The 115,343-nt window shown below is 45.5% G+C and carries 107 protein-coding genes, 1 tRNA gene and 2 pseudogenes (1 of these 110 cut by a window edge); 14 read left to right on the plus strand and 96 right to left on the minus strand.

What is annotated here, in order from left to right; translation table 11 throughout:
• Positions 1-421: 421 nt before the first annotated feature.
• From eno to rpoN, 8 genes are all read right to left on the minus strand, one after another.
• The gene (gene eno / locus ACK1LH_RS18720) at positions 422-1,714 is read right to left on the minus strand and encodes a phosphopyruvate hydratase (protein ID WP_029284581.1); all 1,293 of its coding nucleotides are present in this window, start codon (positions 1,712-1,714) and stop codon (positions 422-424) included.
• 25 nt (positions 1,715-1,739) lie between these two features.
• Positions 1,740-3,275, minus strand: coding sequence for a 2,3-bisphosphoglycerate-independent phosphoglycerate mutase (gene gpmI, locus ACK1LH_RS18725; protein WP_029284583.1), 1,536 nt, complete (start codon positions 3,273-3,275; stop codon positions 1,740-1,742).
• Positions 3,268-4,029, minus strand: a complete 762-nt coding sequence (gene tpiA, locus ACK1LH_RS18730) for a triose-phosphate isomerase (protein ID WP_029284585.1) — start codon at positions 4,027-4,029, stop codon at positions 3,268-3,270. Before tpiA ends, gpmI begins: the two co-directional genes overlap by 8 nt.
• A gap of 28 nt (positions 4,030-4,057) precedes the next feature.
• Positions 4,058-5,242 carry a phosphoglycerate kinase gene (locus tag ACK1LH_RS18735; protein ID WP_411333893.1) on the minus strand — a complete coding sequence of 395 codons (1,185 nt, stop codon included), beginning with the start codon at positions 5,240-5,242 and terminating at the stop codon, positions 4,058-4,060.
• A gap of 124 nt (positions 5,243-5,366) precedes the next feature.
• Positions 5,367-6,374 (minus strand): type I glyceraldehyde-3-phosphate dehydrogenase, encoded by a 1,008-nt coding sequence (gene gap, locus ACK1LH_RS18740; RefSeq protein ID WP_029284588.1) that lies wholly within the window; start codon positions 6,372-6,374, stop codon positions 5,367-5,369.
• A gap of 53 nt (positions 6,375-6,427) precedes the next feature.
• Positions 6,428-7,456 (minus strand): sugar-binding transcriptional regulator, encoded by a 1,029-nt coding sequence (locus tag ACK1LH_RS18745; protein ID WP_029284589.1) that lies wholly within the window; start codon positions 7,454-7,456, stop codon positions 6,428-6,430.
• A gap of 198 nt (positions 7,457-7,654) precedes the next feature.
• Positions 7,655-7,912, minus strand: coding sequence for a glutaredoxin family protein (locus ACK1LH_RS18750; RefSeq protein WP_411333894.1), 258 nt, complete (start codon positions 7,910-7,912; stop codon positions 7,655-7,657).
• 11 nt (positions 7,913-7,923) lie between these two features.
• The gene (gene rpoN / locus ACK1LH_RS18755; RefSeq protein ID WP_411333895.1) at positions 7,924-9,240 is read right to left on the minus strand and encodes an RNA polymerase factor sigma-54; all 1,317 of its coding nucleotides are present in this window, start codon (positions 9,238-9,240) and stop codon (positions 7,924-7,926) included.
• A gap of 78 nt (positions 9,241-9,318) precedes the next feature.
• Here rpoN and yvfG point away from each other — a divergent pair, with 78 nt between their 5' ends.
• Entirely contained in the window at positions 9,319-9,537 is a 219-nt protein-coding gene (yvfG, locus tag ACK1LH_RS18760; protein ID WP_369734422.1) for a protein YvfG, read from the plus strand.
• 169 nt (positions 9,538-9,706) lie between these two features.
• On the opposite strand, the gene ACK1LH_RS18765 is transcribed toward yvfG, so the two are convergent.
• The 3 genes and pseudogenes from ACK1LH_RS18765 to ACK1LH_RS18775 all read right to left on the minus strand — a co-directional run bounded on the left by ACK1LH_RS18765 (position 9,707) and on the right by ACK1LH_RS18775 (position 11,008).
• Positions 9,707-10,144 (minus strand): peptidoglycan-binding protein, encoded by a 438-nt coding sequence (locus ACK1LH_RS18765; RefSeq protein WP_328286784.1) that lies wholly within the window; start codon positions 10,142-10,144, stop codon positions 9,707-9,709.
• A 69-nt stretch (positions 10,145-10,213) separates the two neighbouring features.
• Positions 10,214-10,732, minus strand: a pseudogene (locus tag ACK1LH_RS18770) (N-acetylmuramoyl-L-alanine amidase family protein); the annotation flags it as partial.
• 200 nt (positions 10,733-10,932) lie between these two features.
• Positions 10,933-11,008: transfer RNA gene (locus ACK1LH_RS18775), tRNA-Arg, on the minus strand.
• A 213-nt stretch (positions 11,009-11,221) separates the two neighbouring features.
• Here ACK1LH_RS18775 and ACK1LH_RS18780 point away from each other — a divergent pair.
• Both ACK1LH_RS18780 and clpP read left to right on the plus strand, forming a co-directional pair.
• A complete protein-coding gene (locus tag ACK1LH_RS18780) occupies positions 11,222-12,241 on the plus strand; it encodes an STAS domain-containing protein (RefSeq protein WP_411333896.1) in 1,020 nt (339 codons plus the stop codon).
• A 188-nt stretch (positions 12,242-12,429) separates the two neighbouring features.
• On the plus strand, positions 12,430-13,029 hold the full coding sequence (gene clpP / locus ACK1LH_RS18785; RefSeq protein ID WP_029284600.1) for an ATP-dependent Clp endopeptidase proteolytic subunit ClpP: 600 nt from the start codon (positions 12,430-12,432) through the stop codon (positions 13,027-13,029).
• A 404-nt stretch (positions 13,030-13,433) separates the two neighbouring features.
• On the opposite strand, the gene ACK1LH_RS18790 is transcribed toward clpP, so the two are convergent.
• The 20 genes from ACK1LH_RS18790 to hprK form a co-directional block, all read right to left on the minus strand.
• Complete coding sequence (locus tag ACK1LH_RS18790) at positions 13,434-13,691, minus strand: HPr family phosphocarrier protein (RefSeq protein WP_029284602.1); 258 nt, start codon at positions 13,689-13,691, stop codon at positions 13,434-13,436.
• 24 nt (positions 13,692-13,715) lie between these two features.
• Positions 13,716-14,666, minus strand: a complete 951-nt coding sequence (gene whiA, locus ACK1LH_RS18795) for a DNA-binding protein WhiA (protein ID WP_411333898.1) — start codon at positions 14,664-14,666, stop codon at positions 13,716-13,718.
• A gap of 106 nt (positions 14,667-14,772) precedes the next feature.
• Positions 14,773-15,732, minus strand: coding sequence for a gluconeogenesis factor YvcK family protein (locus ACK1LH_RS18800; RefSeq protein ID WP_411333899.1), 960 nt, complete (start codon positions 15,730-15,732; stop codon positions 14,773-14,775).
• The gene (gene rapZ, locus ACK1LH_RS18805; protein WP_029284608.1) at positions 15,732-16,619 is read right to left on the minus strand and encodes an RNase adapter RapZ; all 888 of its coding nucleotides are present in this window, start codon (positions 16,617-16,619) and stop codon (positions 15,732-15,734) included. Before rapZ ends, ACK1LH_RS18800 begins: the two co-directional genes overlap by 1 nt.
• Positions 16,620-16,674: 55 nt before the next feature.
• On the minus strand, positions 16,675-17,133 hold the full coding sequence (locus ACK1LH_RS18810; protein ID WP_029284610.1) for an 8-oxo-dGTP diphosphatase: 459 nt from the start codon (positions 17,131-17,133) through the stop codon (positions 16,675-16,677).
• 347 nt (positions 17,134-17,480) lie between these two features.
• Complete coding sequence (gene trxB, locus ACK1LH_RS18815) at positions 17,481-18,431, minus strand: thioredoxin-disulfide reductase (RefSeq protein WP_282033813.1); 951 nt, start codon at positions 18,429-18,431, stop codon at positions 17,481-17,483.
• Between the two features lie 101 nt (positions 18,432-18,532).
• Positions 18,533-20,002: a tetratricopeptide repeat protein gene (locus tag ACK1LH_RS18820; protein WP_282033812.1), complete on the minus strand. Its 1,470-nt coding sequence runs from the start codon at positions 20,000-20,002 to the stop codon at positions 18,533-18,535.
• Between the two features lie 226 nt (positions 20,003-20,228).
• Positions 20,229-20,858 (minus strand): bifunctional phosphoribosyl-AMP cyclohydrolase/phosphoribosyl-ATP diphosphatase HisIE, encoded by a 630-nt coding sequence (hisIE, locus tag ACK1LH_RS18825; RefSeq protein WP_029284616.1) that lies wholly within the window; start codon positions 20,856-20,858, stop codon positions 20,229-20,231.
• Positions 20,855-21,613 carry an imidazole glycerol phosphate synthase subunit HisF gene (hisF, locus tag ACK1LH_RS18830; protein ID WP_029284618.1) on the minus strand — a complete coding sequence of 253 codons (759 nt, stop codon included), beginning with the start codon at positions 21,611-21,613 and terminating at the stop codon, positions 20,855-20,857. Before hisF ends, hisIE begins: the two co-directional genes overlap by 4 nt.
• Positions 21,610-22,347 carry a 1-(5-phosphoribosyl)-5-[(5-phosphoribosylamino)methylideneamino]imidazole-4-carboxamide isomerase gene (gene hisA / locus ACK1LH_RS18835; RefSeq protein ID WP_029284620.1) on the minus strand — a complete coding sequence of 246 codons (738 nt, stop codon included), beginning with the start codon at positions 22,345-22,347 and terminating at the stop codon, positions 21,610-21,612. The genes hisF and hisA overlap by 4 nt, the downstream gene beginning before the upstream one ends.
• Positions 22,344-22,979: an imidazole glycerol phosphate synthase subunit HisH gene (hisH, locus tag ACK1LH_RS18840; protein ID WP_411333900.1), complete on the minus strand. Its 636-nt coding sequence runs from the start codon at positions 22,977-22,979 to the stop codon at positions 22,344-22,346. Before hisH ends, hisA begins: the two co-directional genes overlap by 4 nt.
• Positions 22,980-23,567 (minus strand): imidazoleglycerol-phosphate dehydratase HisB, encoded by a 588-nt coding sequence (gene hisB / locus ACK1LH_RS18845; RefSeq protein WP_411333901.1) that lies wholly within the window; start codon positions 23,565-23,567, stop codon positions 22,980-22,982.
• Positions 23,568-23,579: 12 nt separating this feature from the next.
• Entirely contained in the window at positions 23,580-24,848 is a 1,269-nt protein-coding gene (gene hisD, locus ACK1LH_RS18850; RefSeq protein WP_411333902.1) for a histidinol dehydrogenase, read from the minus strand.
• The gene (gene hisG, locus ACK1LH_RS18855; RefSeq protein WP_411333903.1) at positions 24,845-25,486 is read right to left on the minus strand and encodes an ATP phosphoribosyltransferase; all 642 of its coding nucleotides are present in this window, start codon (positions 25,484-25,486) and stop codon (positions 24,845-24,847) included. The genes hisD and hisG overlap by 4 nt, the downstream gene beginning before the upstream one ends.
• Complete coding sequence (locus tag ACK1LH_RS18860) at positions 25,479-26,654, minus strand: ATP phosphoribosyltransferase regulatory subunit (RefSeq protein WP_411333905.1); 1,176 nt, start codon at positions 26,652-26,654, stop codon at positions 25,479-25,481. The genes hisG and ACK1LH_RS18860 overlap by 8 nt, the downstream gene beginning before the upstream one ends.
• A gap of 523 nt (positions 26,655-27,177) precedes the next feature.
• Positions 27,178-27,708: an acyltransferase gene (locus ACK1LH_RS18865; protein WP_029284635.1), complete on the minus strand. Its 531-nt coding sequence runs from the start codon at positions 27,706-27,708 to the stop codon at positions 27,178-27,180.
• A 3-nt stretch (positions 27,709-27,711) separates the two neighbouring features.
• Complete coding sequence (gene ppaX / locus ACK1LH_RS18870) at positions 27,712-28,353, minus strand: pyrophosphatase PpaX (protein WP_029284637.1); 642 nt, start codon at positions 28,351-28,353, stop codon at positions 27,712-27,714.
• Positions 28,343-29,293, minus strand: a complete 951-nt coding sequence (locus tag ACK1LH_RS18875) for a nucleoside recognition domain-containing protein (protein ID WP_411333908.1) — start codon at positions 29,291-29,293, stop codon at positions 28,343-28,345. Before ACK1LH_RS18875 ends, ppaX begins: the two co-directional genes overlap by 11 nt.
• 4 nt (positions 29,294-29,297) lie before the next feature.
• On the minus strand, positions 29,298-30,116 hold the full coding sequence (lgt, locus tag ACK1LH_RS18880) for a prolipoprotein diacylglyceryl transferase (RefSeq protein ID WP_411333910.1): 819 nt from the start codon (positions 30,114-30,116) through the stop codon (positions 29,298-29,300).
• A gap of 22 nt (positions 30,117-30,138) precedes the next feature.
• Positions 30,139-31,074 (minus strand): HPr(Ser) kinase/phosphatase, encoded by a 936-nt coding sequence (gene hprK / locus ACK1LH_RS18885; protein WP_029284643.1) that lies wholly within the window; start codon positions 31,072-31,074, stop codon positions 30,139-30,141.
• 283 nt (positions 31,075-31,357) lie between these two features.
• Between hprK and ACK1LH_RS18890 the strand changes: the two genes are divergently transcribed.
• A complete protein-coding gene (locus ACK1LH_RS18890; protein WP_411333912.1) occupies positions 31,358-32,053 on the plus strand; it encodes an N-acetylmuramoyl-L-alanine amidase in 696 nt (231 codons plus the stop codon).
• Positions 32,054-32,086: 33 nt separating this feature from the next.
• On the opposite strand, the gene ACK1LH_RS18895 is transcribed toward ACK1LH_RS18890, so the two are convergent.
• Positions 32,087-32,992: a metallophosphoesterase gene (locus ACK1LH_RS18895; RefSeq protein WP_029566940.1), complete on the minus strand. Its 906-nt coding sequence runs from the start codon at positions 32,990-32,992 to the stop codon at positions 32,087-32,089.
• Between the two features lie 113 nt (positions 32,993-33,105).
• Between ACK1LH_RS18895 and mscL the strand changes: the two genes are divergently transcribed.
• The gene (mscL, locus tag ACK1LH_RS18900; RefSeq protein WP_029284649.1) at positions 33,106-33,489 is read left to right on the plus strand and encodes a large conductance mechanosensitive channel protein MscL; all 384 of its coding nucleotides are present in this window, start codon (positions 33,106-33,108) and stop codon (positions 33,487-33,489) included.
• A 26-nt stretch (positions 33,490-33,515) separates the two neighbouring features.
• Here mscL and ACK1LH_RS18905 read toward each other — a convergent pair whose 3' ends face one another.
• The 10 genes from ACK1LH_RS18905 to ACK1LH_RS18950 all read right to left on the minus strand — a co-directional run bounded on the left by ACK1LH_RS18905 (position 33,516) and on the right by ACK1LH_RS18950 (position 45,721).
• Complete coding sequence (locus ACK1LH_RS18905) at positions 33,516-33,884, minus strand: phage holin family protein (RefSeq protein WP_029284651.1); 369 nt, start codon at positions 33,882-33,884, stop codon at positions 33,516-33,518.
• A gap of 2 nt (positions 33,885-33,886) precedes the next feature.
• On the minus strand, positions 33,887-34,087 hold the full coding sequence (locus tag ACK1LH_RS18910) for a PspC domain-containing protein (protein WP_029566941.1): 201 nt from the start codon (positions 34,085-34,087) through the stop codon (positions 33,887-33,889).
• Positions 34,088-34,093: 6 nt separating this feature from the next.
• Positions 34,094-35,212 (minus strand): DUF4097 family beta strand repeat-containing protein, encoded by a 1,119-nt coding sequence (locus tag ACK1LH_RS18915; protein ID WP_029566942.1) that lies wholly within the window; start codon positions 35,210-35,212, stop codon positions 34,094-34,096.
• Between the two features lie 51 nt (positions 35,213-35,263).
• Entirely contained in the window at positions 35,264-35,584 is a 321-nt protein-coding gene (locus ACK1LH_RS18920) for a DUF4870 domain-containing protein (protein WP_029566943.1), read from the minus strand.
• A gap of 654 nt (positions 35,585-36,238) precedes the next feature.
• Entirely contained in the window at positions 36,239-39,115 is a 2,877-nt protein-coding gene (gene uvrA / locus ACK1LH_RS18925; protein WP_029284659.1) for an excinuclease ABC subunit UvrA, read from the minus strand.
• 6 nt (positions 39,116-39,121) lie between these two features.
• A complete protein-coding gene (uvrB, locus tag ACK1LH_RS18930) occupies positions 39,122-41,104 on the minus strand; it encodes an excinuclease ABC subunit UvrB (protein WP_029566944.1) in 1,983 nt (660 codons plus the stop codon).
• Positions 41,105-41,529: 425 nt separating this feature from the next.
• The gene (locus ACK1LH_RS18935) at positions 41,530-41,769 is read right to left on the minus strand and encodes a DUF2198 family protein (RefSeq protein WP_029284663.1); all 240 of its coding nucleotides are present in this window, start codon (positions 41,767-41,769) and stop codon (positions 41,530-41,532) included.
• 15 nt (positions 41,770-41,784) lie between these two features.
• A complete protein-coding gene (locus ACK1LH_RS18940; protein WP_411333915.1) occupies positions 41,785-43,374 on the minus strand; it encodes a peptide chain release factor 3 in 1,590 nt (529 codons plus the stop codon).
• 251 nt (positions 43,375-43,625) lie between these two features.
• A complete protein-coding gene (locus ACK1LH_RS18945; protein WP_411333917.1) occupies positions 43,626-45,026 on the minus strand; it encodes a sensor histidine kinase in 1,401 nt (466 codons plus the stop codon).
• On the minus strand, positions 45,023-45,721 hold the full coding sequence (locus ACK1LH_RS18950; protein ID WP_411333919.1) for a winged helix-turn-helix domain-containing protein: 699 nt from the start codon (positions 45,719-45,721) through the stop codon (positions 45,023-45,025). The genes ACK1LH_RS18945 and ACK1LH_RS18950 overlap by 4 nt, the downstream gene beginning before the upstream one ends.
• Positions 45,722-45,911: 190 nt before the next feature.
• Here ACK1LH_RS18950 and ACK1LH_RS18955 point away from each other — a divergent pair, with 190 nt between their 5' ends.
• The 4 genes from ACK1LH_RS18955 (at position 45,912) to cyoE (ending at position 50,491) form a co-directional block, all read left to right on the plus strand.
• Positions 45,912-47,375: an ABC transporter permease gene (locus tag ACK1LH_RS18955; protein WP_411333921.1), complete on the plus strand. Its 1,464-nt coding sequence runs from the start codon at positions 45,912-45,914 to the stop codon at positions 47,373-47,375.
• A gap of 12 nt (positions 47,376-47,387) precedes the next feature.
• Entirely contained in the window at positions 47,388-48,083 is a 696-nt protein-coding gene (locus ACK1LH_RS18960) for an ABC transporter ATP-binding protein (RefSeq protein WP_411333923.1), read from the plus strand.
• 144 nt (positions 48,084-48,227) lie between these two features.
• Positions 48,228-49,205, plus strand: coding sequence for a zinc-binding dehydrogenase (locus ACK1LH_RS18965; RefSeq protein ID WP_203289029.1), 978 nt, complete (start codon positions 48,228-48,230; stop codon positions 49,203-49,205).
• Between the two features lie 371 nt (positions 49,206-49,576).
• On the plus strand, positions 49,577-50,491 hold the full coding sequence (gene cyoE, locus ACK1LH_RS18970; protein WP_411333925.1) for a heme o synthase: 915 nt from the start codon (positions 49,577-49,579) through the stop codon (positions 50,489-50,491).
• Between the two features lie 30 nt (positions 50,492-50,521).
• Here the strand turns inward: cyoE and ACK1LH_RS18975 are convergent, their stop codons facing one another.
• From ACK1LH_RS18975 to flaG, 20 genes are all read right to left on the minus strand, one after another.
• Positions 50,522-50,842 (minus strand): ribonuclease E inhibitor RraB, encoded by a 321-nt coding sequence (locus ACK1LH_RS18975; RefSeq protein WP_203289031.1) that lies wholly within the window; start codon positions 50,840-50,842, stop codon positions 50,522-50,524.
• 340 nt (positions 50,843-51,182) lie between these two features.
• Positions 51,183-51,911, minus strand: a complete 729-nt coding sequence (locus ACK1LH_RS18980) for a MerR family transcriptional regulator (RefSeq protein ID WP_411333928.1) — start codon at positions 51,909-51,911, stop codon at positions 51,183-51,185.
• 100 nt (positions 51,912-52,011) lie between these two features.
• A complete protein-coding gene (locus ACK1LH_RS18985) occupies positions 52,012-53,190 on the minus strand; it encodes a cell division protein (RefSeq protein WP_411333930.1) in 1,179 nt (392 codons plus the stop codon).
• A gap of 88 nt (positions 53,191-53,278) precedes the next feature.
• Positions 53,279-53,653, minus strand: coding sequence for a swarming motility protein SwrAA (locus ACK1LH_RS18990; RefSeq protein ID WP_051827317.1), 375 nt, complete (start codon positions 53,651-53,653; stop codon positions 53,279-53,281).
• Between the two features lie 355 nt (positions 53,654-54,008).
• On the minus strand, positions 54,009-55,478 hold the full coding sequence (locus ACK1LH_RS18995) for a S41 family peptidase (protein WP_411333932.1): 1,470 nt from the start codon (positions 55,476-55,478) through the stop codon (positions 54,009-54,011).
• A gap of 154 nt (positions 55,479-55,632) precedes the next feature.
• On the minus strand, positions 55,633-56,985 hold the full coding sequence (locus tag ACK1LH_RS19000) for a murein hydrolase activator EnvC family protein (RefSeq protein ID WP_411333934.1): 1,353 nt from the start codon (positions 56,983-56,985) through the stop codon (positions 55,633-55,635).
• 90 nt (positions 56,986-57,075) lie between these two features.
• Positions 57,076-57,966, minus strand: a complete 891-nt coding sequence (ftsX, locus tag ACK1LH_RS19005) for a permease-like cell division protein FtsX (protein ID WP_029566958.1) — start codon at positions 57,964-57,966, stop codon at positions 57,076-57,078.
• Complete coding sequence (ftsE, locus tag ACK1LH_RS19010) at positions 57,959-58,645, minus strand: cell division ATP-binding protein FtsE (protein WP_029284696.1); 687 nt, start codon at positions 58,643-58,645, stop codon at positions 57,959-57,961. Before ftsE ends, ftsX begins: the two co-directional genes overlap by 8 nt.
• Positions 58,646-59,054: 409 nt before the next feature.
• Positions 59,055-59,384 carry a cytochrome c551 gene (gene cccB / locus ACK1LH_RS19015; protein WP_411333936.1) on the minus strand — a complete coding sequence of 110 codons (330 nt, stop codon included), beginning with the start codon at positions 59,382-59,384 and terminating at the stop codon, positions 59,055-59,057.
• Positions 59,385-59,437: 53 nt separating this feature from the next.
• Positions 59,438-60,304: a YitT family protein gene (locus tag ACK1LH_RS19020; protein WP_320154734.1), complete on the minus strand. Its 867-nt coding sequence runs from the start codon at positions 60,302-60,304 to the stop codon at positions 59,438-59,440.
• A 190-nt stretch (positions 60,305-60,494) separates the two neighbouring features.
• Positions 60,495-61,115, minus strand: a complete 621-nt coding sequence (locus tag ACK1LH_RS19025) for a DedA family protein (RefSeq protein WP_411333937.1) — start codon at positions 61,113-61,115, stop codon at positions 60,495-60,497.
• A 470-nt stretch (positions 61,116-61,585) separates the two neighbouring features.
• Positions 61,586-62,687, minus strand: a protein-coding gene (prfB, locus tag ACK1LH_RS19030) for a peptide chain release factor 2 (protein ID WP_139015506.1) whose coding sequence is annotated in 2 segments (ribosomal slippage) — positions 61,586-62,614 and positions 62,616-62,687 — 1,101 coding nt in all. Because the reading frame shifts where the segments join, the coding sequence is not laid out codon by codon here.
• Positions 62,688-62,742: 55 nt separating this feature from the next.
• Positions 62,743-65,259 carry a preprotein translocase subunit SecA gene (secA, locus tag ACK1LH_RS19035; RefSeq protein ID WP_411333938.1) on the minus strand — a complete coding sequence of 839 codons (2,517 nt, stop codon included), beginning with the start codon at positions 65,257-65,259 and terminating at the stop codon, positions 62,743-62,745.
• 261 nt (positions 65,260-65,520) lie between these two features.
• Positions 65,521-65,823, minus strand: coding sequence for a DUF4282 domain-containing protein (locus ACK1LH_RS19040; RefSeq protein ID WP_411333939.1), 303 nt, complete (start codon positions 65,821-65,823; stop codon positions 65,521-65,523).
• 127 nt (positions 65,824-65,950) lie between these two features.
• A complete protein-coding gene (hpf, locus tag ACK1LH_RS19045; protein WP_029284709.1) occupies positions 65,951-66,523 on the minus strand; it encodes a ribosome hibernation-promoting factor, HPF/YfiA family in 573 nt (190 codons plus the stop codon).
• Positions 66,524-67,237: 714 nt separating this feature from the next.
• Positions 67,238-67,627 carry a hypothetical protein gene (locus ACK1LH_RS19050; RefSeq protein WP_411333940.1) on the minus strand — a complete coding sequence of 130 codons (390 nt, stop codon included), beginning with the start codon at positions 67,625-67,627 and terminating at the stop codon, positions 67,238-67,240.
• Complete coding sequence (locus tag ACK1LH_RS19055) at positions 67,611-67,961, minus strand: flagellar protein FliT (protein WP_029566966.1); 351 nt, start codon at positions 67,959-67,961, stop codon at positions 67,611-67,613. The genes ACK1LH_RS19050 and ACK1LH_RS19055 overlap by 17 nt, the downstream gene beginning before the upstream one ends.
• Positions 67,961-68,362 (minus strand): flagellar export chaperone FliS, encoded by a 402-nt coding sequence (gene fliS, locus ACK1LH_RS19060; RefSeq protein ID WP_411333941.1) that lies wholly within the window; start codon positions 68,360-68,362, stop codon positions 67,961-67,963. The genes ACK1LH_RS19055 and fliS overlap by 1 nt, the downstream gene beginning before the upstream one ends.
• A 16-nt stretch (positions 68,363-68,378) precedes the next feature.
• Positions 68,379-70,157: a flagellar hook-associated protein 2 gene (locus ACK1LH_RS19065; RefSeq protein WP_411333942.1), complete on the minus strand. Its 1,779-nt coding sequence runs from the start codon at positions 70,155-70,157 to the stop codon at positions 68,379-68,381.
• Between the two features lie 14 nt (positions 70,158-70,171).
• Positions 70,172-70,534 (minus strand): flagellar protein FlaG, encoded by a 363-nt coding sequence (flaG, locus tag ACK1LH_RS19070; RefSeq protein ID WP_411335126.1) that lies wholly within the window; start codon positions 70,532-70,534, stop codon positions 70,172-70,174.
• Positions 70,535-70,727: 193 nt separating this feature from the next.
• Between flaG and ACK1LH_RS19075 the strand changes: the two genes are divergently transcribed.
• Positions 70,728-71,624: an endonuclease gene (locus ACK1LH_RS19075; protein WP_411333943.1), complete on the plus strand. Its 897-nt coding sequence runs from the start codon at positions 70,728-70,730 to the stop codon at positions 71,622-71,624.
• A gap of 23 nt (positions 71,625-71,647) precedes the next feature.
• On the opposite strand, the pseudogene ACK1LH_RS19080 reads toward ACK1LH_RS19075, so the two are convergent.
• The 14 genes and pseudogenes from ACK1LH_RS19080 to ACK1LH_RS19145 form a co-directional block, all read right to left on the minus strand.
• Positions 71,648-71,764: pseudogene (locus tag ACK1LH_RS19080) on the minus strand (flagellin); the annotation flags it as partial.
• A 342-nt stretch (positions 71,765-72,106) separates the two neighbouring features.
• Entirely contained in the window at positions 72,107-73,234 is a 1,128-nt protein-coding gene (locus ACK1LH_RS19085) for a flagellin (RefSeq protein WP_411333945.1), read from the minus strand.
• Between the two features lie 178 nt (positions 73,235-73,412).
• On the minus strand, positions 73,413-73,631 hold the full coding sequence (csrA, locus tag ACK1LH_RS19090; protein WP_411333946.1) for a carbon storage regulator CsrA: 219 nt from the start codon (positions 73,629-73,631) through the stop codon (positions 73,413-73,415).
• Positions 73,631-74,059: a flagellar assembly protein FliW gene (gene fliW, locus ACK1LH_RS19095; RefSeq protein ID WP_411333947.1), complete on the minus strand. Its 429-nt coding sequence runs from the start codon at positions 74,057-74,059 to the stop codon at positions 73,631-73,633. The genes csrA and fliW overlap by 1 nt, the downstream gene beginning before the upstream one ends.
• A gap of 18 nt (positions 74,060-74,077) precedes the next feature.
• A complete protein-coding gene (locus ACK1LH_RS19100; RefSeq protein ID WP_411333948.1) occupies positions 74,078-74,632 on the minus strand; it encodes a DUF6470 family protein in 555 nt (184 codons plus the stop codon).
• 42 nt (positions 74,633-74,674) lie between these two features.
• A complete protein-coding gene (gene flgL / locus ACK1LH_RS19105; protein WP_411333949.1) occupies positions 74,675-75,556 on the minus strand; it encodes a flagellar hook-associated protein FlgL in 882 nt (293 codons plus the stop codon).
• Between the two features lie 10 nt (positions 75,557-75,566).
• On the minus strand, positions 75,567-77,087 hold the full coding sequence (gene flgK, locus ACK1LH_RS19110; protein ID WP_411333950.1) for a flagellar hook-associated protein FlgK: 1,521 nt from the start codon (positions 77,085-77,087) through the stop codon (positions 75,567-75,569).
• 18 nt (positions 77,088-77,105) lie between these two features.
• The gene (locus tag ACK1LH_RS19115) at positions 77,106-77,588 is read right to left on the minus strand and encodes a flagellar protein FlgN (RefSeq protein WP_411333951.1); all 483 of its coding nucleotides are present in this window, start codon (positions 77,586-77,588) and stop codon (positions 77,106-77,108) included.
• 17 nt (positions 77,589-77,605) lie between these two features.
• Positions 77,606-77,863: a flagellar biosynthesis anti-sigma factor FlgM gene (gene flgM / locus ACK1LH_RS19120; RefSeq protein ID WP_411333952.1), complete on the minus strand. Its 258-nt coding sequence runs from the start codon at positions 77,861-77,863 to the stop codon at positions 77,606-77,608.
• 65 nt (positions 77,864-77,928) lie between these two features.
• Positions 77,929-78,345, minus strand: a complete 417-nt coding sequence (locus ACK1LH_RS19125) for a TIGR03826 family flagellar region protein (RefSeq protein ID WP_411335127.1) — start codon at positions 78,343-78,345, stop codon at positions 77,929-77,931.
• A 56-nt stretch (positions 78,346-78,401) separates the two neighbouring features.
• Complete coding sequence (locus ACK1LH_RS19130) at positions 78,402-79,091, minus strand: ComF family protein (RefSeq protein WP_411333954.1); 690 nt, start codon at positions 79,089-79,091, stop codon at positions 78,402-78,404.
• Positions 79,088-79,363: a late competence development ComFB family protein gene (locus ACK1LH_RS19135; RefSeq protein ID WP_029284747.1), complete on the minus strand. Its 276-nt coding sequence runs from the start codon at positions 79,361-79,363 to the stop codon at positions 79,088-79,090. Before ACK1LH_RS19135 ends, ACK1LH_RS19130 begins: the two co-directional genes overlap by 4 nt.
• Positions 79,364-79,443: 80 nt before the next feature.
• Entirely contained in the window at positions 79,444-80,556 is a 1,113-nt protein-coding gene (locus ACK1LH_RS19140; RefSeq protein WP_411333955.1) for a DEAD/DEAH box helicase, read from the minus strand.
• A gap of 338 nt (positions 80,557-80,894) precedes the next feature.
• Positions 80,895-81,080 (minus strand): hypothetical protein, encoded by a 186-nt coding sequence (locus ACK1LH_RS19145; protein WP_411333956.1) that lies wholly within the window; start codon positions 81,078-81,080, stop codon positions 80,895-80,897.
• Between the two features lie 90 nt (positions 81,081-81,170).
• Here ACK1LH_RS19145 and ACK1LH_RS19150 point away from each other — a divergent pair, with 90 nt between their 5' ends.
• Positions 81,171-81,416, plus strand: a complete 246-nt coding sequence (locus ACK1LH_RS19150; RefSeq protein WP_411333957.1) for a hypothetical protein — start codon at positions 81,171-81,173, stop codon at positions 81,414-81,416.
• A 22-nt stretch (positions 81,417-81,438) separates the two neighbouring features.
• Here ACK1LH_RS19150 and ACK1LH_RS19155 read toward each other — a convergent pair whose 3' ends face one another.
• The 3 genes from ACK1LH_RS19155 to ACK1LH_RS19165 form a co-directional block, all read right to left on the minus strand.
• Positions 81,439-82,281, minus strand: a complete 843-nt coding sequence (locus ACK1LH_RS19155; RefSeq protein WP_411333958.1) for a DegV family protein — start codon at positions 82,279-82,281, stop codon at positions 81,439-81,441.
• 183 nt (positions 82,282-82,464) lie between these two features.
• On the minus strand, positions 82,465-83,148 hold the full coding sequence (locus ACK1LH_RS19160) for a response regulator (protein WP_029284755.1): 684 nt from the start codon (positions 83,146-83,148) through the stop codon (positions 82,465-82,467).
• Between the two features lie 72 nt (positions 83,149-83,220).
• A complete protein-coding gene (locus ACK1LH_RS19165) occupies positions 83,221-84,378 on the minus strand; it encodes a sensor histidine kinase (protein ID WP_029284757.1) in 1,158 nt (385 codons plus the stop codon).
• Between the two features lie 276 nt (positions 84,379-84,654).
• On the opposite strand from ACK1LH_RS19165, the gene ACK1LH_RS19170 reads away from it, so the two are divergent.
• Positions 84,655-85,290: a YigZ family protein gene (locus ACK1LH_RS19170; RefSeq protein ID WP_203289059.1), complete on the plus strand. Its 636-nt coding sequence runs from the start codon at positions 84,655-84,657 to the stop codon at positions 85,288-85,290.
• A 19-nt stretch (positions 85,291-85,309) separates the two neighbouring features.
• The gene (locus ACK1LH_RS19175; protein WP_411333959.1) at positions 85,310-86,314 is read left to right on the plus strand and encodes an LCP family protein; all 1,005 of its coding nucleotides are present in this window, start codon (positions 85,310-85,312) and stop codon (positions 86,312-86,314) included.
• A gap of 74 nt (positions 86,315-86,388) precedes the next feature.
• Here ACK1LH_RS19175 and ACK1LH_RS19180 read toward each other — a convergent pair whose 3' ends face one another.
• Positions 86,389-87,462 (minus strand): glycosyltransferase family 4 protein, encoded by a 1,074-nt coding sequence (locus ACK1LH_RS19180; RefSeq protein ID WP_203289061.1) that lies wholly within the window; start codon positions 87,460-87,462, stop codon positions 86,389-86,391.
• A gap of 131 nt (positions 87,463-87,593) precedes the next feature.
• Positions 87,594-88,709 (minus strand): glycosyltransferase family 4 protein, encoded by a 1,116-nt coding sequence (locus ACK1LH_RS19185; protein ID WP_411333960.1) that lies wholly within the window; start codon positions 88,707-88,709, stop codon positions 87,594-87,596.
• A 99-nt stretch (positions 88,710-88,808) separates the two neighbouring features.
• Between ACK1LH_RS19185 and ACK1LH_RS19190 the strand changes: the two genes are divergently transcribed.
• Positions 88,809-90,002, plus strand: coding sequence for a glycosyltransferase family 4 protein (locus ACK1LH_RS19190; protein WP_411333961.1), 1,194 nt, complete (start codon positions 88,809-88,811; stop codon positions 90,000-90,002).
• A 179-nt stretch (positions 90,003-90,181) separates the two neighbouring features.
• On the opposite strand, the gene wecB is transcribed toward ACK1LH_RS19190, so the two are convergent.
• The 15 genes from wecB to ACK1LH_RS19265 all read right to left on the minus strand — a co-directional run.
• Positions 90,182-91,327 (minus strand): non-hydrolyzing UDP-N-acetylglucosamine 2-epimerase, encoded by a 1,146-nt coding sequence (gene wecB / locus ACK1LH_RS19195; protein ID WP_369735694.1) that lies wholly within the window; start codon positions 91,325-91,327, stop codon positions 90,182-90,184.
• A gap of 136 nt (positions 91,328-91,463) precedes the next feature.
• Entirely contained in the window at positions 91,464-92,678 is a 1,215-nt protein-coding gene (locus tag ACK1LH_RS19200) for a glycosyltransferase (protein ID WP_411333962.1), read from the minus strand.
• Positions 92,678-93,409 carry an ABC transporter ATP-binding protein gene (locus ACK1LH_RS19205; protein WP_203289066.1) on the minus strand — a complete coding sequence of 244 codons (732 nt, stop codon included), beginning with the start codon at positions 93,407-93,409 and terminating at the stop codon, positions 92,678-92,680. Before ACK1LH_RS19205 ends, ACK1LH_RS19200 begins: the two co-directional genes overlap by 1 nt.
• Positions 93,410-94,189 (minus strand): ABC transporter permease, encoded by a 780-nt coding sequence (locus ACK1LH_RS19210; protein WP_282033758.1) that lies wholly within the window; start codon positions 94,187-94,189, stop codon positions 93,410-93,412.
• Positions 94,190-94,887: 698 nt separating this feature from the next.
• On the minus strand, positions 94,888-96,147 hold the full coding sequence (locus ACK1LH_RS19215) for a nucleotide sugar dehydrogenase (RefSeq protein ID WP_282033757.1): 1,260 nt from the start codon (positions 96,145-96,147) through the stop codon (positions 94,888-94,890).
• A gap of 78 nt (positions 96,148-96,225) precedes the next feature.
• On the minus strand, positions 96,226-97,866 hold the full coding sequence (locus ACK1LH_RS19220; protein ID WP_411333963.1) for a glycosyltransferase family 4 protein: 1,641 nt from the start codon (positions 97,864-97,866) through the stop codon (positions 96,226-96,228).
• Positions 97,867-97,906: 40 nt separating this feature from the next.
• The gene (locus ACK1LH_RS19225) at positions 97,907-100,597 is read right to left on the minus strand and encodes a glycosyltransferase (protein WP_411333964.1); all 2,691 of its coding nucleotides are present in this window, start codon (positions 100,595-100,597) and stop codon (positions 97,907-97,909) included.
• The gene (locus tag ACK1LH_RS19230; protein WP_411333965.1) at positions 100,597-101,595 is read right to left on the minus strand and encodes a methyltransferase domain-containing protein; all 999 of its coding nucleotides are present in this window, start codon (positions 101,593-101,595) and stop codon (positions 100,597-100,599) included. Before ACK1LH_RS19230 ends, ACK1LH_RS19225 begins: the two co-directional genes overlap by 1 nt.
• Positions 101,596-101,772: 177 nt before the next feature.
• Positions 101,773-103,521, minus strand: a complete 1,749-nt coding sequence (locus ACK1LH_RS19235) for an N-acetylmuramoyl-L-alanine amidase (protein ID WP_411333966.1) — start codon at positions 103,519-103,521, stop codon at positions 101,773-101,775.
• Positions 103,522-103,651: 130 nt separating this feature from the next.
• Positions 103,652-104,959 carry a UDP-glucose dehydrogenase family protein gene (locus tag ACK1LH_RS19240; protein WP_411333967.1) on the minus strand — a complete coding sequence of 436 codons (1,308 nt, stop codon included), beginning with the start codon at positions 104,957-104,959 and terminating at the stop codon, positions 103,652-103,654.
• Between the two features lie 15 nt (positions 104,960-104,974).
• Positions 104,975-105,850 carry a UTP--glucose-1-phosphate uridylyltransferase GalU gene (gene galU / locus ACK1LH_RS19245; RefSeq protein ID WP_203289074.1) on the minus strand — a complete coding sequence of 292 codons (876 nt, stop codon included), beginning with the start codon at positions 105,848-105,850 and terminating at the stop codon, positions 104,975-104,977.
• A gap of 605 nt (positions 105,851-106,455) precedes the next feature.
• Positions 106,456-108,690, minus strand: coding sequence for a SpoIID/LytB domain-containing protein (locus ACK1LH_RS19250; protein WP_411333968.1), 2,235 nt, complete (start codon positions 108,688-108,690; stop codon positions 106,456-106,458).
• Positions 108,691-108,738: 48 nt separating this feature from the next.
• The gene (locus tag ACK1LH_RS19255) at positions 108,739-109,500 is read right to left on the minus strand and encodes a hypothetical protein (protein ID WP_411333969.1); all 762 of its coding nucleotides are present in this window, start codon (positions 109,498-109,500) and stop codon (positions 108,739-108,741) included.
• Positions 109,501-109,561: 61 nt separating this feature from the next.
• On the minus strand, positions 109,562-111,670 hold the full coding sequence (locus ACK1LH_RS19260; RefSeq protein WP_411333971.1) for a cell wall-binding repeat-containing protein: 2,109 nt from the start codon (positions 111,668-111,670) through the stop codon (positions 109,562-109,564).
• 190 nt (positions 111,671-111,860) lie between these two features.
• Positions 111,861-115,343, minus strand: partial view of a cell wall-binding repeat-containing protein gene (locus ACK1LH_RS19265; RefSeq protein ID WP_411333972.1) — the 3' portion only. 1,152 nt of this gene lie beyond the right edge of the window; the window shows 3,483 of its 4,635 coding nt (coding positions 1,153-4,635); its start codon lies beyond the right edge, outside the window; the stop codon is at positions 111,861-111,863.

Raw genomic sequence — 115,343 nt, forward strand, 5'->3', positions numbered from 1 at the left:
GCTAACTCTGGGTTAGAACACTTTCAGACCCGTGCTCTACTCACTTTGTGCTGCTAACTCTGGCTTAGAACACTTTCGGGACCGGGCTCTACTCACTTTGTGCTGCTAACTCTGGCTTAGAACACTTTCGGGACCGGGCTCTACTCACTTTGTGATGCTAACTCTGGGTTAGAACACTTTCAGACCCGTGCTCTACTCACTTTATGCTGCTAACTCTGACTTGGCGCACTTTCTGGACGGAGCTTCCCCAAGTTCCTGCTGCTATCCCCGTCTTAACTCAATTCAAAAGCCACAGCAGCACCAACTTGTAATCTCAGCTCACACGATCTTCACTCTAAAAACTTATCCACCAACAATGAATTACAAAAAAAACCGCCCCAAGACAAAAGTCTCCAGGGCGGTTTTCAACTTATAGCTAACCTTATTTTTTAAGGTTGTAGAATGTGTGGATGCCATCGTATTTAGCTGTGTCGCCAAGCTGGTCTTCGATGCGAAGAAGCTGGTTGTATTTCGCAACACGGTCAGTACGTGAAGGGGCACCTGTTTTGATTTGGCCAGCGTTTGTTGCTACAGCGATGTCAGCGATTGTGCTGTCTTCTGTTTCACCAGAGCGGTGAGAGATAACTGCTGTGTAGCCAGCGCGTTTAGCCATTTCGATTGCGTCGAATGTTTCTGTAAGGGTACCGATTTGGTTAACTTTGATAAGGATTGAGTTGCTGATTCCTTTTTCGATTCCTTCAGAAAGTTTTTTCGTGTTTGTTACGAACAGGTCGTCACCAACTAGCTGAACTTTTTCGCCAAGGCGCTCAGTCAGAAGTTTGTGGCCTTCCCAGTCGTTTTCATCTAAACCGTCTTCGATTGAGATGATTGGGTATTTAGAAACTAGGTCTTCGTAGAAGTCTACCATTTCAGCAGATGTTTTTACGACGCCTTCACCTGTAAGGTGGTATTTGCCGTCTTCTTTGTTGAAGATCTCAGAAGCTGCAACGTCCATTGCAAGCATAACTTGCTCGCCAGGTTTGTAGCCTGCTTTTTCGATTGCTTCGATGATTGTTTGAAGAGCTTCTTCGTTTGATCCAAGGTTTGGAGCGAAGCCGCCTTCGTCACCTACAGCTGTGTTAAGGCCTTTGCCTTGAAGAACTGATTTCAGGCTGTGGAAGATTTCAGCGCCCATGCGAAGAGCTTCGTGGAAATCTTCAGCGCCAACAGGCATTACCATGAATTCCTGAATGTCAACGTTGTTGTCAGCATGCTCGCCGCCGTTGATGATGTTCATCATTGGTACTGGCAATGTTTTAGCGTTGAATCCGCCAAGGTACTGGTAAAGTGGAAGTCCAAGGAATTCAGCTGCTGCACGAGCTGCTGCCATAGATACGCCAAGGATTGCGTTCGCACCTAATTTACCTTTGTTTTCCATGCCGTCAAGCTCGATTAGAAGGTGGTCGATTGCAACTTGCTCAGTTACGTCGAAACCTAGTAGTTCTGGAGCGATTACTTCGTTTACGTTTTTAACTGCGTTAAGAACGCCTTTTCCAAGGTAGCGTGATTTGTCGCCGTCACGAAGTTCTACTGCTTCGTATTCACCTGTAGATGCGCCTGATGGAACCAATGCGCGTCCCATTGCACCTGTTTCTGTGTGTACTTCTACTTCTACTGTCGGGTTACCGCGTGAGTCTAATACTTCGCGTGCAAATACATCAACAATGTATGGCATATTAAATTTCTCTCCTTTTAAATGGTTATTTTTTGATTAACGTTTTGCCTGTCATTTCTTTCGGAAGGTCTACTCCAAGCAGGTCGAGCACGGTTGGCGCCAAATCGCCTAGAATGCCGTCTTCTCTCAGGCCTGAAACTTCCTTGGTGATAATTACAGGAACCGGGTTTGTCGTGTGTGCAGTCATTGGTTTTCCTTCAAGTGTAAGCACTTCGTCAGAGTTCCCGTGATCTGCTGTAATAATGGCTGTTCCGCCTTTTGCAATGATTGCATCGACAACCTTGCCGAGGCATTCATCAACCGTTTCAATGGCTTTTACTGTTGGCTCAAGCATGCCTGAGTGTCCAACCATATCAGGGTTTGCAAAGTTCAAGATGATTGCATCATGCTTGTCTGCTTCGATTTCGCCAAGCAACGCGTCCGTTACTTCGTAGGCGCTCATCTCAGGTTTCAAGTCATAGGTTGCAACCTTCGGTGAATCAATAAGAATGCGTGTTTCACCCGGGAATTCCGCTTCACGTCCGCCGCTCATGAAGAACGTTACGTGAGGGTATTTTTCCGTTTCGGCAATCCGAAGCTGGGTTAACCCGTTTTGTGAGAGAACTTCACCAAGTGTGTTGTCAAGGTTTGTCGCTTTAAAAGCAACATAGCCGTCAACTGTTTCACTGAAGTGAGTCAGGCAGACAAAATGAAGGTTTTTCGGATGCTTTGGTCCACGGTCAAATGAACGGAAATCTTCGTTTGTGAACGTATTTGAAATTTGAATCGCGCGGTCCGGGCGGAAATTATAGAAAATGACCGCATCGTTGTCGCTGATTGTTGCTACTGGTGAGCCATCTTCTTTTGTAATCACAGAAGGAAGAACGAACTCATCATGAATACCATTTTTATATGAATCCTCAACTAAGTCAAGAGGATCTGTGTAGGTTGGGCCTTCGCCGTAGACCATGGCTTTGTAAGCTTTTTCCACACGGTCCCATCTCTTGTCGCGGTCCATGGAATAGTAGCGTCCTGAAAGGGTTGCGATTGCACCCACGCCATATTCTTCAATCTTCTCATTCAGCTCTTTAATGTAGCCTTCAGCTGTTTGAGGACCAACGTCACGGCCGTCAAGGAAACCATGGATATACACGTTTTTCACGCCTTCTTCTTTGGCTAGTCTCAGCAGCGCATAAAGATGATCAATATGGCTGTGAACGCCGCCGTCTGATAAAAGACCGAAAACGTGAAGGTTTGTTCCGTTTTCTTTCACATGGTTCATGGCAGAAAGGAAGGTTTCGTTTTTCTCAAACTGGCCTTCGCGAATAGCCACGTTTACACGTGTTAAGCTCTGATACACAACGCGGCCGGCACCGATGTTCAAGTGACCTACCTCTGAATTGCCCATTTGGCCTTCAGGAAGTCCGACTGCTTCGCCGCTTGCTGTCAGCGTTGCATGAGGGTACTGATCCCAGTAACGGTCAAAGTTTGGCTTTTTCGCGTGTGCAACCGCATTACCCTTTTCCTCATTGCGCAGGGCAAAACCGTCAAGGATAATGAGGGCGACCGGTTTTTTACTCATGCTTTCCTGCCTCCAGAAGCTGAAGGAAAGATTGTGCCTCAAGGCTCGCTCCACCGACTAATGCTCCGTCGATATCTGATTCAGCCATGTATTCTTTGATGTTGCCCGGCTTTACGCTGCCGCCGTATTGAATGCGGATTGCTTCTGCCGCTTCGCTTCCGAATTTGTCAGCGAGTACTGAGCGGATGTGAGAGCATACGTCATTTGCATCTTTAGCAGATGAAGATTTGCCTGTTCCGATTGCCCAGATTGGCTCATAAGCGATGACAACTTGTTTTAATTGCTCGTCAGTTAGTCCTGCAAGAGCTTTTGTTACTTGATCAGCAACAAGGTCGTTTGTTTTTCCAGCTTCACGCTCTTCAAGCGTTTCGCCGCAGCAGACAATCGGAGTCAGACCGTGCTTGAAAGCAGCGGCCGTTTTCTTGTTGACAGATTCGTCCGTCTCAGCAAACATTTCGCGTCGCTCAGAGTGGCCGAGGATGACGTAGGATACGCCAAGATCTTTAAGAGCTTCAGGGCTTGTTTCGCCTGTGAATGCTCCGCTTTCCTCAAAATGCATGTTTTGAGCACCGATTTTTACATCTGTGCCTTTTACTGCTTCTACAAGGCGGTCTAAGAAAAGAGCAGGAGCACATACAACTGCATCCACTTTCTCAGCAGAAGGCACAAGACCTTTTACCTCTTCAATGAAAGCTGCTGCTTCGCCCATGACTTTGTTCATTTTCCAGTTGCCTGCGATAATTGGCTTTCTCATTGTGTACACCATCCTAACTTAACAAGAATTATTTATCGTTTAGCGCGACGACTCCAGGAAGTTCTTTGCCTTCCATGAATTCAAGTGAAGCTCCGCCGCCTGTTGAGATGTGATCCATTTTGTCAGCTAAGTTGAACTTTGCTGCTGCCGCTGCAGAATCTCCGCCTCCGATGACTGAGTATGTATTCTCAGCTTCTGACAGCGCTACTGCCACCGCTTTTGTACCTTCAGCAAATGCATCAAGTTCAAATACGCCAAGAGGACCGTTCCAGATAACAAGCTTAGAGTTTTTAATGACATCAGCGTAGATTTCGCGTGATTTTGGTCCGGCATCAAGGCCTTCCCAGTCGCTTGGAATGCTGTCGATTGGAACGATTTTGATGTTTGCATCGTTAGAGAAATCATCTGCAACCACAACATCAACCGGCATGTAGAAGTTTACGCCGTTCTTTTTCGCTTTTTCCATGAACGTTTTAGCAAGGTCAATCTTGTCTTCTTCAAGAAGAGATTTTCCTACTTCATGTCCAAGTGCTTTGATGAACGTGTAAGCAAGTCCGCCGCCAATGATCAGGTTGTCTACTTTATCTAAAAGGTGGTCAATGACACCAATTTTATCTTTTACTTTTGCTCCGCCAATGATAGCTGTGAACGGGCGCTCAGGGTTGGAAAGTGCTTTTCCAAGTACTTCGAGTTCTTTTTCCATAAGGAATCCTGCAACTGCCGGAATGTGCTCAGCGATGCCTGCAGTAGATGCATGTGCACGGTGTGCTGCTCCGAATGCGTCATTTACATAAACATCGGCAAGCTCTGCAAATGCTTTTGCAAGCTCAGGGTCGTTTTTCTCTTCGCCAGCGTAGAAACGGACGTTTTCAAGAAGAAGCACGTCGCCTTCCTGCATGTCTGAGATTTTCGCTTTTACAGCGTCGCCGTAAGCTTCGTCAGCTTTTGCAACATTTTTACCAAGCAATTCTTGAAGACGCTCTGCAACTGCATTTAAACGAAGCTCCTCAACAACCTGGCCTTTTGGACGGCCCAGATGGCTTGCTAAAAGAACTTTTGCACCTTGCTCTGTTAAGTGCTGAATGGTTGGTAAAGCTGCGTTAATGCGTGTGTCATCTGTTACTTTGCCGTCTTTCATCGGCACGTTGAAGTCTACACGGCAGAAAACCACTTTGCCATTTACATCGATGTCTCTTACTGACTTTTTGTTCATCTTCAGGAATTCCTCCTTTTATTGGAAATACAAAACAAAAGGGAGGGGGCTGTATTCCCCTTCCCCTTTGCACTCATTATATCGTTAGTTTTAGGTTAAAACCAAACTTCGTGCGACTTAAGAATTAAAGTCCTTTAGAAGCGATGTAGTCTACAAGGTCAACTACGCGGTTAGAGTAGCCTGACTCGTTGTCATACCAAGAGATAACTTTAACCATGCTGTCTTCCATAACCATTGTAGAAAGAGCATCGATTGTTGAAGAAGCAGGGTCACCATTGTAGTCGCCTGATACAAGAGGCTCTTCGCTGTAGTTAAGGATTCCTTTAAGGTCGCCTTCTGCAGCTTCTTTGAATGCAGCATTTACTTCTTCAGCTGTTACGTTTGTGTTAAGTTCAGCAACAAGGTCAACTAGAGAAACGTTTGGAGTTGGAACACGCATAGCTCCGCCGTTCAATTTGCCTTTTAGCTCAGGCAATACTAGAGATACTGCTTTAGCTGCACCAGTTGAAGTTGGGATGATGTTTTCAGCTGCAGCACGCGCACGACGGTAGTCTTTGTGCGGAAGATCAAGAATTTGCTGATCGTTTGTGTATGAGTGAACAGTTGTCATCATACCGCGCTTGATGCCGAATTTGTCGTTAAGAACTTTAGCGAATGGCGCTAGGCAGTTCGTAGTACAAGATGCATTTGAGATAACATCGTGGCTTGCAGCGTCATATTTGTCATGGTTAACACCCATAACAATTGTGATGTCTTCATCTGTTGCAGGAGCAGAGATGATTACTTTTTTAGCGCCAGCTTCCAAGTGCTTAGCAGCGTCTGCACGCTTAGTGAAGAAACCAGTTGATTCAACAACAACTTCTACTCCGCGCTCGCCCCAAGAAAGTTTAGCAGGGTCGCGCTCTGCTGATACTTGGATTGTTTTGCCGTCAACAACAAGGTTGTTTCCGTCTACTTTCACGTCAGCATCTAGTCTGCCATGAATTGAGTCATATTTTAAAAGGTGAGCAAGCATGTTAGCGTCTGTAAGGTCGTTAACTGCTACAACGTCCACGTTAGGATTTTTAAGTGCTGCACGGAATACGTTACGTCCGATACGTCCAAAACCGTTAATACCAATTTTTACTGCCATGTTGAAATTTCCTCCTTTAAATAAGTGAGAGATTTTTTTGTGTAACTATATAATTAGGGATGAATATCCCTTATTAACTCTTTTGCGGCACCTTCATCCGTAATCAGGATGGAACCCTGTGCCTGCTTCAGATAAGCCTGGATGGCTCCGGCTTTTGAAGCGCCGCCCGCTACTGCGATGACGTTTTGAATCTTCTCGAGGTCACTCAGCTGCATGCCGACAGTCTGCACTTTGTGGACAACTTCCCCCTCCTGGTTGAAGTAGTATCCAAATGCTTCTGCGACCGCTTCGCCCTGCTCAATCTTTATGTAATCTTCAGGCAGTGTTTTCCGGCGTTCCGCCATTGTCTTAGCGTCTCCTATTCCATGAACGACCATACTTGAAGATTTAATGAGAGCAAGCAGTTCTTTGATGGAAGGCTCTTCTGTAATCGAAAGATATGCTTCCTTGCTGAGCTGGTCCGGAACGTGGAGCAGACGGTAGTTGCCCATTGCCCGTTCGGCCATTTTTGCACAGATTGTGTTTGCCTGGTTCTCTACATTCTCACCAAGGCCTCCCCGCGCCGGCACATATAGCTGCTCGCGGTTTTTGCTGTCAGGCGTCATCATTTCTGCAACGGCTGCAATCGTGGTTCCTCCAGTGACAGCGACGATATTTTTCCCGGTCAAACGTTCCTTTATACATGAGACGCAAGCTCTTCCCATTTCTTTTTTCACCCATGAGAATTGATCGCTGTCTCCAGAGACGACAATAACCTTTTTCAGGTTTAAACGTTCCTTTAATGTATTTTCCAAAAACGTTAAACCTAAAACATCTTTCATCGCTTCTTCCAAAACGGTAAGCAGGTGCGATCCTTCTTTTGTCAGCGTCATTCCGGCCGGGAAAATCTCAATCAGGTTCTGATCTTTCAGAAACTGAACTTCTCCCCTGAGAATCCTCTCGCTTATGCCGAGGCTCGATGAAAGGCTTCTTCTGCCGATCGGCTGCATCAGTCTTATGTACTGAAGGATCTGATATCGTTTTTGCATAACGAGAAGCAGATCAGGCAATAATTTTTTTTGGACTTCAATCAGTGATCTCATCGTATAAATTCCTTTCAAATAAGAAATGTGCCTTGATGCACGAATCTGCGCATCTAATTCCGGCTGACCTTTTTAACGAAATTTCTTATTTACTAAGAATCGCGGGACTTCATTTGTCCCTATATGACGTATTGTGTCCCACTGTCCGCAAAAAAAATCATCCCTGCTTCAATTCATATTCTAGCAGGGTGAATTCGCTTATTCAACTATTGTTTCTTGCTTTTTTTCAAGTAACCGCTTTCTTATCAATTCTTTTCTGATACGGCCGTATCCGATGATTTTTCCGTCTAATTCTGCCACCGGTATCATCAGCTGATACTTTTCGAGCAGACCATCGTCTGAGTGAATATCGATGACCTGTATGTCCAGGTCTAAATCCGTTTTCAGTCCGTTTAAATCCTCGATGGCCTCCTCACAAAGAGGGCAGCCTTCTCTTGAGTACACGTTTAAAATCATTCCAACACATCCTAATATCGTTTTCTTGCAGATGAAGATACAATGCCAAGCTGATCTCTGTACTTGGCTACAGTCCGTCTTGAAACTTCGATTCCGTGTTCTTGTGAGAGGGTGTCTGCAATTCGCTGGTCAGATAGCGGAGACAGTTTATTTTCGCTCTCGATCATCTTTTGGATGAGTGATTTTACAGCCGATGACGTAATGTCCTGAGAAGTCTGCTCAAGGCCATTTGAGAAGAAAAACTTCAGTTCATACAGACCATGCGGTGTCTGTACATATTTCTCCCTGACCGTACGGCTTACCGTGGACTCATGCACGTCAATCACATCAGCTACGGCTTTTAGTGTCAGCGGTTTCAAAAAGTGCCCGCCTTTTTCAAAAAAGTCCGTCTGTCTTCTTAGAATTTCATGCATCACTTTCAGCATCGTCGTTTTCCGCTGATTCAGTGTTTTCATCAGCCATTTGCACTGGTTGAGTTTAGACGAAAGATACTGCTTCACATCCGCATCATCAGTGGCTGAAAAGGCAGCTTCATACGAAGAATTCACCCCGATTTTAGGTGAACTCTCTTCATTATACATCACTTGCCACTCACCGCCGATTTTCTTTACGATCAGCTCCGGCACAATGTAGCTGTCATGGGCATGATGAAAAGCAAGACCTGGACGGGGATGCAGCTTTTGGATAAAGTCCTGCACACTTTGTATCTCTTTCAGTTCCAGTTTCGTTTTTTTCGCAAGCTCTTTCCATGACTTTTCTGCAAAAAGATAAAAATAATCGCGGATAATCAGTTCTGCTGTCTGATTGCGGTCAGGCAGCCGCAGCAGCTGAAGGTAGATGCACTCCTGCAGATTCCTGGCTCCCACACCTGCAGGATCAAGCTTTTGAAGATTTTCAAGCTGAATCTGCAGTTCATCTTCGCTGATGCTGAATCTTTCTGCCAGCACCTGCAGATCTTCTTCTATATACCCGTTTGGATCCAGGGCATGAATCAGAATGTGCAGCGCCTTTTTCTCCTGTGGCTGCATCTTCATGCCAAGCAGCTGAGATTCCAGATGCTGCTGCAGAGTCGCCGTCCTGCTCGCTGCATTTTCTAGCAAGTCTCCTTTTTTTGAGGCATTTGCCGTTTTGAGGGCTGAGGTATGATACAATACGCCTGAATCAGGCTTGTCTTTCACATCAATGAGGGGATTTTCAAGGGTAAGGTCCTCTATGTAGGACGCGAGTTCCATAGAAGAGTACTGAAGGAGAGTAATCGCTTGCTTTAGTTCCTGTGTCATATTCAGTTTTAAGGACTGCTCTTGAAATAAACCTGCTTTCATATCCATAGATCGTTCCCCCTGCTGTTCATTTTACACGAAAACGGTCCATCATTGAATGGAAGAAACTTCAAAGGAGAGATCAATTTGAGCGAATTATTTTCAGTTCCCTATTTCGTACAGAATTTCAAAGAACATCTCAGACACAATGAGAATCAGATTCCTGAGCTTGATGCAATGAATCGCTATTACCGGTCGGTTGTTTCAACACTTGTACAAGATCAGCTGACGAAAAATTCGGTTGTGCTGAAACGGATTCAAAACCTTGATGAAGCATATAACAAGGTAAAAGCCACCTTGAAATAATTACCTGTTCACAAAACAGGGATGATGATTTATCATTGGTTATGTTGAGTCGCCAAGCGCGGCAACATACACTTTTTGTCCAGTGCGGCTTACTGGACTGCTTACATATTATTCACATTCCATAAAAACATGCCCCGCCGAAAAACTCGGCGGGGCTTTTTTTGTTTTTTCAGCGGAACAGCCTTGCCCATGTTACAGGACCGACGATCCCGTCAACCTTAATTCCTTCTCTTCTCTGAAAATTCCTTACTGCCTGGGCTGTGACAGGGCCATAGATCGAATCGGCAGGAACACCCAGTTTCTTTTGAATTTCCCCAATATTTGAGCCTCTCATGTACGGAGACTTCAGTCTGTAAAGAGTTCCCGGGAACGGTTTCGGACGCCTCGGTTTCGCTCTGTTCAGCCTTCCAAACGTTTCCGGACCGACTATCCCGTCAACCCTTATGCGCTGCTCCTGCTGAAATTGCCTTACCGCCGCCTCCGTTTCAGCTCCAAACGTTCCGTCTGCCCCGAACCTCGGAAGCGGATATCCAAGGGAAATCAGTTTTCTCTGCAAAAACGTGACATCTGCTCCAGAATCCCCTCTTCTTAATATCGTCGTGTCCACTTCACTGCCCGTCTCGCGCTCGGGCGGCTGGACTCTGATTGGCGGAGACGTGCTGCTGTCCCACGCATTATAATAGGCACGGACGTCCCTTAAAAACTGCGCGAACGTTACTCCGTTCGGTACAAGCCAGCTTTCAGGATCCGTGCGCCTGCGCGGATCAAGAGTACTGTGTGCGATAATTTTAGTCGAAGGATCGAGATTAAATCTGCGGCAAAGGTACGCATGGTACCAGACATACCTGTCGTATGCCTCTCGGAAAACCCCCGTGCGGCAGAGCTCTACTCCAATTGCCGCATCATTTGCATCAGCCCCGAACAGACGGTTGTCCTCAGGATTTGTATACAAATTATGATAGGCTTTTTCATTCAGGGGAATAATCTCGAGAATTTTCCCGTCATCTATAAATGTGTGGGCCGACGCACTCGGCTGTGAATTATTAAAATAGGCAAAATGATCATCTGCATCTGCAGAATTATTGGCGGTCTCGTGTGCAACAATAAAGAGCGGCCCGGACAGACCTGTTCCCGGTCTCGAGTTTCCAATTCGTATATAGCGCTGCTCAATCTGATATTTATCAGAAACACTCACTTTTATCACTCCTTTATATAGTAGATGATAGAGTGAGAGCTTTGGGAAAGGCTGTTAACCTGAGGCATGCGCCTGTTTTGGGGAAAAATCTAGTTTGTGACCGCGAGGCAGACAAGTTTGTGCTAGTTTTGAATGTCCGGTGTTAAAATTCCAATAAAAAAAGAGCTGCTCCCATAAGGAACAGCTCTCCTGCAATTTGACGCGCTCGAGAGGATTCGAACCTCCGACAGACGTGGTACCGGAAACCACCGCTCTATCCAACTGAGCTACGAGCGCACGTATTAGCCAGTAGCGCTATTATACGACAAAACCGCTGCCTGTTTCAAGCGTTATTTTTCTTCGTATCACGAAAGCCGCCTATTTCATGTACTCTCAAAATATACAGTGTGCATCTTCTGTTGTATGATTAGAAAAACAGGCTTCATCACAGCGGTATAAAGGGTAAAGGGCTTATAGACAGAAGCAGCTGAATAAAGGAGATTAAACACTATGACTGACCGCTATTCAATAAATGTTAACGGTTCCTCTTTCGATTGGGATTTAAAGCAGGCAGCCTATCACTTCGAAGGAGATGAAGTCGTTTTATTCTGGATCAACACGGCCTTCAAAACATTCCTTGATTCAATTGAAGAGATCTCTGGAGAAAATGCCGCAAGACTGGTTCTTGAAACAGCCGGCTATCGCACAGGTGAAATTGTCAGCGACTTTTACAAGCGTTCAATCGGAAAAACAGAGGATATTTTGAAGAGCCTGCCGAATACATATGTTACAGCCGGTTGGGGCAGGACCACGATTGATGTCCTGTCTTATGACGAATGCAGAGCTGTAGTCAGAATTGAAAACGGCTGGGAGTATAAGGTGAACAAAGCTCAGGGCAAAACGGTGGAAGGCTCGTTTCTGGCCGGTCACTGGGCCGGTGTATTAAGCGGCCTGTTTGGGAAAACGGTCTGGTACAGAGTGCTGAAAAGCCAGACAAGCGGAGATCCGTATTCAGAATTTGAATTTTCACCTTCCGGAATCACTCCGCAGCGGAATATCCGCTCCCTGATTCAGGAGCAGGAAAGGGCTGACGTGCTTGCGCTGGAACAAAGTGTTGCTAAGCGGACCGCCGATCTTGTTGATCTTGTGAAAGAGATTTCTTCACCAATTATCCCGGTTCTGGACAACATCATCGTCCTTGCGATGATTGGAAGATACGACGAAGCGAGGGCTGAGGAACTTTTAACAAAAACTCTCTCAAACCTGCCAGAGTATAAAGCGACGTTTCTCATTCTGGATCTGACTGCTATCTCTCAAGTGGACGAGTTTACAATTGACTTGCTTCAAAAGCTTGTTCAGGCTTCCGCGCTTCTTGGAACATCGTGCATTTTAGTTGGCATTTCTCCTGAGCTAAGCATGAAAATTGTCAGCTCACGGTATCAGATGCAGAACATTCCCTGCCTCTCTACGCTGAAACACGGCATTCACTACGCCCTGGCGCAGGAAGGACTGCATATTTCAAGAAAATAGTACCCTCTTCTTCTCAATCGTTTGAAAAAAAGAAAAATTGGGTAACATGGTTACAGTCACTAGCTCTGACATATACATAAGAGGGGCCTTAAACATGCTCAGGCGGCAGCGTTTCGTTTGACCTTTATTGACCTTAGTTGTATGATGAGAGTACATAAATTTACCTTTACTTTAAAGGAGGAAATACGATGAATTTAATTCCTACAGTTATTGAACAGACAAACCGCGGTGAACGTGCATATGACATTTACTCACGTCTTCTAAAAGACCGCATCATCATGCTTGGAAGCGGAATTGATGATAACGTTGCAAACTCAATCGTTTCTCAGCTTTTATTCTTAGAAGCAGAAGATCCAGAGAAAGACATTTCTATCTACATCAACAGCCCTGGCGGATCCATCACTGCCGGTATGGCCATTTACGATACAATGCAGTTCATCAAGCCGCAAGTATCAACAATCTGCATCGGTATGGCAGCTTCTATGGGAGCATTCCTTCTTGCAGCAGGTGCCAAAGGCAAGCGTTATGCCCTTCCAAACTCTGAAGTCATGATCCATCAGCCACTTGGAGGAGCGCAAGGCCAGGCTACGGAAATTGAGATCGCTGCAAAACGCATCCTTTTCCTTCGCGACAAGCTTAATCAGATCCTTGCAGACCGCACTGGCCAGCCGATTGAAGTCATCGCGCGCGACACAGACCGCGACAACTTCATGACAGCAGAGCGTGCCCTTGAGTACGGCTTGATTGACAAAGTCATGGACCGCAATACATTAGCAGACAAAAAATAAGAAGTGCAAAAAGAACGGCATCCTGCCGTTCTTTTTTTATTTAGATTTTACATATGAACGCTAAATACCTCTTTTTCTAGTAAGATCTTGGGCATTTGGCAGTTGATTTACTGTCTGGATCTGTTCAGCAGCTAAATCAGGCACCTGCGCAGTCCGGATTAACAGAGATCAGTGCGTTACATCCAACAATCAGTGCAATACTTCCAACTTCGAGTATTTTACAACCAACTTAGATTGCGTATCTACCAACTTTCCCTGATTTACGACCAACTCTCCATACGAACGCAAACTACCTCTTTTTCTAGCAAGATCTTGGGCATTTAGCAGTTGATTTGCTCCACTGGACCAGGCCAGGCACCTGCAGCTAAACTTGCACCATAAAAAAAACGGCCCAAAGGCCGTTTTTATGCTTCCTGCTTTACGTATTCTGTTAAAACTTCGAGTGCTTCGTTTTCGTCGTGGCCTTCTGCAATCAGTGTTACGGTCGATCCTGAGCTGATGGCAAGGCTCATGAGCCCCATGATGCTTTTGGCGTTAACCTTTTTCCCATCCTTCTCAAGGAAGATATCTGATGCGTACCTGTTGGCCTCTTGTACAAATAATGCTGCGGGACGTGCTTGTAAGCCTGTTTTCAAACGAACTTCGACCTGTTTTTGAGCCATGTAAATCCCCTCTGCTTTCCCCTTTTATTTGATTGTTACCGGCTGGCCGTTTCTAAGCTGTTCTGCAATTTCGTCCAATTTTCTCAGGCGGTGGTTTATGCCTGATTTGCTGATTTTGCCGCTCGAAACCATTTCCCCGAGCTCTTTCAGCGTGACATCCTGATACTCTACCCGCAGCCTTGCAATTTCGCTTAATTTATCAGGCAGAGCTTCAAGACCCATTTTTTCATCAATGAATTTAATATTTTCAACCTGGCGGATTGCAGCGCCAATTGTTTTATTTAAGTTAGCGGTTTCACAATTGACGAGCCTGTTTACGGAGTTTCTCATATCCCTCACAATGCGTACATCCTCAAAACGCAGCAGCGCCTGATGGCCTCCAATGATACTCAAAAACTCGGAGATTTTTTCCGCTTCCTTTAGATAGGTGATATACCCCTTTTTCCGCTCAAGTGTTTTGCTGTTCAGGTTAAAAACATTCATCAGCTCGCACAGTGCATCATTATGCTCTTTGTACAGAGAGAAAATTTCCAGATGATACGAGGATGTCTCAGGATTATTCACTGAACCTCCAGCAAGGAACGCCCCTCTGATATACGATCTTCTGCAGCACTTCTTTTTAACGAGATCTTCTGAAATACTTCTAATAAAGGTGAAATTCTCCCCAAGGATGCTTAAATCCTCCAAAATTTCACGGGCTTTTTCTATCAGCCGAACGATATAGACATTATTCTTTTTCAAACGCATTTTTTTCCGGACAAGCAGTTCAACAGAAACGTCATACTGCTTTTTTAAGAGAGTATAAATTCTTCTGGCTATTGCTGCATTTTCAGTCTGAATATCTAGAATCAATTTTCGATTCGAAAAAGAAAGAGAGCCATTCATCCGGATGAGTGCAGACAGTTCTGCTTTTAAACAACATGGTTTAAGTTCTATGTTAGTCAGTTCTTTTTTTGTTTCAGAAGCAAAAGACATCGTTCTGCACCCTCCAATCAGTATGAATGCATTCGTTTGCACTCTTTATTTTTTTGCCGTTTTCCGCGGATTAGCAAGAAAGGCTCCGCGGAAAGCCTGGGTCTTATCAAGTAATCATCTCATACAGGAGCTTTGCTACCTTTACGGTGTCATGCCGGATGACGTTATTTTCATAGGAGACAATCTTATCGTGGACAATTTCAAGTCCCAGTTCACGGAGTGCCTCTATATCATAGTTTACCGGTTTTGCCAGTTCTTCTGCATATAATGCTTTCATCATATCAGGAATCACTTCATCATTCACTAAAATTGTATCGATGAATGGGCATTTCATGTGATCGTTCAGTGCTTTTACATGATCGGATGCTGTGTAATCAAGGGTTTCACCGGCCTGTGTCATCACATTGCAGATATACACTTTTTTGGCTTTAGCCTTGCATACCTCATCACCGATTTTTGGCACGAGCAGATTCGGCAGAATGCTTGTATATAGACTTCCCGGTCCTATGAGAATGAGGTCTGCCTTCCGGATGACGTCAATTGCTTCGTCGAGGGGCTCAATCGTTTCGGGTGAAAGAAAGACCCGTTTGATTTTTTTCCCCGAGTAAGGAATTTTTGATTCTCCGGAGACGATGGTGCCATCTTCCATCTCTGCATGGAGTACAACGCTCTTGTTCGCAGCCGGAAGGACTTTTCCCCGGACATTCAGCACCTTGCTCATCTCGGTGACCGCGTGGAAGAAATCTCCCGTGATGTTCGTCATGGCGGCAAGAATCAGGTTCCCAAGAGAGTGCCCTGTCAGGCTGTTGCCTTTATTGAAGCGGTGCTGAAACAAATTTTCAACAAGGGGTTCCACATCTGAGAGCGCAGCTAACACATTGCGTATGTCACCTGGCGGCGGAATACTTAGTTCATCGCGGAGCCGGCCAGAGCTTCCGCCGTCATCTGCTACAGTCACAATCGCTGTAATATCCACAGGGTATACCTTTAAGCCCCGCAGAAGGACAGATAAACCGGTTCCTCCGCCGATGATGACTACATTTGGCCGTTTAGAAGGAGCTGTCATTAATGACGGCTTCTGCGCTCAATATCACGGTGTGATACGTGCGTCTGGTAATCGTTTTTGTAATGCTTCGCAATGTGTTCCGCCAATGTGACCGAACGGTGCTGTCCGCCTGTGCACCCGATCGCAATTACAAGCTGGCTCTTGCCTTCCCGCTTGTAGTAAGGCAGCATGAACGTCAGCAGATCAAGCACTTTTTCAAGGAACTTCTGCGTTTCCGTCCACTTAAGAACATAAGAGGACACTTCCTCTTCAAGTCCTGTTTTTGGCCTCATATGGTCGATATAGTGGGGATTTGGCAGGAATCTGACATCAAAAACCAGATCCGCATCAATCGGCACTCCGTATTTAAAACCAAATGAAAGCACATTGACCGAGAAGGTATGCTCGGCATCTTCCGCAAACTGCTTCAGAATTTTTTCTCTGAGTTCGCGCGGCTTCAGTTGTGATGTATCAAAAATAAGCTGTGCACGGCCTTTCAGTTCCTCAAGCAGCTCCCGCTCATTTTTGATGCCTTCAAGCGGCAGACCTGTCGTTGCAAGCGGATGGGATCTCCGTGTCTCCTTGTAGCGTGTCACAAGAGTTGCATCCTTTGCATCGAGGAACAGGATCTGCGGGCTGATCCACGTTGTCTCAGCTATATCATCAAGCGCCTGAAACAGGCTTTCAAAAAACTCTCTTCCCCTGAGGTCCATTACAAGGGCAACTTTGTTCATCTTTGATCCCGATTCTTTCATCAGTTCAAGGAATTTAGGCAGCAGCGTCGGCGGAAGGTTATCCACGCAGAAATAGCCAAGATCTTCAAAGCTCTGAATCGCTACTGTTTTTCCAGCTCCGGACATGCCTGTAATAATGACCATTTTAATGTCCTGAACACTGCCTGTACTCATTTTGATTGCCTCCTCTCACATTCTCGGTTAAGTATATCTTGTATGTCTAAGCAGACTACTGCGGATCCAGGCGGTAGGCAAGCAGCTCAAAATCAGGAGTATATGTGAATGTGCCGTAGATTAAGCCCGCCCCCTTCATCATGAATTCAAGAATATGATGATCTCCTGGAGCCATCGGAAGCTCTGCGACTTCTTCAAGTGAATGCCACTTCAGCTTTCCTTCTTCGGACTGGTCCACATTTTCGCCTGTAAATTCAGTAGCGAAAAACGTGAACATCATCCATTCGGAAACAATTTCATTTCCTTCTTTAATAATAAAGGTAAAAATGCCTTTGATTTTTGGGTTTTTTAAATATATGCCTGTTTCTTCGCGATATTCCCGTATGACAGTGTCTTTAATTGATTCACCCTGCTCCATTTTTCCGCCGGGTGCCACCCACCATCCTCTTCTCGGTTTTTGCAGGAGAAGAATTTTATCGTCCTGTACTAATACGCAATTCGTCACTCTTTGCAAAACTCTTCACCTCTGGATTTAATCGGCAGGCCGTCATTGTTTTTCTCACCTTTTATTATACTATTTTGCGCACAGCCCCACAATGAACGGGGGCTCCAGGCACCATTTTATTTTCTTGTTTTCTGCTGGAAATAGCACTTATGTATATATACGGCTTGTACGAAGGAATGTTTCAGTTTTTTGGACAAAAAAAAGGAGTACGGGAAAGGGCGCCCGTACTCAAAAAATATTTATAAAAGGGGGTCAATTACTATTTATATAGTACCCCATAATTATTTCAGTGGTGTTACAGGAGAGTTAAAACAGAGTTACGTTTTCATGAACTTGTTTAAAGCTTTAACGTTTTATTAGTTTGCCGCTTTAATTTTTTCCATCAGTTCTTCTACGTAATGCTGTGCACTCTGGGCTGCAATAGATCCATCGCCTGTTGCTGTAACAATTTGACGAAGGGATTTTTCACGGATATCGCCTGCTGCAAAAATACCCGGCACCTTTGTTTCCATGCGGTCGTTTGTTTCAATATAGCCCTCTTCGTTTGTAATGCCGATCGCCTGGAATGGTTTAGAAAGCGGCAGCATGCCGATGTAGATGAACACGCCGTCTGTTTTCATTTCTGTTTCTTCACCGGTTTCCGTATTAACAAGGGTGGCACTTCCTACCTTGCCGTCTTTTTCATTGATTTCTTTCACCGTATGATTCCAGATGAAATCAACCTTTTCGTTATCAAACGCGCGCTGCTGCAGAATCTTCTGCGCTCGGAGCTCATCACGTCTGTGAACGATTGTTACTTTAGTTGCGAAGCGTGTTAAGTACACTCCTTCCTCAACCGCAGAGTCACCTCCGCCGATCACGATCAGCTCTTTGTTTTTAAAGAATGCGCCGTCGCATACCGCACAGTAGGAAACGCCGCGTCCGCCAAGCTCTTTTTCGCCCGGAACGCCGATTTTCTTGTATTCGGCACCTGTTGAAATAATGACTGCACGCGTTTTGTACTGCTTGCTTCCGGCAACAACGGTTTTGTATTCTTCGCCGTCGATAATTTCTTTAATGTCTCCGTAAGCATATTCAGCACCGAACTTCTTCGCATGATCAAACATCTTTGTTGAAAGGTCCGGTCCGAGAATATGGTCAAAACCCGGATAGTTTTCCACATCTTCCGTATTGGCCATCTGGCCGCCCGGCACGCCGCGCTCAATCATCAATGTTGAAAGATTTGCCCTTGACGTATATACAGCTGCTGTCATTCCGGCAGGTCCTGCACCGGCAATAATGACATCATAGATTTTTTCTTCAGACATCGTTCAATCACTCCTTGGATTCGCACAAATCATTCGTATACGGGACGCTTCTCCCATACTCCTATCCTATAAAAGATAAGGATTTCATGCCATTTATTTGCTCACGACCAGAGGTTCCGGATGTAAGCTGAATATTTGGACAAGGTTTTGCCGGATATGGAGTATTGCTTAGCCGTTTCCGTCTGTGTCACTTTATAGCCGTTTTCCTTTTTCCATACATACTCAAGTGCTCCTGCCCATGCAAGATGGTTGCTTAAAGGCAGCTCTTCTCGTTTTGCTTTCAGAGCCGTCTTAAAGAAAAACAAGTAAAGTCCTTCATTCAGACCCTTGTTGTTTTTGAAGAGAACCTGTGCTGCCTGGTAGGTGAATCTGGATTTCTCAGACACGGTTTTTTTGATCTCCCCATTAACATGCGCAATTGCAAGATCCATAAACTCTCTTTCGAATGCAGACTGGGGAATTTTTGATGTTTTAAAAACCTGAATTTGATCTGGCTGATTCGTTTCAGCTGCTAAAAAGATGGCCAGCAGACGCTCTTCAATCGGCATGGTCATCGGCCGCTCCACTGACACTGTATCTTTAGCCCACGGCTCTGATCCCTCTTTTTCAGGATTCATCTCAAGAACGCGGTCAAAGCAGCTTCTGGCAAACTGTTCTTTTCCGGTAAAATAAGCGGAATAAGAAAGCCAGTAGTAAAACGTTTCATCACCGTCAAATCCTTGTCTGTAAATCGCCTTCAGCCATTTGTAAGCAAGCTCATACTGTCCGACAAGAGCAAATGTCGCACCAAGCTTATATCTGTGTTCAAACAGAATCGGGTGAATTCTCCCCATGCGCTGCGCGAGCTCCTCCACTTTGTCATCCTGGCGCTCATAATAATAAAACACCATTAAGTTGCACAATGCATGGAGGTTGCCGGGATTTTTGTCCAGCACCATATCAAGGTGCTCTTTCGCCCGCTCGACATCTCCCATGTAAAAATAAGCCAGGGATAAATTGTTGTAAGCCGACCAGAACTCAGGAAAGTCTGCCGTAATTTCCTTCAGCAGGGCAATCGCTTCTTCAAGCTTCCCGTTCTCAAGAAGAGATTTTGCTGCATCCTGCTTCACGATCAATTCGTCAGAATCAGAAAACAGATCCTCCTCATCCGCGCTTTCAATTGTCAAAAGCTCAAGAAGATCCTCCGTTTCTTCGATAAACTCACCGTTCGGCTCCTTTGTCTGGTACTCTGTCGCACATTTATAGGCTTCATGAAAAAGACCCAGATGCGCGTAATTATTGGCCATAAAATAGTGGCACTCTGATAACTCGCTATCAAGGTTTTTTAGAATATATGTTAAAAGCTCGTTTGATTGCTGATATTTTCCAAGTTCGGTATAAATGGCTGCAAGCTGGCTGAGCATCACGATATGATCCGGCTCAAGCTTTATGGCACGCTCAATCCACTTGCCCGCTCTTAATAGGTCTCGCTCCCGATAGGCTTTCATGCCCTTACGGTAAAAGTACTGTCCGTCTTGGAAGAAAGGGACAATCTGCGCTTTCTGTTCACTGTTGGTTGATTGTTTACCCACTGAAATCCTCCATTTCTTTACTTCTGCCGTAGGTTAGTATACCACACTGGGGAAGTACAACATAGCAGGTGGCAAAAATTAAAAGCTCTTGTCCTATCATGGTCAAAATAACACCGGGGCAAACAAATTACAGGCAGAACTGTATGGTTCGCCTGTACCTTTTTTCCGCCGGATTGCAGGGAACTTAACCACTCACACAACAAAAAAAGCCCCAAAATATAGGGCTTTACTTTGATGCATGACGCTCTTTCAATACACTCAGAACTTCATCGAGAGGCAGCTTCTGTTCTCTGAGGAGCACCATGAGATGAAACAGCAGATCGGCTGCTTCCCATTTCAGTTCCTCCGCGTCGCGGTTTTTGGCAGCAATAATGACCTCAGATGCTTCCTCGCCGACTTTTTTAAGGATCTTATCTACTCCCTCTGTGAAAAGGTAGGTTGTATAAGAGCCTTCAGGCATTTCAGCTTCGCGCTCTGCAATCAGCTTCTCTAAAGTGCTCAGGATGTTGAAGCGGTCAGGAACAGATTCCTGCGCCTTGCCGAACAGCGTTTCAGAAAAGCAGGAATAGGCGCCGGTATGACAGGCAGGACCTGCAGGCTTCACTAATACAAGAAGGGCATCCTGATCACAGTCATACTTCAGCCCCTCAACCTCCTGGGTGTTTCCTGAAGTTGCCCCTTTGTTCCAGAGCTCCTGTCTTGAACGGCTGTAAAACCACGTTTGCTTCGTATCGATTGTTTTTTGAAGGGATTCCTTGTTCATATAAGCAAGCGTAAGAACTTCTTTGCTTGCTGCATCCTGTACGATGGCAGGGACTAAGCCATTTTGATCGAATTTTACGGATTCCAGGTTCATCTGACTAACACTCCCTGCGTTTTTAAGTAGTCTTTTACTTCTTTTACGGACGTTTCTTTATAGTGAAAAATAGAAGCTGCAAGTGCGGCATCTGCTTTTCCCTCTTTAAATGCATCAGCAAAGTGTGCCGCATTGCCCGCACCTCCGGACGCAATCACGGGAACTGTTACAGCTTCGCTTACGATCCGGTTCAGCTTGAGATCAAACCCGCTCTTTTCTCCGTCGCTGTTCATGCTCGTAAGCAGGATTTCACCGGCTCCGCGCTTCACTGCTTCTCTTGCCCATTCGGTTACTTCCCAGGCTGTTTTCTCTCTTCCGCCATGTGTGTACACCAAATAAGTACCTGATTCCGCATCAAACCTTGCATCAATTGCAACGACGATGCACTGGGAGCCAAAAAAGCTGGCGCCTTCTGTAATCAGCTCCGGACGCAGAACCGCCGAAGTATTGACAGACACCTTATCGGCCCCTGCACGAAGGATTCGCTTCATATCCTCAAGGGAGTTGATGCCACCTCCAACCGTAAAGGGAATCGCAAGCTGCGCGGCTACGCTCTCCACGACGTCGGTCATCGTTTTTCTTCCTTCATGGGATGCAGAAATATCGAGGAACACTAGCTCATCTGCTCCCTCTTTGTCGTAGAACTTCGCCAGTTCAACAGGATCTCCAGCATCACGGAGCCCCAAAAATTGAATGCCCTTCACGACCCTGCCGTCTTTGACATCAAGGCACGGAATAATGCGTTTTGTGATCATGCCCGCTCCACCTCTTCCAGCGCTTCCGCCAGGTCAAACTGATTTGTATAGAGCGCTTTTCCGACGATTGCTCCTTTAACGCCATTTGCCGCGAAAGCTGCTAAAATAACAAGGTCATTCAGCGAACTGACTCCTCCGGATGCGATCACTTCTTTGCCTGTCGCTTTTGCCATTTCACACACAGCATCCACATTCGGTCCGGAAAGCATGCCGTCTGTTGCAATATCTGTGAAAATAAACGTTTCTGCACCGGCTGCAGCAAGTTCCACTCCAAGCTCAGTCGCTTTAACGGTCGAGGTTTCCACCCATCCTTCCGTTGAAACAAAACCGTCTTTCGCATCAATGCCGATGGCGATTTTCTCTCCGTACTTGGAGAGCATTTTTTTCACAAATTCAGGATTTGAGATAGCGGAACTGCCCAGAATGACGCGGGAGACACCATTTGAAAGGTAATAGTCCACATCTTCTTCAGAGCGGATGCCACCGCCTATCTGCACCTTCACATCAAGCTTTCGTGCAACTTCAATCACATGATTGTCATTCACGCGCCTGCCTGCTTTTGCACCGTCAAGGTCCACCATGTGAATCCACTCGGCTCCTTTTTCAGCAAATACTTTCGCCATTTCAAAAGGAGAATCGCCGTACACCGTTTCTTTTGCGTAATCTCCCTGTATGAGACGGACACATTTGCCGCCCCTCATATCAATGGCGGGATAGATGATAAATTCACTCATGGTTTCACCTTCTCTTCCACAATAGTAACAAAGTTTCTCAGAATGCCGATTCCTGTATGACTGCTCTTTTCAGGGTGGAACTGTGTTCCGAAGACATTTCCTTCTCCTACAACTGCCGGTACTTCCACACCGTAATCTGCGGCTGCGATCACTGTGGCATCAGCTTCTGCTTTTACGTAGTAGGAGTGGACAAAATAGGAATACCCTTCCTTAATCCCGTCCAGCAGGTCACTCTCTCTGTTCAGACGAAGCCTGTTCCAGCCCATGTGAGGAACCTTGAGCTGTTCTCTTTTCATGACACCTACCGGAAAATGAACGACGGTCCCCTTCAAAAGGGAAAGTCCCCCTGTGAGGCCGTTTTCCTCGCTTGAATCAAACAGCAGCTGCATGCCAAGGCAAATGCCGAGCAGCGGTTTCTCTGCACGTGCAGCCTTTTGTATGTATGCTGCCAAACCTGTTTCGTTTAAAATGGCCATTGCGTCTTTGAATGACCCCACTCCCGGAAGAATAAGTCCGGACGCCCGGTCAAGCTCTTCAGGGCTGTCAGAAATGAAATAGGAAACATTCAGGCGTTCAAGCGCCTTGCTGACGCTGTAGAGGTTTCCCATGCCATAATCTATAATCCCAATCATTTACAACATTCCCTTCGTCGACGGCACTCCTTTGATCCGCGGATCAATCGATGATGCTTCATCAAGCGCTCTTCCCAGTGCCTTAAACACAGCTTCAATCATGTGGTGGGTGTTGCGGCCGTAATGAACGATGACGTGAAGATTGATCCTTGCTTCAAGAGCGAACTTCCATAGGAATTCATGAACAAGCTCTGTATCAAAATTGCCGACTGTCGGACTCGGGAACTCTCCCTTCAGCTCAAAGTGAGGACGGTTGCTGAGATCCACTACAACTTGTGCAAGTGCTTCATCCATCGGCACCATTGCCTGACCGTAGCGTTTAATGCCTCTTTTGTCGCCAAGAGCTTCTCTGAAGGCCTGTCCAAGACAGATGCCGATGTCTTCTGTTGTGTGGTGGCCGTCAATTTCCGTGTCGCCGTTAGCTGCAACGGTCAAATTAAACTGGCCGTGTTTTGTAAAAAGATCCAGCATGTGCGTCATAAACGGCACGCCTGTATTGAGTTCTGAGATTCCTTCTCCATCTATGGCAAGAGAAAGGGAAATATCGGTTTCATTTGTCGTTCTTTGCAGACTTGCTGTTCGTTCCATTTTGACATCCTCCTATTTTAAGCGCTCCTCAATGGCGCGTGCATGTGCTTCAAGACCTTCAAGACGGGCAAAGGCCGCAATCTTTTCCGCTGACTGCGCAAAAGCTTTTTCACTATATGAAATGATGCTCGTTTTCTTGATAAAATCATCGACAGAAAGCGGACTTGAGAACCGTGCCGTACCGTTAGTAGGCAGCACGTGATTCGGGCCTGCGAAATAATCGCCGACGGGCTCAGAGCTGTATCTTCCAAGGAAAATCGCTCCCGCATGTCGGATGCTTCCAACCAGCTCCATCGGATTTTCTGTCAGAATTTCAAGATGCTCAGGAGCCAGTTCGTTCACAGCCTCTACAGCTTCATCAAGAGAATCCGCGACATAGATACAACCGTAATTTTCAATTGAAGGAGACGCGATTTCTCTGCGCGGCAGCGTCTCAAGCTGCTTCTCAACCTCTGAAGAAACGGCTTCTGCAAGCTCCATTGAATCTGTCACAAGCACACTTGATGCAAGGGCATCGTGCTCTGCCTGTGATAAAAGATCTGCCGCAACTTCACCCGGAACAGCGGTTTTGTCGGCAAGAACCACAATTTCGCTCGGACCCGCGATCATATCTATCGCGACATCTCCAAATACTTCTCTTTTTGCCAGAGCCACATAGATGTTTCCGGGCCCTGTTATTTTATCGACCGGTCTGATGGTTTCTGTGCCGTATGCAAGGGCTGCAATCGCCTGCGCTCCGCCGGCCTTGTAGATTTCCTCTACGCCAAGCTCTTTTGCGGCGACGAGGACGCCTGCAGGCAATGCGCCTTCTTTATTCGGCGGGGATACGAGAACAATCCGCTTTACACCTGCTGCCTGAGCCGGAATGACGTTCATCAGAACAGAAGAAGGATAGGCAGCCGTGCCTCCCGGTACATAAACACCCGCCGCATCAAGAGGCGTTATTTTCTGCCCGAGCATCGTCCCGTCCTCTTTATACGTCATCCACGACTCGCGCTTTTGCTTTTCGTGAAATGAACGGATATTTGCAGCCGCTTCGCGGATAATGTCTGCCGTTTCCTGATCTAATTCCTGATAGGCAGCCTGAGTTTCAGCTTCCGTTACCTTTAGATCAGATAGCGTCACGCCGTCAAATTTTTCCGTAAAAGCAAACAGGGCTGCATCCCCCTTTTGCTTCACTTCTTCAATGATTGATTTTACCGCGTCCCGCTGGGTTTCTGTCCCTGAATCAATGGATCGTTTTAAAGATGCGGACGCGTCTGTCAGCCGCTCGATTCTCATAGTGCGTCCCCCTCTACAACAGCTGAAAGACGGCTTACAAGCTCGTCAATCTGTTCATCCTTCATTCTGTAGCTTACAGGGTTTACAATCAGCCTTGAGGTAATATTGCAGATTTTCTCAAGCTCCACAAGACCGTTTTCCTTAAGCGTGCGTCCTGTTGAAACAATATCGACAATCCTGTCGGCAAGCCCGATTAAAGGCGCAAGCTCAATTGATCCGTTTAGCTTAATAATTTCAACCTGTTCTCCCTGCTCCCTGAAATAAGAGGAAGCTACACCCGGATACTTCGTGGCCACTTTGGGAGCCACTGCACCTGTGCCGCTGCCCCCCGGCAGACCGGCTACAGCCAAGTAGCATTCGCTGATTTTCAGATCAAGCACTTCGTACACATCCCGCTCTTCCTCAAGCATCACGTCTTTACCGGCAATCCCGATATCCGCAACCCCGTGCTCCACATATGTGGCAACATCCATAGGCTTAGCTAGGATAAACCTCATCTTTTCAGCCGGTACCTCAAGAATGAGTTTACGTGATTCATCAAATTCAGGCGGCAGCTTGTACCCTGCTTTTCTGAGCAGGTCAGCCGCTTCGTCAAAAATTCTTCCCTTCGGCATGGCAATTGTCAGCATGTTACTCATCCTGCTCTCCCTTTCTTGATCCGATAAAAAAACTCACGTCCGTAAACTGTTTCGTATAGGAGTCAACATCATTGACACCCGTAATATCCTGCATCGTCACACGTTTGCCCTGTCCGCGGAGATTTGCAGCCTGTTTAATGGCTTCTGCTCTTCTCTCCCCGCTGTAAAGGATACAGTAAATGTCAGGCTGTTTGTCTTCTTCACCAAGCGATTCAATGAGCCTGTCGAGCCTGATGCCGAATCCTGTTGCAGGGGCCGGGGTGTTAAAGCGTTCAAGCAGCTTGTTGTACCGTCCGCCGCTGCCGACAGGAAACCCGATGTTACCTGCGTACACTTCAAACAGAATGCCTGTGTAATAGCTCATGTGGCTGACAATATTCAAGTCAAGCTTCACATATTCGGCTGCTCCAAAATCCTTGAGGTGCAGCCACAGCTTTTCAAGCTCCGCAGCCGCTTCTATTGCTTCTTTGCTTGAAGCAAGTTCAGACGCAAGTGCGAGTTTATCCTCGCCGCCTCTAAGCTGCAGGAGCTGAAGCAATCTGCCTTTATCAATGGAAGACAGAGGCAATCCCTTCACATGTTCTCTATATCCCACGTAGTTCTTTTCGTAAAGAAAACGGCGAAGTACATCTGCCCGCTCCTGATTCCCGAGAATCTCCTTGAAAAGGGCATCCGCAAAGCCGATGTGGCCGATTGCAACCTTGAAATTACACAGGCCGGCCTCTTTCAGAACGGCAATCATAAGGGCAATTACTTCCGCATCACCGCTTGTCGTTGCATCTCCAATGAGTTCCGTTCCGATTTGCTCAAACTCTGCCGGACGCCCTCCCTCACGCTGCTGTGCGCGGAAGACGTTCGCATCATACGCCAGGCGCAGCGGGTAATCATCCTGATAAAAACGGGATGCTGCCACACGTGCAATAGGCGCGGTCATATCCGGCCGAAGGACGAGCGTGTGTCCCTGCTGATCGAGAAGTTTAAATAGCTTGCCTTCTGAAATGGCGGATTGAACACCGACAGTATCGTAAAATTCAAGTGTTGGCGTTTCAATAAACTGAAATCCCCATTTCCCGATCGCATCGGTCATCCGTTCCCTGACCTGTTTTTTTGTATTATAAAGCGATGGCAGTGTATCTCTCATGCCAAGCGGTTTTTCAAACATAAACATCTTCTGCTGCACCTCTTTCACGAAAAGTTCCGAATCCTTTAGTTCGCTAATATAGTAACATGCTACCAAAATAAAGTTGGGTTCGCAAGTCATAATGTTTCTTTCTTATTCTTTCTGTTTGGTTGATTTTCCTTTTTAAAAAAGTTTTTAAACAAACGTTTGATTAGGTTTGAGTGGTTGAAATGCGGGTATATAGATAGTAATATTTCCCCCAATGATCATAGAAAACCGGCCTGGATGTTGAGGGCCGGTTCTTTTTTTGCTTAGAGTATATTTCGGGATTGCAGCTGTACACGTTCCTTTCCGCTCCAGAAACTTGCTTTCCGCGGGGAGTGCCTGAAGCTTCCTCGCTGCGCTTGCGGGATCTTCAGAGCCCTCTTCATCCCGCAGGAGTCAAGTTTCTTCCGCTGCAGTCCACTTATATCCAACTTCTCTCACAATAAATCCTCTCACTTCACTTACATCCGAAAACTTTTTCTTGCAATTCAAAAAGACTATAAAAAAACACCGGCCGCAGCCAGTGTCATTGTTTTTCGCGGAGCGGATCTTTTTGATTCCGTTCTGCCATTTGTTCTTTTGTGTAAATGATTCTCATCGGGTTGCCTCCGGCGAATGCTCCGGCGGGTACGTCCTTGTGGACAAGGGTGCCGGCAGAGACGATGGCGCCGTCGCCAATTTCTACTCCCGGGAGAACGGTGGAGTTTGCGCCGATCATGACTTCGTCGCCGATCACGATGTCCCCAAGCCTGTACTCGCGGATTAAGTATTCGTGGGCAAGCAGCGTGGTATTGTAGCCGATGACCGTATTTCTGCCGACTTTGATTTTTTCCGGAAACATGACATCAAGCATCACCATCAGGGCAAAGGATGTCTGCTCGCCGACCTTCATTCCGAGAAGTCTGCGGTACATCCAGTTTTTCATGGATAGAAACGGCGTGTAGCGCGCAAGCTGGATGACGGTGAAATTGCGGACAACCTTCCAGAATGGAACGGTTTTGTAAACATGCCAAAGTGAGTTCGGGCCTTTAACAGGGTATCTCGTCGTTCTTCTCAAGAGTTATTCCTCTCCAAGCACACTTAACAGATCGCTCATCTTGTTAAGCATGTAGTCCGGCTGAAAGCCTTCCAGATACGCTGCTCCCTTGATGGTCCATGCTACACCGGCTGTCTTGGTGCCTGCTGCTTTTCCAGCATCAATATCATGGTAGTTATCCCCGACCATAATCGCCTCAACTGGTGAAGCATTCAGTTTTTCAAGAGCGAGCAGGACGGGTTCTGGATGAGGCTTAGCATTTTTCACATCATCAAGCGTGACGACCGTTTCAAAGAACTTGCCGAGTCCGGTCAGCTCAAGGCCCATATTGACGGTATTCCGGATTTTCGTTGTCACGATGCCGAGCTTGAAGCCTTTTTCATGCAGCGCCTGAACCGTTTCATACACCGTTTCAAACTGAGTGACAAGCTTGTCATGATTATCATGGTTAAACGTGCGGTATGTGCTGATCATTTCATCAACTCGCATTGGATCCATTTTCACAAATGTCTCATGAAGAGTCGGCCCGAGAAACGGCAGAACATCGTCTCTTCCGTACTGATTTGGATAATAGAGGTTGAGCGTATGAAGAAATGATTCAATAATTAAGTCATTTGTGTTGATCAATGTTCCGTCCAGATCAAACAATACGGTGTTAATTTTCATAAGTTGCTTCCTTTCTGCTTGTATGTTCAAATCTGTCCCAGATCGCCCCGACTGCCATTGTCAGCAGAACGGCTGTAACAATCCTGATAATCAAAAGCGGCAGCACAGGAATGCCGAGCGGAACAAAGATCAGCGTATCCTCAACAACGGCATGGCAGGACACGAGAAAAATAAAGGCAAGCGTCAAGTCCCTGTAGCTGACCCCGTCCTCTTCCACCGCCTTGATCATAACCCCGGCACCGTATGCGAGGCCAATCGTTAAACCCGCAACCATCGTCATAGAGGTATTTTCCTTCATGCCGAGCATTCTTGTTACAGGGGCAATCCATCTTGAAAAGACTGTCAGGAAACCTTTGTCCTTCAAATACTGAATAATGATCATAAGCGGAATGACGATAAGCGCCAGCTGTACGATGCCAAGACCTGCTTTTTGAACAGCGCTTAAGCCAATCTCCAAATAGCCTTCCGGAGCAGCCGCCTGCTTGGGAATAAACCCGTACTGAGCCGTCTCCGCTCCGCCCTTCCACAGGAGATTGATCATAATCGCCGAGCTGACAGCAAGACCGATTCTGACAAGCAGAATCACCCAGATCTTGATGCCGACTTTTGCAGCCACCGTGGATTCAATAATCAAATTATGTGAAAAAGAAAGCATAACCGCTAAAATAAATACTTCTTTAACTGATAAATCAAGCGTTAAAATCGCAGCAATTCCCGCATACAGATTCAGCATATTGCCAAGCACAAGCGGAATGGCCGCTTCCCCTGAAAGCCCGAAGATTCCCATGACCGGCTGAATCAGCTTAATCAGCCATGGCAGAACCGGTGTGTGCTGAAGCAGGCTGACGATCAGCGTAACGGGAAAAATCACCTTTCCAAGCGTCCAAGTTGTCTGAAGCCCTGCCTGAAATCCCTTTTTTAAGCTAGTAATCAGAAACATCCCCTTATTCAGCTGATTCTAAATAGCGTTCCTTTGAATAGCCTTTGACTCTTCTGAAAATCAAAATGGCAACCGCAACGGCAATCAAACCTAGTGAAATGACCTGGGCGATGCGGAGTGACTCCGTCAGCATCAGGCTGTCCGTCCGCATGCCTTCGATAAAATAACGTCCGATTGAATACCAGATGATATAGGTGAGAAACAGCTCGCCGCGGCGCAGATTCGCTTTTCTGAGAAGCATCAAAACGGCGAATCCGGCAAAGTTCCACAGTGATTCATACAGGAACGTCGGGTGATAGTAAGTCCCGTCAATATACATCTGATTAATAATAAACTCCGGCAAATATAACCCTTCAAGGAACTGGCGGGTAACCTCGCCTCCGTGTGCTTCCTGGTTGATGAAATTACCCCATCTGCCGATTGCCTGACCTAAGATGATGCTCGGCGCGCCAATATCGGCAAGCTTCCAGAAGGAGATTTTTTTCACTTTGGCAAAAATAAAGCCCGTCACAAATGCTCCGATCAGACCGCCGTGGATCGCAAGGCCGCCGTTCCAGATCTTCACGATGTCTCCCGGATTCTGAGAGTAATAGTCCCATTGAAAAATCACGTAGTAAATCCGCGCGCAAATAATCGCAATCGGAATGGCAAATAAGACAAGATCAACAAATGTATCCTTATGAAGCCCTCTTCTCTCGCTCTCGCGCACCGCAAGCCACAAGCCGAGCAGCGCCCCGACTCCAATGATCAGGCCGTACCAATGCACCTGAATAGGTCCAAGCTCCAGAAACACCGGATCAATCGGCGTAAAATTCTCCTCCATGCTTTCTTCCCCCTATAGATGATTATGCGTCATCGTGCTCTGTATCCGTTATGACATCCGTTAATTTATTTGTAAACTGTTCGGCAGCATTCAAACCCATGCGCTTCAGCCTGAAGTTCATCGCGGCCACTTCAATGATAACGGCAAGGTTTCTTCCGGGACGGACAGGAACTGTCAGCTTTGGAACATCCGTATCAATGATTTTCATTTTTTCTTCATCAAGACCAAGTCGGTCGTATTGCTTTTTCGGATCCCAGATTTCAAGATCGATGATGAGGGTAATCCGTTTATAGCTGCGGACTGCGCCTGCTCCGAAAAGCGTCATGACGTTAATGATGCCAAGACCGCGGATCTCAAGCAGATGCTCAATCAAGTCAGGTGCATTCCCGATCAGCGTATCCTGATCCTCCTGGCGTATTTCTACACAGTCATCTGCAACCAGGCGATGGCCGCGCTTCACAAGTTCAAGAGCGGTTTCACTTTTCCCCACGCCGCTTTTTCCGACAATCAGGACACCGACTCCGTACACGTCAACCAAAACACCGTGCACAGCCGTTGTCGGCGCAAGCTTCCCTTCAAGGAAATTCGTCAAATGACTTGATAGGCGTGTTGTTTTTAACGGGGAACGAAGAACGGGCACCGATTTCTCCTCAGATGCATCTGTCAGTTCTTTTGGAATCTCCATCTCCCGTGAGACAATAATAGCCGGAGTAGAGTCCGTGCAGAGCTGATCCATGCGTTTCACTTTTTCCTCGTCCGTCAGCTTCTGAAAAAATGTCAATTCTGTTTTTCCGAGTATTTGGACGCGCTCTTTCGGATAGTATGTAAAAAATCCTGCCATTTCCAAACCCGGGCGGGACAGGTCACTCGTCGTAATCGGCCGGTTAACACCTTCTTCACCGCTGATGAGCTCTAAATGGAACTTTTCTATTAAATCTTTCGTGCGAACTTTCGCCATGCAAGTTCCTCCTTTTTTTCTAAAAATAGAACGTATTTTATGCGCACAAATCCATTGCCTGACTGGCGCGGAATCAAGATCCCGACTCTTGCATTCATGCATTTTTACTGATTAAGTAAGAGAACTAAAATCCCTTCTTATTTTAGCACTTTTGCCTTTTAAACGGAAACCGGGATTCCCCGGACTCCAACTTTTTATAAGAGGGCGGGGACAAACACCGCTACTCTACCATACCGAACGCCATATATTACTAGAGAAAAGATTTTTACTAGGAGGACTGCACGTGAAAATAGCCATTGATGCCGGACACGGCTACACTACTCCCGGAAAACGGACTGTAGACGGGACGCGAGAATACGAATTCAACCGTGCTGTGGCAAATGAAATGAGAACTCTCCTTGCGGGTTATGAAAATGTCACGGTTTTGTTTACCCATTCAGACGCACGTGACGTCCCGCTGCAGGAAAGAACGGACAAAGCCAATACAGAACTTGCGGATGTATTTGTTTCGATCCATGCGAATGCATTCGGAAGCGGCACCGCTTGGAACGACGTAAAAGGAATTGAGACATATGTACATGATTCAAGGCCGCAGCAGGCACTCGCACTTGCAAATGCCGTTCAAAAAGAGCTGATTGAAAAAACGAAGCGGACAGACCGCGGAGTCAAAGCAGCAAACTTCCATGTTCTACGCGAAACAAAGATGACGGCTATCTTGATTGAATGCGGATTCATGACCAATCAGGAGGAAGCTCAGGCACTGAAGTCTGCGGCATACCGGAAACTCTGCGCGGAAGCCATCACAGAAGCTCTTGCCGCCTTTTACAAGCTGAAGAAAAAAGCGCCGCCTGCTCCTCCTCCCGCACCTGGCAAGCTTTACAAAGTTCAGGTTGGGGCTTTTGCAGATAAGGCTAATGCAGATGCTCTGGCAAATGAACTTAGAAGAAAGGGATACAGCGTCATTGTGCTGGCTGAATAGCCAAACCGATAGAGACAGCCGCACAGGCTGTCTCTATTCTTTTAATTCAAGCAGGAAGCGCTCTTTTGGAAGCTTCTTTTTGGAGCGGAATTTATTCAAATAAGGAGAATACGTATCAACTTGAATCTGATTTTGATCCGGTTTAAAAAAGAGCAGTCTCATAAATCCGTTGCCGCCGTGCTTTTCCGTCTGATAATTGGCAAGCATCTGAAAGACCCTCTGCTCAGGCGATAACCGGCTTTCAAGGAACCCGGTTCCGTAGTAGTGTCCTGATAAAACAAGCTGGACATTTTTGTTCTTTAAAACCACTTTCTGATAGAGTTCCTCCCCGGCCGGACTGCGTTCACTTTTAAAGTTCAAGTAATCATGAAAGGCAAGGATTGCTTTGTGGCCGCGGTATTCCCTGAGTACTTTGTTCAGCCATTTAATCGCTCCGCGGTTTAACTCAAAGCCCATATAAATCATAATATAGGGCTGATTCTGTATGGTCAGCAGATCGTAGTGGCCGCGGTTATTTTCAAACGAGCCCCCGTAAAAAGGCTGCCTGATAAACCGGTGATAGCCGAAATTGTCTGTAAACACCCGGTACGGATCATCTCCGTGAACCAGGTCATGGTTTCCTGCCAGAACACCATAGGGAATACGGGTCATATCAAGCATCTTCATGATCTGATCAGTCCGTTCCCACTGCACCTCATCGTTCGGTTCGTTCACAAGATCGCCTGTATGGAAAACATACTTAATATTGTATTGATCCCTGTTTTCAATAATCCATTGAATTTGCTTGATCATGATTTCAGGGTAGGTTTTTGCATAATACTGTGTATCCGTAAGCCAGACAACCGTCTCATCTCCTTCTTCAAAAGAAATGGCTGCATACGCCGGCCCGGCTGATAGAGAACTAAATAGAAGCATAACGGCAAAACAGATTTTTTTCATGACATTCACCCATTAATAGCGTGCCCACAAGCGTTCTCCTTATGTTGACGGATTTACATTTGCCCCCATTGGTCTATACTAGAGATGGAAAAACAGGAGAAGGAGACAGATCTATGCTAAAAGATTTTAAAAAGTTCGCCATAAAAGGCAACGTCATTGATCTTGCTGTCGGGGTCATCATCGGTACAGCATTCGGCAAAATTGTTACATCCCTTGTCAATGACATCGTGATGCCGCTGATCGGGATTCTTATTGGAGGAGTAAACTTTTCCGGACTCGACTATGCCTTTGGAAAAGCAATCGTAAAATACGGTGCTTTTATTCAAACCATCATCGATTTCTTCATCATTGCGTTTTCTGTGTTCTTATTTGTCCGCTTTTTTGAGCGATTTAAAACAAAGGATGAGCAAAAGCCTGTCCCGACTCTTACGAATGAGGAAAAGCTCCTGACAGAAATTCGCGACCTACTTAAAACTCAGCAGGAAAGAGAGCATTAAAAAAGGCGGACAAATGTCCGCCTTTTCTATTTCTTCTTACTTTCCTTAAGGGGTTCTACAACCCCTTTTTGAATCAGCAGGTGAAGCAGGGAAATTACGATTGAAGCAAGCACCGCGGTGCCAAAACCGTCAATGTTAAATGAGTCCCCCATAATCCCCTGCGCAATCATCAGTGTGATGGCATTGATGACAAACAGGAACAGACCGAGAGTAAGGACCGTAACAGGAAGTGTAAGCAGGATCAAAAAGGGCTTCACTAAAATGTTTAAGACGGAAATGAGCAAGCTTGCTAAAATCGCAGCACCCACGCCGCTAATATGAAAAGATTCAAAATATCCCGATACAACAATTAATATTAATGCATTGACCAGGATACTGACTGCCCATCTAATCATGGCTATCTGACATCTCCTTCATTCGGCACAAGGAAGACCATCGCTACATAGATAAGGCCAAACGGGAAGAAAGCTGTTGTAAGCAGGAGAATCACAAATAAAATCCGCAAAAGAGTTGCATCGATGCCGACATAATCCGAAAGTCCGCCAAGCACCCCGCTGATCATTTTCTTCGATTGCGATCTGTACAATTTTTTCTTCATAGTGGATTACCTCTCTTTCAGCGTAATGGAACCAGTTTTTGAATCTGCAATCAGATTCATAACCGGTCCTGCCTGTGCAACTGATTTAAAACGCAGTTCTTTCTGCATGGATTCATTCTTTTCATAGAGCACTTCAAGATCCGGAAGATCAGCAGAAACAGATCCAAGATTTGATTTCAGTTCGCCGTTAATGGCTGTCTGGACGGGAAGAAGAACTTCCACGTTCCCAGTCGCGGTTTTGGCATAAAGCGTGCGGCATGTTTGCTCTTCAAGCTTCAGCACCATGTTGCCGTTAAAGCTCTGGACATCAAGCCTATCTGATTTCCCTTCAAATTGAATCATGCCGTGGATCGTTTCCGCTTCTGTATGAGCAGTTTCAATTCCGGCAAGTCTGATCTGGCCGTTTGCCGTTTCAGCTTCAAGCTTTTCTCCCTTGAATGAATAAAGGGAGATGAGACCGTTGGCTGTTTTAGTGCGGAAATCTTTTATCTTTAAATTTTCCCCTCGTATCGGACCGCTAAACAGCTTAATTTTTACAAGCTCATATTGCTGTTCCGGTAAATAAAGAGTCATGCTGACTTTGACGGTTTTCTTTTCTGTATAAAAACGGAATGCGCCATCATCAAGGCTGCAGTTCGTATTTTGGACAAAGATTTCCTTCGCCTGTTCGGCACTTTCAGCTCTGTAGACTTTGATATCACATTCTGCCCGGACGTCCTGCTGCGGCCATGACTGCAGCGTGACACTTCCGTTTAAAATCTGAATGTCCAAATCACGGATATCCGCATTTTCGTAGTGATACACATGCTGAACACTGACCGAATGGCCAAAGTTCAAATCAAGATCCATCTCTTTCACCTTTTTAACGGCGGAATCGATATCGAGTTCTTTGACTTTTTTCACAGCTGTATCAATAAACAAGGCAAGTTTTGACGACAGGGCATAGGACGGCGCAGCTTTTTCTTTTTCAACAAACGGCCCGTTAAACCCTGCATGATCGGCCATAGATGCCGTCTCTTTTTGGGCATATTCTGATTCAAGACCTTCAATGAGAGTTAACGCTTCGCTTGCTGAAAGCTTTCCCTGCTCAACCAATTCCAAGATGCGTTTCTTCTGATCCTTCACAATTCCTTCCCCCTAATTATGTAATGGCAAAGCCTTGAGTCATCTCAAAGCTTATACGGTTTTCAATATTTTAATTCCCTGCACAATGTTGTAAACAAACACCGCAATGTTGACAACCCCAATCAGAATGAACCCGAAAATCACAATCCCGACCGCCAGTGCCTCAGGAGAACCTGCAAGACCTGCAAACAGCATCATGAAAAACGGCAGAATCAATGTTAAAAGCGGAACCAAATGAGAAAACAGTGACTTTTTGGCATGCTGCTTCACATCGCGCTCATCTGCAATAAAGTACACGATGATCGGAAATAAAAACGGGGCAAAAAAGATACTGAAATAACAAAGTGAGGATAAGAGTTTATTTGTGTTCAATTCATGTCAGCTCCTTATAACAAGTATACGACTGAGTGAAAGATAAGTTTCATTCTTTTTTTGGGCTGAAGGCAGAAAAGCATATACCGCAGGTCATTTCAGGGGCGAGTTGAGTGGGTTTGGATGGGGAAAATGGTTGCAAACTCGGAGATGAGTGCTGTCAAAACGGAAAAACTGTGGTTTGATGGTTCTTATCCAGGGGATAAGTGCCACCAAAGCGGAAGATCTATGGCTTGATGGTTCCTATCCCGGAGATAAGTGCAACCAAGATGAAAAATCCACCCCTTGATTGTTCCTATCTCCGAGATAAGTGCCACCAAGACGGAAATTCCACCCCTTGATGGTTCCTATCTCCGAGATAAGTGCCACCAAGATAGAAAATCCACTGCTTGATGGTTCCTATCCCGGAGATAAGTGCCACCAAAGTGGAAAATCTATGGCTTGATGGTTCCTATCTCCGAGATAAGTGCCTCCAAGATAAAAAATCCACCGCTTGATGGTTCCTATCTCCGAGATAAGTGCCTCCAAGACGGAAATTCCACCGCTTGATGGTTCCATCCTATAGTGTTTTGTGTCATCAAGCCGACTGCAAAAAGAAACAATCCCCAAATAAAAAAAACAGCCCCCGCCTTATTAGGCTAGGGGCTGGGTCTGTTATGCTTTCGCAACCGCTTCTTTTTCTTTTAATGCTTTTTTCATCCGTTCGCGGTCACGTTCGAGGATTGGTTTTAAGTATTTGCCTGTATATGAGCCTTTTACTTTTACTACTTCTTCCGGTGTACCTGAAGCGACGATCTGGCCTCCGTGGTCTCCGCCTTCAGGGCCGAGGTCGATGAGATAATCCGCTGCCTTGATGACATCCAGATTATGTTCAATGACAAGCACGGTATCTCCATTTTCAACGAGACGCTGAAGGACTTTCAAAAGTCTTGAAATGTCGTCTACATGAAGACCTGTTGTCGGCTCATCAAGAATATAAAGAGAGCGTCCTGTTGAGCGGCGGTGCAGCTCAGAAGCAAGCTTCACGCGCTGCGCTTCTCCTCCGGACAGAGTGGTTGCCGGCTGTCCGAGTGTGATGTAGCCAAGTCCAACATCGTAAATGGTTTGTAGCTTCCGCTTGATTTTCGGGATATTTTCGAAGAAGGATACTGCGTCCTCAACCGTCATTTCAAGAATATCCGCAATGTTTTTGTCTTTGTACTTCACTTCAAGTGTTTCGCGGTTGTAGCGTTTTCCGTGGCACACTTCGCACGGTACATACACATCAGGAAGGAAGTGCATCTCGATTTTAATTATTCCGTCACCGCGGCACGCTTCGCAGCGTCCGCCTTTAACGTTAAAGCTGAAACGCCCTTTTTTGTAGCCGCGCACTTTTGCTTCATTTGTTGTAGCAAACACATCACGGATGTCGTCAAACACTCCCGTATATGTGGCAGGATTTGACCTCGGCGTGCGTCCAATTGGAGACTGGTCGATGTCAATGACCTTATCAAGCTCTTCAATTCCTTTGATTTCCTTATGCTCACCGGGCTTCGTTTTGGCGCCGTTCAGTTTTTGGGCAAGGGACTTGTGGAGAATTTCATTCACAAGTGTACTCTTTCCCGAACCGGAAACGCCTGTTACGGCCACAAATGTTCCAAGAGGAAATTTTGTTGAGACGTTCTTCAGGTTGTTTTCGCTTGCTCCTTTAATCTCAATAAATCTTCCGTCAGGTTTGCGGCGCTCGACCGGCAAAGGAATGAATTTTTTGCCCGACAGATATTGTCCGGTCAAAGAATTCTTGTCATTCATGACGTACTCAGGCGTGCCTTCGGAAATGATCTGCCCGCCATGTACTCCTGCGCCCGGTCCTATATCAATCAAGTAATCCGCTGCAATCATCGTATCTTCATCATGCTCGACGACAATGAGCGTATTTCCAATATCCCTCATGCTTTGAAGTGTCTGAATCAGCCTGTCATTATCCCGCTGATGAAGACCGATTGACGGCTCATCCAGAATGTACAGGACTCCTGTCAGCCTGGAGCCGATTTGCGTGGCAAGTCTGATCCGCTGGGCTTCACCGCCGGAAAGAGTACCGGCAGCGCGGCTGAGCGACAGATAGTCCAGTCCGACATTGTTCAGGAATCCAAGCCGCTCCTCGAGTTCCCTGAGGATCAGTCTTGCAATCTGCATTTCTTTTTCCGTTAAATTCAGGCTTTCAAAGAAAGCGATGGCTTCATGGACAGAAAGAGCTGTGACCTTTCCGATATGATTCCCGTCAACAAGCACGGCAAGACTCTCTTTTTTAAGCCTGTGTCCTTTACATTTAGGACATGCCTGCTGAGCCATGTATTTCTCCATCTGCTCGCGGATGTAATCAGAGCTTGTCTCTTTATAGCGGCGTTCCACATTCCGGATAACCCCTTCAAACTGAATGTAGTTTTCGCGCACCTGACCAAAGTCATTTTCATAGCGGAAGTAGATTTCATCACTGCCGCTGCCGTAGAGAACTTTATCTAATAGATGTGCCGGAATATCCCTGACCGGAATATCCATCGGAACACCGTAGTGATTGCACACTGCTTCAAGCAGCTGCGGGTAGTACTGCGAACTTGTCGGCTCCCACGGTGCGAGCGCATGCTGTTTTAAAGAAAGGTCTTTATTCGGCATGACAAGATCAACATCCACCTCTAGCTTTGTGCCAAGTCCGTCGCATTCATTGCAGGCGCCGAACGGGCTGTTGAACGAAAACATTCTCGGCTCAAGCTCGCCGATTGAGAAACCGCAGATCGGACAGGCGTGATGTTCGCTGAACAACAGCTCCTCCTCACCGATGATGTCAATGACAACCCTGCCCTCCCCAAGGCTGAGGGCTGATTCAAGAGAATCAGCTAAACGGGCTGAAATTCCCTCTTTTATCACAATCCGGTCAATCACAACTTCAATCGTGTGCTTTTTGTTTTTCTCAAGGCTGATCTCATCGCCGACTTCCATCATTTCCCCGTCGACACGGACGCGAACGTAGCCCTGCTTTTTGATGTCTTCAAACACCTTCGCATGTGTTCCTTTTCTTCCAGAGACAATTGGCGCAAGCACCTGAAGCTTTGTCCGCTCAGGATACTCAAGGATCCGGTCCACCATCTGCTCGATTGTCTGGGATGAGATTTCAATATCGTGGTTTGGACACGTTGGTCTTCCAACGCGCGCAAACAGAAGTCTCAGATAATCATAAATTTCCGTGACTGTTCCTACTGTGGAACGGGGATTCCGGCTTGTTGTTTTCTGGTCGATTGAAATGGCAGGTGACAGCCCTTCGATGGAATCAACGTCCGGTTTATCCATTTGCCCGAGAAACTGGCGGGCATAGGCAGAGAGAGATTCAACATATCTCCGCTGCCCTTCTGCATAAATCGTATCAAACGCAAGCGACGATTTTCCGGAGCCCGATAAGCCTGTCAGAACAACGAGCTTATCCCGCGGAATCGTCACATCTATGTTTTTCAAATTGTGAGCGCGCGCACCTTTCACACTAATTTTATCGAGTGCCATCTAGTTTCATCCTTCCGCTTTAAGCTCTAGTATCAGATCACGAAGCTCGGCAGCACGCTCGAAGTTGAGCCCTTTAGCCGCTTCTTTCATCTCTGATTCCATTTGCTGTATGACTTTTTCGCGCTCTTTTTTAGACAGCTTGCCGAGTTTTGGAAGAGCTGATTCCAGTTCTTCCGCATCTTCCGGGGCAATAACAGCGCGAATCGTCTCGGCAATTTTTTTCTGGATTGTCTTCGGTTCAATGCCGTGTTTTTCATTGAATGCCTTCTGTGTTTCACGGCGGCGTTTTGTTTCATTTATGGCAATTTCCATGGAATTCGTCATTTTGTCGGCATACATAATAACGTGGCCGTTTGAGTTCCGGGCAGCACGTCCAATCGTCTGAATCAGCGAGCGTTCCGATCTCAGGAAGCCCTCTTTATCCGCATCAAGGATGGCGACAAGAGACACCTCAGGGATGTCGAGTCCTTCCCTGAGAAGATTGATTCCGATAAGAACATCAAATTTCCCGAGGCGCAGCTCTCGGATAATTTCGATCCGCTCGAGCGTTTTGATTTCAGAATGCAGGTAGTTAACCTTGATTCCGATGTCTTTAAGGTAATCGGTCAGATCCTCGGACATTTTCTTCGTGAGGGTCGTAACGAGGACTCGCTCGTTGCGCTCAATTCGGGCATGAATCTCCCCGATCAGATCATCAATCTGACCCTGAATCGGCCTGACATCGATGGTCGGATCAAGAAGCCCTGTCGGACGGATGATCTGCTGCACCATTTCAGGTGTATGATCAAGCTCGTACGGTCCTGGAGTTGCAGATACAAACAGGATGTTGTTGATATGCTCTTCAAACTCGCCAAACTGAAGGGGACGGTTATCCTTGGCCGACGGGAGACGGAATCCGTGATCGACAAGCACCTGCTTTCTCGCCTGGTCCCCGTTGAACATGCCTCTGATCTGAGGAATCGTCACATGTGACTCATCGACAACAATCATAAAATCCTTCGGGAAGAAGTCGAGAAGCGTGTAAGGCGTTGAACCGGCCGGGCGGAGCGTCAGGTGCCTTGAATAGTTCTCAATCCCTGAGCAAAAGCCCATTTCCCGCATCATTTCAAGGTCGTATCTCGTACGCTGCTCAAGACGCTGCGCTTCAAGCAGCTTTCCGTTCTCATGAAGCTCTTTCAGCCGCTCTTCAAGCTCTTTTTCAATATTTCCAATCGCGACTCTCATTTTTTCCTCGCGGGTAACGAAGTGGGATGCCGGGAAGATTGAGACATGCTCACGGTCGCCGCGGATTTCACCGGTCAGTGCATCAACCTCGCGGATGCGGTCAATTTCATCCCCGAAAAATTCAACCCGGATGCACTGTTCATCTCTTGAAGCAGGGAAAATCTCCACAACATCTCCGCGCACCCTGAACGTTCCGCGCTTAAAATCAATGTCATTGCGTTCATATTGCACATCCACAAGCTTCCGGAGAAGCTGATTGCGTTCAATATCCATGCCCGTGCGCAAAGAAACGACCAGGTCGCGGTATTCTTCAGGAGAACCGAGGCCGTATATGCAGGATACACTGGCAATGATGATGACATCTTTCCGTTCAAATAACGAGGCGGTAGCGGAGTGCCTTAGTTTATCAATTTCATCATTGATGCTTGCGTCCTTTTCAATGAATGTGTCCGTCTGGGGGACATAGGCCTCCGGCTGGTAATAGTCATAGTAGCTGACAAAGTATTCGACTGCATTGTTCGGAAAGAACTCTTTAAACTCGCTGTACAGCTGTCCGGCGAGTGTTTTATTGTGGGCGATAATCAGCGTCGGCTTGTTCACTTCCTGAATGACGTTTGAAACGGTAAACGTCTTCCCGGTGCCTGTTGCCCCGAGAAGCGTCTGATGCTTCTTCCCCTCTTTAATGCCTTGGACGAGCTGTTTGATCGCCGCTGGCTGATCGCCTTCCGGCTTATAATTTGATACTAACTCAAAACGATCGCTCAACAGGAGGACCTCCATTCGTATGTAATCAGTATTCATATTTTACCATAATCGCAGAGAAAAACACTAAAAATACGAACGATAGTTCGTATTTTTCTTTCGACATTTTGGTTTGATTTTATCATTATCGCCTGAAAAAGCTATTTAAATGCTTGTGTTTCTTATTTCAATACCTTTTTAGAGGGGACGGTAAACCGGAAGGATGTTTTATACAAAGAACAAAAGCGCAAGCGCCTTGGTCAGATCCGATAGGCAGATAAGAATCCGGCGGAAAAGTCCGGGTTTTACTTTTTTGACGGATTTGTTCTGACAGAGGATCTAGGCGCTGGAGCTAGACGCCGATAACTTTGTTATGTTGGCCACAGCCTTTTATTCTTTATAATTTCCTGGTTAACAAACAAAAAACCCGCTCCCACCGGGAACAGGTTCTAATTGGTTTTTTCATTTCTCGTCCTTTTGGCCATTTTTGCTGCGTACAGGAAGCCTGCGATAACCGACACCGCGTCAAGAGCGATAAGCAGCCAGGAATCCATGTAGCCCTTTGAATAGGCTGCAGCAAGAAGGGCGATTGTCAGCACCGCTGCCACGTAGTGATTATACGTCACGCGCGCAAACAGCGTGAGAATGACAAAAGGCAGGACGAGAGCCAGAGCTGCTTTCAATAGCATTCAATCCGCCCCCGCTTATTTATCTGTAGCCGAATAGCTTTGATAGTCATTTTCCTGCAGAAGATCGATCAGCTGAATCTCTTTATGGTTTTCACTGAAATGCCTGAAGGTAAATTCGTTTTCAAACAGAACGGCATACTGGTCATTCCGGTCGCGCACAAGAAGGCTTCTTGAATCAAAGAAACGCTTTTCGAACTTGTCGTTGCCGATCCACCTTGGAATGCGGTCGCCCATTGGCACAAATTCAATTTCAACGTTGTATTCCGCTCTCATGCGGTATTCGAACACTTCATACTGAAGCTGTCCGACTGCACCGAGGATAATATCATCAGTAGAATCCTGGCGGAAGTACTGAATCGCGCCTTCCTGAACAAGCTGTTCAATTCCTTTGCGGAACTGCTTTGCTTTCATGACGTTTTTCACGCGAACTTTTTTAAACATCTCAGGCGGGAACTGCGGAAGCTCATCATATTGATAGCCATCCTTGCCGGCTGTCAGCGTGTCCCCGATCTGATAGACGTTCGGATCATAGATTCCGATGATATCGCCCGCGAACGCTTCATCAACGGTTTCTCTGTCTTTGGCCATGAAAACTTGAGTCTGATTCAGCTTCAGCGTTTTGTTCGTTCTGCTCAGCTGAACACTCATGCCTCGCTCAAATCGGCCTGAGCACACACGAAGGAATGCGATTCTGTCGCGGTGAGCCGGGTTCATGTTGGCCTGAATTTTAAAGATGTAGCCTGAAAATTCTTCTGTTTCAGGAGATATAAAGCCCTGATTTGTTCTTCTTGGCTGCGGCGGAACGGCATACTGAAGAAACACGTCAAAGAACGATTTCACCCCGAAGTTTGCCAGTGCGCTTCCGAAGAATACAGGCGTCAGTTCTCCGCGCTTCACACGGTCAGCGTCGAACTGGTTTCCGGCTTCTTCAAGCAGCTCAAGCTCATCAAGCGTTTCAAGGTACGTCGGATGGCTGCCGATTTCGCTGCCTTCCACTTCAGCTGTAGGAATGATTTCCTCCTGCTCGTTTCCTTTAAACTGAACGACTGTGTGCTGCTCGCGGTCAATGATTCCAAGGAACCGCTTGCCCATTCCAACCGGCCAGTTCATTGGATAGGATTCGATGCCGAGCACTTCTTCAATTTCAGACAGAAGCTCAAGCGGATCTTTTCCTTCACGGTCAAGTTTATTAATAAAGGTGAAAATAGGAATGCCTCTCATGCGGCAGACTTTAAACAGCTTGATCGTCTGCGGCTCAACCCCTTTAGTGGAGTCGATAATCATCACGACGCTGTCAACTGCCGTCAGTGTACGGTAGGTGTCCTCACTGAAATCTTCGTGTCCAGGAGTATCAAGGATATTAACGTGGAAGTCATGGTAAGGAAAACTCATGACACTTGATGTAACGGAAATGCCGCGTTTTTTCTCGATTTCCATCCAGTCGGAAGCGGCAAACTTGCCGGTTTTCTTCCCTTTTACTGTTCCTGCTTCGCGAATTACTTTCCCGAAGTACAGGAGCTTTTCTGTTAACGTTGTTTTACCGGCATCAGGATGGGAGATGATGGCAAACGTCCGTCTCTTTGAAATTTCATTATCTATGCTCATATATGATTACCCTCACAAAGTTTACTTCGTTTGAAATATATCACATTTAGAGCAATAGAACAATTTCAGCCTGGACTTTCTTTAAACAGGAGCTGTGAAAAAAAGAACATTGACCGCAGCCATAATGACAGCGCCTACAAGAATGAAGACCGTATCCTTCTTTTTCATAAATCTCGTCCCCTTTCCTATTTTTCAGTCATATTTGTAATCAGTTTACCAGAGAAGTATGAACAAACTATGAACAGCCGAGCTTACTTCTCTGGAAATTTGAGGATAAATGTTGTTCCCTGATTCTTTTTACTGACAATGTCAATTTCTCCGTTATGCATGAGGACAAGCTGCTTTACTATTGAGAGGCCCAGGCCGAATTCCCCGAACTGATGACCTGTGCGTGACATGTCCGCCTTGTAGAACCGCTGCCAGATGGCTTTCACTTCCTCCGGATCCATGCCAATTCCCGTGTCCTCTATAGTAATAATGGTTTCTTTATACCCCCTTTTGCCCCGAAGGCAAACGGTCCCGCTCTCTGTAAACTGAATACTGTTTTTCGTAATGTTGATGAGGATCTGGATGAGCCGGTCATAATCGGCGTAAACCTCTGCATCAGCATCTGAAGCAATATCAAGCCGGACATTTTTATCTTCTGCCTGCAGCTCTAAATGTTCTTTTATAATTTCAAAAACCTCAATCAGCTGAATCTTTTCTTTAAAAAGCTTCACCTGGTTTGAACGGATTTTTTCATAATCCAGATTTTCATTTACGAGCCTGATCAGTCTTTTCGCTTCCTGACTGACAAGCTGAAGCCCCCGCTCTTTTTCCTCTTCCTGAATCATGTTGTTTTTCAAGCCTTCAATAACACCGCTGATGGTCGTAAGCGGAGTTCTCAGCTCATGTGAGACATCCGCCATGAATTTTCTCCGGCGGTTTTCTAAACTCTCGATTTCTTCATTTGATTTTTTCAGCTGACCGGCCATGATGTTGAAATCGTTGGCCAGTTCACCAATCTCATCAATTGTAGAAGACGGGACGGAGATGTCATATTTCCCTTCCGCAATCATAGACGTTGCGTTTCGGATCCGCTGAATTCTCTTCACGTGGAGACTGGATAAAATCCAGCTGAGGAGCAGGGAGACAGAAAGGGAAATAAGGATTGTGTAAAGGAGGTACCTGTTGATTTCACTGATTGTCTCACGGGATCCTTTAATCGGAGACACAAGCAGGATTCCTCCCGAGAGCGAGCCGTTCTCTATATACGGCAGGGCAACGAGCGATACCTCCTGGTCAAACCGCTTGATTTCATGTTTGACGACAATCCGCTGGCCAGATTTCAGATTCTCCCATTCCTCGTCTGTCGGCTGAAATCTCGGGGCGTTGCCTGAGTAGGGATAAAAGATCATTCCTTTATCATCAAACAGGCTGAAGCGGATGCCGCGTGCGCTCAGAACATGCTCATATTCTCTGAGTGCCCTCTCGCCCCTGTTGTTTTTCACATCTGCGAGGATTCTGTCTCCGTACTGTTCAAGCTCCTCCACTTTGTTTTCATAAACAAAGGATTCCGCATATTGCGCAACAACCAGGCTTAAAATCATAAAGGCGATGATTAGTATGCTGATGTGGCTTAAAAACAGCTGGTAAAGATATTTAATCCTCATTCGGATCCGGCCGTTTCGTCAAATTTATAGCCAACTCCCCAGACCGTGTGGAAAAATGGACGCGCTTTCGTGCCGAGTTTTGCGCGGAGCCGCTTAATATGGACATCAACGGTCCGCTCATCTCCGTAAAACTGATAGCCCCATACCCTTTCAAGCAGCTGCTCGCGCGTAAAAACCTGACGCGGATGCTCTGCAAAATAGCAGAGCAGCTCAAATTCTTTTGGAGTAAGGTTTTCTATTTTCCCGTTATCAAGAAGAACCTCGCGTGTCTGTTTATTAATTTTAAAGTAAGTTGTTTGTAAAACATCTGTTTCTTCTTTAGGCGTCCTCGCGGCTGCGTGTCTCCTTGATACAGCTTTAATCCGTGCCATCAGCGCAAGCGGACTGAACGGCTTTGTCACATAATCGTCCGCTCCCATTTCAAGTCCGAGAACCTGATCTGATTCACTGTCTTTGGCTGTCAGCATAATGATGGGAACCGTTCCCTTTTCCTCCCTGATTTTCCGGCAGAGCGAAACCCCGTCCATCCCCGGCAGCATCCAGTCGATGATCAGCACGTCCCAGTCCTCCTGCTTATACACTTTGTAACCTTCCAGTCCATCCTTTATAAAAGAACCTTTTATGCCCTCTTTTGAAAAAAACATCTCAAGCATCTCACTGACGCTCTGATTATCTTCTATTACAAGAACCTTCATCTTTTCACCTTCCAAATGGATCACTTTCTATTCAAAGTAAAGTGAATTTCATCGTTTCGCAACTATTTTCTAAATTGTTCCCTGTTTTTTAAAACTTAGGAAACAGATTGGACACAGTTTGTTCATGTTTCCTCATTAATCTGTAAATGCCGGAACTTATGGCCTCAATTACAGGCAAAGGAGAAAACATATGAATTTTATCAAACGCGGTTTTTTAAGTGTGAAAGCACGGGCCGGAAAAAGCCTGCTGCAAGTATTTATTTTTACTGTTATTTGCGTGTTTGTTTTATCTGGCCTGTCCATTCAGTCGGCTGCTGAAAAATCAAGCGTCCTTGCAAGAGAATCTCTCGGCGGCGAAGTGACCTTGAATGTCGACATGGAGAAAATGATGGAACAGCAGCGAAGCGAAAGTACGGAGCAAGGAGGGCGGGTAAGGTTTCAGCCTGTGCCGATTCATGAAAAAGCAGCTGAAGAGCTTGCTTCTTCTTCTCAAGTAAAAGGATATAACCTCTTATCGTCAACATTCGCTGCAGCAAGCAGCTTTGAACCAATCGAAAATGAATCCTCTGACTCATCAGAAGAAAATCAGGGTCGCGGCGGAATGGGCGGAGGCGGCATGATTTCAGCGGATGTTACCTTGCAGGGAGTGATGTTTACTGACTCTGTTCAGGCCTTTTTAAACAGCGAATCTGTTTTGACTGAAGGCCGGCATCTCACAGATGCGGATATCGATAAAAATGTAGCCGTTATTGAAAAGACGCTTGCTGAGGAGAACGGGCTTGCTGTCGGAGATACACTGACGGTTAAAGGAGCAGCGAGTGAAGAAGAAACAGCATTGGAACTGGAGATTGTCGGTATTTACGAAACAACTGCCGCAAGCACTGACCTTGGCGGAAGAAATATATCCGCCATGAATCCTTATAATCAGCTTTATGTGCCTTATACGAAAGCTGCCGCGCTTAAGGGCACCGATTATGAAGGGACGATTGACCAAGCCATCTATTATATGAATGACCCTGAAGAGATTGAGCGTTTTATTTCCGATGCGCAGGAAAACAGCAGCATTGACTTTGACACGTTTAAACTGGATGCCAATGACCAGACGTACCAGCAGATGATCGGGCCAATCAATAATGTCGCCTCTTTTTCAAAAAATGTCGTCTATTTAGTGACGATTGCGGGTGCAGTCATTTTGGCGCTTATTATTATGATGTCAATACGCGAACGGAAATATGAAATGGGCGTACTGCTTGCAATCGGCGAAAAGCGATGGAAGCTCGTCGGCCAGTTTCTGTTTGAGATCCTGATTGTTGCCATTATTGCCATTGGCGTTTCCTCCGTTTCAGGCCAGGCTGTGGCGAAGCAGTTTGGAGACCAGCTGCTGTCGCAGGAGCTTTCGCAAGCTGAAGAAACTGCATCAAATCCTGCTTCGTTTGGCGGAGGGAGAGGCGGAATGGGTATGGGCGGACCACTCAGCAGTCCTGATGCTGCAGCAAGTGCTGAACCGATTGAGAAAATGGAGATCGAAGTCACAGGCAGCGACCTTGGCATGTTGTTTGGAATTGGACTTCTGATTGCAGTCATATCCGCCATTATACCGGCACTGTCAGTCTTGAGACTGCAGCCAAAAACAATCTTAACCAAACAAGATTAGGAGGAACACACTGTGACAAACTTGCTGCAATTTGAAAACGTCAGCTACTGGTATCATCATGAAAGTAAAAAGCATGTCATTTTAAATGATATTTCAATCGGCTTTAACAAAGGAAATTTTTACACAATTGTCGGTCCTTCAGGTTCAGGGAAAACGACCTTCCTTGCGCTTGCCGGTGCCCTCGATCTTCCAAAGGAAGGATCCGTGCTGTATGAAGGAAAAGCGATAAAGAAGATTGGTCTTGCGAACTTCCGGAACAAACATGTATCCATTGTTTTTCAATCCTACAATCTCCTTCCCTATATGACCGCTCTGCAAAATGTGACAACAGCCATGGAGATTACAGGATCGAAACAAAAAGACAAAAAAGCTTTTGCCATAGAGATGCTTGCGAAAGTGGGCATCTCCGAAAAGCAGGCCCGCCAGAAAGTTCTCACACTCAGCGGCGGTCAGCAGCAGCGCGTTTCCATTGCCAGAGCCCTTTCCTGCGAATCCGATCTGATTATCGCCGATGAACCGACAGGCAACCTTGATGAGGACACCGCAAAAGACATTGTCCGCCTGTTTCAGTCTCTTGCCCATGATGAAAATAAATGCATCATCGTTGTTACACATGATCCAAGCATTGCCGAGATCTCCGATGTTACGGTAAAGCTCTCTAAAAGGAGCTTTACTGTAAAGGAAAACGGGATTTTAATGAACCGTTAATGGCCGTCTTCAAATTGGCTGGTTTAAAATGTTCGCGCCTGCAGCCTTGACTTTAAATACAGGCACTTCATTTGAAAACAGTTCACTCTTTCTCCTATAATGTCAAAGAAACTTGTTTATAAAACTCAGAGGAGTGTTCTACATATGAAAGCATTATTGCTTCAAGGAAAAGGCGAATGGAAAGACATGCAGATTGGGGAAACCGAAAAGCCGTCGCCCGGCAGAGGCGAAATCCTTATCAAAGTGAAAGCAGTCGGACTGAATCCGGTTGATTATAAAACAGCAACAGGCGGCAATCCGCTTTGGAGCTATCCCCACATTCTCGGCCTTGATGCTGCAGGCATCGTGGAGGAAACAGGTGAAGGCGTGGAGCACCTGAAAATCGGAGACCGCGTCGTATATCACGGCGACCTGACGAAAAAGGGCGGATTTGCCGAGTACGCTGTGACAACTGCCCACACAGTATCCATCATTCCAGAGTCTGTCTCATTTGAAGATGCAGCAGCCCTTCCGACCGCGGGCTACACAGCCTATCAGGCTCTTTACAGAAAGCTCCGCGTCACAGAAGGCGAATCGATTCTGATCCATGGAGGCGCAGGAGGAGTAGGCGGATTTGCCATCCAGATGGCGAAACGTTCAGGTCTGACTGTCTATACAACGGCATCTGCCTCCAATCATGAGTTTGTGAAATCTCTCGGAGCAGACCATGCAATTGATTATAATGAAACAGACGTTACGGCTGAAATCATGAAGCTGACCGGCGGAAACGGGGTCGATGCTGTCCTTGATACAGTAAGCCGCCAAAACGCAACCGACTCTCTTGACTGCCTCGCCTTCAACGGACGGATTGCCTATATCGCAGGCGCACCTGATTTTACAAAAGTTAAACCATTTACCAAAGCCGTTTCGTATCATGAAATCGCTCTTGGCGCTGTTCATCAGTCCGACAACCTTGAGCAGCAAAAAGATTTAGCGGTAATGGGCGATGACATGCTGCTTCTGCTTGCAGAAAGACAGCTGAACTCCCTGCTTGAGCAGGTCATCCCGCTTGAAGAAGTGCCCCATGCACTTGTACAATTATCGGAGCGCCATGTAAAAGGAAAAATGGTTGCGAAAATTTGATAATCGGAAAGACCGGGTTTTTGAGCCCGGTCTTTCTTTTTTCTCCGGACAGGCAATATGCTCATTCCGGGTTTTGAGGATTGACCCGGGATTGCATCAGACACCATAATGGAGAGAGTGCCTATTTACAGGGTTATTATCTGAAAAGTTCAATAACGTATAGAAAATGTTCACAAAGATACGACATCTTTTTGTCAAATCTATCCGTCTATTACTTTCCAGTTCAAATACCTGTTAAGATAGTAGATAATTAGTTAAGTTAGATAAGAGTTTTGTACGTAAAATGAGCGCATGTGTCTGGTCAGATTCTGCAGGCAGCATACAGGTGCGCTTGCATGTATATTTTTTAACACTTGAAAAGGAGAATTGTGATGAAAAGTTCAGAGGTTATCGTAGAAGATTCTCTTTCTATAAAAAGCATCTTTTCCTGGAGCAATCTTAAAGCCATCGTCAAAGACGGCATCGTAAAATCAAACCTTCTCGGCATGTTCGCAGGTCTTTCTGTGGCCCTGTCCGTATATAATGCAAATTTTGTAGACAACATTTTAGTGGTGATTCTCGCCCTGCTTGGTACAGCAGCCGTTGTCGGCGGAGCAGGCGCAATCAATAACTACTATGACAGAGACATTGACTCTCTTATGCAGCGCACGATGGAAAGACCGACCGTCACAGGGTCCATTCATCCGAAGTTTGCGCTCTGGCTCGGAATTGCCCTTTCCATCAGCGGGGCAGTGTTCCTGTATCTTATTTCTCCGCTGACAGCCTTTATCGGTGTACTTGGTCTTTTTCTTTATTTAGTACCCTACACAATGTGGACGAAACGCAAAACGATTTACAACACGGAAGTGGGAAGCTTATCAGGTGCCATCGCTCCGCTGATCGGCTGGGCAGCCATCTCGCCTGACCTGTTTCATCCGGCAGCTTTCGGCCTGTTTGTTCTTATGTTTTTATGGCAGCCTCCGCATTTTTACGCGATTGCCATCAGACGCTTTGATGACTATAAAAACGCAGGCGTTCCAATGCTTCCGGTCGTGAAAGGAACACCGCGCGCCAAAGTTCAAACAATCGTTTATTTAATCGCCCTGCTAGCAGCTTCATTCCTGTTCCTGTCCTTCAGCAAAGTCGTTGCGTTCTCAATGTTCGCCCTGACTCTTGCATGGATGATCGCAGGCCTTGCAGGCTATAAGAAAATGAACGACTACAAATGGGCAACAATGATGTTCATCTTCTCGCTGAACCATCTGACGATTATTTTCACTTTGCTTATTATTGTTTCTTTCCTATAAGAAAAGCCAGCCGCTAAGGCTGGCTTTTTACTATTCCGTCATAACGCCCCAGCCGTCCGCGTATCCGCCAAGCGGCTTTACAATCGCATCGAGCTTTTTCTGCACGGCTGTAATTTCATTGTGCTTCAAATGCATTTTAACGGAACCGAAGCATGTCCACTCTTCCACATCATCATCATACTCCATCATGAACTTATAACCGTTATCAGCAAGCGCCTTAATCATCGCTTCCCCGTTCTTCTCATCTGGTACAGCTACATAAAAATCAACATTGTGAGGCTTTTTAAAATTCAGCCCTTCCCTGTAAAGCATGCTCAGGATCTTGCCGTCCTCATCCTTTGGAAACTTCATTCTTACTCCTCCTGCTACTCAAGTCTCTATCCATTATAAAGCATTCCCATCCTAAAGACCGAGAAAAGTTCAGTCCGATGCCGAATCTGTTTTTCACGCCGGCTCCCATATAATAAAAGTAACTTAAGGAGGCGGTAAACAATGAATAACCACGATTTTTATGTCATAGAGGAACTTAACAAGCTGGAAAAGGAAGCACAGCTTAAAAAGATGAGAACTGACGATGCCCTTCAATCCTATTCTAGGGTTCAGCGGAAAAAAGTATGCGCGGACTTTGGGCTATTTAAAATTTGTTTTTAAGGTAAAACAGCGGCGGCTCTTTAAGAACCGCCGCTCCATATTACTTTTTATTAGAATCTGCGTAGGCGGCCATTGCATCCCGCATGAACACGGCAAGACCTTCACCGAACTTGTCGATGTTCTTAGTAAACCGCTCGTCGTCAATATACAGCTGGCCAAGGCCCTTGAATGCATCAAGTGAATAGCTGCCAAATTCATTGAGAAGGGTATACCATTCGCCGATTGCTTCCTGTGCCTCCTTAGAATCAGGTGCTGTATGGCGCACATCTGCAAGTCTTCTGTACAGGTCGTTGAACCGCTCCTGCATATCTTGATTCATACCGGCTGCTTTTTGATTCGCCTCATCAACTGCTTTGTCCCCGTAAAGCTTCCGTGCCTCCTCCTCATAAGGATTATGGCTGAAGTCAAAGCCTTCGAATTTTTCTTTTTGTGACATCTCAATTTCTCCTTTCGTATGCTGTATCGTCTTTTCAACCGTCTCAATCATCTGATCCAGCCGCTTCCGCTTCTCGAGCAGCATTCGGCGGTGAAGCTCCAGAGCTTCTTTTCTGTCAAATGTCGGACTGCTGATGATTTCATTGATTTTCTTCAAAGGGAAACCGAGCTCTTTAAAAAACAGGATCTGCTGCAGCGTCTCAAGATTTTCACTGGAATAGATCCGGTACCCGGACTCTGTCACCTCGTCAGGCACTAAGAGTCCGATCTCATCGTAATGATGCAGTGTGCGCACACTGATTCCGGTTAAATCCGCCACTTCTTTTACTTTCATGCTGTGAGCCTCCCTTCACTTGTTACTTTAAAGTATGACGCAGCGTGAGGGTCAATAGTCTTTTTTCAAAAAGAAAAGACTTTAGCATTTCGCTAAAGTCTTAAACCGCTTCTATTCCCCACTTCTTATCGTCCTGAACGAACAGGATCCCAAGTTCGTGGTGTTCGCCTTTGTAAATGGCACCCTGAACAAAGCGGATTTCTCCGTTGTGGCCGATGACTTCCATCTTGCAGAAAGCCCCGTTGATCTGAAGGGCCTGATAAAACTCATCGACCGTTTTAACAGGCGTGCCGTTCGTTTTCATAATAATCTCGCCGACCTCAAGCTGGAGCTTGACCGCGGGTGAATTGGGAAGAATGCCAAGCACCATCAATCCCTGGTCGCGCTTTGAGAAATAAAAGGCCGCTGAGTTGTCGTTCATGCGCTGGCGGACAGTCAGGAACTCTCTGCCGGCAATCGCAATGATCGCAGCTGCAAACGCAAGTGGAGTGAACCAAATACTCGCTGCAGCGATGGCAGTAATCCCTATGCCAAGCCAGATGATGCGTTTTGATGTGACCATAATGCTTTCTTTTGGAAGAGAGCCCTGGACACGCTGATGAAATCCTATGATATAAGGAATAAACAAAAGCATGAACGGCTCATTTCCGATTGTGACAACAGGCCACCATGGCAGGCTTTCTGTCAGTGTACCTCCAGGAACAAGCAGAAGCAGCGGTACAAGCCATGTACGGTTGGCAACATGATTGCCGATCGGAAGACCCCTGCTGCTCTTCAGCAGAAACGGAGATGTCTTCACGTGTCCTGTCTTATATGCCAGAGATCCCTCAACGATGAGGAAAAATCCCATAAGCAGCGCAAGAACCGCAAAGCTTATCCCCTCTAACTCCAGCCTACCTGATAATATACCAGTGTTCATTAGAATGAGTACCGCGAACATCGTAAGTCCAAGCGTATAGGCAGGAGAAAGAAATCTGAGCTGCATCGTTAATGCCAAGAGTACAGTTACTGCTCCAAGTACGATGACAGCACCGGACGGCATGCCAAAACCAAACGCAAGCGCTGCCGCTGAAAGGACCAAACCTGTAAGCAGTCCTTTTGAATATGTAAACCGAACTTCTTCGTAAAGATCTTGAATCCTTGTGTGAAAGGATTTGCGCTCACGCTTTACGCGGATGTATCCAAGCACAAGACTGTAAATAAGGAAAAAATAAACGAGAGGATGAATAAAAAACCTTCCCATTGCAAATAGAAATTCAAGCAGCCAGTTTTCAAGCAAATCCTGTCACCACCTTATATCCTTTCGTCTGACTCTACTGCTATTTTATCAGATAAAAATAGCATTGAGTATCCTGCATGAGCAAAGTTTACTTTAATTTGCTCCACAGATGCAGATTCGAAAGGGAAAAATCAAGGAGGGAATCGTCCACTTTTATTTCCAGCACTTCTTCAATCAGCTGCATTGAACGTTTTATATCCGTGAGGTTTAACGAAAGACGCCTGTAGTTTTCCGTCAAATAGTGAAAGTAGTCTTCGACGCAAGCCTTGTTCACTTCCTGAAGATGCTTGACGTCAGTGTAATTAGCAAGGTACATGCAGAACAGCTGTACCCATTTGCTGACCTTTGCATGAGAGGAGTTTGCCGTTTGCAGTCTCATCTTAAATTCCTCTGTTAACTGCTTATACGTTTGTTCTCTCATCACACTTGCCCTTTTTTTCAATTGATCTCCCCATCTTTCCATAGGCTGTTTTCGCTCTTTGTTTACGTTTTACAGGAAGCATTAATGCTCTTTTCCTTTATAATCAAAACGTTTTGATTATCATGCAACAAAGGGGCACGAAAAGAGCCGTTCTTATTTAGTGTGTTGTAGAACAGTACTTCCATCGTAAAACGAAATATCGAACTATTCAACTAGCTAAAGATTCATTTTTATGTGCCCGAAAAGTCTGTACTAATTATAAAAATACGGAAATTCCCGCTTTTTTCCGTCGCTTTTTAACTAAAAAGTTAGTAAATCGTCCTAAAAGTAGATATTATGTTATTTTTATCCATAAAAAAGCCAGCTCGCATTCTTGCGGCTGACTCACTCGAACATACTATTGGTTTGATATCGTTTCTAATGCTTTATTCAGCTGGTTATCGTGTTTCCCGTCCGTGCGCTGTTTGGAGATTTGTTCATTGATTTCATTGGCTGTTGCGATATCAATGGTTCCTGATTGTTTAAGGCTGTGTTTTTTCTGGAACGTCTTTACGGCATCGGCCATTTTCTTGCCGTAGTAGCCGTCTTCTCTTCCAGTGTCATACCCGAGCCCTTTCAGCAGTACTTGTGCCACCTTGATCTGTTCGTCATTCATATCAAGGGCAAGCGGCTTTTCAAGCTGAATTGGTGGGGATGTCAGGTGTTTAAGCTGAGCCACTTTGACTGTCGGAGCAACTCCTTTTTTGTGAATCCAGTTTCCTTCCGGAGTGAGCCATTTGTAAAGGGTCAGCTTAATGTTGCTGCCGTCTCCCATCGGTACTGCCTGCTGGACGGTTCCCTTTCCGAACGAGGTTTCGCCGATAATGTCATATTTGCCCGCCTCTTTAAGCGCTCCAGCCAGAATTTCCGATGCAGAAGCACTTCCTTTATCAATCAGCACAGAAACAGGATAGTCTTTTTTCTCTCGAAGATTCGAGAAATACCGTTTCTTTTCTCCGTTGCGCTCTTCAATTTGAATGTAAGGCTGGTCCTTTGTGACAAATTGCTTTAATATCTCTTCAACACTTTGCAGATACCCTCCCGGATTGCCGCGTACGTCAAGAACAAGACCTTTTATATTCTGATCTTCAAGCTTGGCCAGTTCTTCCGTAAAGTCCTCTGCTGTATCTTCAGAAAAAGAGGTGATTTCAAGATAGCCGATTTTTTTCTTGCCCTGCTGTTTAATGGAACTGAACACTGTCTCAATCGGAATTTCATCACGCGTGACATCAAAGTTCAGCTTTTCCTTTGAGCCAGCGCGCATAACTTCAATTTTTACCGTAGTTCCTTTTTTCCCGCGGATCTTTAACACCGTATCATTTAAATCACTGCCGACTGTTGATTCACCGTCAATGGAAACAATCTCATCATTCGGCTGGAGACCTGCCTTTTCAGCCGGTGAATTCTTAAACGGGGATACAATAATGATCTTCCCGCCATCCATTCCAACTTCAGCGCCGATTCCTTCAAAAGAAGAGTCAAGGCTGTCCGAAAATTGCTTCGCTGTTTCTTTATCCATATAAACCGAATAAGGGTCATTCAGCGTAGAAAGCATTCCCTGAATGGCACCTTCCAGCAGCTGCTCCTCATCTACTTCCTCAACATACTTGCTCGAAATCAGTTCATATGCCTGTTTTACCTTCTCAAGTCCTTCTGTTTCCTGTGCGCGTTCTTCCTTTAATACATCCGTAACGGCAGGAACGGAAAGCTCTTTTGCGGCTGCATCCTGCTGCTTGTCATGCTCGTAAAACTGGATGCCGGTGTACATGCCCCCTGCACCCAGAACCATGGAAAGAGCCATCAGTAAGGCTGTCATTTTCTGCTTCATCTTGTTCCTCCTTCGATAGGCTTGACGATTGGTTATGTAGATACCAGTACAGCTAGTATATGTAAATTATGGATCAATCATGTAGGACAAGGCAATCTCTATGAAAAAAAGTCAAAAAAACTCCTAAAACGCTTTGTTTTAGGAGTTTTCATTACTATTGAAGATATTTCATCGGGTTAACTGGGTTTTTCCAGGCACCGTCATGAATTTCAAAGTGAAGATGCTTTCCTGTTGAACGTCCAGTGTTGCCCATGTAACCAAGCTGCTGTCCCTTACTTACAGACTGTCCAGCACTTACGTGACGTGCATCTAAGTGAGCGTATACCGTTGTATACGTCTTGCCGTCGATGTTATGCGTGATAAAGACTGCATTTCCGTAGCTGTCTGAGTAATATGAACGGATAACCGTTCCGGCTGCGGATGCAACTACAGGAACGTCCGCCGAAGCGTTGGCAATGTCGATACCTGCATGCAGTTTACCCCATCTTTGGCCGTATGGGGATGTAAATGTACCTTGTGCAGGCCACATGAACTTACCGCCTGTGACAGCTGGTGCCGGTGCCGGCTCAGCAGGTGCTGGAGCTTGCGACGAACTGCCAGAAGAGCTGCCTGATGATGATGACTTCTTAGGTGAAGATGCTTTGGCTGCTGTTGCTTGAGCTGCCGCTTCCTGCTTCGCTCTTTCTTCTGCTGCTGCCGCTTCTGCTGCTTCACGGCGCTTGCGCTCAGCTTCTTGCTTTTGACGCTCAATTTCTTTAGCGATTGCTGCTTCCTGCTCTTTCAGGAACGCTGCTTCGTCTTCAAGCTCATAGATAGCTGCTTCAGTTGATTTGTGTTGTTCTTTCACTTGTTCCATTAATTTATTCTTTTCAGCTGCCTGTTTTTTAAGCTGCTGCTTTAAAGATTCAAGCTCAATTAAAGCCGTTTCCAGATTCTGCAGTTCGCTGCTTAGTTCTGCTTCACTTTGCTCAAGGAGTTTTTTATCCTCTTCATGTGCTTTAATGATTTCTTTATCAGCATCGACGATTTGTGTTACAGCACTTACGCGTGTAACAAGATCACCGAAATCCTGAGCACCGAGCAGCACATCCAAATAGCTCACTACTCCGCCTGTTTCCTGCAGGGAACGGACGCGTTTTTCCAATAACTCATTGCGTTCTGCAATGCGTTTTTTCACTTCCTGAATTTGAACCTTCAGTTCCTGAATCTTTTTCTTTGCTTCTTCAATTTCAGCCTGGCGCTCACGGATTTTTTCGTTCGTCTCCGCTGTTTGCTTATCAAGCTTTTCAATGTCTGCGTTCAGCTTTTCTTCTTTGCTTTTAAGCTCAGAAAGCTCGCCCTGTTTTTCTTTAATATTTGAATCTACTCCAGAACGCTCCGTTTGGAGTTCTGATTTTTTCTTTTCTAATTCTGTGTTTGCGTAAGCTTTTTCTTGGGTAACTGGTATTATAACGGAGCTTGTCCCAACCAAAGCCGCAAGGCCAAGTGCCAGTAATTTCTTTCTCACTCTCTAGTTCCTCCCTTTATCTTATCTCTCTATTATTCTCTGAATTTCACATCATCCAGAGAAAACAAGCAATCCTTAAAGACTGCTTGTTTATACTCTCAAGAACTTGCGGACAGACATTAAGCTTCCCCATACACCGATCAGTGCACCGATCAGGATCAGAATAGCTGACACCTGGAAGGCAAACGGACTGAACGGCAGGAATTGAACAAATGAACCTGCGACCTTTGGTTCGACCCATGTATATAAATAGTTGTAAGTGGCCAGCACAAGGATAACAGGGACGATGGCTCCCATTACTCCAAGCATCAGGCCTTCTAAGAAGAACGGCCAGCGGATAAACCAGTTGGTTGCGCCTACGAGTTTCATAATTTCAATCTCATGCCTTCTGGCAAAGATTGTGATTTTAATGGTATTTGAGATTAGGAACATCGCAGTAAAGACAAGTCCGATAATCAGCGCAATACCGATGTTTCTTGAAATTTCAACAAAATCAAAAAGCTTTTTGACTTCATCTTGACCATAAAGAACCTTATACGCTCCGTCAAAGCGCTCAATTTGCTTGGCGATTTGAGGTGTGTCGCGCGGATTCTCTGTTTTAACTACAATAACGTCATTCAGCGGATTGTTCTGTTCAAACAGCTGATACGATTTTCCTTGTTCGCCCATGCTGCTGATCAGGTTATCCAATTCTTTTTCTTTCGGTGAAAGTTCTACGGATGCAATCCCGCTCAGATTATCCACCCTGTTTCTGAGCTCTTTCTGCTGTTCAGGTGTGCTTGTCACATCAACCAGCACCCTGATCTCTACATCCTCTTCAACCTTTGTAGCAAAGTTGTTTAAGTTCATCATAATGACCAAGAACGTTCCTACAAGGATTAAAGTGACCGTAACGGCACTGACCGACGCAAAGGTCATCCAGGCGTTGCGGGTTAAGCTTTTCATACTTTCTCTGAAGTGACGCCCAAGGGTTCTAATCATAAATACCATACTCCCCTCTAGCCTCGTCACGCACAATCTTTCCGCCTTCGATCGCGATGACTCGTTTTTTCATGGTGTTAACAATTTCCCGGTTGTGAGTAGCCATCACAACAGTAGTGCCTCTGTTGTTGATTTCCTCAAAAATGTTCATAATCTCCCACGACGTATCAGGGTCAAGGTTTCCTGTCGGCTCATCAGCGATGACTACGCCTGGATTGTTGATAATCGACCTTGCAATCGATACCCGCTGCTGCTCTCCTCCTGAAAGTTCGTTAGGAAAAGATCGGGCTTTATGCTTGAGCTGAACAAGATCAAGTACATCCAGCACTTTCTTTTTGATGACTCTCGGCTGCTCCCCGATTACCTCAAGAGCAAATGCGATATTTTCATAGACTGTCAGTTTAGGCAAAAGCTTGAAGTCTTGGAAAACAACGCCGATGCTTCTTCTTAATTGAGGAACTTTTTTCTCTCTTAATTTTGCAAGATTGACTCCGTTGATCAGGATTTTGCCGTCTGTCGGCTTTTCCTCACGGTACATCATTTTTATAAATGTCGACTTGCCTGCACCGCTCGGACCAACAACATAAACAAATTCGCCCTGATCTATTTTTACATTTATTCCATTAATGGCGAGAACGCCGTTAGAATACGTTTTGTAAACGTCTGTCATTTCGATCATATTTTCATCACCCAAAGCTGTTTATTTTGTAGATAACGTGGTGTAATGGCCTGATTTAAGCTAAATTTAAGTATGTAACCATAATTTTCATATATTAATAAGATTTACCCACAAAAGTCATTATACCATCAAAGTTCGGCAAAAATAGACTTAAAAATATTACAGTTTCATTTCAGTGTCGTAAATTGTCAAAGGAAATGTAATCCAGGTCTAAAGAATTGTCGACTGATAGCGCTTTAATGTAAATATTAGAACTTTCTGACTAAAAAGACAATCTTTTTTTAGGAAGATATAGGTGGAAATTCTTTCTGCCTTTCGGAGGAGGAACGGATATTGGAAGGCGGCAAGTTATATCGTGCCTTTAAAACAGCAAAACCAGCCGATGCTGCCGGCTGGCTTCTCTTTAAGATTATTTCTTCTGCGCAAGCCATTCAGCTACGACAGCTGCATCCGTTTCGTTAATAAGACCTCCAGGCATTCCGCCCTGGCCATTATTAATGATGCTTTCAATTTTTTCTTTGTCATATTTTGAGCCGACCTTTGCAAGACTTGGTGCGGCCCCGCCGCCTTCAAGATTTTGACCGTGGCAGCTGATGCAGTTCTGCTGAACAATCTCTTCAGCATTCGCTGTATCTTTTGAGCCCGAATCTTTTGGCTCTTCTCCTGCGTTATCTCCTCCGCCGCATGCAGCAAGGACTAAAGATGTTCCGAAAAGAAGGGCAAATACTTTTGATTTCATCGCCGAAATCCTCCCCAAATAAGGATGTAAAACACACATTTATTATATCCTAACTAGGCCCGCTTGAAACCTTCCCCGAGCACATCAGAAGCATCCATAACGACCACAAACGCAGACGTATCAATGCTTTTAACGAGTTGTTTCAATTTCGTGAATTCTGTCTGATCCACCACGCACATCAGGATCGGCCGCTCGCTGTCTGTGTAGCCTCCGAAGGCCGACAGCTTTGTCACTCCCCGGTCGATCTCGCTCAAAATCGCTTTTCTGACCTCTTCTTCCTGATTTGTAATGATCATCGTCATCTTTGAACGGCCCAGCCCCACCTGAACGACATCGATCGTTTTACTTGTGACGTAAAGGGCAACAAGAGCGTAAAGTCCAAGTTCAATATCAAAGACCACTGCAGCAGTCAGGACAATTAGTCCGTCAATTAAAGCCACGCACGTTCCGAGAGAAAGCCCGGTAAACTTGTGAATGATCTGAGCTGCCAGATCCGTTCCCCCTGTAGAAGCTTTTCCTCTAAAAACAAGGCCAAGACCAAGACCTACTCCAATTCCACCGAAGATTGCACCGAGCAGCGGATCTGTCGTCGCGGGCGCAACATCCTTCGTTATAAAAACAACAAATGGCAGAAAGATCGTTCCAACCAGCGTTTTTAAGCCGAACTGTTTCCCAAGCAGCAGCACACCTGCTACAAACAGAGGAATATTAAAAGCCCACTGCACATAGGCAGGCTCAAAACCGAATAGAGCATCTGTAATCGTACTGATCCCGCTCACTCCGCCTGAAGCGATGCGGTTCGGCAGAAGGAACAGATTAAAAGCAATGGCAACGATTCCAGAACCGAGCAGAATAAATAAATACGACGTCACTTTTTCAAGCATTGGATTATATGTACGAGTGCGTTTACGCTGAAACATCCTGCATCCTCCATCTGAATCACACATATTTTTGACATAACCTTACAGAGTATAGCACCCGTCTGATTCAGCTGTAAATGACAGCGGGATAACGTGCTAAAGAGATAAAGCGGTGATGTTAGTTTTAGCATTGCGGGTGGAATTTAGTCTGCGGTGCGCGGATTTGTGTGGAGGATGCCGGTGCTTTCCGTTAACAGATCATTTCTTTTCCAGTACTGCTTTTCTTTTTCTCACGCCGACTGCGCTGCGCTTTCAAGCCCGCATATCCGGCAGTAATGATCACAAAGCCTGCAAGGAGCAGCGTTTGATAATCTGTAATTGTTTTGATGATTGTTTCCGTATCGCCATCATAGAAATGACCGATACTCAAAAACAAAAAGGTCGTCGGCGCAATCCCAGTCATGGTCAGCAATGTATACTGGCGAAGATTCATATTTGAAGCGCCAGCTAGGAAAGGTACGACATTTCCTAAATGAAGGGGACTAGAAATAACGACACTCCAAATTCCATATTTGCTGAAATTGGCTTTTGCTTTTTCCAGACCGATTCTGTTCCGAGGGCTTAATCTGTTCTCGAATGAGTGTCCCAGTTTGTATCCGATGAAAAAAGGAATGTAGCTGCCTGCTGTATAAAGGAAGCTTCCGATGAGCGAAATTCCTGCAATTTCGAGCCAGGACAATTCTAAAATGAAGCCTATTGTTACCATAAAAAAGGTTCCGATAAAGGGAAAAGCACTTCCTTCAATGAATAAGGAAAGGAGCACACCCCATATACCCCAGTCTTCTGCGTGACTCACGATTGTTTGCGTCATACCTTCTAGCTCCTGCCGTTTTAGTATGCTTTAATCATAGAGGTATTTTTAATGATCAAACAACGGCTGGAGAAGCAAATTTGGCTGCGTCTCTGGACTTAGAAGGATCGCACTTTTTTTGGCTACCCTTATTCCGGTCGCTTTAATTTATAGGGCAGCATTTCGCCCGTTTGCTACCCTATATTCCGCTCACTACGATTTATAAGGCAGCATTTCGTCCTTTTGCTACCTTATATTCCGCTCACTCCGATTTATAAGGTTGCATTTCATCCTTTTGCTACCCCATATTCCGCTCGCTCTGATTTATAGGGTAGCATTTCGTCCTTTTGCTACCCTATATTCCGCTCACTCTGATTTACAGGGCAGCATTTCGTCCTTTTGCTACCCCATATTCTGCTCTACCCAATTTATAAGGCAGCAAAGTCCACAAAAAAACAGCCGCCCCCACAGGGACAGCTGCCTCATTTGTTTTATGAAAGTTTCGAACGAAGATACGCATCGATAAACGGATCAAGATCTCCGTCCATGACTCCCTGTACGTTTCCGCTTTCGGTGCTTGTGCGGTGGTCTTTGACAAGAGAGTACGGGTGGAACACGTAGGAGCGGATCTGGGAGCCCCAGCCGATTTCCTTTTGTTCGCCGCGGATTTCGTCAAGCTCAGCCTGCTGCTCGTCAAGCTTGAGCTGGTAGAGCTTCGCTTGAAGCATTTTCATTGCGCGCTCGCGGTTTTTAATCTGGGAGCGCTCTGTTTGGCACGATACAACCGTGTTGGTCGGCAAATGCGTGATACGGACGGCGGAATCCGTCGTATTGATATGCTGACCGCCGGCGCCGCTTGCACGGTACGTGTCAATTTTCAGGTCCTCTGTACGGATATCGATTTCGATTTCATCATTGAATTCCGGCATGACTTCGCATGATACGAATGACGTATGACGGCGGCCTGATGAATCAAACGGCGAAATGCGGACAAGACGGTGAACGCCTTTTTCCGCTTTCAAGTAGCCGTAGGCGTTGTGGCCTTTGAAAAGAAGCGTGACGCTTTTAATTCCCGCTTCATCACCTGGAAGGTAATCAAGAGTTTCCACTTTGAAGCCTTTCTTTTCGCCCCAGCGCGTGTACATGCGGAGAAGCATTGAACCCCAGTCCTGGGATTCTGTTCCACCTGCTCCCGGATGAAGCTCCAGGATGGCGTTGTTCTTGTCATGAGGTTCACTTAATAGAAGCTGAAGCTCATAATTGCTCATCGCTTCAGTCAGCTCGGCAATTTCACTTTCAAGCTCTGCATGAAGATCAGCATCAGGCTCTTCTTTTAGAAGTTCGTGCGTGATTTCGAGGTTTTCATGTGTTTCGCTCATTTCTGTGAACTGAACAACTGCCTCTTTCAGCATATTGCTTTCGTTAATAACGGTTTGTGCTTCGTTTTGACTGTCCCAGAAGTTCGGATGGGACATCATTTCATCTAGCTCCTGAATGCGAGCCTGTTTGCGATCGAGGTCAAAGAGACCCCCTAAAAGCCGCTAATTTCTTAGCCATTTTTTCAAGTTCGTTTCGAATTTCTGCAAGTTCCATATTCATTCTCCTCTAAAATGGGGTAAAGAGAGGCAAAGTGCCCCTCTTTGAAAAATTATTTTCCGCTGCCGCAGCAGTTTTTGTATTTCTTTCCGCTTCCGCATACACATGCGTCGTTGCGGCCGATTTCCATTTGTTTCTTAACCGGTTTTTTCTTAGGCGCCTCGTCTCCCTCTTTCGGGTGAACCGCCTGCTGGCCTTTTGCGACTTCCTCGCGCTGAAGATTGTTTCTGATTTCTGCTTTCATGATGTATTTTGCAGCATCCTCTTCAATCGATGCAATCATGCTTTCAAACATCGCGAAGCCTTCCATCTGATACTCGCGGAGAGGATCTGTCTGGCCGTATGCACGAAGGTGAATACCCTGGCGCAGCTGATCCATGGCATCAATGTGATCCATCCATTTCGTATCAACCGCACGAAGAAGAATGACCTTTTCAAACTCGCGCATCTGCTCTTCTCCGAATGCCTCTTCTTTTTCATTGTAGCGGGCTTTCGTTTTATCAAGCACAAGCTCTGAAATCTCTTCGGATTCTTTTCCTTTAAAGTCATTAACTGTGAATGTGCCTTCTTCAAGAAGATTGGCATTCAGGTAGTCAATCAGCCCTTCAAGGTTCCAGTCCTCCGGAAGCTCTTCTCTTGGCGTGTACATCGCAACCACACGTTCAACTGTTGATGAAACCATGCTTTCAACAATCGTACGCAGGTTTTCAGAGTCAATCACGTCAAAGCGCTGCTTGTAAATAACTTCACGCTGCTGGCGAAGAACGTCATCATATTGCAGAAGCTGTTTACGAGCGTCAAAGTTGTTGCCCTCAACGCGTTTTTGCGCAGATTCAACAGCTTTCGTAACAATTTTACTTTGGATCGGCTGTGAATCATCCATGCCCAGACGATCCATCATCGCCATCATGTTTTCAGAGCCGAAGCGTCTCATCAGTTCATCTTCCATAGAAAGATAGAACTGAGTCACACCAGGATCTCCCTGACGTCCTGAACGTCCGCGCAGCTGGTTATCGATGCGTCGTGATTCATGGCGTTCTGTACCGATAACAGCCAAACCGCCAAGCTCCCTTACACCAGGTCCAAGCTTGATGTCCGTACCGCGTCCCGCCATGTTTGTCGCAATCGTAACCGAACCCTGATGGCCGGCATTCTCGATGATTTCCGCTTCTCTTTCATGGTTTTTCGCATTCAGCACGTTATGTGGAACACCTTTTTTCTTCAGGAGTCTTGAAATAAGCTCAGACGTTTCTACCGCAACCGTACCGACAAGCACCGGCTGGCCGGCAAAATAACGCGTCGTTACATCATCAACAACGGCTTTGAACTTGCCTTCCATAGAACGGTACACAAGATCTGCACGGTCATCACGCACAACATCGCGGTTTGTTGGAATCGCAACAACCTGCATGTTGTAAATGTTGCGGAACTCCTCTTCCTCTGTCTTCGCTGTACCTGTCATACCGGAAAGCTTTTCGTACATACGGAAGTAGTTCTGGAACGTAATTGTTGCAAGCGTCATGCTCTCATTCTGAATCTCAAGGCCCTCTTTCGCCTCGATTGCCTGGTGAAGACCATCGCTGTAGCGGCGGCCTTTCATTAAGCGGCCTGTGAACTGGTCAACGATGACAACATTGCCGTCTTCAACAACGTAATCAACGTCATTGTGCATCACAACGTGGGCTCTTAATGCCATATTAATATGATGGTTGAGAGACACATGTGTTAAATCGAACAGGTTTTCAATATTAAAGGCTTTCTCTGCTTTAGACATTCCGTCTTCAGTCAGCTGCACGCCTTTTGTTTTTTCATCAAACGTATAGTCCTCATCGCGCTTCAGCGAACGGACAAAGCCGTTAGCCTGTACATAAAGCATCGTGGATTTCGCAGCAGAACCCGAAATGATCAATGGCGTACGAGCCTCGTCAATCAGGATGGAGTCAACTTCATCAATAACCGCATAATGAAGCGGGCGCTGAACCATCTGCTCTTTGTAAAGAACCATGTTGTCGCGCAGGTAGTCAAAGCCAAGCTCATTGTTCGTCGAATACGTAATATCGCACGCATAGGCAGCACGCTTTTCCTCTTTGGAAAGACCGTTTGAATTGAGTCCGACAGTCAGGCCGAGAAACTCATACAGCTTGCCCATCTCAACAGCATCACGGCTTGCAAGGTATTCATTGACCGTCACAACATGAACGCCTTTTCCGGAAAGAGCATTCAAATAAACAGGCATCGTGGAAGTCAGTGTTTTACCTTCCCCTGTTTTCATCTCAGAGATATTCCCTTCGTGAAGAGCGATACCCCCCATCAGCTGAACCGGGTACGGATAAAGTCCGAGCACTCTCTTTGAAGCCTCGCGCACAACCGCAAAAGCCTCTGTCAAAAGATCATCCGTGCTTTCGCCTTTGGCAACACGCTCTTTAAATTCCAGCGTCTTCGCCTTCAGCTCTTCATCAGAAAGCATCTCCATGTCACCTGCTAAAGATTCTATTTGATTAGCCATTTTTTCGTATCTATTCAATGCACGTTTGTTAAAATCAAACACCTTATTTAAGATTCCAAGCATTATATACGCTCCTCTGTTAGTGAAGTGCCATACGTGAAGCTACTCATGGCAGGATAATCATCCGTCCTGCAAAACTACCTTCTATTTTACCATATATTAAATAATATCAACAGTTTATCCTGTTTCAAAGCGAAAAACCGCTCTCCCTCAACTTTTTTAAAACATCGTCTTCAGGTTTGCTGAAGAAGCTTATGTATTTTTTAAAAAAGAAAACAAAAAAATCCGGCATGGCCGGAATTCCCTTCTATTCTATGTATACCTTTATAGAAGATCAGCGGAGGAACTGCTTTTCTGTTCGGAACATACATTCTTTGTTATCACTTGAAGATTTTCATGCATTTTGAACATGACAATTAACAGCTCACAGTAGATCCTGATGACAAAGGGACCAAACAGCAGTGTCAGCAGCCCTGCAAACACTTGAGCTCCACCCCCGAAATCAGCACTCGCTCCTGTTGCAATCGAGATAAATCCCGCGATGATGCTGAGGGCCGATCCCACATAAAAGATAACCGTAATAATAGTGGGGGTAATCATTTTATTGAATTTTAAAAAGTCCTGCATGCTCATCTCCTCCTTCTCTAGAGCATATGACTTTAGAATCATTAAATATGTCTAACAAAAGTAAAAATATGTAAATTGGAACAAATGAAAAGCAGCCTCTGCATAGAGAGACTGCTTGATATGGTTGTTATTCAGTCGGTTCAATAATCGCGTACTTGCCGTCTTTACGCTGATACACAACGTTTGTTGTGTTTGTTTCAGCATTTGTGAAGACGAAGAAATTATGACCGAGCATATTCATTTGGAGAATCGCTTCCTCGCTGTCCATCGGCTTTAAGTTAAAGCGTTTTGTGCGGACAACCTGGATCTGGTCTTCTTCTTCCTGAACGGCTGTCTGGGTCTGTGCCCCTTCAGCTTCTTCTGTGCCTGCTGCAAACATGAATTTAGGTGATCCCTGTTCGCGCAGCTTGCGGTTTACTTTTGTTTTATGTTTACGGATTTGACGCTCGAGCTTGTTTGTCACAAGATCGATGGCAGCGTACATATCCTCGTTATATTCCTCAGCACGCAACACTAGATTGGTCATGGGAATGGTTACTTCAATTTTTGATTCCTGATCGCTGTAGAATTTCAAATTTACGTTTACGTTTGCTTCAACTGAATCCTCAAAATAGCGTTCCAGTTTGCCGATTTTCTTCTCGACATACTCTCTTAATGCTGGAGTTACCTCAATGTTTTCGCCTCTGACGTTATAATTCAAAATGAACTCCTCCTTTGTTAAGGATATGTAAACTTAATTCTTCCTTTCCCTTTAGAATTCCTGCTGAAACGTAAAAATAATGTTAAAACAATGTGAAATTTGTTGAAGTTTGCGGTTCAGAAGGAAAGGATGTGAATAGAGTATGCGGGGGGCGTTTGATTTATTCTGAGAAGAAGAGGACTGTTTTTATGAAATCGTACCCGTTCCCTTGCGCTCCAGTCACTTGCTTTCCGCGGGGAGTGCCTGAAGCTTCCTCGCTGCGCTTGCGGGATCTTCAGTGCCCTCTTCATCCCTTAGAAAAGCGGATGCGCCCGTTTTGCTCCGGCAGTCAGATAAGAAATCACCCGAAAAGTCCGGGTTTGACTTTTTGGGGGATTTTGTTCTGACAGAGGAGTTGGGCGCTGCAGCTGGACAAGGAGTCAAGTGCCTTCCGCTGCAGTCCACTGGTGACCAAACTAATAGTTAAGCTTCGCGTCCCTTTTCTGCAATCGCTACCGCAATTTTTCATTCAATACGTATAAACTTATGTATTTCATGGCATCCTTTATAGTAACTAGCTCCTTCCGTAATGTAGCTCTGATTTGGTTTGCCAAATTAATCTACGATGTTACGAGAAAGGAGCTCTTTTTGTTCATGATAATCCGCCGCAATCCGCATAAACATCCCCCATTGAATCAAATCCAAATAAAAAATCCCGTCCTTATTCCGGCGGGATCAGTGAAGCAGGTATGGGAGCAGGCATGTCTGGATGTCGCGCTTCCAGGCTTTATATAGATGGGATAATCTTTTTAAATAGGCATGGAAAAGGTGGGATCCGCCTTCTGGCGCCGGTCTTAGTTCTTCGAGCATGTCGTCAAAGAGAAGAATGCTTTTCTGGAGCTCTGAATTGCTTCGGGCCGCATGCATCATGGAGCTGTGAACGGCATCGACCTGTATGAAGGCGTCCATCAGATCGTCCATGATTTGCTCGCGATTTGTATATTCCATGCTTTCATAGCTTTTGATCAGATAATAAAAACACTCTTCGATTGTGTTCAGTAGCTCATTATAGGAAAGGAAAAGCTCGTAATCGCTTTGAGTTATGGCGTCACTTGCGCTTATCATAATACATTCCGTCGATGGCTGTGCTCTGGTAGGGGTTTGCATATTTCTGGCCGGAGGCTTTTTGCAGCTTTAATTTTGTCATATCTTCTTTAATCTCATGTTGCACGGCTTTCAGCTTTTGATGGATAACCGCGTTCCATTCCGTGATTTCTTTTCCCAGCTGTTTTTCCTGCTGAGTGTATGGCGGCTTCAGGTTTGAGATCAGCACTTCCCGCTGTTCGATCCACTGCTGGATGTTCAGGATATAGCTGTCTCTCATATCCTTTTGCTGCGACCCGTTCACTTCACTCAGCAGCTGATGAGTAAGCTGGTGCAGTTTTTCAACAGCGCTCATCAGATAGGGCCGCCCTGTCCGAACTGCTGCCTGCGTGCGGACTGGATGACCTGCTTCCAAGCATCGCGGAATTCAGTTACATATCCCTCTGCTTCAGAGAGAATCTCCGGATCATTTGAGATATTCGCTTCTACGAGCCGGCGGTTGATGTATTCATACATCTGTATCATCGACCCGGAAACCTCAGCTTCAGGGTTCAATGTGATCATCAATTCCTGAATAATGCGCTGCGCCTTTTGAAGATTGATGTTTTTTTCCTGAACCTGTTTCTGTTCCATCGCTGCCCGTGCCTGTTTGATAAATTTGAGGCAGCCGTTATAAAGCATCAGTGTCAGCTCGCCTGGAGATGCCGTGCTTACTGAATTCTGCTGGTACGCCTGATAGGGATTTGTCAATGCCATCGTGTTAACTCCTTTTTTAGCCGAATTGCTGCATTAAATAACTCATTTGTTCATTTGATCGCTGAATCGCTTTTTCCATAGCCGTAAACTGCGACCAGTAGCGGTCCTCTACCTGCGTCAGTCTGTCTTCAAAACGCGTGATCTGATTATCAATGGATGAGAGATTTCTGCCGATTGTAAACTGCTGGCTTGTGGAACTGGACGTGCCCGCTTTGGCATTCAGCTTGTCCATCGTTGTTTTTAAATTGTCGTACAGGTTGGTGATGATTCCTTTTTCCCCGCTCGTCGGGCCATTGCTTGTAAACAGCTTTTCAACGCCGTCCGGATTTTCTTCAATCGCCTTTTTCAGCTTCGCCTCATCAATGATCAGCTTTCCGCCCTCGCGGTAGTTTGTGGAGGTCGTAATTCCGATATTGGAAAGGTGGGTAAAAGATGTCCCTGATGCTGAAGACAGCGTTGAGTAGAAATCGGTTCGCATTTGGCTCAGAGCACCAGTCAGAATCGAGTCTTTTCTGAGCATCCCGCTTTTCGCCTTTTCATCCCACTGCTCCTGCTGCTTGTCAGACAGAGCTTCGCGCTCTTCGTCAGATAGCGGCTGATAGTCGCGGTATCGGGTTTCATCCGTTTTCGTCTGGATTTTCGCAATGGTTTCGTTGTAAAGGGTGACGAATTTTTTAATGTTGTCAAAAACGGCATTCGTATCATTTGTCACGTTAATAGAGACAGGTGGATCAGCTGCCGTGAAGGTGTTTTTCAGAGTAAAGGTAACCCCGCTCATTGCAAATGTGTTGGATGTACGCTCTGTTTCAAGACCGTTGATGGTGAACTTCGCGTTTTGCCCGCCCGTTTCTGTGCCTGAGCCGAATCTCAGCACGTTATTCAGGAAGCCTGCGGACGTAATGATTTCATTGCCGCCCTTGTTAAAATCGCCGGTTTCTTTTCTCGTAAGCGTAATCTTGTCTGAAAAGGAATCATACAGCGCCGTCACACCAAGTGATGATGAATTGATTTTTGTAAAAACGCTGTTCAATGATTCTGTGCCCTGGATCAGGAAATTCTCTTTTTTGAGACCTGTTGAAGTGTGCGTCTGCATGTCAAAAGAGAAGTACTGGTCCGTACTCTCAATCACGTAATCCACTTTGATGACGCTTCCTTTTTTGATCGTTTCGCCGAACGTCAGGTTGCCGTCTGTATCAAGTGCAGCTTCTCCCGCTTGAGGAGGACCCGTCACAAGTTTAAAGGATTTGCCGTCCACTTTGATAATCGCGTCTTTATCAACATTTTTCAGCACTTGCCCGGTTTCGAGTGTCAGCTTAAAGGACGTCCCGTCAGCGGCGGCAGTAACTGTCTGATTTTTAACGGTTCCTGTCTGCCAGTTAAAATTTGTATTGGCAAACGAATCTTTTATATCCTGGAGAGCTTTGGACGGGTCGACCTTTTGACCGGAGGCAGAGATAGCTCCGGCATTCACCTTTGTCGCTGCCGTTGCAAGCTGATCCACTTTCGAGATGCTGTAGGACGCCTGGCTCGCCGCGCTTGTTGCAGTCGCCGTCACTCTATCAGCATTGGAGCTGTTCGTAGTCCGTGCCCGGTAATTGCTCGTCAGCTTCATATCAAACGCGGCATTCCGGAATGAAAACAGCAGGCTGTTCATCTCGCGGTAGCCGTCGCGCTGCCACTCAAGCACCTGCTTGTTCTGCTTCAGCTTATCAAGCGGCATTCTCTCCGCCTTCATTAAATCTGCCACGAGCGAATCAATATCCATCCCGCTCGCCAAACCGCCGATTCTGACCATGTACCTTCACCTCTCTAGATTTTTTTATCTACTACAAACCCCAGGAATTCCGTTAATGCTGCATACAAATCCAGCATCTTCTTCGACGGAATCTCCCGGACAATTTCCTTCGTCTGACTGTCTACCACCGTCACATAATACTCATTCAGCTTCTCATGCAGCTGAAACTGAATCGACGTATTCGCCGGCTGCAGAAACTCATTGATGCTGTTCACCGCTTTTTCAATCTCTTCTTTCGGAAAAGCAGGAATGTATTCTTCTTTACTTCCTTCTTGTATGGTTACGGGCTTCGTGTCAATTTCTGAGATGCGCGGACCAGGCTGGGATGACATTTTCTCAATCATCATGATGGGTCGCTCCTTGGATAAATGTTCTATTGATTATATCGGAGGGAATGGGGAGATTTGAAGGTTTGGGGGAGTTTAAATTGGGCTTAAATGTGTAAAGGAAGATTATTATTCTTTACAGAAATAAATATCATTAAGTAAAATAAGATAAGAACAAACGTTCCTTTTTGAAGGAGGTATTTAGATTAATACTTTTGAGACTACACCAATAGAAGTCATGCAAATGCTGACAGGTAAATTGTTAGGAGACGGAAATTTATCTATTGAAAAAGGAAAGAGACCAAGATTTCGTTTTTCACACTCTTATGCAGATTCTGGTTGGTGTTTTCACTGCTACGAAACTCTTAAAGCACATATCCCGCTCAGTAAGCCTAAATACAGGAGGATCTCTGACAATAGAATAGAGGCTGGGTATACCGAACAGTTCTATGTTCAATCCAAATTATCGCCTCTCTTTGATAGCTTACTTCCACTTTGGTATAAAGAAAGAACAAAGTGTATCCCATTCCCCCTTCTTGAACAGGTTATTAATCCTCTAGCCTTAGCTTGGTGGTATCAGGATGACGGACATTTAAAAATACAAAACAACGCCCCTAAAAAAATTATCCTATCCACAGATTCGTTTCATCAAAAGGAAAACAGGTTTTTAATAGAGTTACTTTACACCCAATTTAAGCTTCACTTTAAACTAGATGGGCAAAATCGTCTGGTCATTTACGATCAAAAACAAATTCTGCTGTTCCTGAGGATTGTGCACCCGTACATTCATCATTCTATGAAACGAAAAATGCTTTCGCCTTCAGAATCAGAAATAACCTTCCATGACTACAAGAGAACATCAATTCATATTCCTATTCAAATTCGAATTAAAAAGCCAACGCAAGATATTAGAGACGTTATTAATAAATCAATGAATCTTAACCCACTCTCACTGTATGAATCATATTTTTCACTTTCTAATACTAATGAAATGAGGATACGAAAATCCTATCAAATTGTTTTAACGAGGAAGCATCAGGAGTTCCTTGATTTGATTAAAAGGGAAACAGGTATGAATATGAGTGAAGCTGTAAGTACAATGCTTACTCTGAATATACATTCTAATAGAAAAAGACTCTAGCTGCGCTAGAGTCTTTAATCCAATTAACGAAGTAATTGAAGAACACCTTGAGGCTGTTGGTTGGCTTGAGCCAGCATAGCTTGTGCAGCTTGAGAAAGAATAGAATTCTTTGTTTGGTTCATCATTTCTTTCGCCATCGCGCGAACATTTACTTTCATAAATGACCAGACTATATCTTCACCCTCTGAACTTTCGAGTAGGGGTTGGGCACTTCGGATCTTCAATGCTGAACCACATTGATTCACCTACGGATTTCATCACCATAGCTTGCGCCTTAGATGGTCTATCCTAGTCGTTGAACCTTCTCCAGAGTTTCCTCACAGGAGCTTGGCTGCTGATTGCCCAATCTTTTCTTTTTTCGGACCTTCACGATTGTCGTTTCCGACTGCGTTGTGGCAAGAAAAGCTCTAAGGGGTTTCCAGCAATTCACCCAATTATGATCTCTGGCCGTTACCAGCCAGGACGACTGTGCTTGTCGCTGCTTAGGCAGCTAAAGCATAATCTACGTCACGGATACGAGATTCCGCAGCAGTTAGGTTTTCAGAAGATGTTCCTAGGTTGTTGATTGTATGCTCTAAACGATTTTGGTTTGCACCCAGTTTCGAACGTTCTGCAGAAACTTTATCAATAGCGCTTTGAATTGCAGTTACAGCATTACCGGCATTTGCTGACGTAGAAACATCTAACGCATTTTCGTTTGCTGTATTATTTGTTCCATCAGTAACAGTAGTTGTAGCAGTGAAACTTGTTCCTGTTCCAGTGATACCTAATGCAGCAGCACGCATATCTTCAAATTCAAGAGTCATTGTTTGACTCTCGTTAGCTCCGATTTGAGTAGAGAATGAAGACTTCCCTCCAGTAGCTGACGTTGCAGGTGAAGCCGGCGTCGATGCAGTTACACTAATTGACCAACTATCATTTGCAACAGGAGTTGCCGGTAAATTTATTTCCAATCCATCTTCTGTGAATTGCCCACCAGTAACTGTTATTGCGTTAGCACCAGTACCTTTATCAAGAGTAAAGTTCGTTCCATCAGTAGTAGCTAGAGTCCACGTACCTGTAGTACCCGTGAATGTAGTTTGGTCTGTAAATGTAACATCTCCACTTGTTCCTACTGTTTGGCTAGTTGTAGCTGCAGCTGGCACTGCTGGTGTCCCAGGTCCTGCAGGAGATCCAGGTGTAACTGTACCAGCACTAGCATTAAGTAGCTTTTGATTATTGAATTCAGTAGTATTTCCAATTCGGTTGACTTCTGAAGTTAATTGGTTAATCTCTTTTTGGATTTCTCCACGATCTGTACCAGTGTTCGTATCGTTACCAGCCTGAACAGCTAGTTCACGCATACGTTGTAAGATATCATGTGTTTCATTCAAAGCACCTTCAGCAGTTTGAATCATTGAAATTGAGTCTTGGGCATTACGAGAAGCCTGATCCAATCCACGAACCTGCGCACGCATTTTTTCTGAAATCGCAAGTCCAGCTGCATCGTCACCAGCACGGTTGATACGCTGACCAGAAGCTAATTTCTCCATTGATTTAGATTGAGCGTTAGAAGCACTGCTCAATTTGTTGTAAGTATTTAGAGCCGCAATATTATGATTGATTCTCATTAGTATATTTCCTCCTTGAAATAGTTGTTTTCATCCACATCCTTGTGGAAGATGTCAGACTGGACCGAGCCGGCCGTCTGCAGTCCTGCCTGACACTTTTTATATCGACATGGCTGAGTATTGTTTAATAGAATTAGAAAAAAAATCATAAAAAAACCTCAAGCCGATGTGCCTAAGGTTATCTGTTTCTTAGCTGTGACAGGAGGCTAAGTGAAACGTCCGCCGCTTTGTTGTTTTCATCCTGAATGGAAAGGTAGATTTCTTTCCGGTGGATGTCGATGTGTTTTGGGGCGCTGATGCCGATTTTGACCTGGTCGCCTGAGATGGAGATGACGGAGATCTCGATATCGTCGCCAATTTTGATGGCTTCCCCTGTTTTTCTTGTGAGTACGAGCATCAGGCTTCCTCCCACAGGCGGTGTTTGGTTATGTAGTCTGTTCCGCTCAGGATGAGCTGCTTGCCTGTTTTTTGTTTACGGTTGATGATGACCGGTCCCTGGAGATTGGCGGTTGAAGCATTGAAGGGGTCTGTTACGGTCAGGATGACGTAAACTTCAACGTCTTTTTCGCTATCAATGGACAGGGTTTCTTTTGAGGCTTCGTCAATCTCAAATTCATAGTCTTTGAAAAAGAAAAACGGGCTTGTGACGACGAAGGCTGTTGACGGACTCTGAACAGACTGAAGAATAAAAAAGGAGGAATCCTCTTCAAGCGGCAGGAGGACAAACGATTTTTCATCCAAAAATCCTGGTACGCCATGCCCAAACGTCAGTTTCTCTGCTTCGCCCACATCGACCGTTCCGTGGTACTTCGTTTCGATAACCATGCTTCACGTTCCTTTCTGTTAAATGACAAAATCAATTTTCAGCTGATTGCGCTCAGCCAGATGGATCTTTACGTCTCCGGCTTCATAGTTCATGTCCGGCTTATTTGTCGTGCTTTCGATGATGGGTTTATTCGTCTTCACATCAATCTCAACCTCTGCAGGCTGATAAGCAAGCTTCACACTGAAATGCGACGGGATAAAGCCGATGTTAAATTGCTTCTCCGGACGCTCGCTGTTTGATTTTGCCTGAGCAGTCAAAGGTCTTCCGCCGTTTTCAATCCGCATCTGCTCATCACCCTGCCTGATGCGCCTTGCAATGCCGGACAAGAGATCCTGCCTGCCCATATCCGCAGCTTCTTCAATGCGCTTTGAAATATGCTTTAAATCGACATCTTCCCGCGCTTTCGACTGATCAATAGTCAACTTCCCCGGTGTGGTCCTGATCGTCAGCTCTGCTTTCGGCTGCTGTATGGAGAGGTCAGCAGGCTTCTGTTCGATGGAGAGCTTTGCGTTGACCGTCTCGATTCCGATTCTGGCAAACCTGCTTTCAAGTCTGATTTGAGGAATTTTCATCTTTTCACTCCCAGTAAAAAAGCTATCTCGCAAAAGATAGCTTTATCGTAAAAAGTCCATCAGAGTAGGCTGCATGATTCTCGCACCTACTGAAAGCGCAGCTCTATGCAGACTTTCCTGTGCGGTGAGACTCATGATGACTTTCTCGAGGTCTGCGTCTTCGTTTTCTGAAAGAATACGCGTAGACACAACTTCCTGCTTCATCACCCGGTCTTCGATCAGCTCAAGACGGTTGTACCGTGCGCCAAGCTCCGCGCGTTCAGCGGTCATGGCGTCCATTTTCCCGTCAAGGTCTGAAAGCAGTCCGTCCAGGCTGGACGCATCACCTGATGACATTGCTTTTTCAATCGATCCAACTACCGCAAACAAGTCTTCGCTGAATACGTTATCTGAATTGATATTGGCTTTTAATGAAACCCCTTTTGACACTTCTACTTCAAACGGAGATTTATCAACGAGAACGGTTACCGTACCGTCAGGATTCAGTGTCACTGGAGCCTTTTTCGTTTCCGTTCCGTTAAAAATGTAATTCCCCGCTACTTGCGTATTGGCAGACCCGACCAGGTCCTCTTTAAGCTGTTTGATTTCAGCGCCAATCGCTTTCAGGTCTTCCGGGCTGTTTGTGCCGTTGCTTGCCTGTACGACAAGCTCACGGACACGCTGCAGAACCTGTGTGCCCTGCTCGATGCCCGCTTCTGAGTTCTCCATCCACTGATAGGCTTCGGAAATGTTGCGCTGGTATTGTTCAACTTCCGTCAGGTTTGTGCGGTAGTGCATGCCTTTCATGGCAACGACCGGATCATCAGAGGGGCGGTTGATCTTTTTGCCCGTGGCCAGCTGATCCTGATATGTCCCCATTTTCTCATAGCTTTTACTTAAGTTGCGGAGAGAATTGGCTGCAATCATACTTTGTGTGACGCGCATGGTTTTTCACCTACCTTCTTAATCCGTTGATAATGGTGTCAAGCATCTCATCCTGCAGCGAGATCATTTTCGCCGAAGCATTATAGGCATGCTGAAACTGAATCATATTTGTCATTTCTTCATCGAGTGACACAGCACTAACCGACTGGCGGCGCTGGTCAACAGCCGACCGGAGGACATCTGTGTTGCTCGAAAAGCGGTTTGCTTCCTGGGCATCAACGGCCATTCCGCCAATAAGACTTTCGTAGAAGTCCTGGATGGTCGTCGTTTTTCCGCCAATGGAAAACGTCTGATTTTTCACTTCGGCAAGCGCCAATGCATTTTTTCCGTCTCCGATGTTTCCATTGAAAGAGGCCGCAATGTTGTCGGTTGAATCCAGAATGTCCTGGTGCAGCTGAATAAGGGCAGCGGCACCTTCAGGAGGATTTGTCAGGCTGCCGAGATCGAAGAATGGTGAGCTGCTTGCTCCGCCCTCTTCAATTCTTTTAATGCTGTAGCCCGCTTCCTGAACTTTATTGACCTCGGTTGCAAAGCTGTAGGCAAGCTGATCAAGCTGCTGAAGCATTTCCGGGTATATCCCCTTAGCAGAACTGCCGTCATTGTATCCGAAGGAATCAATTAAACTGCGGATCTTGCCCGCACTGCCGAAATCTTTCACATCTAAAGCCGTCCCTCCGATCGAGACGGTATCAGCAAGGCCGTTGACAGAAGCATACCCGACGCTTATTTCATTCACTGCTTTCGTTTTGCCGTCTACTAGGGTTCCGAGTGATTTGCCTCCAGCGTCTACGATTTCAATAGAAACGGATCCTTCCGCGATTGGAAGCGAATTCCCCCCGCTTTTTTCATAGGAGATTTTCACGTTAGCCATCCCCGAAAGCTGATCAAGCAGACGGTCCCGCTCATCGTACAAATCATTCGCCAGATAGCCGTGCGGCTCAACTTCCGAGATTTGCTTATTGATGCTGTTAATCTGGTTTGCAAGTGAATTAATCTCTTTGACAGAGACTTGAATCTCGCTTTTCAGCTCACCCTGAACTGCTTTTAGAGAAGTAGAAAGATAGTGGAACGTTTCCGCTACCGCTTTTCCTCTCTCGCGCACAACCGAACGGGCGCCTGCATTCGTTGGGTTTAGGGCGAGATCCTGCATTGACTGCCAGAAACGGTCAAACGTTTTGGAGAGACCGGTCTCAGACGGTTCATTCATGATTTCTTCCATCTTCAGAAGGGCATCAGCGCGGGAATCCCAGTATCCACTTTTGTTGTTTTCATAGCGGAACTGCGTGTCCAGAAAGCTGTCGCGCACACGTTCAATTGTCCCTGCCTGAACGCCGGTTCCGGTTTGCCCCGGGATATGGGGGCGGTTGATGGATGCGTTCGGATAGGGCTCCGTCTGTTCAAAGTTCACACGCTGCCTTGTGTAGCCCGGCGTGTTGGCATTGGCAATATTGTGTCCCGTTGTGTTCAGGGCGCTTTGCTGTGTAAACATTCCTCTTTTGGCAATTTCAAGACCTGAAAAAGTCGAGCGCATGGTTCATTCCTCCGAGCTTTATGCTTTTGAATCAAATAACGATTTTCGTTTCGGCTGAGCTGCTGCAGATATGCCCGGAGGCTTGTAGGCCGGGGACTCTTCCTTAGGCATGAGCATATCAAGAGACAGGGAGACAAACTGAAGGGCCTGAACGGTCAGCTGCTGGTTCAGCTTGTTTGCCTGTTTCAGCTTGTCCATGACATCTGTCAGGTCGGATAAAAGCTGCGCAAACTGGACCTTGTCTTCTCCCTTTGCTTTTTCGATGCATGCCGACAGTGTCAGATCATGATCTCTGCCAAGATAGGCTGAGGTGAGCGGGATCCGCTCTTTCTCTGCAAGCTTAATAGCGCTTACGCAGATGTGTTCCTGCTTCAGGGTTTGCTGAAGCACAGCCAGATCTTCTTTTTTCAGGGCTTCTGTTTTGGCTTCGGCTAGCTTCAGAAGCTGCTGATTAAGCCTGAGAAGCTTCTCGAGTTTAAAAATTAACGGCTGTGCTGACACGGCAAATCCCCCTGGTTCTATTTCTTATAGTGATTAAAAAGGCTTTCGGCCACAGCTTTTGGATCAGGCTGGTAAGTGCCGCTTTCAACCTGATTTTTCAGAGCTGCCACTTTTTCCTGTCTTGCGGCATCGATGCTGTTCTGCTGCTGAAGTTCTTTCGCTTTGGATGAGATCTCTACCTTATCCTGTTTTTGTGCAGCCTGCGGAAGCTGCTGTTTTTCCGCACTTCTTTGGTAGGGATTGATTGAAGCTGAATTCAGATGATTGATTTTCATCTCTTATCCTCCTCCATTCCTTTGATGATATCTTTATCGGCCCTTTTTGCCGGGCATTAACAGCCTTACTTGTTTTTGGGCTGAAAGGTATAGAAAGTCGCTTTCTCTTCTGTGACTTTCTGACGGCGTTCTTCCTCCCGCTCTAAGTCAAACAGCTGAGTTTTCAAGTCTTTTGAACATGTGAGGCACAGCTTGTTCTCCCTGATCAGCGTTCCGCATTTCTGGCACGGGTAGCCGAGATTCGGGAAATTGGCGAGCTGGATCTTTCCCTGTCTGATAAATTTCAGAATCAGGTCTTCAGAAACTCCTGTCTCCTCTGCCGTTGTGACCAGTGTAGCTGTCCGGTTCCTGCTTTGTTTTAAAAAGCTGTAAACCGCTTCGTAATGACGCTCTTCTTTTTTATGGCACGTATCGCATACTGTTTTAAAAGATGTTCTTACAAATAACGAGTAGCATTCCGGACAATTTGATAGTTCCACAATTATTTCTCCTATCATTGTACTATATATCAATATTATCGGTTCGTTTTTGAAAACGTTTAGCCTCTCACGAGAGTTAAGGAGGAGACCTTTTCAGCCCCGTTTTGGATCAGCACGTTTGCTGCATGCCTGATTGTCGTGCCTGTTGTGTAAATATCATCTATTAAAAGGATGTGTTTTGAGAGAATGTCAGAAGGTTTTTCGATAAAAAAGACATTTTCGCTTTGAAGGCGTTCTTCGCGGGTTTTTTTGGATTGTTTTTCAAGATGTTTGCGGTTTAAGGGTGAAAGGACGGGGCGGCCGAGAAGTTCAGCGAGGAGGAGGGCCTGATTAAATCCGCGTTCATAAAGTCTTTGGCTGCTGAGAGGGGCCGGAACGATGAGGCCGGCCTCTTTAAAGTGCTGAAGGAAAGCTTGCCGGAAGGAGTCTTGAAAGACGCGTACTAATGCTGCATCGCCTCTGTATTTGTATCTGGCGATCACATCTTTCATCCAGTCATTGTAGTGGTAAACCGAACGGTTACTTGTGAGGACGGGGCCGAGTTCAGAGTCTGACTGCCACCTTTCACAGTCATAACAGGTTTGTTCATCTGCCTGAGGCCGGCCGCAGGTTCGACAGACCGGTCCTTCTATCAGAGTGAATTTCCCGAGGCATTCTGAGCAGCATGCTTCTTCCTTTTCCAAGAAAAAAACGCTTCTCCACGTAACCGTTTGTGCAAGCTCTGCTGCGCAAATCAGACAAAGGCTCATTCTTCACCTCTCCGGCAGCGCGGCATGTCAGAAACCATTTTCGCCGACTCCGCGAGCTTGACGATCAGCGTCGTCATCTGCTGTTTGTCTATGAATTCCGCTTTGACGTAGGCGATTTTGCCGGCGTCTGTCACATATCTCGGCTGGACTCTGTTCAAGACAAGCGCGAGCACGTCATTCAGGCATTCATCGCACGTGCAGCTCATCTGAAGAGCCTGTTTATATTCAAACAATAAGTCTGACATGATTTGTTCCATTGCATTAACAGCCAACGTTCTGTCCCCTTTCCTGCTGCTACTAACCGATTATGCCATAACGTAAAAATGTTGGATATATTTAACATGCTAAACAGTCATAAAGTCACTTTCGCAACCAGCGAGTTCATCATTTGAATATGCTTTTTGGCACGAATCATCGCTTCTGTTTTTCCGTAGTGAAAAAAACGGACATCCCCATCAGGGTGTGCAGCGCTTCTGCCGACACGTCCTGCAATCTGGACAAGGGCACTTTCAGTAAAAACACCCGCTTCTGCCCCGAGCACCGCCGCATCCGAATTAGGAATGGTGACTCCCCTCTCCAATATGGTCGTTGTAATAATAATCGGAATGGCGCCGTCTCTGAATTTCTGCACCTTTTCTTTCCGGTCCGGATCTTCTGCATGGACCCCTTCGACCGCTGCATGCTGCTTTTTCAGGATTGCCACAACGTCTTTTAAAATTGAGATTGAAGGGACAAATAGAAATGCCTGTTTGTTTGAGCTTAGACGGTCAGTGACCCATTGCTGAAGCGGTTCAGGGAGTCTCTTTTTCTGAAGCGCCCGTTTGTAATGCCCGCACCAGGTGAAGGAAGGAACAGGAAGTGGATGGCCGTGGAATCTTTGCGGAATTTTCACATGAAGACTGATAGCTTCTTTAATTTTTTCTGAAGGGGTGGCGGTTAAGTATATCAGAGAACTGTCAGGCTTTCGGGCTCTGGCTGCAGCAAACTGGAGTTTTTCGTCTGCTGAAAATGGAAAGGCATCCACTTCGTCAATGATTAGGACATCAAATGCAGCGGTGAAGCGCATGAGCTGATGAGTCGTTGCAATGACGAGATCCGCTTCCTGGAAGCGTTCTTCACTTCCTCCGTAGAGAGAGGCAATCTTCACTTTCGGGAATACTGTCCGGAGCCTTGGCGTGAGCTCGAGGATGACATCAGTTCTCGGGGCTGCAAGACACACTTGTTTATTTTCCGACAGTGCTTCCTCTATTCCATGAAAAAGCATCTCGGTTTTACCCGCTCCACACACTGCCCAGAGCAGCAAATCCTGCTGATTTCTTACCGCATAAACCATTTGGTCTGATCCTTTTTGCTGGGCATTTGAAAGCCTGCCGTCCCACTCCAGGCCTGCAGATGCAGCCTCGCTCTTTTGCCGGCACGGGCCTGTCCACTTGATGAGAGGCGTACATTCGCTTACTCTTCCCATTTGAATGCAGGCCCTGCAATAGGAGCAGCTTTCACCGCATCTCGCGCACGGAAAGGAATCAATGAGCCGAGGATCTTTATTACCGCAGCGGAAGCATGCTCCATCTTTCACGCCGTATTCATAACTGACATAGCCATTTTCAGCATGTAATTGGATAAGGGCAAAGGGGAAAGGAAGCTCATCAGGGAGCAGCAATCTGCCTTGAAGGTATGTTTGGAGGTCTTTGGAGTATAAAAATGATGGATTGGTTCGGCTAACACGGAGGCTGTGTTTGGCGACCTGAAGTCCTTCACTCACAATCTCTGCGGGTTTCAGCAATCCATTTTGGACAGAAAACCTCACACCTGATCGAACTTCGTTTTTTCAATTTTTCTGAAGCGCTTTTCAACACTGATCGGCGTCCGGTTCAATTGCTTGGCAATCTCACGGAATTTGAAGTTTTGTTTTCTGAGTTCAACAAGCTTCCGGTCCTCAAGTGTTGTCCAGTGCCGATATGACCGTTTTTGAATGTCAATTTCCTGCATATAATCTCTCCTCTATATGGATATTGATGTATACATATACAAGTATGGGAATAAATGCAGTTATTGTCTAGTCATGTAAGGAAAAAATTAATGAAAAATACAAAATTTTCGGTGGCAATTTCGTCTTTTTTGCGTTGTATTTCGTCCTTTTTTTCGGATACCGAAGAAATATCACAGGAAGAGAGTCCTGTGTTGACAAAAAGAGAAGTGGGTACTTATGCGGATAAATCACGTTCCGTGGGAATGGAGTCAATTTTTAAAGGAGCTTTTATATTATTTATCGGTATATCCTGCCGTTTATTTAGACCACTAAAAAAAGCCCCGCAGCCGCTCTAAGGCGGCCTGCGGAGCGGCTTCTTTATCTCGTATACCAGCCAAGACCCATAGCCCCTTCACCCAGATGGGTTCCGATGACGGGCCCAAAATAGCTGATGGAATATTCGACGTGGGGATATTTTGCTTCGAGTTCCGCTTTCATGCTCTCTGCCTCATCAGGACGGTTGGCATGAATGATGACAGCGCGCATCGGTTTGCCTTTGTTTGCTTCTTCGTCAAACAGGTCATAGATGCGGTTGAGCGCTTTTTTGCGTGTGCGGATTTTTTCGAATGGCACGATGAGTTTGTCTACAAAGTGCAGAATAGGTTTGACCTGCAGCAGGCTTCCGATCAAGGCCTGCGCACCACTCAAACGTCCTCCGCGCTGCAGGTGGGAAAGATCATCCACCATAAAGTAGGCGCTGATCGACTGCTTCACTTCGTTTAAGCGTTCCATAATTTCCTCAGGTGTTTTGCCCAGAGCTGCCATTTCTGCCGCTTCAATCGCGTAAAAGCCTTGCACCATGCAGCTGACTTCTGAATCAAACGCAAAGACTTTAATGCTTTCCGCCATTTGTCCAGCAGTGACGGCTCCATTATAGGTTCCGCTGATGCCGCTTGATAAGTGGACGCTGATGACAGCGTCATATTCTTTTGAAAGCTCCTGAAACAGCTCGACAAATTTTCCGACGGGCGGCTGTGACGTTGTCGGAAGCTCACCTTTGCTTTTGACTTCCTCGTAAAATTCGGCAGCCGTAATTTCGACTTCCTCCTGATACACTTCCCCGCCAAAAATAACGCTGAGCGGGATCATATGGATGTTCAGCCGCTCGCGTGTTTCTTTCGGTATATAAGCTGTACTGTCCGTAACAATTGCCGTTTTCATAAAATGTACCTTCCTTGTCATCGACTTCTCAACTTGTTCTTTCATTCTATAAGATAATGCTATAAATTTCATTAATTTTTCATGTAAATAATTGGTGAACAGCAAAAACCCCTGTTACCTATCATAACAGGGATTTGCTATATAGAAAAACTTCAAAACGAAAAAAACCCGCCGAAGCAGGTTCTATCGCACTTCCACCCAGCCGTTTTTGATGGCAACGACTACAGCTTGTGTACGGTCGTTAACGTTCATTTTCTGAAGAATGTTGCTTACGTGGTTTTTAACGGTCTTTTCACTGATGAAAAGAGCTTCGCCGATGCCGCGGTTGCTTTTGCCGTCAGCAAGCATCTGCAGCACTTCACACTCGCGGCGCGTCAGGATATGTAATGGACGCCGAATTTCCGTTGCGATTGTGGCTGTGCCTCCGCCTGAACCGCTTGTCGCGAGGCGTCTAAATTCATTCACAAGGTTGTGAGTGACTTTAGGGTGCAGGTAAGAACCGCCGTCAGAAACAACTTTAACTGCTTCAATCAGTGTATCTGCATCCATTTCCTTCAGCAGGTAGCCTCGTGCTCCCGTTTTCAGCGCATGAGTGACATAGTTTTCGTCATCATGAATGGAAAGAATAATGACTTTCGTTTCAGGATTTGCTTCTACAAGCTGCTTTGTCGCTTCCACGCCGTTTACTTTCGGCATGTTGATGTCCATGATGACGACATCAGGCTTGCTGTCCTCAACGATTGAAAGAGCATCCTCTCCGTCATCGCCTTCTGATACAACTTCAAAGCTTGGTTCAAAATCCAGGATCCGCTTAACGCCTTCCCGGAATAATTGGTGATCGTCTATAATTGCAATTCTTGTCTTCATGCATACGCCTCCCATTTTTTTATTCTAGTCTAAAACAAGGTCATGCCGTCAATATGCCTTTTGTCTCCTTTTTCAGACGTTAAGAGGCACCTGTATCATAATGAATGTCCCAAGACCTATTTTCGAATCAATGGTCATTCTTCCGTTCAGGAGCTCAACCCGCTCCCTCATGCCGAGCAATCCGAATGACTTTTTCTGATTTTGAATCGTATCCCTCGTATCAAAGCCTTTTCCATTATCTTTGATCATGAGGACAATATTATTCTGGTTCACTTCGACTTTTACCTGTATTTCGCGGGCCTCAGCATGCTTGAGGGCATTTGTCACTGCCTCCTGGGCAAGGCGGAACAGCGCAACCTCAAACCGCGGCGGCAGCCGGTTTTCTTCAAATTCCCCAAGGCTTGAGAACAGGATTCGTGTCTTCCCGTTATATTCCTCTATCGTATACAGATACTTCCTGAGCGTCGGAATCAGGCCAAGATCATCCAGGGCCATTGGTCTCAGGTCATAGATGATGCGGCGCACCTCATAAAGGGCATTCCGGACATTCTGCCTCAAAGAACGGATTTCCTTGAATCCTTCTTCAGAACCGCGCTCTCTGAAAATCCGTTCAATTAATTCAGAGCGCATCATCACATTTGCAAGCATCTGTGCAGGCCCGTCGTGAATCTCACGCGAAACGCGCTTGCGCTCTTCTTCCTGGGCTTCAATAATTCTGAGGCCGAAATCCTGCCTCTGCTGGGCATCTTCAATGAGCAGGCCAACCTGCCGCAGATCCTGATGCAGATAGTTCAGGACGACGGTAATCTGGCTGACAAGCACCTCCGCGCGTTCTATCGTCTCCTGAAGACCGAGCAGCCTTCGCTCAAGGTCATCCCGGCGGTCTCTGAGCTGCTTTTCCTTCTGCTGCAGCATCGTCAGCTCCACCTGAAGCTTGTGGGCCTTCTCATACGCTTCCCGGATTTCCTCTTCGCTGAACTGCTTGAAGTGCTTGCTGACCTCTGAGAGGCGCTTTCTGGCGAATCTCGCATGCACCTCAAGCTTGTCGCCCTGCTCAATGACATCATTCACCTGTATTTTGATTTGCTTTAACTCTTCGACGAGTGATTCGTATTGATGGCGGGACTGTTCGCCGATCTTAAAAATCTCGCCTTTGCTGCCGTCCACCGTTTTTACCATTTTATCCAGAATCTGATCGAGCACTTTGCAGTCGAGCTTCTTGGAGTCCACTATATCTCCTCCGCTAATGGGTTAAAATAAACTTCACACAATATCACACAATATAATGATTGAAGTGAAAATTTTGTCGCTTTATAATAGAAGAATGGCTTTTAGAAAAGCGTAGGTGCCTGTTCAGCTCCGAAAGGCAGATAAGAAATCACCAGAAAAGTCCGTTTTTGACTTTTTTGGGGATTTTGTTCTGACAGAGGAGTTAGGCACCGGAGCTGGACAGCACTATATTCGAAATAAGCTGCCTTCTGCAACCCTTTAAGGAGGTGTACAAGCATGCTTTCACACTATTATACCGTAAAAGGATACGGAGAGCATGAAATATCCATACAGAAATCCCGTTTTATTTGTTATCTTACCCGTGCTGAAACAGAAGAAGAGGCACAGGCCTTCATTCAGGAAATCAAAAAGAAGCACTGGGACGCAGCGCACAACTGTTCCGCCTATCTGATCGGGGAACAGGATCACATCCAAAAGGCAAACGATGACGGAGAACCAAGCGGGACAGCAGGAGTGCCCATCCTTGAAGTTCTGAAAAAAAGGCAGCTGAAAGATACAGTCGCAGTCGTGACGCGTTATTTCGGCGGCATCAAGCTCGGCGCAGGCGGTCTGATCCGCGCATACGGAAGCTCGGTATCAGAAGCATTAAATGAAATCGGCATTGTGGAGCGTAAGTTGACCCGTGTGATGCATACTAAGATTGACTATACATGGCTCGGAAAAGTGGAGAACGAACTGAGGAACTCCCGCTTTCAGCTCAAAGAGATCCACTACCTTGATACCGTTGAGGTTGAGACCTTTGCAGAAGAGGGCCAGAAAGAAGCATTTACAGAATGGATGACTGAGCTGACAAACGGCCAGGGAGAAATCACAGAAGGCCGGCAGCTTTACTTAGAACAGCCAAAAATTTAAGAAAAATGAGGAGTATCTTATGAATAGGCAAGAAGTAAAGAAAATAAAGAAAAAGAAGAAGAAAAGCATTTTTAAACGCATCTTATTTTTGTTCTTCATCCTCTTTTTAGCTGTAGGAGGATATGCCGGCTACGTGTTCTACCAAACCTATCAGGCAGCAAACAATTCCTACGATGATCTCGGCAGGGATAAATCGAAGCTCCGCGATGAAGCGGTTACGATTTCAAATGATCCCGTTTCGATCCTGCTTCTCGGTGTTGAGGATTATTCAAGCGGAGGAAAAGGCGGCCGTGCGGATACGTTGATGGTCGCAACCTTTAACCCAAAGGATCAAACGATGAAGCTATTGAGTCTTCCCCGCGACACACGCGTAAACATTCCGGGAAAAGAATCAAAGCGCAAAATTAACTCCGCCTACTCTTCCGGCGGAAAAGAGCTGACGATTGAAACAGTAGAGGATTTCCTCGATATCCCGATTGATTATTATGCAACCGTAAATTTTGAAGGTTTTAAAAACATCATTGATATCGTCGGCGGCATCACCGTTGATGTTCCGTTTGATTTTGAACAGAACAGTGATGATCCTAAAGCTGAAAAGCTCGAATTCAAAGAAGGCCCTATGGAGATGGACGGACGGTACGCACTTGCTTATGCCCGGATGAGAAAGGCGGATCCAAACAATGACATCGGCCGAAATGAAAGACAGCAGCAGGTCGTTAAAGAAGTCATAAATGAAATTGTTTCAGCAGGCACCTTGCTGAAGGTGGACCAGCTGACAAACGAAGTTGGGGAAAATGTCGAAACGAACATGAGAATGTCGGAACTTCTTGGCTTTTACAAGAAATACAACAACTTCAACACCAATAAGATTGAAACGGTTAAACTTGAAGGCGTTGGCGAATACATCGGAAATGTTGCCTATTGGATTCCGGATGATACAAGTCTTGCCAATACTCAGATTGAGCTCAAAAAACACCTCGAGCTTGAAACAGACAGCGATACACTCAGCAGCACAAATGAATAGGAAAAAGCTCCGGCCGGTGCCGGAGCTTTTTTAGTGCATAAAAAAACCGCACAGCTCGTTGCTGTACGGATTCATTAATTGTCTTTTTGAGGCTGCGTCAGTTTTCTGAATGCATTGATAAGCGGCTTATGGCCTTCGCCAATCAGGCCGACAAGCTCTGCTGCAATCTGAATGAACAGAAGAAGAATCATCATGATGAAGAGTGCCATCCACATCGTTGCGTTTGAGAAGATGATCGCAGAAAGACCAAAGCATGCGCTGAAGAAGTAAATAAGCAGAACAGATTTTCTGTGGCTGAAGCCAAGGTCCACCAGGCAGTAATGCAGGTGTAGCTTGTCAGGCGCAGCAATATTCTGCTTGTTCACAAGCCTTCTGACAATCGCGAAAAGCGTGTCGAAAATAGGTATAGCCAAAACGATGATCGGGATAATAAAACCGAACAATGTGATGTTTTTGAATAATCCCATCGTGGAGAGTATGGCAATCGAATAGCCTAAAAACAGCGCCCCGGTATCTCCCATGAAGATTTTGGCCGGATAGAAATTGTGCACCAGAAAGCCAAGTGAGCTTCCGATTAAGATGACGCACAGTGACACGACCGCAAATTGAAAGTTTGTAAAGGCCATAATCAGGATGCTTGTCATCGCAATGGATGAAACACCTGCAGCAAGCCCGTCCAGTCCGTCAATCAGGTTGATCGCATTGGTTACCCCTACAATCCATAGAATCGTCACGGGATAGCTCCAGTAATCGAGGTAAATGAGCCCGAAAAACGGAAGCGTAATTTTGTTGATCAGCAACCCTGATGATACGACAACTCCGGCAGCTGCCAGCTGTCCGATAAGCTTATATTTCGCTTTAAGCGTAAAACGGTCATCTAAAATACCGACAAGAACAATGATGAACGCGCCGATGATGACTTCATTCATATACATGGATTCGGGCTTAAGATAAAGGAAGCCTGCAGCGGTTCCGATAAAGATCGCAAGGCCGCCCATCCTCGGCATCAGGCCCTGATGGATTTTTCTGCTGTCGGGCTTATCAACTGCCCCCATTTTTATTGCAAGTTTTTTAATAAGTGGTGTGATCGATACAGCCACTATAAAAGAAACTATAAAAGCTATAATATAATTAGAATAATCTAACATGTCTGCACCAACTTATGTGTGATATTTTCACTTCCTCCATCATAGCAAAAATATTTGAACTTGCAATTATTATTTTGTTAAGAATCTGTTGCGGCTATTCTAAGTTTGAACGCTTTTTGAACAAATTCCTGCTACTTCAGGAGCTTACGGTAAAACGCTGTCAGTTTCTTCTCTTCTGATTCCCAGTTATAGACGGTTTCGAAACTTTTTCGGCCGTTCAAACCAAAATTTTCTGCCTGACCGGGATTCTCAAGCAGGCCTGAAAGCGCACCGGCAATTGCTGACGGGCTCTCAGGGTCAACAAGCCGTCCGCTGTTTGAGTTCTCCACTACCTTTCTGTAGTGCGGAAAATCAGAAGCCACTACCGCTGTGCCAGCTGCCATATATTCAAACAGTTTATTTGGCAGACAGACTAAATGATTGGGCTCAGGCAGATAAGGAATCACCCCGATGGATGCTCTGGACAAATACGATTCAATCTCAGAGTAAGGCACGCTTCCGGCAAATGTGATCCTGTCAGAGTGCCCGCTTTTCTCAACCATTTCCTTAATCTCTCTTTCAAACGCTTCTGATTCAAATCTCCCTACAAATTGAAAGGCTGCATCAGGATGCTTGTCCGCCGTCATGATGAACGCCTCCGTCATCTGTCTGATTCCCCGGATCGGCGTTATCCCGCCAAGATACAGAACAAGTCTGCGGTCCTTTTCGCCGTCATGGACGGTGAACATATCTGTCAGCGGATAATTTTCAATTTTGCATGACCGGTATTTTTGATACCTCTCCCCTACCTCATCTGTTGTATAAATTACGCCCGATAATATAGGAAGGCAGATTTTTTCTATCATCTCATAAGCAAACCGGACCGGCTTCTTCAGCCAGCTTTTTAAATATTTTTTGCTCATGATGGCATTCGGATAATGCTCATGGGCATCAAAAATGACGGGTTTGCCTGTCATGATGCGCAGCAGTGTCCCCGCAGGGATCAGCTCAGGATCATGAAAATGGTAGAGATCCGCCCCTGTTTTTCTGGCCGTTTTCATAACCGTCAGTGTATGTAAAAACCGTTTAAGCTCTGATTTCGGCTTTTCGACCGGCACTATTTTAATGGAATCATCCAGAACAGCATGGGGTTTTGGCGCGACAAGCGTCACATCGTAACCCGCCTTCTGCAGCGACTTGCATTGTTTATGGTAAATGCGTCCGTCATACGCCTGGTGAACAGAGGTGATGACACATATTTTCTTCATGGGCTATCCATTCCTTTTCAGATCAAAGTTGTAACTTTCCCATTAATACTTTACACTAATATATTGACATATCCTAATATTTTATGGAAAGGGATTACTATGCGAATTATTTACATTACACAGCACTTTCCGCCTGAAATAGGTGCAGCTCAGGGACGTGCATTTGATATGAGCACAAACCTTTCAAATTTGGGCCATGATCTGCATGTGCTGACGGCCTTTCCAAAGCCATCCTCAACATTATTCAGCAAAGAGAAGGTAAATAAACTGTCTGTTTACCGATCTTTTCAAATACGTGATACGAAAAAGAGCTCCATCCGCCGGCTCGCCAACTATTTATCCTTTATGGTATCGAGCGTTTTCAGCGGTTTCAGAGTCAGAAAACCGGATATAGTATACGCGACCTCCCCTCAGCTTTTCCAGGGGGTAACGGGATATATCCTGAGCAGGATCCACAGAACAAAGTTCGTCTTTGAAGTCCGCGATTTATGGGTCGACTTCGCTGAGATTCTCGGCCAGTTCAAAAACAAGCGCCTGCTGGACCTTGCAAGAAAGCTTGAAAGGTTCATTTACAACAGGGCCGATTTGATAGTCGTCGTGACGCACGGCTACAAAGACCGTCTGATTGGCATGGGTATTTCAGCTGATAAAATCACCGTGATTCCAAACGGCGTCAATCCGCCGTCACTTGAAGCTCCTGCACAAGCACGCGATGTAAAAAAAGAACTTGGCATCGAAAATCAGTTCCTTGTCCTCTACACCGGAAATATCGGCGCTGCCCAGGGTCTTCAAACCATCATTGAAGCAGCAGACAAGCTAAAACATGACCCAAGCGTCTGCTTCCTTTTCATCGGGGAAGGCGTTGAAAAAGAACCCTTAATGGAAAAAGCAGCTTCCATGGGCCTGACAAATGTACGTTTTCTTGAAGGCAAACGAAAAGAAGACCTTGCTTCCTACTACGAAAGTGCGGACCTTGGCATTGTCAGCCTGAAAAAACATCCGCTGTTTGAAATTACGATTCCATCAAAAGTATTTGATTATATGTCGGTATCGCTGCCTGTCCTGATTGGCGTGGAAGGCGAGGCGAAGGAAATCGTTGAAGCAAATGAGGCCGGCTTCCCATTTGAGCCTGAAAACGCAGATGATTTCATCCGCGCCTTAAAGCTTGCTCAAAGTCAGCCAGAACGTCTCCTTACCATGAAAAAAGGACTGCGCGGCCACCTGCTTCAGTCATTTAACAGGGAAACGCAGGCAAAAGAACTGTCTGATGCTCTTCAAAAGCTGCAGAAATGACCGTTATTTGCCGAAGTGGACGTTTTACTTGCCGAAATCAACGCTTTAGTTGCCGGCTCAACCACTTTACTTGCAGCTTTTCAAAGAATACTTGCCAAATCTTCTTCCATACTTGAAAATTTCCATCCGCTTCCAAAAAGCAGAAAAAGACCTGATGCCGCAGCATCAGGTCTTTTATTTTACACTTCAAAAGGAACAGGCTTATCGCTGCGCTTCTCGAAATGATGCAGAATCGCTTCCACAATCCGTCTTGAAGCTTCGCCGTCGCCATATGGGTTGGATGCCTTAGACATCGCCTCATAGCGCTCTTTATCGTTCAGCAGCTCATATGCAAGCTGATAAATGGTTTCTTCTTCTGTACCTGCAAGCTTCAGAGTGCCTGCTTCAATTCCTTCAGGACGCTCAGTTGTGTCACGCAGGACAAGAACAGGAACTCCAAGTGAAGGAGCCTCTTCCTGCACGCCGCCTGAATCTGTCAAAATGATGTGGGCTTTAGCTGCGAAGTTATGGAAATCATAAACGCCAAGCGGCTCAATCAAATGAATGCGAGGGTCATTTCCAAGCACCTCATCCGCCACTTCGCGCACGGCAGGATTTAAGTGAACAGGGTATACCACCTGTACATCTTCATGCTCCGTAATCAGGCGTTTTATCGCACGGAACATGTTTCTCATCGGCTGGCCGAGATTTTCCCGTCTGTGTGCTGTTAAAAGGATCATGCGGTCAGATCCCACTTTTTCAAGGACTTCATGAGTGTATTCTTCTTTTACCGTTGTTTTCAGGGCATCAATTGCTGTGTTTCCAGTTATGTAAATCGTTTCGCCCTTCTTATTTTCCTGAAGCAGGTTTTGCTCTGCTTTGTTTGTCGGCGCGAAATGAAGATCAGCAATAACGCCTGTGATCTGGCGGTTCACTTCTTCAGGGAACGGAGAATACTTATTCCACGTTCTGAGGCCGGCTTCCACGTGTCCGACAGCAATCTGGTTGTAGAACGCTGCTAAGCTTGCGACAAACGTAGTGGTTGTGTCGCCGTGCACAAGAACAAGATCAGGCTTCACTTCTTTCATGACTTCATCAAGGCCTTCAAGTGCCTTTGTCGTAACGCCTGTGAGAGTCTGGCGGTCCTTCATAATGTTCAGGTCGTGATCCGGTTTGACTTCAAACAATTCCAGAACCTGATCAAGCATTTGACGGTGCTGGGCCGTTACCGTAACGATTGAATCAATTTCATCCGGATATTTTTCAAGCTCCAGTACAAGCGGGGCCATTTTAATCGCTTCCGGTCTTGTCCCGAAGATTGTCATGACTTTTAATTTGCGGTCCATATAGTCTAAACTCCTTTTTCAATCAATTAGGATGATTATATCATTAAGCAGTAATAGAGTTGTTTTCTATAGTATTAAGATTTGCCTTCAATAATATTTCAGGTCTTTCAAAAAAGATGCGGTTTTTAAAACCGCATCACAGATTTTCATACATCTCAGCAAGCTTTCTGCTCTCTGCTTCCCAGGTTAAAACTCTCCTTGCCTGCAGGCAGTTTTGCCGGTAGTACTCGTAATTATTCTTCACTTCCATGATCCCGGCCTTGATGCCCTCTGTTGTTTCTTCAGCAAGCACGCCCGTCTTGTACTCATCGATTACGACCGATTTGCCGGGATGGTTGGAGGAAACAGCAGGAACGCCGGCCTGCAGATATTCAAACATTTTGTTCGGTGTGGAATAATAGTTGTTTTTTGAAACCTTCTCATACATCACAAGGCCAATGTCCGCCTTCTGAGTGTAATAGAAGAGATCCTCTGACGGCACCTGGTCATGAAAAAACACACGGTCAGATAAGCCGAGAGATTCAGCGAGACTCATAAGCTCCTCTTTCAGTATACCGGAGCCGATCATCACAAGCTTAAAGCTCTCAGGCAGCTCAGCCATTGTCTTTACAATCAGATCAAGGCCGCGGTATGGAGAAAAACCGCCCTGATAAAGCAATACCGTATCTTCTTCCCCAAAGGTATAATTCCAGTCAATCGCCTTATTGCCGGCAAGCATGTCTTCAGAAAAAAGCGGAATATTTTGAATGAGCACGGAAGGCTTTTCCCCATTGCGTTCAAACAAATAATCTCTCAAATACGGATTCACCGTCACAAACCTGTCTATTTTCTTAAAAAGTTGCTTTTCCATCTTGTATCCGACAAAGCGGTCAAGCTCATTGCGCCCTGCCATTTCGTTGAAAATTTCATGGGCATCATAGATCAGCTTTGCGGAGAAATCCTTTGCAAGCATGCTGCCCTGCCAGAGCGTATTCAGGTCATGACAGTGAACTGTATCTATTTTAAGGTCCCGTACATTGTTTTTCACTTTTTTATAAAACTCATAATACGCCATATAATCTTTCAGTATTTTAACTAGAGGCAGTCTGGCAGCGCGGACGACTGCACGTTTCAGACCGGACCGTTTCGGCGCTTGTCCCGGATTTGTACCCGCCATAGCCGCCTTCATGCTTTTAACAGAAATAGGGAGACGCATTAAATGAATATTTTTATGTAGAAAAGGGTCCGGCTCCTGGAACTCGCGGACGCAGGCAAGATAAACGCTGTGTCCTGCTTCCGCAAGCGCAAGGGCCTCCCTTTTCACTCTGGCATCATAAGGAATATCCTTATACAGCAGCATGAGGATGTTCATTATTTTGCCTGTTTCATGAACTCATCGTATTCTTTGACGATCGGCCCTGTTTCACCGACTGCTTTCTGCTCCCCGAGATGAATCCAGACGACGCGGTCGCAGATGGCTCTTACAAGGTTTGATGAGTGAGTGACTAAGATAACGGTTCTGTCCTGCTTGATTTTCTCCATGATGGCATTTCGGCACTTTTGCTGGAAGGCTGTGTCTCCAACTCCAAGTACTTCGTCAATCAGAAGAATTTCAGGATCAAGCGAAATCGCCGTAGCAAAAGCAAGCCTTGATTTCATCCCTGCCGAATAGGTGCGGACAGGCTTGTAAATGAAATCGCCAAGCTCGGAAAACTCAATAATGTCATCGATCTTTTCATCAATCTGCTTCTTTTTATGGCCAAGAAGCAATCCATTTAAATAGATGTTCTCGATTCCGGGAAGCTCAGGCTGGAAGCCAGCTCCGAGAGAAAGAAGAACCGGATGCTCGTCATCCTTGATGTTAAATGTGCCTTTGTCAGGCGAAATCAATCCGCTGAGCAGCTTCAACAGCGTACTCTTACCCGAACCGTTTCGTCCGATGACACCTAAAACCTCACCTTTTTTCACTTCGAAATTAAGGCCCTTCAGAGCCCAGAAACGATCATCTTGCTTATGCATATTCAATAATTTCTTTAACGGCTTCTCCGTGAATTCCGGATAAGAAACCCAAAGATCTTCAACTTCGATTATAGTATCAGTCAATTAAATCACCTTAGCATATTCTTTTTCATTTTTGTTAAGCAAACGAATTCCGAAATACAGGATTACAAGAGAAATCACCGTTAATATAAGGAGCGGAATCCACTCAGGCGCTCTGCCGTAAATCAGCACGTCTCTATAGGATTCCAGAATCGTTGTAAAAGGATTCAGATAGAGCAGCGGAACAAGCTTGTCCGGCACTGTGCTCATTTCAAATAAAACGGGTGATAAATAAAGCAAAACACGGGAAATATACTGCATCATATTTTTAACATCCCGAATGAAAACACCTAAGTGTGCAAGGAAAATCATAACGCCAAGCAGGCAGAATGCATTAATAATAAAAATCAGCGGAAATAAGAGAACATACCATGAAAACTCTGTTCCGAAAATAATCAAAAACAAAATAAGCACGACGGCACTGATTAAAAACTTAATGCAGTTTACAAGCAGCCGCACAACTACAAAAATAATTTTGGGCACATACACCTGCTGCAGAATATTCCCTTTTGATGAAATCGAGTTCGTTCCATCTACAAGTGCAGCTGTAACAAATTTTAAAGGAATAAGCCCTGTGAAAATAATGATCGGGTAGTTTGGCGTACCACGGTCAAGAATGACCACGACCAGTAAATAAAAGATTGCCATATAAAAAATTGGATCAAGGATCCACCATAAAAAACCGAAATACGTTCTTGAATTGTTCGCTTTAAAGTCAGAAGCAGTCAAGTGATAGATCAGGTCTTTGTTGGATTTAATGGCCTTAAATGTATCAAGTAGCATAAGATGTTCTCCTAACTCACAAAATGTTGCACCTTCCTAATAATATACCTAGTCCAAAGACCTTTCAAGTTTTAGAGGGATTTGTAAAGGTTTTGACACACCGAAAAGCGGAAGCGCCCGGTTAGCTCCGAAGGACAGAAAAGGATCCGACGGAAAAAGCCGGTCTTGCTTTTTCTGGCGGAGCCGTTCTGGCCGAGGAGTTGGGCGCTGGAGCTAGACAATACCGAAAAGCGGAGGCGACTGGTCCATACTTGTACCCGTTCCATTCCGCTCCAGTCACTTGCTTTCCGCGGGGAGGTCGGGAGCCTCCTCGGCCAGCCTGCGGGGTCTTCCGTTCCCTCTGCATCCCTTAGAAAAGCGGAAGCGCCCGTTTTGCTCCGGCAGTCAGATAAGAAATCACCGGAAAAGTCCGGTTTTGACTTTTTGGGGGATTTTGTTCTGACAGAGGAGTTGGGCGCTGCAGCTGGACAAGGAGTCAAGTGCCTTCCGCTCCAATTCACTGGAGGTTTACTTCTATATAAATAAATGGCAGGTGACCTTAAACATCCAGTACCCTTCTTACTCCAGTATCCCCGCTTTCCCTCTATTCAGCCCCTGTGCAGGATTTACCCGCAAAGTTCTCTCTTTAATCAAGGGAATGAAACCTCCGGAATAAAAAAAGACCATAAACTAATATGGTCCCCATTTCGTCTTTTTTCTTACTTAACGAATTTGTAAAGGTTGCCGAAGTTGATGTATGTGATCTCTTCAGGGCAGTTCTTTACGATGTTTTTCGTGTCAAAGATGCGTTTTGTATTCATGCTAGCGAAGTCAGAAGCATCAAGTGCTTTGAATTCGTTATGGTCTGTCAGAACAAGGACAAGGTCTGATTGCTCTGTTGCTTTTTTGATGTCTTTTTCTACCCAGTCTTTTTGAACATGCGGGTCGTATGCGATGACTTCGTTTGCACCGGCCATTTTAAGCTGCTGGTAGATGTCCATTGCAGGACTTTCACGGATGTCATCGACGTTGCCTTTGTATGTTAAACCGAAGACTGTAATTTTCTTGTCGTCAAGGCCGCCAAGCATTTTTGATACGTTTTCTACAACAAAGGAAGGCATAGAAACGTTGATATCACGTGCCTGGTAGATCAGCTTCGCTTGTTCAGGAGCTTCTGCCACGATGAAGTACGGGTCAACTGCTAAGCAATGTCCGCCAACGCCCGGTCCAGGGTGATGAAGGTTAACACGCGGATGCTTGTTGGCCATTTCAATAACGTCAAGAGCATTGATATCAAGCTCCGTACAAATTTTCACAAGCTCATTTGCAAGTGAAATGTTGACGTCGCGGAATGTGTTTTCCATAAGCTTGGACATTTCAGCTGTTTTCGCATCCGTCAAAATCAGTTCGCCTTCAACAAATGTGCTGTACACTTTTGCTCCGGCTTCTTTACATGCTTCTGTCACACCGCCGATGATGCGGTTGTTGTGAATAAGCTCATGCATAATTTGTCCAGGCAGTACGCGCTCTGGGCAATGAACTAAGAAAATGTCTTCGCCGATTGTAAAGCCATGCTTTTCAAGCAAAGGTTTTACATGGTCGTCTGTTGTACGAGGCGCGATTGTCGATTCTACGATGACTGTATTGCCTTTTTCAAGGTAAGGAATCATCATTTCTGTAGCGCTTAATACGTATTTTAAATCTACAGATTTATATTGATCGTCTTTATTTGGAGTTGGAACGGCAATAATGAATACGTCTGCTTTTTCAGGCTGTGTTGATGCTTTGAATTTGCCGGAAGCCATTACTTCTTCGAGCGCTTCCTGAAGTCCAGGCTCTTCGATATGAATTTTGCCTTGGTTTAATGAATCAACAACATGCTGCTGGACATCTACGCCTAGCACGTCAACGCCATGCTTTGCAAACATAATAGAAGTCGGCAGTCCGATATAACCAAGACCTAGTGTTGCGATCTTCATGTGAATTCTCCTCCAGTTGGTTGTTCAAAAATTTCCCTCATACCACATTACAGCTTAGAAAACACGGTGTCAATGATTTCAGCTGCCCTGCTCCAAGAGAACTTTTTCTTCCTTTTTTTCTTTAATTTCGTTCAGTTCCGCCTGAATCATTTTATGCTTGCCGCACTGGAACCTGACGATATGCGCAGCTTCCTCTGATTTTTGCAGGAATGCTTTTGGATTGTAGTAAAGATATTCAATAGCTTCTGCAAGACCCATGTAATCTTCCCCTTTTGAAAGGAAGCCGCACGAATCATCAATAAATTCAGGGATGGCATAAACGGCTGATGTTACCGGCACAAGTCCGCTTGACATTGCTTCGCCAAGTGAAACCCCTTGGGAATCCATACGGGATGGACTCAAAAAGACGCCGTGGGATTTATGCTGCTCGGCAATTTCTTTCTGGGACAAGAAGTAATTGTGCAGATGAACGTTCGGAATCCCTTTAAGCGGCTCGACGGTTTCATTCCATAAAGGACCCTGGCCGAAAATATCAAAGGTCAGATCATCAAAGAATGGCTTGTCCTTCAGGGCAAGAATTGCTTTGACGGTCAGGTCGTTTGCATACGTTCTTGAAGCAAACGGGCGAATCGTTAAAATGCGTTTCCGCTGCTCTTCTGTTTTTTCTACATAATCAAACAGCTCGTCATCAATGGAGTTATGAATGATGCTGTAATTTTTGATGATGGTGTTTGTATCTTTTTCAGCAACGTTCTCTTTGTACCATTTCGAAACGAAAATGAATTTTATGTCGTCATCTTCCGTGGTGTAAAGATCTGCCATGAAATCAAGCTGCGCCTGATTGCGCTTCGCATACTCAAGGCTATTGCGGATTTCTTTCGTGCTCTGGTAAAAGTTGAACCAGCGGCGGTACCATTTTGTTGTCTCGAAACCGTGCACCCATACAAGCTTTGGCGTGTATCTCGCATTTGACTTGCGGACAGCACGGTACATTCTTTCATTGATAAAGTGAAACATCACTTTCTTATATGGCTTTGCATTTAAAAGGTTTGTCAGCGCATCCTCTCCGCCAATATAGACGGGCACACCTTCATAAACGTAATGAGCGATGCTTGCCGGAGATGTGTTTAAACGGTAGATGGCACAATTGATGCCATTTTCCCTGTACCCGAGCACGCGTTTATGAACAAACATGTTCTGGTAATACGTGTTTTTCTCAGGGTAAACATTCGTAACAATCAGGTAATCCGTTTCAGGATGTCTTAGAAACAGCTCTTTCTGACTTTCTGAAGTGGGTACGTTGTACGCTGAAACAGAAAAATCTGTTATAGCTGCTTCTCCTGCCCCTGAAAGTCTAATTCCCATGGAGTAGCTCGCCACATTCGCAGGGAAGCTTAAATTCATTTCACTTCCAAGAGGATTGTACTGAACATATACCTTGTTGTCATTTCTGTCATACCCGACAATGACCTGCTGCACCTGAACCCCGCTGTTTACTGTACCGTCAATTCTTGCGATGTACGTATAGCCTGGGTTCAGACTGCGGTCAACTCTATTGCCTTTATTATAATAAAGAATGATCGGACCTGCGTCTTTTATCAGCTGGGCAATCTTGATGTCCAGCTGTGCGCCTCCGTCAATCTGAACATCAAAGCTTTTCTTTGTATCTTTCGGCCATTTATCAAAAAAAGTGATTTTTTTAACCGGCTCTTTCAGCATGATGTCCCCTCCCGTCAATTGAAAAATATGAGACATACCTTTATTTTCTGCGTTTTAGTCCCCAATATTTCAACTGTAATTTTCCAAGTTTGGAATTTTGCAGTTTTGTCAATTTTGTCTGCAGCTGGCTTATAGTACGCTCTTTTTCCTCAAGAAGCTTTTTCTGCTGTTCCTGACCCGCTGATATCAATTCTGGATAGATTCCGGATGCTTTCAGTCCCTCAGCTTCCTGTTTGCTGATCAGCTGACCAAGATTTTCACGGGTTTCAACATCGTCTGCAATGGCTGTCAGAATGGTTTTAAACTCCTGCTCCATTTCCTTCTTATCCTGAATCAGGCGGTCTGCAAGCTGGCTTAGTCTCTCAAGCTCTTCTTGGTCCGTGCCTGCTGTATGCTGAAGGTCCGTTTCCTGCTTTTTGACCCAGCTCTTTTCAAATACTGTGTCAGGAGCAGCGGTTTTGGCGAGACCAGCTGAACGTTCTGCAGGTTTAGCCGGAGAGATTGGTGCTCTTTCCACTTTTCGTGCTTTCTTTCCGGAAAATTTCTTCGCAACCATCTTGTCAAAAACAGTTCCTGCAGCTCTTGCATCATTTAGCGGAGACAAATAAGTAATGCCTTCACTTTGACCGAGAATACTGCCTTCTTCGTAAACGCCCCAAACGTCCGTGCCGCTTCCTTTGTAGTCGCTCAGTTTAGACGGCAGATACGGATTGATCGGCTTGTTGTCTTTCGTTGTTGAGTCATTGACAACCAGGCAGTCGAACTTTGTGCAAAGGTTGAGGAACGTGTAGAAATCGACAAACCCGTTGACAATAATGGAGTCCTCAAGCGGATCGTTTTTAAGCTGATCTTCAAGCTCTGTCGGTTTCGCCGTAAAGACATGGATCAGGACTTTGCGCTGAGTATCCTCGTGCGCTTCTTTTAAACCTGAGAACAAGTCGTTCAGGTTCCGCTTGCTGTAGAAGTTTCCAAAATAGGCAACATTCACATGATCTTCTGATAGAAGCGGATAATCGAATTCCTCCATGTGGTAATAGCTTTCCGGCAATGTCGGATGCGGCTCGATGACAACCTTCTGCTTAATAATCGGCTTAATTTCCTCAATCGGGAACATATCCATCATGTACTGATACTGATTTTTGTTTGTGAAAATCAGTTCATCTGCAAAAATATACGGAAGGTATTCACACCATACAAAAAGACTTGCATCGTTTGGAGACGGGAACCCTGCTTTTTTCACATCTGCTTCAAGCTGCTTTAAATACCCCTGATCGGTAATATCCACCAGACGCTTTTTAGCCTCGATGTCATAGATCAATGGGTCGGAAAATTCAGCGATCCACTTTGTTTGAGGGTATTTCTTTTTGTACTCATACGCAAGGAAGTGGGAGGCTGCCCACATTGCACGGCTGAATACCTGTTTATGCACGCCGTTTTTCTCTACAAGATCGTCTGCACCTTTCATTCCCATATCAACAAACGTTTTGATATGTGCCCAGTGCGAGAAGCTTGAAGGCGAATTGATCGGCAGTCTTGTATGAATTAAATCATCCACCATTTGGTTCAGGGATGCATTTTTTGTCCGGACTTTGTCCATCGTATTGTAGATGACATCTGAAACCTTGCCTGCCTGTCTCATACGCTTCGCCATCACGTTCCCGGCTGTGTCGTTATAAGGAGGGAAGCAGTATGAAACAACCAGCTGCTCCACGCGGTCCTTATTCAGCAGATGGTACGGGAAGTATACAGGTCTTCTTGATGAGATCTCTTTCATGATGCGGTCATACTCATCTTTATGCTCTTCATAATATTTCACGATGAACGAGACCTGTGCATTGATCTTTCTTTCAATAAAGTCGCGCTTTTCAAAAGGCAGATCCGGAACGAGCAGCTCATTCATTTTCTCAATGCAGTCTGCACGCTGTTCAACGTTAAAGTTAAACGTCATCGCCTGGCGGGAAATGGAGTTCTCCCTGAGCGTCCGGTAATAAACGGCTTTTTTAGTTAATGAAGCAACAGCAAACTTAAGGTCATTTTTAACGAAAAGCTCTGTGAAAAAGACGACGTCTTCCCCGCTTTTCAGGCTCTCATCAAATTTATACTTTTGAACATATAAAGTCGGAATCAGCTTGCACGCATTAATGGTCAGAACTGTGTGAAGCTTCATATACGGGCTTTGTTTGCTGATGACGGACTTTAAAATCTGGCGGTTGATCGGATTGGATGATTGAATATTGCCGTCCGGCTCAACATTGTAAATTTGAGAAATGACAGCTGTATCAGGCTTTGCCTGCTTGTACATTTCCTCAAGGAAGTTGGCAGAAAAATAATCGTCATCGTCAAGGAACGTGACATATTCGCGTGCTGCAAGCGAAATTCCCTTATTGCGCGCAATCGATGCTCCTGCCTCGTCCATTGTCACAACACGGATATTGGACATGTTTCTTTCAAGGGCAATCTGTCCAATCATCTCTTCTGTCTTGTCTTTTTCGCCGTTAATGACAATGATCACTTCAAACAGGGAATGATCAATTGTCTGATCAGCCAATGAAGTCAGGCATTTTTTTATGACATTTTCACCTTTATAGGTTGGGATAATAACGCTGATGCCTTTATCGTAGAGGGGCTTTTCATTTTTCCGCACATGCTCCTCTTCGATGTCATACCCCATTTTCTTTGCTCTAGTTAGTCGGACTTTCTCTAAACGTTTGAGTATTTCCACTTTAAGCATTATTTCTTACCTCTTCCGGCTAGTTTTTTCTTCAATGCCCAGTACTTCAGCTGAACTCTGCCAAATCGGGATTTTTTAAGGACATTATAGCGGTGCTCAATATAAGATGCTTTTCGGTTCGCATCTTCAATTTTATTAACAGCTGCAAGTGCTGCTTTAAGTGCATCCTCTTCGCGGTTTAAAAGCTCAACCGTTTCAATCTGCAGCTGGCGGATATATTCCTCCTGCTTTGCAATCTGTGCTTTAAGCTCATCATACAGCGTTTCTCCAGATTCTTTAGGCTGACGAAGCTCTTTTAGCTCTTTTTCCTGTTTTGCAGTCTGACCTGCAAGCGTTCCGATGCGCTGCATGTAATCTCTTTCCAGAGCGTAAAAGCCCTGTTCAAGCTTTTGCAGATTCTCTTTTGTATAAAAAGGCAGATTTTCTTCTGGAGAGGCTGTGCAGACAACGCCTGACCATCTTCCTAAATAATCGAAGGACTCAATTTTAAAATGAGTGCCGATTTGTTCTGCCAATAATGAGTAATAGTACGTACGTTTATGGTCGATAAAATCATTTATGCCAAACGGAACGGTGACAATCAGTCTGCCGCCCGGCTTAAGATGAGCCAGTGTTTTTTTAAGGAAGGCTTCAGGATCGCTGATATGCTCAAGCACTTCTGTCAGAAGGATCGTATCATAATCCTTTTCAATTTCGTCATCTGTCATAAAATTCGACACTTTGAATGTGACAGATGCTTGAACAGACGGATGTTCCTTGCCAAGTTCATTCATGGCGTAATCGATCGATTCCCGGGAGATATCGATTCCATCTACTTTTTTGCCTTCCCGTCCGAGGAGGATGGCATTAATACCTTGTGAACAGCCGATATCGAGGACCTTGTTTCCACTAACACGTGTCACAATCCAGTTGATGCGTTCTCTCGTTTTTTTGCTGAAATCCGTTCCCAAAGCTCCATAATAAGCTTCATTGACGCGATCTATGATATTTTTACTCAAAAAAACTCCTCCAATTAGCTAATGGCTTAACGTAATTTGTATAAGTTCTATATGTAGTTTTTGCATAATTTTTCGACGTATTCTGCAAGGACCTACTTATTATATCGAATATAGTCTTTCGTTAACAACCATAAAAAAACCTGAAACCGCGGATCACGTGTTTCAGGTCTTTTTGTTTCACTTGCTGTTCTTCCACAGGTAGAAATCGTTTACGCCCTGTGTGATGGCTTCTGCAGCTTTGTTTTTTCCGTCGTATGTTTTGAAAATGGATGCGTCTTTTGCATTTGAGATAAAGCCCATTTCAACTAGGACAGATCTTGTGTAGTTTTTATCAATAACGTAAAACTCTGCTTTTTTCGTGCTTCTATCTCTAGTGCCGAGTGCCTTGATTAATCTTGCCTGAATAAATTCTGCAAGCTTGGCGCTGTCATCCTTCTCACCTTGTGTAAGAGAAGAAGTCCTGAAGCTATTACTTGCTATAGAACTGTTTGCAGAAGCAGCTGCACTTGCATTCGAACCGTTTGTAGCATAGGTTTCTGTACCATTTGCAGACGAAGCTGTGCTTGCATTCATGTGAAGACTTACAAAAACACCTGCATTCTTTGTATAAGTAAAGTCTGTCCGTTCATTAAGAGAGAGGAACGTATCATCCGCTCTTGTCATGTAAACATTATAGCCAAGCTTTTTCAGCTTTTCAGAAGCAATCTTTCCGACATCAAGCACAACCTCTTTTTCCTGGAGGCCATTGCCGATGGCACCAGGGTCTTTTCCCCCATGACCAGGATCAAGGACGATTGTTTTTGAAAGAGCTGTTTCTTTAGGCTGCGGTTCAAGAGTCAGGTAGCTCGTCTTCACAAACCCTGTTTTCCCGCTGTATCTGACAGAAATCCATTCTTCCTTCAGTTCCTCAGGATTTAAGATCTCTACTTGATTTCCTTGAGGAATGGTCAGGATGATGTTTGAAGCGGTTGATTTCTTGGAGCGGAGATTTAATCCCTCTCTTACGTAGTACGTAAGATCTTCCGCTTTAATCGTCACTGGCTTGTTAACGATATCAGACGCTGGCACGTACGCATCTTTTCCATTAAAGGACGTCACAGCCCACCCGTTTGATATGCTGCCTTTTTTAATTTTCATCTGATCGTTTAGAACAAGAGAGGCAAGCTTGCCTGAAGATGTGTTGTGCGAATTGTAAATACCTGTATTTTTATTGGCATAATACGTAAAATAAACAGCCGCAGCAGGCTTGCTTGCAATACTGCTGTATGGGGCATATCCTTTTACACCATTGTACTCAATTCGGCTCCACCCGTTTTGCACGCTGCCTTTTTTTACTTTGACTGCAGCGTCTAGTGATACCGTTCTTTTCGGTGTAACCGTGTTTCTTTCATTATATAGAGTGAAATCTTTCACCGCATAATAGGTAAAGTAGATCGGAGCTTTGGATGTCAGCTTGGAGTAGTCCGCATAGTATGTTTTTCCGTTGTGAAGAATTTCCACCCATCCATTTAAAACCGTTCCTTTTCCGACTTTGATGATCGCATCTTCCGCAATCGAGCCGTAGCGTTTTGTATGAGTCCCTCTTCCTGCGTAAAAACTCACCGGTTCTTTTGTATAGTAGCTGAAATAGATTTTTGCCGGCTTTTTGTTTGTAATGAATGATGATTTCGCATAGAGCGTCTTGCCATTAAGCTGTATCTTTGCCCAGCCGTTCTTGATTGCACCTGGTTTTACAGCAAAGGAAGTCTGAAATGGAACGTGTAACGCTTTGGCATAATGATCGCCTGGACCCGTCCGTGTTTGAAAGTCATTTTTGGCATAATACGTAAAGGCGGCAGCTGCTTCTGCCTGTTGAGCCGGCATCGCCTGAAAGACTCCAGCAGTCAGCAGTAAAACGGCCAGCATGCTGGCTAAAAGCTTTTTCATTCTATTTTTTCCTCCCGGTTGTTTGATGCTGGGACTTTTTTCCGTACAGTCCACTCCTTTTATATATCGCATCCAACTGGGAAAACTTTAGAAAAATTCCCAAAAAAATAGCCCTCAAATTTGAGGGCAGTCATGCACGCACGATTTCTTTTCTTCCTACTGATATATAAGTCATCCAGTCCGGAATATCCCGGAGACTGTAAATGTTTCTGCCGTCAAAGAGCAGCGGCCGCTTCATTTTTGCACGGTAAAGATCCATCGGATAGGAAGTGATGGCGTCCCACTCTGTCACGATAAATGCTGCGTCAGCCCCTTCAATCGCTTGTGTAACGGAGTCACAATAAGTGATGGAATCTCCAAGGACTTTACGGGCCTCTTCTGCTGCGATTGGATCATAGCCTGAAACAACGGCCCCCTCTTTTACAAGTTCTTTGGCAAGGACCAGAGATGCCGCTTCCCGCACATCATCTGTATTCGGCTTAAAAGCAAGACCAAGAAGGGCTACTTTTTTCCCTGAAAGGCTGCCCATATGCTTTCTGGCAGACTCAATCAGCTTCAGCGGCTGGCGGTTGTTAACCGAAATAACGGAATCAAGCAGATCAAACTGGTGCTGCACATTTCCCGCAAGCTGAACGAGGGCTTTCGTATCCTTCGGAAAACAGGAGCCGCCGTACCCAATGCCTGCCTTTAAAAACTGCGGCCCGATACGCGCATCTTTTCCAATGCCTTCAGCCACATCCTCAATATCCGCCCCAAGCTTCTCGCAGATGTTCGCAATTTCGTTGATAAAGCTGATTTTCGTGGCCAGAAACGCATTGGCAGCATACTTAATCATCTCTGCACTCCGGATATCAGTCCGGACGACAGGAATGCCAAGAGGCTTGTAAAGATCCTCCATAAGATCACCGGCCGATGCCGTTTCTGAACCGACGACAATGCGGTCCCCATGAAATGTATCATGAATGGCTGACCCCTCCCTTAAAAATTCAGGGTTGGATACAACCTCAACTTTAACGGACATAGGCTTATGCTGATTAATCACATTCAGCACGTGTTCATTCGTCCCGACCGGAACGGTGCTTTTCACTGCGACCACGACATCCTTTTTCAGTTGTTTCGAGATTTGCTCCGCTGCGGCGTTTACATATGTAAGATTGGCTGAGCCATCTTCATTCTCTGGTGTTCCAACAGCGATGAAAATCACGTCGCTCTCGCCGTAAGCCTGTGCTGAATCAGTTGAAAAATCAAGGCGGACAGCCTCATGATTTTTCTTCATCAGATCTTCTAAACCAGGTTCATAGATAGGTGAAATCCCCTGAGTCAGCTTGGCAATTTTCTGCTCGTCAATGTCAACACACGTTACGCGGTGCCCGATTTCTGCAAGGCACACCCCTGTAACCAGTCCTACATATCCTGTTCCGGCTACTGATACTCTCAAAAGAATCCTACCTTTCTAGTTTGAAACTTTGCTTTTGATATATTTTATAATATCATCTCTGAGCTCTTCGTTATCCATCGCAAAATCAATCGTAGCCTGGATAAAACCAAGCTTATCTCCCACATCATAGCGCTTGCCGACAAAATGATACGCTGTTACCTCTTCTTTTTGGGAAAGCTCTTTCAGCGCATCTGTCAGCTGAATTTCCCCTCCAGATCCCGGCTTTAGATTGCCGAGTATCTCAAAAATCTCAGGGCGAAGAATGTACCTGCCGAGAATCGCAGTATTCGAAGGAGCTTCTTCACGCTTTGGCTTTTCAACCAAGTCCCGTACTTTGTACACGTTATCGGCTTTCTTTTCGTTTTGATTATAACTGACGATTCCGTATTTAGACACGTCTTCAGGCTTGACCTTTTGTACGCCGATGACAGTGCTCTGGAACTGATCGTACACGTCAATCAGCTGCTTCAGGCAAGGCACATCAGACTGGACAATGTCATCCCCGAGCATAACAGCAAACGGCTCATTGCCGATAAAACGTCTAGCACAATAAATAGCATGCCCAAGACCAAGCGGCTCTTTCTGGCGGATATAATGAATGTTCGCAAGCTCAGAAATACCCTGAACCTTGCTGAGCAAATCCCATTTCTCTTTCTTCACAAGCGTCTCTTCAAGCTCATACGATTTATCAAAATGATCCTCAATGGCACGCTTCCCGCGGCCGGAAACAATCAGAATATCTTCAATCCCAGACGCAACCGCCTCTTCAATAATGTACTGAATCGTAGGCTTATCCACAATCGGCAGCATCTCTTTCGGCTGTGCCTTCGTAGCCGGCAAAAACCTCGTACCAAGCCCAGCCGCCGGAATAATCGCTTTCCTCACTCGCATGTCAAAATCCCCCCGGTAATGTCGTATAAAGTCTCTCCTATAATAGTACAACACCGGGAGGATTGATTCCTTTAATGTTTTATGAAAGTTTGGTAAACAGAAATGCGGAGCCGACCGTTTAGGCCTGACAGTCAGATAAGAAATCGACCATAAAGGCCGTTTTTTGCCTTTATGGGCGATTTTGTTCTGACAGAAGGACTGGGAGGCGGAGCTGGACAATGCCGAAAAGCGGAATCGGCCAGTCCTGCTAAAATGTTTACAACACTTCTCAACCTCTCTCTCAACTACAAAGTGTTACTAAAGCCCGTTTACAACACTTTCAACCCGCTCTCTCAACCACAAAGTGCTGCTAAAACCCCTTTACAACACTTTCAACCCGCTCTCTCAACCACAAAGTGCTACTAAAACCTCTTTACAACACTTTCCACACGCTCCCCCACCGGCAAAGTGCCATTAACAAATCAATCCGCCATCCATTCTTTTTCTATACGCAGTTGGCCATTTTGCTTTTAGCAGCGCAGCAAGGGCTAAAGGATCCTGCATCGCGCACGCCAGCCCGCAAACATAAAAAAACCGGTTCTCCTATAGAGAGCCGGCTGAATGACCTACTGCAAAAACCAGTTTTGCAGGCTGATTCGGTTTTGGGCAGTGATTGCACCTTTTCCGCCCAGGTAGTGAATGTGCGGAATAAATGTCATGTTATCGTAAATATAGCTTGATACTGGCGTCGGAACAGAATCCTGGTCAACAAGGATGATCGGTGATCTTGTGTTGGCTGCAAGCACTGAGCCCGGAAGAGCATCAATGAATTCAGTTCCCTGTGCAAAGAAGATTTTGCGGGTATCAAGGTTATATTTCTTGACGATATTGATGCTAGTTTCGTAGCGGTTTTTGCCGTCTACACGATCTACGTTCCCTTTGCCGACAAGTGTCTCAAGGTCTGCGAACACTTTGGCAGACACAGCGACATCTCCGCCAATAACAGTCACTTTGCGCACTCCGCTGTCTTTTATATAATCAGAGACAGCCTTTGGCACGGCATCTTTTTTGGCAAAAAGAATGGGGATCTGCTCGGCTGCCGCATAAGAGGCAATGGACAATGCATCAGGCGAATCGCTGCTGTCGGATGTAATAAAAATTTCACCTGAGTGTCCGATCTGTGTTGCGACCATGGCTGCCGTTTCATAGCGTTCAGAACCGCTGATACGCTCAACCGCCGGTGCGATGTTTCTTAATTCTGATTCAACTGCTGCGGAAACAGCATTTGTTCCGCCAAGAATAATAATGGCAGCTGGATCGAACTTATTCAATGTCTGTCTGACTGAATCTGATAGTTGATTCGGGTTTGTCAAAAGCAATGGAGCATTGAATTTTTTGGCAAGAACGCTTCCTGTCAAAGCATCAACAGGGTTGTCTCCTCTGCCGATGAATACCGTTTTAGCAGTGGACCAGCCGAATTTGGCGATTTCCGAACTTGTTTCGTAGCGGTCTTCCCCTTCAATTTCTTCTATAACATTATGAATGTAGTTATCATAATTCGTTCCCGGATAATAGAAATCCGTGATCTCCAAGTAATTCTTGCTTTGATCCGCCATGGCCTTGGCACCATACTGGCTCATGCCGACTCCATGTCCATATCCGCGGCCACTGAACGTATAGATGCCTTTTTCAAATGTAAGCGAGTCAATGAGATGGCTTTTAAAATTCGTTGTCCCAAACATTGAACGGAGGATGGAAATATTGACGTTGACTCCTTCTTTGACGACCGTCGCAATTTTTCCATCTTTCATCTGATAGGTTCCATTTGCATTTTTCACATAGAATTCAAGACGGTAGCTGCCCGTTTTTCTCCGGTCGCCGCTTGTTTTTTCACTTGATACTGTAAGGTTTTTCACATTGACAATCTTAAGGTCTTTGTCTGTATAATTTTTGTCTGTCTTCAGCCAGGTTTTTATGGCTGCTGCGTATTTTGCGTCTTTTTCTTTAACCGTTCCCCACCATAATCCTGGATTAGCCAGATTAAGTGCTGCAGGATTGATCTGCACTTCGTTTACCGCGACTGTCCAGCTGTTCACCGGATCAAAAGGATCTTTTTTTGCAGGAAGATAGGATAATGGCGTTCCCGACGTCCATACATTGGCATTGTTTTCAGTCCGGCCGCCGTTGCTTGAGCTGTAAGTAGCGTCAATAAGCTTGCCGTCCGCTTCTAGAACTTGGCCTTTCGTACGGTTTACAGCTGTATTCGTGTTGCCATAAGCTGAAGCTGACCAGATATAGCCCTCGTATTTTTGAAAGCTGACGGTATCGTCTATTGTCTGATTGATTCTTTTCAGGGCAAACGTTCTGGCTGCTATACTCTGCGCCTTCAGGGATTCAACAGGCCAGCTTGGAAACATTTCGCCTGGTACGACGCCTTTCAGGTAATCTTCAAGGGGAAGCTGATTCACAGGTCGCACATAGACGCTGTTTTCAACAGTAAACTTCATCGTGCCCAAATATGGACGGCCGTTAATGCTGATCACATTGTCCGTTCCATACTTCACCGGATGAAAGGCGCCTGAGCTGCCGAGAGTTTTCGCTTTAGCGCTTCCGTTGTAAACCACCAGCACTCCGTTTTCATTTTTCACTTTATACGTATTGCCTTTTTTCAAAAGAAAGCCTGGTTGCCCTGACAGCATATATTCACCGTCAACTGTGACCGTAACTTCCTTTGCTTTTCCGACATAGTTTTTCAGACTGACAGAGACTTCTGAAGGATTACCAGAAGCAGCGAACGCATTTTCTTCTGAAAACAAAAAGAAGAGTGTTAACGCAACAATTGACATAAAAACCTTATTCAACAGTAATTCCTCCGCAATAATAGATTGAGAGCTTATAGAATTACTAGTTTATTCAACAGAGGACAGACTTGACTCACCCTTATACCCATTTTCGCCTGTAAGTTCAAAATCTTCTTTTACAAGTCCAAGGCCGGGCGCATAATACCTGGTGAAAATCGTTTCTTCTCCCACTACCTCATTTGATGTTTTCTGAATGACAACCGCGTTTTCGATTTTTCCGTATGGTGTTTCAACCGCAGCCGAAGAATCAAGCAGTTTCCAGTCTGCACCTTCACCGAGCAGCTTTTCATTCATATTCGGTTCAAATGCATCAAGCAGATCCACCGTGTGATCCTGAAGCTCTCTGTCTTCATAGACGAGAGTCATTTCAGAGCCTGTCCACTTATAGATCTGGGTAGTTGTTGAATCTCCTAATCTCAGAGCAATCTGAACATAGTCATCGTTTGCTGCAGTGATTGTTTCCGTCAGCAAAACGGTCCCCTGTTCCTCAAATTGTTTGGTTGCTCCGGTCTTAGGACGGTAGGCCTTATAAGGACCGTCCGAACTATTCTTGCTCTCTTTCTTTTTATCGGAATTTCCTGTCAGTTCTTTAGAACTTTCATTGGTTTCTTCTTTCTCTTTTTCTTCCTTCGCCTGATCTGACGGCTCAGTGTCTTCAGATGGCTTGCTCTCTTTTTCTGGTTCTGCCGCAGGTTTTTCGTCCTGTACCGGAGCTTCTGATTCCTGCTCTTGTACAGTTTCTTCCGGCTCTTGAGAACAGCCGGCTGCAACTATGAGAGTCACACCCAAAATAAACATCCATTTTTTCATATTTATCATTCCTTATCTAAAAAAGATCCGGGCATATGACTTCAAGCCCGAATCTTTTCTATTATCTGATTCTGTTGAAGATCTCACTGGTCATTTCAGCAGGAACTGCCCCGCCTACCAGCGTCATTTCCTTCATGTGGTGCTTGCCGCCGTACTCCATAATATAGGTTTCAAGCGGACGGTTGATCGTCGGGCCAGTCAAAATCAGCGGTGCTTTCGTTACGATGGAAAGCGGTGCTGCCGACAGCGCATCCGGGAAGTTCGCTCCAGTTGATACCATGATAGAATTCGAGTTTAAACTGGAATCGAATTTCCATAATACTTTAGCGAGCGTTTCATACCGGTTTTTCCCGGCTAAACGCGTGTAGCTTGACGGTCCTGCGTTTTTCACCTGCGTATCGACCGCAGATGTCAGCACGCTCGTTCCGCCGACGATGAGGGCCTGTTTGCCTTTCAGCTTCGCACTTGACGCGCTTGGAAGTGACTTCGTATCAGAAAGCATGATGGCCCAATTCTTTTGGGCGGCAATCGGCGCTGCTCCTAATGCATCAGGATAGTTTCTGCCTGAAGCAATGAAGTATCCGTCAACATTTCCGACTTCCGTTAAAATTTTCTGGTTCGTTTCAAAGCGGTTTGTTCCGCTGATTCGCTGTGTCGAAAGTTTCATCGATTGCAGCTGTGTTTCAATTCCTTTTGAAACCGCGACTTCTCCTCCAAGAATAATCGCTTTTTTCGCTTTAAGACGGTTGATTTCATTTACGGTGTCCGTCCCAAGCGAGGTTCCTTTCACTAAAAGGATTGGCGCAGCCCCGTGCTTGCGTGAGAGCGGTCCGGCAGAAAGAGCGTCCGCATACTCTGTGCCTGTTGCAATAAGAATCGTTTTGTCAGGCTTGCTGTCTGCAAAACCTGAAGGGTACATTTTCCGTGACACGCTGATGGCTGTCTTATAGCGGTCATCCCCGACAAGCTTTGTGACAGGAAGCTTTCTTGTCACTTTGTCGTTTGCGATATTTGTAAAGACAATTTCACCCGAAACTTTATTAATGACTCTTGCATTTGGAGCATTCTTTTCTGCAATATAGCGTGCATGTTCAAAGTCTACGTAGCTTCCTTTCTTCGTGCCGCTTACGTATAGTTCGTATTTAGCAGGAAGGAAATTAGACCATAGTGTAAATCCTGTACTCTTATAAACCAGTCTTGTATTGCGGTAGCTTTGCGCATACTCCATGGCATCCGGTGAGGTATAAAAATCTCCCAGTTTGCCGACGGTACGGTGATGCACCTCATAGAGAGCCGTAGTTTTATAGATATCTTTTTGAGCGTTTTTGTCAAAAACTCTGACCGGTTTTGATTGTTTTTTCGCGTATGTAAGGGCCTGATCTTTTGATTTTGACGTATAAAGCTTTTTATTGCTGTTCATGTCATAAACTTCAAAGACTTTAAAATAATTGACCACAGATGCTGCAAGCGCCTGTGCAGCTTTATTCTGGAAATCAGCTGTTTTGATGCGCGCTTCTTCTTCACGATTTGTCATGAAGCCCATTTCTACAAGGACTGCAGGCATCTGTGCATTCCGGATCACGTAAAAGCTCTGATCATCCGCAATGCCTCTGTCGATGGATCCAAGCTTCGCAAGCACTGTCGGATGAATTTCATTCGCCAGTCTGCGGTTGTCTGCCAAGTACTTGATCTGCATCGGATCGTGAGGATACTCTTCCTTTGCATGATCAACACCATTGTAGAAATAGGTTTCATAGCCTTTTACATATGGATTGCTTGGATGTGCGTTATGATGGAGAGAGATAAAGACACTGTTATCATTGTTTCCGCTTGCAAATGAATTGGCGGTTCTCATGCGGATATCAAAGTCCCCGCCGTCTGTGCTGCCATCTGCTTTTTTCAAGTATGGTGCAAATTCCATATCCTTGTCTCGCGTGAGGTAGACTTTAATGCCGCTTGTCTTAAGCAGATCTCTTACTTTTTGAGAGACAATCAGATTGGCGTTTTTTTCACAAAATCCGGTCGTATTCCCCGTCAGACCGCACGTGCCGCTGAATTTGCCTCCATGACCAGGATCAATCACCAGCACTTTTTCTGCGAAACCGGTGTTCGGGGCCAAAAATAGCATGACAAATAGAAGGATGCCAAGCATCCATGACTTGCTGTTCATCGTTCACTCTCCTTTAATTCTGCAATTTTCGCTACTACTCTCCTATTATAACACCCGCTTTCTGTCATTTTTATCATTTTTGGAGATTGAAAGAGAAATAGGGAAATCTGCTAATTGGATCCTGTTACTTTAGTCATAAAAGCAAAAAAAAGCTGCCGGATGATCAAATCCGGCAGCTCTTTCTTATTTCTTAGCGTACAAGCTTGTTAATTTCAGCAAGCACGTCATTTGAAACGGCAGTTTCACCGCCGAATACTTTAACTTGGCCGATTTCATTTTCTCCAAAGAACTTGCGTACATCTGAAGAAAGTGATTTTCCGACTAAGATTACTCCGCTTTCATGCTTGGCTGCAAGGGCTCCGCCAGCTAATGCATCAGCGAAGTTAAGACCTGTAGCTGCATAAACAACGTCTAATTCCGGCTCGAAGAATTCAGCAAGCTTCACGCTTGTTGCATAACGGTCTTTGCCGTAGATTCTCTCAGCACCAGGAAGGTTTTTCACTACACTGTCAGCAAGGGCTACTGGTCCGCCGACTGCCAATGTGTTTTTAACACCAAGCTCTTTAAGAACTTTGCTTGATGCACCAGGAAGCTTATCTTTTTGTGACAAGACAACCGGCATGCCGTATTGTCCCGCATAAGAAGCAACTGCAAGAGCATCTGCAAAGCTTGTGCCATTGACTACGACTGCATCTTCAGATCCATCTGGAGCTACTTCTTCTGCAATAGCAGCTGCCGTCGTCCAGCGGTCTTTACCTGCGATACGGTCAACATCATAGCCAAGCTTCTTAAGCTGATCTTCTACAGCCTGTGATACAGCGCCTGTTCCTCCAAGGATGACAACAGTTTCTGCACCAAGTCTGTCAAGTTCTGCTTTTGTTGCACCTGACAAACCTTTTGAATCTGTCAGTAAAATTGGAGCGTCATATTGAGCTGCAAGAGGAACACCTGCTAGAGCATCTGCAAAGTCCTGTCCTTTTGCAAGGAAGACCAGCTCAGAGCTTTCCCAGCCCTCGCCACTGATGGCTGCAGCTGTCTCATAGCGGTTCTTTCCGCTGATGCGGCTGACTTTGTCATCTCCGCGGTACACTTTTACTTCTTTTACTGTTTTGTGTCCTGCAAGGTCAGTTGCTTCAACCATGAATGTGTTTTCTCCAGGCTGAAGGGCAACATCCGTGCTTAGCGTTTTCGTGATTTTGTTCATTCCGTAAGGCTCTTTCAGCAGGTTAACGAAAACTTCATCTCCGTCAACTGCTACACGAAGCTCTTCGAAATTGTCTGATACTGTTGATTTAAGCGTTACTTTTTCAGTTGCTGCACTTACAGAAGATGGTGCTTCAACTGTTACGGATGGAGCTGTCGTATCAACGAAGAAGCGTTTGATGAAGGAAATTTTGTTTCCAGCTTCGTCTTCTCCGGCGATTGTCACGCTGTGGTAGCCGTCTTCAAGAGTAAGAGTTGTTGCAAACTCATAGCGTTTTAATTCAGCATTCCAAGTTAATTCAACTGGTTTGCCTGCAACTGTAAAGTTCGTCACTTTTGACTCATCTGTGATATAGCCTTTTACAGGCACTTCACTCGTTGCATACGTTCCAAGTGCTTCAGGAAGCTCAGCAATGATTGAAGGAATTGTTTCGTCATTCACGCCTTTGAATTCCTTAGCAGAAGTGTTTCCAGCATTGTCTGCAGCAAGAACGGTTACAGTTGAACCGGCCTTAAGATCTGCAATCTTGAATTCTTTTGTTGTTGGCGCAAGAGTCAGCGGGTTGCCGTCTTTATCTTTGCCGACAACAGACTCGCCGTTAACAAGAACATCAAAGTATGCAAGACCTGAACGGTCATCTGATCCTTCAAATGTGACTGTATCTTTGTTGAATTCAGCTTTTAATGTCGGCTGAACCGTATCAACGATAACAGGCACGTGTACTTTTTGAGGAGCTTTGCCAGCGAAATCGACTTTAGCAGCGATTTCGTAGTAATATTGTCCGTCTTTAACAAGAGCATTTTTCACTTTTCCATCCCACTGTGCAGCAGGATTTAATGAGTACGTCGCACCTGAGCCGCCGTCATAATAATGCTTGCGGACTTCAAGCTCTGTGCGGATTGCACGCAGCTGATTTTTGTTCTCGTCAAGAACGTTGAATTTCACTTCTTTCGCATTTCTCAGGAAGGACAGAACAGGAATGATCTCATCCTGGCTTCCATCACCATTAGGTGAAATAGCGATTTTTCGTGCATCAAACGGCATTTCGCTGTTGAATGCATCAAATCCGAGGTAATTGAAGTTCTGGCCTGCACGTGCTACAACACCTGCAGCTCCATAGAACGTTTCGTTCTCAGTGTCAAGATTCATGGCATCAAGGATTGGCGCTTTGCCCCAGTCGCCGTTAAAGCCGACATAAGGAACAGTAAGCTGGGATAAACCTTCAGCCGAGAATGTCACGAACCCTTCTACAAAGTATCCGTTTTTGAAGACATCTTTTACAGATACTGGTGTTTCAAAATCATTACCTAAAACTTTGGCGTTGGAAGTATCAAGAGTAACCTTGACCGTTTTCGTTTCACCGGCAGCAAGCTCAACTTTTGCTGTGTCTGCGCCGTTTACTTTGATTACCGCGTCAATCAGTTCCTGAGCTTCAAGCTCATCGTAATTGTATCCAAGTGACCCGCCGTTAGCGAAATCTGTTTGAACATTAGCTTTCACATCATAAGAAACAGCCTGCTCACTGAAGTTTTTAATATCAAGAGTAAATTCCACTTGATCGCCAACTTCTTTAAGAGCTACTTTGCCTTCGCCTGTTTTTGATTCCGTTACTACAGCAGGAGTGTTAAGCGCTGAGTAAAGCTTCATCAGGCCTGCACCTTGACGGCGAGGAGAATACGGAACTTCCCATCCGAATGCATCATTCACAAGTCCCTTATCCATTACTGGCTGAGACGTATTCATAAGAATATTCTTCGCCATTTGTACGCGATCTGCGCCATCAAGATCAAACAGCTCGTCCACTTTCTCAAGGACAATTGCAGATCCGCCGGCGACGTGAGGAGCAGCCATGGATGTTCCGCTCATGATACCGTACTGGTTGTCCTGGAACGTCGAGAGAATTTTACCGCCCGGTGCCGTAATTTCAGGTTTGAAATCAAGGTTAGGCGTTACACCCCATGAAGTGAAAGCTGACATTTTTCCGGCTTCCGCATTTGGAGCCGCTACTTTGTCATCACCGAATGTCACTTCAAGCTTTTTGCCTGCTTTCGCCTGCTCTTCAAGAGCGTTTCCATCAGCAACACTTAGTGACACAAGCGGAATAACCGGCTTATCAAGAGCCATATTCACGTAATCGCCGTGTGCAGGCAATCCGCGGATGATGACACCTGCAGCACCCTGTGCTTCAGCGGTTTTCTGGATATTTGTATAGAAATAGCTTCCAGTCCGAACAACAAATACAACTTTCCCTTTAACATCTTTTCCTTCATAGCCTGCAGGCTGACCATCGCCTACATAAACAACTTCAAGCTTTTGACCTTTAAATTTATCAAGGAATTTCGGACCATCCTGCTTTTGGTATCCAATCGAGCCAAATGCAGCACCATCAACATCAACTTTCATTGCATCAAGTTCAATCGTTGAGTTTTCAAGCGAAGCGACCTGGAGAGAATCGTAAGACAGGCCAGG

It is taken from the genome of Metabacillus indicus (assembly GCF_046603695.1).
GTDB lineage: Bacteria > Bacillota > Bacilli > Bacillales > Bacillaceae > Bacillus_P > Bacillus_P indicus.

Coding starts and splice junctions, on each gene's coding strand:
- eno (WP_029284581.1), bottom strand. CDS start 1,714: ATGCCATACATTGTTGATGTATTTGCACGCGAAGTATTAGACTCACGC.
- gpmI (WP_029284583.1), bottom strand. CDS start 3,275: ATGAGTAAAAAACCGGTCGCCCTCATTATCCTTGACGGTTTTGCCCTG.
- tpiA (WP_029284585.1), bottom strand. CDS start 4,029: ATGAGAAAGCCAATTATCGCAGGCAACTGGAAAATGAACAAAGTCATG.
- ACK1LH_RS18735 (WP_411333893.1), bottom strand. CDS start 5,242: ATGAACAAAAAGTCAGTAAGAGACATCGATGTAAATGGCAAAGTGGTT.
- gap (WP_029284588.1), bottom strand. CDS start 6,374: ATGGCAGTAAAAATTGGTATTAACGGTTTTGGACGTATCGGACGTAAC.
- ACK1LH_RS18745 (WP_029284589.1), bottom strand. CDS start 7,456: ATGAGATCACTGATTGAAGTCCAAAAAAAATTATTGCCTGATCTGCTT.
- ACK1LH_RS18750 (WP_411333894.1), bottom strand. CDS start 7,912: ATGATTTTAAACGTGTACTCAAGAGAAGGCTGCCCTCTTTGTGAGGAG.
- rpoN (WP_411333895.1), bottom strand. CDS start 9,240: ATGGATATGAAAGCAGGTTTATTTCAAGAGCAGTCCTTAAAACTGAAT.
- ACK1LH_RS18780 (WP_411333896.1), top strand. CDS start 11,222: ATGACTGACCGCTATTCAATAAATGTTAACGGTTCCTCTTTCGATTGG.
- clpP (WP_029284600.1), top strand. CDS start 12,430: ATGAATTTAATTCCTACAGTTATTGAACAGACAAACCGCGGTGAACGT.
- ACK1LH_RS18790 (WP_029284602.1), bottom strand. CDS start 13,691: ATGGCTCAAAAACAGGTCGAAGTTCGTTTGAAAACAGGCTTACAAGCA.
- whiA (WP_411333898.1), bottom strand. CDS start 14,666: ATGTCTTTTGCTTCTGAAACAAAAAAAGAACTGACTAACATAGAACTT.
- ACK1LH_RS18800 (WP_411333899.1), bottom strand. CDS start 15,732: ATGACAGCTCCTTCTAAACGGCCAAATGTAGTCATCATCGGCGGAGGA.
- rapZ (WP_029284608.1), bottom strand. CDS start 16,619: ATGAGTACAGGCAGTGTTCAGGACATTAAAATGGTCATTATTACAGGC.
- trxB (WP_282033813.1), bottom strand. CDS start 18,431: ATGTCTGAAGAAAAAATCTATGATGTCATTATTGCCGGTGCAGGACCT.
- hisIE (WP_029284616.1), bottom strand. CDS start 20,858: ATGAACCTGGAATCCGTAAAATTCGATCAAAATGGCTTAGTCCCTGCC.
- hisF (WP_029284618.1), bottom strand. CDS start 21,613: ATGATCACAAAACGCATTATTCCGTGCCTTGATGTCAAAGACGGCAGG.
- hisA (WP_029284620.1), bottom strand. CDS start 22,347: ATGAGTGAATTTATCATCTATCCCGCCATTGATATGAGGGGCGGCAAA.
- hisH (WP_411333900.1), bottom strand. CDS start 22,979: ATGATTGGGATTATAGATTATGGCATGGGAAACCTCTACAGCGTCAGC.
- hisB (WP_411333901.1), bottom strand. CDS start 23,567: ATGGAACGAACAGCAAGTCTGCAAAGAACGACAAATGAAACCGATATT.
- hisD (WP_411333902.1), bottom strand. CDS start 24,848: ATGAGAATCGAGCGGCTGACAGACGCGTCCGCATCTTTAAAACGATCC.
- hisG (WP_411333903.1), bottom strand. CDS start 25,486: ATGAGTAACATGCTGACAATTGCCATGCCGAAGGGAAGAATTTTTGAC.
- ACK1LH_RS18860 (WP_411333905.1), bottom strand. CDS start 26,654: ATGTTTATGTTTGAAAAACCGCTTGGCATGAGAGATACACTGCCATCG.
- ppaX (WP_029284637.1), bottom strand. CDS start 28,353: ATGAAAATTAACACCGTATTGTTTGATCTGGACGGAACATTGATCAAC.
- ACK1LH_RS18875 (WP_411333908.1), bottom strand. CDS start 29,293: ATGTTTCTGATTACTAGCTTAAAAAAGGGATTTCAGGCAGGGCTTCAG.
- lgt (WP_411333910.1), bottom strand. CDS start 30,116: ATGGAGGAGAATTTTACGCCGATTGATCCGGTGTTTCTGGAGCTTGGA.
- hprK (WP_029284643.1), bottom strand. CDS start 31,074: ATGGCGAAAGTTCGCACGAAAGATTTAATAGAAAAGTTCCATTTAGAG.
- ACK1LH_RS18895 (WP_029566940.1), bottom strand. CDS start 32,992: ATGAAAAAAATCTGTTTTGCCGTTATGCTTCTATTTAGTTCTCTATCA.
- mscL (WP_029284649.1), top strand. CDS start 33,106: ATGCTAAAAGATTTTAAAAAGTTCGCCATAAAAGGCAACGTCATTGAT.
- ACK1LH_RS18905 (WP_029284651.1), bottom strand. CDS start 33,884: ATGATTAGATGGGCAGTCAGTATCCTGGTCAATGCATTAATATTAATT.
- ACK1LH_RS18910 (WP_029566941.1), bottom strand. CDS start 34,087: ATGAAGAAAAAATTGTACAGATCGCAATCGAAGAAAATGATCAGCGGG.
- uvrA (WP_029284659.1), bottom strand. CDS start 39,115: ATGGCACTCGATAAAATTAGTGTGAAAGGTGCGCGCGCTCACAATTTG.
- ACK1LH_RS18935 (WP_029284663.1), bottom strand. CDS start 41,769: ATGCTATTGAAAGCAGCTCTGGCTCTCGTCCTGCCTTTTGTCATTCTC.
- ACK1LH_RS18940 (WP_411333915.1), bottom strand. CDS start 43,374: ATGAGCATAGATAATGAAATTTCAAAGAGACGGACGTTTGCCATCATC.
- ACK1LH_RS18945 (WP_411333917.1), bottom strand. CDS start 45,026: ATGAGGATTAAATATCTTTACCAGCTGTTTTTAAGCCACATCAGCATA.
- ACK1LH_RS18950 (WP_411333919.1), bottom strand. CDS start 45,721: ATGAAGGTTCTTGTAATAGAAGATAATCAGAGCGTCAGTGAGATGCTT.
- ACK1LH_RS18955 (WP_411333921.1), top strand. CDS start 45,912: ATGAATTTTATCAAACGCGGTTTTTTAAGTGTGAAAGCACGGGCCGGA.
- ACK1LH_RS18965 (WP_203289029.1), top strand. CDS start 48,228: ATGAAAGCATTATTGCTTCAAGGAAAAGGCGAATGGAAAGACATGCAG.
- cyoE (WP_411333925.1), top strand. CDS start 49,577: ATGAAAAGTTCAGAGGTTATCGTAGAAGATTCTCTTTCTATAAAAAGC.
- ACK1LH_RS18975 (WP_203289031.1), bottom strand. CDS start 50,842: ATGAAGTTTCCAAAGGATGAGGACGGCAAGATCCTGAGCATGCTTTAC.
- ACK1LH_RS18980 (WP_411333928.1), bottom strand. CDS start 51,911: ATGAAAGTAAAAGAAGTGGCGGATTTAACCGGAATCAGTGTGCGCACA.
- ACK1LH_RS18990 (WP_051827317.1), bottom strand. CDS start 53,653: ATGGAAAGATGGGGAGATCAATTGAAAAAAAGGGCAAGTGTGATGAGA.
- ACK1LH_RS18995 (WP_411333932.1), bottom strand. CDS start 55,478: ATGAAGCAGAAAATGACAGCCTTACTGATGGCTCTTTCCATGGTTCTG.
- ftsX (WP_029566958.1), bottom strand. CDS start 57,966: ATGATTAGAACCCTTGGGCGTCACTTCAGAGAAAGTATGAAAAGCTTA.
- ftsE (WP_029284696.1), bottom strand. CDS start 58,645: ATGATCGAAATGACAGACGTTTACAAAACGTATTCTAACGGCGTTCTC.
- cccB (WP_411333936.1), bottom strand. CDS start 59,384: ATGAAATCAAAAGTATTTGCCCTTCTTTTCGGAACATCTTTAGTCCTT.
- ACK1LH_RS19020 (WP_320154734.1), bottom strand. CDS start 60,304: ATGTTTCAGCGTAAACGCACTCGTACATATAATCCAATGCTTGAAAAA.
- ACK1LH_RS19025 (WP_411333937.1), bottom strand. CDS start 61,115: ATGACGCAAACAATCGTGAGTCACGCAGAAGACTGGGGTATATGGGGT.
- secA (WP_411333938.1), bottom strand. CDS start 65,259: ATGCTTGGAATCTTAAATAAGGTGTTTGATTTTAACAAACGTGCATTG.
- ACK1LH_RS19040 (WP_411333939.1), bottom strand. CDS start 65,823: ATGCAGGACTTTTTAAAATTCAATAAAATGATTACCCCCACTATTATT.
- ACK1LH_RS19050 (WP_411333940.1), bottom strand. CDS start 67,627: ATGATAAGCGCAAGTGACGCCATAACTCAAAGCGATTACGAGCTTTTC.
- ACK1LH_RS19055 (WP_029566966.1), bottom strand. CDS start 67,961: ATGAGCGCTGTTGAAAAACTGCACCAGCTTACTCATCAGCTGCTGAGT.
- fliS (WP_411333941.1), bottom strand. CDS start 68,362: ATGGCATTGACAAATCCCTATCAGGCGTACCAGCAGAATTCAGTAAGC.
- ACK1LH_RS19065 (WP_411333942.1), bottom strand. CDS start 70,157: ATGGTCAGAATCGGCGGTTTGGCGAGCGGGATGGATATTGATTCGCTC.
- ACK1LH_RS19075 (WP_411333943.1), top strand. CDS start 70,728: ATGCTGACAGGTAAATTGTTAGGAGACGGAAATTTATCTATTGAAAAA.
- ACK1LH_RS19085 (WP_411333945.1), bottom strand. CDS start 73,234: ATGAGAATCAATCATAATATTGCGGCTCTAAATACTTACAACAAATTG.
- csrA (WP_411333946.1), bottom strand. CDS start 73,631: ATGCTCGTACTCACAAGAAAAACAGGGGAAGCCATCAAAATTGGCGAC.
- fliW (WP_411333947.1), bottom strand. CDS start 74,059: ATGGTTATCGAAACGAAGTACCACGGAACGGTCGATGTGGGCGAAGCA.
- ACK1LH_RS19100 (WP_411333948.1), bottom strand. CDS start 74,632: ATGAAAATTCCTCAAATCAGACTTGAAAGCAGGTTTGCCAGAATCGGA.
- flgL (WP_411333949.1), bottom strand. CDS start 75,556: ATGCGCGTCACACAAAGTATGATTGCAGCCAATTCTCTCCGCAACTTA.
- flgK (WP_411333950.1), bottom strand. CDS start 77,087: ATGCGCTCGACTTTTTCAGGTCTTGAAATTGCCAAAAGAGGAATGTTT.
- flgM (WP_411333952.1), bottom strand. CDS start 77,863: ATGAAAATCAATCATCTGAATTCAGCTTCAATCAATCCCTACCAAAGA.
- ACK1LH_RS19130 (WP_411333954.1), bottom strand. CDS start 79,091: ATGAGCCTTTGTCTGATTTGCGCAGCAGAGCTTGCACAAACGGTTACG.
- ACK1LH_RS19140 (WP_411333955.1), bottom strand. CDS start 80,556: ATGGGAAGAGTAAGCGAATGTACGCCTCTCATCAAGTGGACAGGCCCG.
- ACK1LH_RS19145 (WP_411333956.1), bottom strand. CDS start 81,080: ATGCAGGAAATTGACATTCAAAAACGGTCATATCGGCACTGGACAACA.
- ACK1LH_RS19150 (WP_411333957.1), top strand. CDS start 81,171: ATGAAAAATACAAAATTTTCGGTGGCAATTTCGTCTTTTTTGCGTTGT.
- ACK1LH_RS19155 (WP_411333958.1), bottom strand. CDS start 82,281: ATGAAAACGGCAATTGTTACGGACAGTACAGCTTATATACCGAAAGAA.
- ACK1LH_RS19160 (WP_029284755.1), bottom strand. CDS start 83,148: ATGAAGACAAGAATTGCAATTATAGACGATCACCAATTATTCCGGGAA.
- ACK1LH_RS19170 (WP_203289059.1), top strand. CDS start 84,655: ATGCTTTCACACTATTATACCGTAAAAGGATACGGAGAGCATGAAATA.
- ACK1LH_RS19175 (WP_411333959.1), top strand. CDS start 85,310: ATGAATAGGCAAGAAGTAAAGAAAATAAAGAAAAAGAAGAAGAAAAGC.
- ACK1LH_RS19180 (WP_203289061.1), bottom strand. CDS start 87,462: ATGTTAGATTATTCTAATTATATTATAGCTTTTATAGTTTCTTTTATA.
- ACK1LH_RS19185 (WP_411333960.1), bottom strand. CDS start 88,709: ATGAAGAAAATATGTGTCATCACCTCTGTTCACCAGGCGTATGACGGA.
- ACK1LH_RS19190 (WP_411333961.1), top strand. CDS start 88,809: ATGCGAATTATTTACATTACACAGCACTTTCCGCCTGAAATAGGTGCA.
- wecB (WP_369735694.1), bottom strand. CDS start 91,327: ATGGACCGCAAATTAAAAGTCATGACAATCTTCGGGACAAGACCGGAA.
- ACK1LH_RS19200 (WP_411333962.1), bottom strand. CDS start 92,678: ATGAACATCCTCATGCTGCTGTATAAGGATATTCCTTATGATGCCAGA.
- ACK1LH_RS19210 (WP_282033758.1), bottom strand. CDS start 94,189: ATGCTACTTGATACATTTAAGGCCATTAAATCCAACAAAGACCTGATC.
- ACK1LH_RS19215 (WP_282033757.1), bottom strand. CDS start 96,147: ATGAAGATCGCAACACTAGGTCTTGGTTATATCGGACTGCCGACTTCT.
- ACK1LH_RS19220 (WP_411333963.1), bottom strand. CDS start 97,866: ATGCTGAAAGAGCCGGTTAAAAAAATCACTTTTTTTGATAAATGGCCG.
- ACK1LH_RS19225 (WP_411333964.1), bottom strand. CDS start 100,597: ATGCTTAAAGTGGAAATACTCAAACGTTTAGAGAAAGTCCGACTAACT.
- ACK1LH_RS19235 (WP_411333966.1), bottom strand. CDS start 103,521: ATGAAAAAGCTTTTAGCCAGCATGCTGGCCGTTTTACTGCTGACTGCT.
- galU (WP_203289074.1), bottom strand. CDS start 105,850: ATGCGAGTGAGGAAAGCGATTATTCCGGCGGCTGGGCTTGGTACGAGG.
- ACK1LH_RS19255 (WP_411333969.1), bottom strand. CDS start 109,500: ATGAAAAAATGGATGTTTATTTTGGGTGTGACTCTCATAGTTGCAGCC.
- ACK1LH_RS19260 (WP_411333971.1), bottom strand. CDS start 111,670: ATGAACAGCAAGTCATGGATGCTTGGCATCCTTCTATTTGTCATGCTA.